Genomic DNA, 114,013 nt, shown 5'->3' on the forward strand with positions numbered 1-114,013 from the left:
CGGTCATCTCGTCCGCCCGGGCTGCCGGGACGGATGCCGCGCACGCGAGCGCCGCCATCCACACCGCCGCGCAATGTCTCATCGCTCAATTTCCGAAGTGCACGTTGAGCACCGTCGCGTTCTGGATCAGCACGTTGGCGCCGGTATTCTGGATGACCGTCGGCAACCCGCTCGAATTCGCGAACGAGCCGTCGGCAATCGAATTCGAGCCTGTCGACACCCGGTTCGCCACGTTGTCGGTAACCGCGCCGGTCAGGTAGTTCTGCCCGATCAGCGCATCGCCGCCGCGATGCTGGTCGAGCTGGTCGGGCGTCATCGCGACGCCGAGACTGTCGTCGTGCACGGTTGGCGCGCCGGTCGCTGCCGGAGCCGGTACGGTCCCGTCCGAGGGTTCAACCGGTGTGGAAGGTGCGGGCGTCGGCGCGGCGCTGACCCCGGCATCCACGCCGGTTCGCGACGCGTCAGGCGCCGCATGGGCCGTCAGGCCCGGCAGCAACACCGCAGGCAATAGCATCAGCGAAAATGCCTTTCGGATTCGCATGGCTGTCTCCTTCGGCCCTGCGCGGGTCGGCTCGAACCCGACGCGCAGGGAGCGGAATCGGCGTGACCGTCGATCGACGGACATCAGGCCGGAATACGCCGGCGACGGCGAGGCGGCCATTCGGTCGTCCCGCCGTCGCCGGCCATCTCGTCCGTCCGGCGAAGGAACGCGAGCCGCGGGAGCGACTGCCCCTGCGGCCTTGCGTACGATTCGCCGGGGCTGGCCGGCCGTTCTAACGTCCGACGGTCAGGTTCGCCTGCACGGTCACGGCCTGCTGCACGAACGACGCCATGCCGCTGTTCTGGTTGGCGATCATGATGCCCGCCGCGGACTGACCGACGCTCGCCATCGCGTTGGACATGTTGAACGTCCCCGCGTTGACCGCATTGGCTCCGCCTGCGCCACCCGCGCCGCCGACCGCGCCGTTACCGACGCCGCCGTTGCCGGTGCCGCCTGCGCCGCCCGCGCCGCCCATCGCGCCCACCGCGCCGCTGCCTGCGGTCGCGCTGCCGTTGCTGGCCGTCGTCGAGGCGCCGCCGTTGGCCGCGCTACCGCCCGTGCCCGCACCGCCCGCCGCGCCGTTGCCCGCCGACGCTGTCGCCGCGCCGCCCGTGCCGCCCGCGGACGTGCCGGGGCCGCCCGTGCCGGAGCCTGCTCCGCCCGAAGCCGTCGCCGAGCCTGACGAGCCTGCGCCGCCCGAGCCGCTGCCGTTGCCCGTGCCGGTACCCGTCCCGGTGCCGGTGCCGCTGCCGGTTGATGCCGTCGCGCTTCCGCTGCCATGATTCCTGGCCCACGCGGAACCGGGATCGGCTGTGCCAGTGCCGCCGCCCCAGCCGGCGCCGCTGCCCCTGCCGGGGCCGCCCACGCCGATCGAAGCCGCGACCGCGCCGCCGCCCGTGCCCGAGCCTGCGCCGCCGCCCGCCGTGGCGTAGCCGCCGCCGCCGCCGGAGGCCCCGGATGCGCCGCCGTTTCCGCCGCCGCCGCCGTTGCCGGTGCCGGCCGTCGCGCTGCCGTTGCTGGCGTTGCCTGCCGTCGCGCTGCCGTTCTGCGCGCTGCCGCCGCTGCCGCCTGCGCCGCCTGCGCCGCCGTTACCGCCGGTGCCGCCCCTGCCGCCCAAGCCATACCCGTAGCCGCCCCGACCGCCGCTTCCGCCGGCCGCGCTACCCGAGTTGGCCGCCTGGTTGCCGATGCCCGAGACCTGGACGTTGGAGACGTAGCCGTCGAGCCTGCTGAGCGCGACGACCCTGGTGGTGTTGTAGGAATCCTGAAAGACGCTCGCGCCGGGGGAGACTTCGTTCGCGTTGGACCCGGTGCTGCTGGTTTGAGTCGAGCCTACCGTGTTGGTCAGGGAGTTCGATCCGTCATCGGCTCGTTGGCTGCATGTCGAACTGGTATCGCTGCTGCATGGATTCGCCATCGCGTAACCGCTGCATCCTAATGCGAGGAGCGCAGCGGACGCCAATAAAGTTTTGCGCATGAAATCCTCCTGAAGTAACGAGGGACGGCTTGGCCGACTGCGCCAATCCGGACCACGCGACGCATCGGCGATGCCACCCTTGCAAGCGCCTGAATGCAAAGAGGAAGTTGGATCTTTCATGCGGCTCGGGCCGATTCGCCCGATTTCGGCGTGCGATTTATGTTTCAGTCCTGAAACACGCCGGCCCCGGAACAGCCCTGATGCACGGCTGAATTCCCGTTTGCATTCAAGCACATGACGGCGTCTTTCAATGCCGCCGCGACGAACGCGAAACGTTTCACTTTTGACACTGCCGCTTCGTGCATCCGGGTTCACCCGTAGCACCAGATATTCGATTGCGATCGCAGAAGCCTGTCCGGCAAGGACCTCCGGCCGGATTCGTTCGTCAACGGAAGCCAAGGGCGTGCGCCGCGGCCGTTCAGAAATGTATCAACTGCGATCACGGGTTTTTCTTCGAATCCGGTTTGCGTCAAGCGTCGGCGGATTCGATCCGGCGGCGGCTCAGTTCATGCCCGTGCGCTTCTCGACGAACCTTCGTACATAATCGTCCGCCGGCCGCGCCAGGATGTCGTCCGGCGTGCCGACCTGCACGAGCGTGCCGTCGCGCAGGATCGCGATCCGGTTGCCGATCCGCAGCGCCTCGTCGAGATCGTGCGTGATGAACACGATCGTCTTCGCGAGCGTCGCCTGCAGTTCGAGCAACTGGTCCTGCATTTCGGTGCGGATCAGCGGATCGAGCGCGGAAAACGCCTCGTCCATCAGCAGCACGTCGGTGTCCGCGGCCAGCGCGCGCGCGAGGCCGACGCGCTGCCGCATGCCGCCCGACAGCTCGTCCGGGTAATGGTCGGCATAGCCGTCGAGCCCGACCTTCGACAGCCAGGTGCGCGCGGCATCAAGCGCGTCGTGCCGCGTTTCGCCGCGCGTGCGCAGCGCATACGCGGCGTTGTCGAGCACGGTCTGGTGCGGCAGCAGCCCGAAGTTCTGGAACACCATGCTGACCTTGTAGCGCCGCAGCTCGCGCAGCCCGTGCGGGTCGAGCTTGATCACGTCGCTGCCGTCGATCACGATCTCGCCGGCCGTCGGCTCGATCAGCCGGTTGAAATGCCGCACGAGCGTCGACTTCCCCGAGCCCGACAGGCCCATGATCACGAAGATCTCGCCGGAACCGATGCTGAGGCTCACGTCGTTGAGACCGACGTTGCAGCCGGTCTCCGCGAGCACGTCCGCCTTGCGCTTGCCGCCGCGCAGCAGGTCGAGCACGCGCGCATGCGATGCCTGCGGCCCGAACAGCTTGTACACGTGTTTGACGTCGATGGTCGCCATGTCTTTCTCCGCTCCTACGATTGCGCCGGTTGATTCGAGTCGACGCCGGACGACGACGCCTTGCGCGGCAGCCGGTACGGCACCCGCGACGCGCCCTTCTGCCGCCGCTGCTGCGCGAGCCGGCGGCGCGCGCGGCGCTCCTGGCCGAAGCCCTGGCTGATCCGGTCGATCACGATCGCGAGGATCACGATCGCGATGCCGGCCTGCGTGCCCTTGCCGACGTCCATCGTCTGGATGCCCGCGAGCACGTCCTCGCCGAGCCCGCGCGAGCCGATCATCGACGCGATCACGACCATCGACAGCGCCATCATCGTCGTCTGGTTGATGCCGGCCATGATGCTCGGCCGCGCGAGCGGCAACTGCACATTGACCAGCAGCTGCCGGCGCGTCGTGCCGAACGCGCGCGCCGCTTCGGTCACGTCGGGATCGACCTGGCGGATGCCGAGATCGGTCAGACGGATCAGCGGCGGCAGCGCGTAGATGATCGTCGCGAGAATCGCCGGCACCTTGCCGAGGCCGAACAGCATCAGCACCGGAATCAGGTAGACGAAACTCGGCAGCGTCTGCATCACGTCGAGCACCGGCAGCAGCATCCGGCGCAGCCACGGGCTGCGCGACGCGAGGATGCCGAGCGGCACGCCGATCGCGACCGACAGCACCGTCGCGACGAGCATCAGCGCGAGCGTCTGCATCAGCTTGTCCCACAGGCCGAAGCAGCCGATCGCATAGAGCAGCAGCATGAACAGCACGCCGAGGCCCGCGCGGCGCGTCGCGTTCCACGCGATCGCGCCGACCGCGAGCAGCACGAGCCACGGCGGCGCCGCGCGCAGCGCGCCTTCGAGCGGCACGAGCAGGTAGCGCAGCAGCAGCGCGCTGAAGTGATGAAAACTGTCGCCGTACCGTGCGACGAATGTCTCGAGCGCGCCGTTGACCCAGTCGGCGATCGACAGATGCAGGAAGAAGCCGTTCATGATCGTTCTCCATCGCGCCGCGACGGCGCGCGAGCATTACGCGCCCTTCAGGCCGCCGGCGATCTTCTGCGCGACGTCGTTCGGCACCCACTGCTTCCACATGTCCGCACGCGTGCGCAGGAACTGCGTCGCCATCGCCGCGCCGTCGATCTTCTTCGTCGTCATGTCGAGGATCGTCTGGTTCAGGAAGTCCATCGGAAAGCGAACCTTCTCGAACATCGCGACGAGGTCCGGATTCGCGTCGGCGAACGGCTTCGACACGCCCACCGTCAGCCGCGACACCATGTACGACGACGCGCACTGATGCGTGCTGCTCTCGTCGCGCAGCGTCTTCCAGCATGCCTCGTTATAGGCCGGCATCTTCAGCGCGACGAACTTGTACTTCGCCATCAGCGCGGCCGGGCCCCAGTAATAGAACACGATCGGCGCGCCGCGCTGGTACGCGGACGCGATCGCCGCATCGAGCGCGGCGCCGGTGCCCGGGTGGAAGTTCGTATACGACTGGTCGAGCTTCAGCACGCGCATGAGACGCGTGTTCACGCGCTCGCAGTCCCAGCCCGTCGGACAGTTCAGGAAGCGGCCCTTGTCGGGCTCCTCCTCGTCCGCGAACACCTGCTTGAACTTCGGCAGATCGTCGAGCGACGCGAGCCCCGGCGCGACCGGCTTGAGGTTGCGTGCCGGATCGCCCTTGACCACGTATTCGGGCACGAACCAGCCCTCCTTCGTGCCGCCCGGCAGCGTGTCGCCGATCAGCTTCACCGCGCCCGACGCGACCGCCTTCGCGGTGATCTCGCTGCGGCCCGTCCACTGCTCGGCCCAGACCTGCAGGTCGTTGCGCGCGAGCGCGGTTTCGGTCGCGGCGGTGCTGCCCGGCACGACGTCCGTCTTGCAGCCGTAGCCCTTCTCCATGATCTGCCGCAGCACCTCGGTCGCGAACGCCCCGCTTTCCCACGTGATGCCGGCGAAGTGGACCGTCTTGCCGTCCCCGCACGCGCCGCCGGCCGCGTGGGCCGCGGGCGCCGACAGGATCGCGGCGGCGGCGAGAAGGACGGTCTTCAGTCGTCGAATCTGCATGATGGGTCGTCTCCAATATAGGGCTTGTTGTCGATGCGTCGCGCCGCGCGCGGCGGCCATATCGGGCCACGCTGCATGTTTGGACCGCCAAATTGTTTATGGAAGCGAGTAATTCCGATCACTGCGATCGGCAACGCCAATCGCCCCCGCGACGCGCGCCGGGGCCGCCGGACGCCCCATCGGCGACATCGATTCCATCCATCGGAATTACTCGCTTTTGGTTCCGCATCCGGTTCGCAAGAATGCGCGTGTCATCGGAGGAGACACGAACGCACGCCGCCGGTCCCGGCACGCCCGGCCGCTGCGCATCGCTCCGGATGACGGGGGCGCGCCGCGCTCACGACAACCGACACAAGCTGGATACCCGGAGATCTCAATGAAAACGAAACTGACGGCGCTCGCCGTGACGGCCGCCTTCGCGTCGCCCGTGTTCGCCCAAAGCAGCGTCACGCTGTACGGCGTGATCGACGAGGGCCTCAATTACACGAACAACGTCGGCACCGGCCACGTCTACGAAATGGCCAGCGGCTATGCGCAGGGCAGCCGCTGGGGCCTGAAGGGGAACGAGGATCTCGGCGGCGGCCTGAAGGCGCTGTTCCAGCTCGAGAACGGCTTCGACGTGAACAGCGGCCGCCTGAACCAGGGCGGCCGGATGTTCGGCCGCCAGGCCTACGTCGGCCTCAGCCACGCGCAGTACGGCACGCTGACGCTCGGCCGGCAATACGACTCGGTCGTCGACTATCTCGCGCCGACGACGGCGAACGGCAACTGGGGCGGCTACCTGCTCGCGCATCCGTTCGACAACGACAACACCGACAACTCGTTCCGGCTCGACAACACGGTGAAGTACGCGAGCCCGAACTTCAACGGCTTCCAGTTCGGCGGCGCATACAGCTTCAGCAACGGCACGAACTTCGCCGACAACCGCGCGTACAGCTTCGGCGCGCAATACCAGAACGGCGGGCTGCTCGTCGGCGCGGCCTACCTGCAGGCGAACAATCCGGGCAACGGCTCGGCCGGCGCGATCACCGCGAACGACGCGAGCTACATCGCGGCGCGCATGCGCGTGTTCGGCGCGGGCGTCAACTACACGTTCGGGCCCGCGACCGTCGGCTTCGCGTACACGAACTCGAACTACAAGAACCCGACCGGCAACGGCTATCTCGGCACGCCGGGCGCGATCATCGCGCCGGGTACGACGGTCAGCGCGATCAAGTACCAGAACTTCGAGGTGAACGGCGCGTACCAGATCACGCCGGCGTTCATGGTCGGCGCGCAATACGTGCTGTCGCTCGAGAAGTACGATTCGTCGGCCGGCAACGCGAAGCCGAAGATCCATTCGGTCGGGCTGATGGCCGACTACAACCTGTCGAAGCGCACCGACGTCTACCTGCAGGCCGCGTATCAGCACATCGCCGGCGACAAGACGAACTCGATCCTCGACCAGGCATTCATCCCGGGCACCGACGCGCCGTCGTCGACCGCGAACCAGGTCGCCGTGCGCGTCGCGCTTCGTCACAAGTTCTGACGGCTCTGCCCGTTCCACGCGGCCCCCGCGTCGCGTCTGCGTGCTGGGGGTCTTTGCCCGCCCGCGTGCGACAGCACGCCGGCGGGCTTTTTCATGAGCCGCGCCGACGTGCTTGCTCGACGCACACGTCGCGCGCGACGGCCTCTACAATGTCGCGGGCGGCAACGAAGGGCCGGCCGCCGTCATGAGACTGATCCAACAACGAAGAACGACATGCCTTTTCCGAGGACCTCATGCTGAATCCGCTGCAACGCACGCTGTTCGCACTCGCGGCCGGCGCACTCGCCGCCACCGTCGCCCACGCCAAACCCCTCTGCACGATCGTCGCCGACGCCGCGACCGGCCGCGTGCTCGTCCGGCAAGGCGAGTGTGCGACCCGCGTGACGTCCGCGTCGACGTTCAAGGTCGCGATCAGCCTGATGGGCTACGACGCGGGCTTCCTGAAGGACGAGCACACGCCGACGCTCCCCTATCGCGACGGCTATCCCGACTGGGGCGGCGCCGCGTGGCGCGAGCCGACCGACCCGGCCCGCTGGATGCGGATCTCGATCTTCTGGTACTCGCAGCAGGTCGCGCAGGCGCTCGGCCAGGCGCGCTTCCAGCAGTACACGACCGCATTCGGCTACGGCAACGCCGACGTGACCAGCAAAGAGAGCGAACTGAACGGCGTGATGGGTGCATGGGCCAACGGGTCGCTGCGGATCTCGCCGCTCGAGCAGATCGACTTCTTGCGCAAGATCGTCAACCGGACACTGCCTGTCAGCGCGCATGCATACGACATGACCGCGCGCCTCATGCAGCTCGACGCGCAGCCGGGCGGCTGGACCGTGCACGGCAAGACCGGCACCGGTTCGCCCGGCGCGCAATACGACGCGGCGCACGCATACGGCTGGTTCGTCGGCTGGGCGACGAAGGGGCCGCGCACGCTGGTGTTCGCGAACCTGATCCAGGATGACAAGCCGCAGCGCCCGAACGCCGGCATGCGCTCGCGCGACGCGTTCCTCGACGCGCTGCCTGCGCTCGCCGATTCCGCGCAGCCGCGATGAGCGCCGGCCCGCGCAATGCGCGGATCGACCTGCTGCGCGGCGTGTCGATCCTGCTCGTGCTGCTGCATCACTTCAACATCGCGTATGCGCTGCGCGACACGGCGCTTTCCCGCGCCTTCGGCTGGGACGTCGTGCATGCGGTGGTCCGCAACGGCAACTACGGCGTGACGATGTTCTTCGTGATCTCAGGCTACCTCATCACGTCGAACGCGCGGCGCAGATGGGGCAGCCTCGCCGCGATCGACGTGCGCGCGTTCTACGTGTCGCGCATCGCACGCATCGTGCCGTGCCTGCTCCTGCTGCTCGCGCTCGTCAACGGGCTCGCGGCGGCGGGCGTGCCGATCTTCGCCAATCACGCGCCGCAGGGTGTGACGGTGTCGTTCTGGCTCATCAATCTCGCATCGCTGACGTTCTGGATGAACGTGCTGATCGGCGCATACGGGTGGGTCAATTACGCGCTCGGCGTGCTGTGGTCGCTATCGGTCGAAGAGGTGTTCTACCTGTCGTTTCCGCTGCTGTGCATCGCATTGCGGCGCGACGCGCGGCTGCTGGCGTTCTGGGCGCTCGTCATCCTGATCGGCCCCGTGTACCGCCTCACGCATTCCGGCGACGAAGGCGGCTTCCTCTATGCATACCTCGCGTGCTTCGACGGCATCGCGATCGGCTGCTGCGCGGCGGTGCTGGCCGACCGGCCGCGCTGGCGCGCGTTCGCGCAACCGGCAGTGCAGTGGCTCACTGCGGCCGCGATGACCGTGCTCTATTTCGCGTGGCCGATCGCGCAGAGCCACGTCGCCGGCGTAACCGCGATGGCGCTCGGCACGGCCGTACTGCTGGCCGGCGCGCATGCGCGGGCCGCCGGCGGCGATGCGCGCGGCGGCCGCCTGCTGGCGCCGCTGCGCTGGAGCGGCAGGCTCAGCTACGAGCTCTACCTGTTCCATCTGGTCGTGCTCGGCGGCATGCGCACGCTGTTTCCGCCGCGCGCGACATTGGGCGACGACAGGCTGCTGCTGCTCGCGGCCTATCTCGTGCTGTCGGCCGGCGTGAGCGCGGCCATCGCGCGCGGCTACGCGACGCCGCTCGACCGCTTGATCAAGCGGCAATGGGCGCGCGCGCCGGCGCGCAGGCCGGACGGCGCCCGCGTCTGATGCGGGGGCCGGCGGGCCTGCGCCGGCTCCCGCCGCTCAACCCCAGTCCGACGCCGCCTCGTCCGGATCGACGAGCGTCAGCCCCGCCGCCGGCAGCGGCAGCGCGGTCTTGTAGCGCACCTGCTTGAGCGCGAAGCTGGAGCGGATGTTCGACACGCCCGGAATCGTCGTCAGCCGCTCGATGATGAAGCGCTCGAGCGTGCGCATGTCGGGCATCACGACGCGCAGCAGATAGTCGGCGTCGCCCGACATCAGGTAGCACTCCATCACCTCGGGCCTCAGCGAAATCGCTTCCTCGAAGCGTTGCAGCGCGTCCTCGACCTGCTTCTCGAGGCTCACCTGGATGAACACGTTGATCCGCAGGCCGAGCGGCTCGGGGTCGAGCAGCGTCACCTGCTGCTTGAACAGGCCGAGCTTCTCCAGCGCGCGCACGCGGTTGAAGCACGGCGTCGCGGACAGGTTGACGGCGCGGGCCAGCTCCGCGTTCGTGATCCGCGCGTTCTGCTGGAGCTGGTTCAGGATGCCGATGTCGATGCGGTCGAGCCGCCGGGGATTCGAGCTCATGGTGAAAATATTCCGGAATCGTGGTTGCACACGGAATATTTACACTATCCAGCGGCGAATGCCCAATCAAATCAGACGCATATTCTGCGGACCGGCGGGTAGCATGATCCCATTGATGCGCGCCCCGGAACCGGCGCGCCGGAGACCTGCGATGACGGATTTATCGAGCGGTATCGAGCAGACGAAACGCGCCGGCGGCATGCCCGCCCCCGTCGACCGCGACCCCGAGGAAACCGCCGAGTGGCTCGATGCGCTCGACGCGGTCGTCTTCCACGTCGGCAAGGACCGCGCGCAGTTCCTGCTCGACCGGCTCGCCGCGCATGCGCGTGAGCACGGGCTCGCGTCGGTGCGCACGCCCGTCACGCGTTACCTGAACACGATTCCGGCGCACGAGGAGCCGCGCTATCCGGGCGACCTCGAACTCGAGGAGCGGCTGTCCGCCGCGCTGCGCTGGAACGCGCTCGCGATGGTCGTGCGCGCGAACCGCGCGTATGGCGAGCTTGGCGGGCACATCGCGAGCTACGCGTCGGCGTCCGACCTGTTCGAGGTCGGCTTCAACCATTTCTTCCGCGCGGCCGCGCCGGACGGCGGCGCAGGCGCGGGCGGCGACCTCGTCTACTTCCAGCCGCACTCGTCGCCGGGCGTCTATGCGCGCGCGTATCTCGAAGGGTTTCTCGCCGAGGATCACCTGAAGCACTACCGGCGCGAGATCGCGGGGCCGGGGCTGTGCTCGTATCCGCATCCGTGGCTGATGCCGGATTTCTGGCAGTTCCCGACCGGCTCGATGGGCATCGGCCCGATCAACGCGATCTATCAGGCGCGCTTCATGCGCTACCTGCAGCACCGCAGCCTCGCGCACACCGACGGCCGCACGGTCTGGGGCTTCTTCGGCGACGGCGAGATGGACGAGCCCGAATCGCTCGGCGCGCTGTCGCTCGCGGCGCGCGAGGGGCTCGACAACCTCGTGTTCGTGATCAACTGCAACCTGCAGCGGCTCGACGGCCCGGTGCGCGGCAACGGCCGCGTGATCGACGAGCTCGAAGCGCTGTTCGCGGGCGCCGGCTGGAACGTGATCAAGGTGCTGTGGGGCTCCGACTGGGACCCGCTGTTCGCGCGCGATCACGCCGGCGCGCTCGCCCGCGCGTTCGCGGAAACGGTCGACGGCCAGTTCCAGACCTTCTCCGCGAACGACGGCGCGTACAACCGCGCACGCTTCTTCAGCCGGAACCCGGCGCTCGCCGCGCTGGCCGAGCGCCTCACCGACGCGGAGATCGATCGCCTGCGCCGCGGCGGCCACGACGCGCGCAAGCTGCACGCCGCGTATGCGCGCGCGCTCGCGCATCGCGGCCAGCCGACCGTGATCCTCGCGAAGACGATGAAGGGGTTCGGCATGGGCGCGGCCGGCCAGGGGCGGATGACGACCCATCAGCAGAAGAAGCTCGACGTCGACGACCTGAAGGCGTTCCGCGACCGCTTCCGGCTGCCGCTGTCGGACGACGACGTCGAACGGCTCACGTTTTACAAACCCGCGGAAGACAGCCCGGAGATGCGCTACCTGCATGCTCGCCGGGCTGCCCTGGGAGGCTATCTGCCCAGAAGGCGGAGAGCGGCATCGGCGGGGCTGACCGTCCCGCCGATGCCGGCCTGGGGCGCATTCGCGCTGGACGCGGGCGGCCGCGAGATGTCGACGACGATGGCGCTCGTGCGCATCCTCGCCGCGCTGCTGAAGGACAAGGCGATCGGCTCCCGCGTCGTGCCGATCGTCGCCGACGAGGCCCGCACGTTCGGCATGGCCAACCTGTTCCGGCAGGTCGGCATCTATTCGCCGCTCGGGCAGCGCTACGAGCCCGAGGATCTCGGCTCGATGCTCTACTACCGCGAGGACACGCGCGGGCAGATCCTCGAGGAAGGCATTTCGGAGGCCGGCGCGATCTCGTCGTGGATCGCCGCGGCGACGTCGTACAGCGTGCACGACCTGCCGATGCTGCCGTTCTACATCTACTACTCGATGTTCGGTTTCCAGCGCATCGGCGACCTGATCTGGGCCGCCGCCGACCAGCGCGCGCGCGGCTTCCTCGTCGGCGCGACGTCGGGCCGCACGACGCTCGGCGGCGAGGGGCTGCAGCACCAGGACGGCAGCAGCCATCTCGCCGCATCGACGATCCCGAACTGCCGCGCGTACGATCCGGCGTTCGCGTACGAAGTCGCGACGATCGTCGATGCCGGCATGCGCGAGATGGTCGAGCAGCAGCGCGACGTGTTCTATTACGTGACGGTGACCAACGAGAACTACGCGCAGCCGTCCGCGCCCGACGGCGATCCGCATGCGCTGCGCGAAGGGATTCTCAACGGGATTTACCCGCTGTCGCCGGCGTCGCGGGACACCGCGCACGTGCAGCTGCTCGGCGCGGGCGCGATTCTCGGCGAAGCGCTCGCCGCGCAGCGGATGCTGAAAGACGACTGGGATATCGACGCGGCCGTGTGGAGCGTGACGAGCTTCACCGAATTGCAGCGCGACGGGATGGAAGCCGAACGGCTGTCGCGGCTCGGCGACGCCGACGTGACGCCGTATGTCGCGCAGGCGCTCGGCGCGTCGCGCGGGCCCGTCATTGCCGCAACCGATTACGTGCGCGCGGTGCCCGAACTGATTCGCGCGTACGTGCCGCGCCGTTACGTGACGCTCGGCACGGACGGCTTCGGGCGCAGCGACACGCGGCAGGCGTTGCGGTCGTTCTTCGAAGTCGATCGCGAGAGCATCGTGATTGCCGCGCTGAAGGCGCTCGCGGATGAACGCGAGATCGGCGCCGAGGTGGTGCGCGCCGCGCGCGAGCGCTATCGGAAAACGGCGGGAGCCGGCGACGCGCCGTGGCAGCGCTAGCGCCGCTCGCGCGCCCCGCGCTGTTCAGCAGCCGAGCTGCGCGGCGAGATCGATGAAGTCGTGCGCGTTGATGTCGAAGCGGTCGTCGAAGGCCGTATCGACGTCGCCCCCGGGACCGAATTCGAGCGGCCGCGCGACGAACGCCGTCTTCATGCCGAGCGCGGCGGCGGCGACCAGGTCGTACTTGTGGCACGCGACCATCATCGCATCGCCCGCCGCCACGCCGAGATAGCGCAATGCCATCCGGTAGGTGCGCGGATCGGGCTTGAACGTCCCCGCCATTTCCGCCGCGAAGATCGCATCCCACGGCAGCGCGCCGCGTTTCGAGATGTTGACGACCGCGCTCACGTCGGCATTCGACAGCGTCGCCAGCTTGAACTTGCGCTTGAGCCGCTGCAGGCCTTCGACCGTGTCCGGCCACGGCGCGATCGTCTGCCACGCGAAATTGAGCGTCTCGCGCTCGCCGTCGGTGAAGAACGTCAGGCCCCACGCGTCGATCACTTCGTCGAGCGCGCGCCGATAGATGCGGTCGACCGACGACCACGGCTGCTCGCCTGCGAGGATCGCATCGAGCGCGGGCCGGTACTTGCGCCGCCAGTCGTCGACGAAGCGCCCCCAGTCGATGCCGGGCGCACGCGCGCCGGCGATTTCGCGAGCGGCCGCGCCGACCGTCGTGCGGAAATCCGTGGCCGTGCCTTGTACGTCGAAGATGAGTGCCTGAACGTTCTGCATCGGGGTCTCCGTCTGGATGCGATCGCGTGCTGCGCTGCAACGAACGTCGAGCATAGCGCGCCGCCGGGGACGCGTCACGCCGCGCGCGTAGTGCGACCGCTCGACATTCAGGCACCTTTCAGGAGCCGCGCCACGCGCATTACACCGGCAGCGCGTGCGTCGACAGGATCTCCTTCAGCACCATGAAGCTGCGCACCTGCCGCACGCCCGGCAGGTACAGCAACTGCTCCGCATGCAGCCGGTTGAAGCTTTCGCTGTCGCGCGTGCGCACCAGCATGAAGTAGTCGAACTCGCCGGTCACGACGTGGCATTCGACGCACCCCGACACCTTCTGCGCGGCCTTCTCGAACGCCGCGAACGCTTCCGGCGTCGAGCGGTCGAGCACGAAGCCGATCACCACCAGCATCCCCGCGCCGAGCGCCTTCGGCTCCAGCAGCGCGACGATCCCGCGGATCAGCCCCATCTCCTTGAGCCGCTCGACGCGCCGCAGGCATGCGGGCGCGCTCAGCTTCACTTTCGCGGCGAGCGCGACGTTCGAGATCGACGCGTCCTGCTGAAGCTGCCGAAGGATCGCGCGATCGATGCGATCGAGTACCGGCGCGGCATCCGGTGCGACCGCCGATTTGCTGCTTAATTTCATTGCGTCTGTCTCCTTCTCGACGAACAACTGTTGTCTATCGCTTGGCGATTTCGTCATAAACGTAGGATGGACAGATTTATTTCGCAAGCTCATTTCGCGCGCACTTGCCTATCATTTTTTCATCGCGTCACGGCCGGCGCCCTTTACGGAGACACTGATGAACCTGCAACGCTTCCCCCGTCACCCGCTGACCTTCGGCCCGACGCCGATCCAGCCGCTCAAGCGCTTGAGCGAACACCTCGGCGGCAAGGTCGAGCTGTACGCGAAGCGCGAGGACTGCAACAGCGGCCTCGCGTTCGGCGGCAACAAGACCCGCAAGCTCGAATACCTGATTCCCGACGCGCTCGCGCAGGGCGCCGACACGCTGGTGTCGATCGGCGGCATCCAGTCGAACCAGACGCGCCAGGTCGCGGCCGTCGCCGCGCATCTCGGGATGAAATGCGTGCTCGTGCAGGAGAACTGGGTGAACTATTCCGACGCCGTCTACGACCGCGTCGGCAACATCCAGATGTCGCGGATGATGGGCGCCGACGTGCGGCTCGTTCCGGACGGCTTCGACATCGGCATCCGCCCGAGCTGGGAAGACGCGCTGGAGAGCGTGCGCCGCGCCGGCGGCAAGCCCTACCCGATTCCGGCCGGCTGCTCGGAGCATCCGCTCGGCGGCCTCGGCTTCGTCGGCTTCGCGGAGGAAGTGCGCGCGCAGGAAGCGCAGCTCGGCTTCAAGTTCGACTACATCGTCGTGTGCTCGGTGACGGGCAGCACGCAAGCCGGAATGGTCGTCGGCTTCGCGGCCGACGGACGCGCCGATCGCGTGATCGGCATCGATGCGTCCGCGGCGCCGGAAAAGACGCATGCGCAGATCACGCGGATCGCGCGTCATACCGCCGAGCTGGTGGATCTCGGGCGCGCGATCACCGAACGGGACGTGATCCTCGATACGCGCTACGGCGGCCCCGAGTATGGGCTGCCGAACGACGGCACGCTCGAGGCGATCCGGCTGTGCGCCCGGCTCGAGGGCGTGCTGACCGACCCCGTCTACGAAGGCAAGTCGATGCACGGGATGATCGACAAGGTGCGGCGCGGCGAATTCGAGCCGGGGTCGAAGGTGCTATACGCGCATCTGGGCGGGGCGCCGGCGTTGAGTGCGTACAGCGCGATTTTCAGCAACGGATGACGCGCTCCGGCGTGCCATCGCGCATGCCGTGCCACGGAACCGGCCCGGACGGCAATCGTCCGATCCGGGCCGGCTCCCCCTTCCGGTTTCCGTTTCCGCTGCCCTCCTTTTCCGTCATCCTGCCGCCGCCTCCCCGCGCGGCCCAACGATCGATGCGACGTACGGGGTTTTCCGGTCCGGAATAGGCGGGTTTTACAACGCCGACGCAACGTTTCCGATCGACCGGCCATTCACTCGGCATCGCCGTCCATCGCTTGCTCACCCCTCCGTATGGAAGCAACCAGCCGATGCGGAGTCAACGCGCAGCCAGCCGTCGCAAACTGGCGTAGCGGGTATCGACGCCCGCTTTCAACGCTCGCGACATGTGCAGCGACACGCATGAAAACGCCTCGGCTCACACCAACGGAATCCGCCGACGGTCCTCGCCTTGCGCGATCGTGCCGGCATGCCACCGGTCGTCACTGGTAATCGACCAGGATTTGTGCGGAGCCGCGCACCGAGCCAGCCGTGACATTGGCGCCCGTCTGCACGTACTGCGCCACCAGCGGTACGGAATACGATCCGCCGGTTGACGTCTGGTAAGCGTCAAGCTTGATCGATTTATTGAACGGCACCGGAACGTTGGTCCGATCGACCAACTGGATGCCGATGCCTTTACCCGTCGATCCCTGACCGAGCGGCAGCGTTCCGCTGATCGACTGAACCGGCGCACCTACCGGCTCGACCGAATACCCCACGCGGGCAAACCCTGCCGGACAGTTATTGAATTTCAGGTCAAACGGCATCGAGCCAGCGAAGCCTGCCGTCTTCCCGACGCCACTGAAGCGCGCCGATGAAACGCCCGGCAGCACGATGGTCTGGTCGGGAATCTTGCATGTACCCGTCACGAACCGGATCGTACCGGACAGCACGATCGCAAGCTTCGTGGAATTGCCGGCGCAATAGCCCGAGGGTTGCCGGTCACAAATATAGATATAGGATGGGTTGGCACCGCTCCCATCGCTCGCCAAGCTACCGGGCGTCAAAGGTCGGCTATCCCGAACCAACTGCAGTTCGAGCGGCTGCTTGCTGATCACATTATTTCCGGGGGCGTCCATTCGGGGTTGCGGTACGCCATTGATCAGCAACCGGACGGACACGCCCGACACATTTGTCACTATGTCCGGACCGGGTCCCAATTGCGATCCGCCGGATGGCCACAGTGACACTGCATTGATCGGGCACGTCGCCGCGCCACACATCTGCTGCATCGACACATAGTCCCGTGTCAGAATCGTTCCGACAGGTGTCGTATCCGGCAGCGTGATGAGCGAGCTGAACGCGGTCACCGACTTATCGATTGCATAGCTGGAAGGCGCCCACAACGCGCAGGTCGCAATCATAGCGAGAACGACGATTCTTCTGGTTTCGGTCAATCCGGTTAAAATCTTCCTGAGCACTTGTAGCCATCCTAATCAATACGACATTCATCAGAGCTTTGATATGGCATTTCTGCACTTCCCGCGCCCGACGCCGTCGAATCCATCGTCATAGACAGCGTCGCCGACGTATTCCCGGACACGGTCGCGTCGGTCAACGTCACGTATGCGTTCGCCGCTCATGCGGCCGGCCTGGCACCCTGCTTCACCACCGTCGGCGCGAAATCGGCCACGCCACCTGCCACGCACGGCAACTCGATGCTTTGCGGCGGCTGATATCCGCTGGCTCGCTTGCGCACCGGCAGCGAATACGACATGCTGCACACGGCCTCGCCGTCACCCTTTTCCCATTGCACCTTCAACTCGCCCTTCTCGCCGAGACCGCGCGCCAGCAGCTTGCCGCCCTGGCCGATCACGCCGATGTCCTTGCCGGCCGCATCGGTCACGACCGCGCCGAACGGCACCGGCGCTCCGTCCGCCTGCCGCGCGCGAATCACCGCCGAACGCCCGTACTCGGTCTTGAACACCAGCAGCGGCACGGCGCCCGCGAGCGGCGCGACGCGCTGGCTCGTTTCCTTCAGCTCCACGTCCGTCGACAGCCCCTTCGGGTCGAGCGACACGTCGTTCATCGAGAACGGCGTCAGGAACGGCACGATCGCGTAGCCGTTCCTGTCCACGCGCACGCCCGACGCATTGGTGACACGTGCGCCTTCCGCATTTTTCGCCTCGACGATCGCAAAGGTTTCCGACAGCGGCTGCGACAGCGTGATGCCGCCACGGTGCGCGACGATCGCGCCGCGCGCGCCGGCCGAGTACTGCTGATAGTCGCTGCTCGCGCTGACGCTGCTGTTCAGCTCCGCGAGCGAACCGCGATACATGACGTTCGCACCGCCGCTCGTCTGCGAGTTGCCCGACGCGGCTTGGTGGTTCACGTTCACGCCATACGACACGTTGCTGTCGGCGCCCAGCGAGCCGCTCAGGCTCGTCATCACCTGCGTCGAGCCGCGCGAATCGTGGTTGAAGTTGGTCGACAGCGTCGCCGGCCGCGTGCGGCCGAGCGGAATCGACAGCCCGGCATAGACGAGCGTGCTCGCCTTGCCCAACGCATCGCGCTGACGCGTCGCCGACACGTTGTACGACACGTTTCGGAACGAATTGCTGTAGCCGATCGTGAAGTCGGTATCCGATCCCTTGCGGTTCCAGTAGGTCGCCGTCGACGCGGTGAGGTTGAGGCTGCCGCCCTTCTCGCCGAGCTGCTGGCTCATCGTCAGCGACGCGCGATTGCGTTGCCGGTAGAGCCCGGACGACGACCCGCTGGCCTTCGCCTGATCGCGCGCAGCCATTGCGTCGTTCAGCCCGAAGAAGCCGTTCGTCGAATAGCGGTACGCGGCGATCGCGACGTTGGTGCCGGTCGCGGCGACCGTCTTCGCATAGCTGACGCGGAAACTCTGCCCCGAGTAGGTCCGCTCGTTCGGAATCTTCGTGGTCGCATGCGTGACGTCGACGCCGAACGCCCCCCACGACGTGTTCAGCACCGCGCCGGCCATCGCGGACAGATAGCCCTGCGCGACGGTCGCGCCGCCATAGCCGGTCAGCGAATTGGTAAAACCATGCTGCCAGGTCACCTGCGTGAATACAGGCTTCGTGTTGGCCAGGTTGCGAACCGCGCCGGCCGTGAAGCTGTAGCGATGCTGACCCGGACGCAGCGACATCGGCACGGCCGCGTAGGGCACCGAGAACGAATGCTCCGAACCGTCGGCTTCGGTGACGAGCACCTTCAGGTCACCGCCGTAGCCGGTCGGATACAGATCGTCGATCACGAACCCGCCGGGCGCGACCGTCGTCTCGTATAGCTTCACGCCGTTCTGCGAAATCGTCACCTTCGCATTGGTGTTCGCGATCCCACGCACAACAGGCGCATAGCCACGCTGCGATTCCGGCAGCATCCGGTCGTCGGTAAACATCCGCACGCCGCGAAACGACGTCGAATCGAACAGGTCGCCGGACGTGTACGTATCGCCGACGACGAGCTGTGACGACAACGACGCAAGATCGCGCTGCATGTAGGTCGCGACGTTCTCGTAGCGCCGGTTGCCGCGATCGTCCCAGTTGAACGAGCCGCTGTGCCGAAAGTGCCACCGCTGGTAATTGAACCCGCCATCGACGCCGACATAGCCCTGCGTGCTGCCCTTCGCGCCGCTCGCGCGAGAGTGATACACGTTGGCGTTATAGCCGACCATCGCGACCGGCACGCCCTCGCTCCATTGGTCCGGGTTCACGTAGCCGCGCGCCTGGCGTCGCATCGAGATCTGCGGAATGCTCAGTTCCAGCCGGAGACTATTGAAATCGAAACTGACCGACGCCTCGGGAATCACCTGGCCGATACGCATGCACGCGCCGTCCTGATCCAGCGTCGCGCGGATGTCCGGCGGCAGGCGCGTCAGATCGACACCGATCCGGTCCAGTTGCGCCTTGTCGAAGCACGGCTGCGCATCAGCCGTGTTCGGCGCGGCCTCGAAATTCACCTCGCTGCGGCCGACCCAGCCGCCGTTGACGTAGATGTCCGGGCTGTACATGCCGGCGCGAATCACGTTACCGCGCCCGTAGCGCGACACGTCGATCGCACCGCCGCCGTTGTTCAGGAAACCGCCCTCGAACTCGACCTGCGCGAAATCCGTCTGCGCGACCTGCAACGGCACGCCTTCATCCTGAAGGTCGGCGTACGCATCGGCCTGCCACCCCGCGATGATCGAGAGGACCAATGCGCAGATTGGTTTCAGCCTGGGCTTCCGCTCCGCTTGCAGACCGTTGTATTGCCTCTCAATCATGGATTCGTTCCCGTGGATTATTCGGTTTTTGCTATCTGAATTGCGCTAACTTCTACCGCCCGCGAAAGGCCCTCCCGCTGTGGCGTCATTTGGCGACCGTCGTCTGGTGGGCATGACTGGAGCCCCAGTCGTCGACGCTGCTGAACAGGACCGTTGCACCGGTCAGATTCGCGCCGGTCGCGCCCTTGATCAAAAACGAGGCTGTCTCGCCGGGAAGCACGTAGCCAACCCCTGCGTCGAACGACTTGCCGCCGGATTTCAATTCGATGCCGGCGATATTGACGACGTATGCGGTCGGATTCACGGCCTTCAGCACCGGGCGGTGCTGATCGTCTGTGCCGAGCGTCCACTTCAGTTGCGCCGGCGCATCCACCGCGTTGCCATGCAATCCGCTGGGCCGGTACATCAGCTTGACCCGCGTGCGGAACGCGAACTGCAGACGGTTCACTTCGTCTTTAGTGGTCGCCTTGGGCGGCACATCGAGCACGTTCAGCCAGAACAGCGATTCCTTGTCCGCCGGCAGCGGCTCGCCCGTATGGATGATCCGCAATGTCTGGCCCTTGCCCGGTTCGACGCGGAACACCGTCGGCGTAACCACGAACGGCACGTCGATCGTGTCCGGCGACGCCCGCACATCGCCCTTGTCGAGCCACGCCTGGACAAGCGCCGGCAGCTTTCCGTCGTTGGCGAGCTGAAGCGTGACCTCCTTGTCGGCCGCGTCGAACACGATGCGCGTTCCGGACAGCGTGACGCTCGCCTGAGCGCTCACGCAGAACAGCAACGACATCAATATCGAAAGGATTCCATACGAACGGTTCATTTTCATTTTCGATACATCTCCCAGATATGTAGTACGAATCAATAGACGATCACGAACACGTCGAATCTCTTACCGTTCCGGCCTCCTCCCGGAGGCCGGAACGCTCACTCAGAACATCGGGTGCTTAGGGATAGATCAGCGAGTACGTAACGAACGAGTTCGCGGAACCGCCGGTGACCTTGTCGCTCGTCGCGACGTACTGGGCCGCGAATTGCAGCGTCGCGGTGCCGGTGCCGCCTTCGGCGGTGTCGATGTCGACGACCTGGGTGCCCTGCGTCGAGCTTTCCGCACCGATCTTGATCGGCTCGTACTTGTCGTTCAGGATCGCGATTTCGACGTCACCTGCCGCGTCGGCGCCGGTCGGCTTCAGTCGGCCGGTCGCGAGGTTCACGTTCGGCCCCGGTTCGAACGCCACCGAAACCTTCTTCACCGGCGCCGGAATGGTGTTTTCGCCATCCTTCTTGTCCGTCGTGCAACCCGACAGCGCCAGCGTGAACGGCGTACGGCCGGCGGTCGCCCCCGCGGAAGCGAGCTGGTTGGTCGCGGCCTTCGGCAGCGGAACCGTCAGGTCGTTCGTGCCGCCGTTGATCTTGCAGGTCGATGCGACCACCGACCCCGTGAAGTTGATGGTGCCATCCGAAGCGTGGGCAGCATTCATGGCCATGAGCGCCAGACCGACAGCCGACATCATCAGCGAGATTTTTTTCATTTCGAGTTCATCCAAACGTTAATAGAGAATTCACAGCGACATTTTTCCGGCCGGAGTCATACCGCCACACTGCTACATCACAAACCAGCAAAGATTTATGCTTCCGTTCTCCTTGAAATTTCACAGAATCAATCACCCTCCCATGAAATCCAAGGAGAGCACCCGGAACTTAAAGACACTCGATTATCTTGATTCGCAGCGCGCAGCAACATCGCCAAGCAAATAGAGCCGGACAGTGGATCCACCAGTCCGGCGCTGCATTAAAATCAATTCCGCAGTTACACAATCACGCCAAAACATAGATACAAAGATTTCGCAATATAAATTCACAAAAATCATGGGTATGGAATTTACATTGCTTAAAAATCAAGGGGTCTCGAATCAATGATATAATTTTAATGAAGATCCCCACCCCAAAGAACAGGACGAGTACTAAAACCAAGAAAAACAAATTCGGACAAGTACCAAATATCAACGAAGTCACGACACTGTCGAGATTTAAAACTTCCGTCTTGGCCTGCCGGCCGACCTGGAGAGAATTTCAGCCGTTCGCCACCGACATGAAAATCGGCAAAGGTCTGCTTAATCGGCCGCGGAGCAAGCGACAACGTCGGCGAACGGGCCAGCGGTGGGCAATCGATCGGTGCGACCGCACGCGGACAGGGCCTCTATCGGCATCGAAACCCACGTTGAAGGCGCAGGCTGTTCGGACGATACAGCCTGCAAATCGAGCATCTCGACTGCGCCGGGCTCCGTATCGACAGCGTCCGTCGGAGCCCAGTGTGCGTGCCAACCCGGCTACTGATACGAGAAAGTAAACGTGGCGCTGGCGTCGAGCGAGCCCGGTGTAAACGTCGGCGCCGTTTTCACATACCTCGCCACCAGCGGAATAGAGAGACTGCCGTCCGTGACCTGACCCGCGAGCCATTGGTTCTTGTTGCCCTTGACTGCCGAGTCCGGTCCGAAGTTGAGTGGCGTCTCGCTGCCTTGCTTGTAGATCTGAAGCCCGATGCCATGTGACGTCGAACCGGGCAGCGCACTCAGGACCGTGCCGTCGTTCGACGGATTCGCCGCGTCGGTCAGCGTCGTGTAGACATTCACGGCGCCCTGGCAATTGACTCGCAGCTTCACCGGCGCGGATTCTTCCGATACGGCGCCCACCGCCTGCAGCTTCTGGCCCACGAGTTGCGGCAGCTTGACATTCATCTGCGCGCCCGATGCCAGCGTGCATCTGCTCACGGCACGCTCGAGGCGATCCGGCTGTGCGCGCGCGTCGAGGGCGTGCTGACCAACCCCGTCTACGAAGGCAAGTCGATGCACGGGATGATCGACAAGGTGCGGCCGGCGAATTCGAGCCGGGCTCGAAGGTGCTGTATGCGCATCTCGGCGGCGCGCCGGCGTTGAGCGCGTACAGCTTCATTTTCCGGGACGGTTGACGTATACCGCGAGATGCGGCGCGCGCGACGGCGCGCCTCCCATCTCGGCGGCCAATCGACGCATTACGCTCCCCTCTCCCCGCCCGCTTCCCCCAACAAGCCAAGCGAAACCGTCGCTGCCCGAAAGCGGCTCGGCTTCGGCGTAGTACCCGCAAAGCCCTGGCATACCGCAACTCGCTCGAAACAATCGCGCCGTTACACGCATTTAAATTTCCAATACGTCGTAGCGGCAGTTGCATTTTTCGATCACATGAATGGGCAAGAGTGTTTCCGCCGTCATTCATTCCAATTCCATGCTTTGAATCTCGCCGTCGCGCGAACCATCGTCCCCGGCCACGCGGCGAGCTCAAGACCGTGCCAACCATGGGCAACCTCTCGTGATTTAACAATTCATGAGGATTGGTTGAAGGTTCCACCCCCATCCATAAAATTAGTACTTGTACTACTGCTTTGGCGACCGCTTTAGTTTTCGTCCAGTTTCCCGCCATGCCTCGCATCCGGAAAATACAACCTGAAATGCACGCATCAAGGCGCATCTCCTGTTCGCCCTGGCAACGCGATGAAGCAGCTCGGAGTGGAGAACGACATCGAGCTGTTCAAGTATGCGGGGTGTTCTGACCTGGTAGACGCACGGGGATCGACGAGTTCGATGTCCGGTAGTCATCTGTTCGAGCCATTTGGCCCTGCCTGACGGGTGGGGATTCCATTCATTCCAGTTTGGGGAGGTGTCGAAGGACGCATAGATCCGCAGTAATTTAGTTGTGCAAAAAATATAGCGGCATGCATCCGACTGGAAAGATGCCGTTGGAAATTCTCTCTTAACGATTAAGTGAACTCGAAATGAAAAAGATTGCAATGATGATGTCGGCAGCCGGTTTGGCATTCGCGGCGATGAACGCTGCTCATGCTGCGGATGGCACGATCAACTTCACGGGTGAAATCGTCGCCGCGTCGTGCGGCATCACGGGCGGCAACGGCACGTCGGTGACCGGCGGCAAGGGTGCGCAGTCGATCGACGTCAAGATGGGCAAGATCAGCGTCGACGCGCTGAGCAGCACCGCCGGCGGCGGCATCGCGGGCGGTACCGCGATCAACCTCAGCCTCGATTGCGGTTCGACCGCCAAGGGCCTGAACACGGTCAAGGTGCGCTTCGACCCGGCCAGCGGTTCGGGCGTGGACGGCAGCAACAACAAGCTGCTGAAGACCACCGGCACGGCCAAGGGCGTCGGCATCGGCATCTTCGACGCTGCGGGCACGCTGCTGAACCTGAACGCCAACGAGACGTTCGACGCACCGCTGGTCAAGGGCGGCAGCGAAGAAGCGCCGACCTACACGGCCAACCTCGGCATCCGCGCCGGCTACGTGAAGAACGGCACCGACGTCGAGGCCGGTACCGCCAACGGCACGCTGCCGTTCACGCTGACCTACGAGTAATCCACCCCCGGGCGGGGGCGCGTCCCCGCCCGACCAACGATATCCCATTCGACATGAAACGATTCCACTTTGCAGGGCTGGCCCTGGCCGGTTCGCTGTTGTTGTCTTCGGGCGCTTCGCTCGCTGGCGTCACGCTCGACGGTACCCGCGTCGTGCTGGCCGCGCCGAGCAAGGAGGCGTCGATTCTGGTCCGCAACCGCGCGCCGGCCGACGTGATGATCCAGTCCTGGATGGATGCGAGCGACGGGAAAGCGGACGTGCCGTTCGCGATCACGCCGGCGCTCGGCCGCCTCGGCGCGGAGAAGCAGCAGACGCTGCGCGTCCTCTACTACGGTCAGGGCCTGCCCGCCGATCGCGAGTCGGTGTTCTGGCTCAACGTGCAGGAGATCCCGCAGAAAGCCAAGGACGACAACACGCTGCAGATTGCCGTGCGCCAGCGCATCAAGCTCTTCTACCGCCCCGCCGGCCTGCCCGGCAAGGTCGAGGAAGCGCCTGCGCAGCTTCGCTGGAAGCTGGTTCAACGCGACGGCAAGGCGCAGCTCGAGGTCAGCAACCCGTCGGCTTATTTCGTCTCGCTGGCTTCGATCAAGGTTCAAAGCGGCGGTAAGAACTACGACGCGACGGCGGAAATGGTCCCGCCGTCCGCCACGCGCCATTTCGCGGTCAAGGATCTGCCTGCCGGCGCCGCCGCAGCGGGCGTCAAGGTCCACTTCGAATCGATCAACGACTACGGCGCCGTCGAACCGCACGACGGCACCACCGGTTGACGCCGCCGGTTCAGCAAGTCGTCGCTCCTCAACTTCGTCATCCCCGGTCCCTTGCCGTGGGGAGTGGAATGTTCGCGCTTGCGATGCCACTCGGGAGGTGAATCAACATAGAGAAAGGGTATGGAGAACGTCAGGAAGGAAGTCGATATCTGGACGGCCGCGCAGATCGGCGCGCCGTGCCTTGCGCTGCTCGGCCTGGTGCTGCCGGCGCAGGGCCACGCGGTGGAGTTCAACGAGTCCTTTCTGCGTAAGGGTGAAGGTCCGGTCGAGCTGAGCTATTTCGAGAAGGGCAGCGCGGTGCTGCCCGGCAGCTATGACGTCGACGTCTACCTGAACCATACGCTGGTCAAGCGCCAGGACGTCGTGTTCCGCGCGGACGCCGACGGCGCCGTCAAACCGATGGTCACGCTCGGGCTGTTGCGCACCGCAGGCGTCAACGTCACGCGGCTGGAAAAGGACGGGCGCATCGCTGCGGGCGCGGACGACACGACGATCGTGGACCTGCCCGCCGTGGCGGACGGCGCTTCGGTGGAGTTCGAATCCAATACGCTGTCGTTGAACATCAGCTTTCCGCAGCTGTACGTGTCGCGCACCTCGCGCGGCTACGTGGACCAGTCGCTGTGGGACGACGGCATTCCCGCGCTGTACAGCGACTATCAGGTGAGCTACAGCCGTAACGACAGCCACGGCCACAGCAACGAGTACTACTTCGTCGGTTTGCGCAACGGCTTCAATGCCGGCGGCTGGCGTTTCCGCAACGAATCGACGCTCACCGGCACCACGGGTGCGAAGAGCCGCTTCACCAGCAACCGTACCTATGTCGAGCGCGACATCCGGCGCCTGCGCAGCAAGGTGGCGGCCGGCGAGCTGTATACGTCGGGCGACATCTTCGACAGCGTGCGCTTCGTCGGCGCGCAGATCGGCACCGATCTCGGCATGCTGCCGGACAGCGAAGTCGGCTTTGCGCCGGTCGTGCGCGGCATTGCCGAGAGCAATGCGATCGTGGAGGTGCGGCAGAACGGCTACGTGATCTACTCGACGCCGGTGCCGCCGGGCGCGTTCGAGATCACCGACATCTATCCGAGCGGCTCGAACGGCGACCTCGAGATTCGGATCACCGAGTCGGACGGGCGCGTGCGCCGATTCACCCAGCCGTACTCGTACCTGCCGGTCATGGTTCGGCGCGGCAGCCTGCGGTATTCGTTTTCCGCCGGCCAGTATCGCGTCCAGGGCCAGTCGAGCCCGAAGTTCACGCAGGGCACGCTGGTGTACGGCATGTCCGACAACTTCACCGGCTACGGCGGCATCATCGCCGCGGAAAACTACGTGGCGGCAGCCCTCGGCATCGGCGTGAACACGCGCATCGGCGGCATGTCGCTGGACGTCACGGCGAGCCGGTCGCGCACGTCGGCGGGCACCCGGCAAGGGCAGAGCTTGCGGTTCCTGTATTCGAAGACGCTCCATTCGACCAATACGACGTTCACGATGGTCGGCTACCGCTATTCGACGGACGGCTACCGCACGCTGAGCCAGCACGTCGAGGATACGGACCGTTCGTTCGGGCCGCGCGTCGCGCGTCAGAAAAGCCGCCTCGACGTGAACATCAACCAGCCGCTCGGCAGCGGCTCGATGTTCGCCGGCATCGGCGACACGACCTACTGGAACGGCGAAGGACGCAGCCGCCGCTATCAGGTCGGCTACAGCAACAGCTACAAGAACATCAGCTACAGCGTGTCGGCATCGCACATCCAGGAGTCGGGGCCGTTCGGGCGGCCGGACACGCAGTTCAACGTGTCGGTGAGCATTCCGCTGGGCAAGGCGTCGAGCTCGCATCGCCTGTATGCGAACGCGGTGTCGTCGACGCGCGGCGACTTCAACGTGCAGACCGGCGTGTCGGGTTACCTGAACGACAGCAACACCGTCAACTACGGCGTGCAGGCCGGCTACAGCCGCGACGGCGGCGGCTCGGGCGGCGTCAGCGCGGGCTGGGATACGGCGAAGGCGAAGCTGACCGGCAACTTCACGCAGGATCGTTCGGGCCGGCATTTCGACGCGGGCGCATCGGGCTCCGTCGTCGTGCATGGCGGCGGCATCACGCTCGGCCAGCCGGTCGGCGAGACGTTCGCGGTGGTCGAGGTGCCGAAGGTGCGCGACGTGACGTTCGGCGGATCGCCGACGGTGCGCACCGACCGGCGCGGCTATGCGGTCGTGCCGTATCTGCAGCCGTATCGCCAGAACTGGCTGAACATCGATCCGTCGAGCATCGGCACGCATACGGAGATTACCGACAACGCGAAGATGGTGGTGCCGACGCGCGGGGCCATCGTGAAGACCCGCTTCGAAGCGGAGTCAGGGCGGCGCGTGCAGTTCGAGCTGAGCCAGGACGACGGCGGCAAGGTGCCGTTCGGCGCGCAGGCGTACGACGCGAAGGGCAAGCTGCTCGGCATGGTGGACAACCAGTCGCGCCTGCTGGTGTTCGGCATCGAGGACAAGGGCAGCATCGACGTGCAGTGGGGCGACAAGCAATGCACGATCGGCTACGCGCTGAAGGCGCAGAACACGATGCTGGCCTACGAGCGCGTGGAAACGCAATGCTCCGTGGGAAAGATTGCTGGTTCGAATTGATGCGGCCGGTTGCGAGTGCAAAGCAGACCAGGCGGTGCGCGCGGCCGGGTGATCCATCGAGTGTTTCCGTTTGCCTGGTCGCGCACCAAGTTAAAAGGAGGCGGCGTCTTTCATGCCGTAAATGTCATGCTGAACAGACTGCTTTTGTTTTTGATCGGGCCATCGGTCGCGCTGTTGAAGGCCGCTCTTCTGGCGACAATGCTGCAATCGACTGCCGCCCTGGCAGATATCCATTTCGGCGGTTATACCCGCTTCGTCATGGATGAGAAGAATGGCAGAAAAGGCATCGGGATCGAGAACGATGGAGACGAACCGGTCCTCGTGCAGGTCAATATCGAGTGGGGAAACGAAAAGGCCGGGCGATACCTCCCCATCGCAGTATCCAAGCCGCTGCTTCTCGTCCCGTCACGGCAAAGCGCTTTCGAGGACATCATTTATCAGGGGGAGGGACTTCCGGTTGATCGGGAATCCTACTTCATGCTTTCCGTGACGGAGATTCCGAAGATGCCGGAAGGTACCGACAGCCTCCAGTTCGCTATCCGGCATCATCTCAAGTTCTTCTATCGCCCGCGGCTTTCCATGGATCCGCAAGAGGCGATTAACCGACTTGGATGGGTGCGCAAGCCCGGATCTGCTGTCCCGAACGCGCACAACGATTCGCCTTACTACCTCACGCTGACCGACATCAAGCTGCAGGACAGCACGGGAAATGCCTGCGGGGAGACGCTCCGGCACTGGATGCTGGAACCATACTCCACGACGCCACTGCCCGGCTCCGGATGTGCAACGGCGCCGGATGGTGTCAGCTACGTCTACATCAGCGATAGCGGATTCCAGCACCCTCGCACGTCCGCGCTGCAGTCGGTGCCCTGAATCCATTTGTCACTGGAGAATAGTCAATGAAACTTCATAGGATCCTGTTGCTGGCTGCAGCGCTCATGATCTGGATGCCAAAGAGTTATGCCTTGATCTGTACGCTCGCGAACTCGTCCACGGTGAGTGTTACCACTACTGTTGACACGACGATTGCAGTTCCCAACACGCAGCCGAAAGGAAAGGTTCTCTGGCGGCAGCCCACGCAGACGGCTTCGATGGATTGTTGGGTGGACCTTAACGGCTACCCGGGCGAGTACATCTACTTATACGTCAACCCGAAAGGAGTCTCTCTTGGGGCCGACCTGGAAATCGGCGTCACCTACGAGGGGAAGGACTACCTCTATTCATCCTTGGCGGGCGGGAAGTTGAAGACGAGCATATGGGTCGACGGTTGCGGCGCCAACACGACGTGCGGCTGGCAGAAGGAACGAAAGCAGTTCACCTACTCTATCTTTATTGTGAAGAAGTCACCGGCCGGCACGGCCAAAGAAGGGCCGATGGCTTCGATCGCAGATTACATGGCCTTGCAATTCGATGGACAAGGAGGGGTACGCCCGGGCAATAGCTACAACACGACGGTCAAGGGCCTCAATAAGCTGCGTTATGTCCCTTGCGAGTCGAGAATCACCATTAGTCCCAGCACGATCAAATTCAACGGAATCAGTACCGCCAATCCGGTTCCGAAGCCGGAACAGGTGATCGTGCAAACGCCGTTCACGATTGCCGAGATGCGGACTTGCGCAAGCGGTAGCGCCGTCTATGGGATCAATGCTTTCTTGACCCCGGTGAACGCAACGCTGGCCGACAGCAATACGACACTTGTGCCTTCGGATAATCCTTCTGTCGGCATCAATCTTCTCAGGGCGGGGGAATTAACCGCGCTCACCTTCCAGAAGGAGTTTGTCCTGACGCCACAAACATCGGAACTGTCCAACACGCACCGTTTTCTGGCGAGCCTGAAGTGGCGCACGAGCACGCCGAAACTGGGCAAATTCAATGCCGGCGCGGCAGTGGAAATTTACTATAAGTAGCGGGGACAAGCCTGGAATATGAAGTCGCGTGGCCGGCCGGCGTCGGCCGACTTTATTGAGATAAAATGGAGGGACAGTACGGCATTTGCCTAAAACCTTTCGCGGCGCCGCGTGACGCCGACTCCACGGACGCTCAATGAACGAATTCTCGGTGCGCGTGATCGTTGCGGACGACCATCCGGTGACCGGCCACGGCATCGCGCAGATGCTGACTGACATGCCGATGATCGAAGTCGTCGCGGTCGTCCCGAGCGCCGCCGCATTGATCGAGAAACTCGATGCATCACCGTGCGACGTCCTGGTCCTCGATTACGTGATGCCGTCCGGCGAGCACGGTGACGGCCAGGCGCTGATCGGCTACCTGCACCGTCGTTATCCCGACCTGCGCTTCGTCACCGTTACGATGCTCAATTCGCCCGCCGTGTTTCGCGCGCTGCAGACGCTCGGCGTGCGGTGCATCTGCAGCAAGTCCGATGCGATGTCACATATCGTCGCCGCCGTGCATGCGGCATTCGTGCACGGCCAGTACCTGTCGCCGACGATTGCCGCGCTGCTCGACGATGGCGATCCGTCGGGCGGCAACCCGCTGTCGCAGCGTGAAGCCGAAATCGTCCGGCTGTTCCGCGAAGGGTACAAGGTCACCGAAATCGCGGAAAAACTCAACCGCAGCAAGAAGACGATCAGCGCGCAGAAGCTCACCGCGATGCGCAAGCTCGGCATGAAGCGCGACGCGGATCTGATTCGCTACGAGGGCGCACTCGATCCGGCGAAGTCTGACGCCGGGCCGTCCGGCGATTGACCGGTATCACGAGATGCGTTCGATCGGGGCAAGGTTACGTAGGCTGCGGCAACCGAGGCGTCGACGCGACTTCGATCCGGGCTGGATGCGTGCGTATCAACGTACGCTGCTCGCGGCCGGCGGCGGGACGCTCGGCCTGTTCATCGTGCTGTGCGCGGTGGCGGCGGTATGGATCGACATCGGCGATTTCCATGCGGCAATGCGGCTGCACTTTGCTGCGGAGAAGTCCCGGCTGCTGGTCTGCATGACGGAGAGCACAACCATCCTGAAGCGCATGACGGCGGTGGCGGAAGGCATCTGGGATCCGGGTGCGAAGCCGTCGCCAACCGTTGCTGCGGCGTACGCCGCCCACGCAGGCATCGTCCGTCAGGATCGGCTCGACCCGACGATCGTCTTCGCAGCGCAGGCAGTGCGGGATCGGGCGGGCGGCAATGCGCCGCTGCTTGCGCTGAGCGAGAGACTCTTCACCGCCGGCGCGGAGCGCAAGCAAACGGCTTTCGCGGTGGCGAACTTCTATATGATCGGCCTCGACGGCCGGTTCGTCGGCACGCTGCTGCGCGTCGCGCCGGGCGAGATGCCGCCGCGCGACAGGCTCGACGACCTGCCGGGTTCGGTCGCACGCGCGTGGCCCGATGTGGCCGCAATCGTGCGCGACGCGGCCGCGCATCCGGAGCACGCGGCAGACCACGTGATGTGGCTGCCGCCACGCGGCGATCCGGTGACGTCGGAACGCATGGTGCGTCTCGCGAGCTGGGTGCTCGATCATCACGATCGTCCGCTCGCGCTGATCGTGCGCGCCGTGCGTCCGGCCGACGTGATGAGCGCCGTGGGTGTCAACAGCCGGGACGGCGCGCTTGCGGTGATCGATCCGTCGCACGACGTGCTGCTGCAACCGCCGGGCGCACGCAATGCCGATATCACGGACGCGGTGCGGACGCTCGGCAGTGCTCGCCCGAATGCGATGGAGCAGTATCGGCATAGAGGGCGCGTCGTCATTCATGACTCGATTCCGGATACCGACTGGGAACTCGTCCACACGTATTCGATGCGCACCGTCCTGGCCCGCAACGCGCCGCGTCTCGGGGTGATTGCGGCGGTCACGCTGGTCGGTCTTGCGCTGCTGGCCGGCGGACTGATCGTCATCAACCGCCGCATTCTCGTGCCGTCCTATCTGCGCGCCACCCGCCTGCAGGAGAGCGAGCGGCTGAACCGCACGCTGATCCGCACCGCGCCCGTGGGCCTTGCGCTGATCGGCGAAGCGGACGGCCAGGTGCTGCTGCGCAACGAGGTGATGGCGCGTGATGAACACGATGCGCAAGGCGAGACGCTGTCGTCGCGGATCTGGCAACTGTTCGCGCGCTCGCGGCGAGAATGCGCAGCGTCAGCGCGTTCCGCGCCCGTTTCATCGGAAATCGCGTTCAACCGCCAAAGCCAGCCTGCAAGCGAAACGCATCTGCTCGTCAACCTCGTGCGAGTCAAGTATCGCGGCAGGGACGCGCTGCTGTGCACGGCGGTGGACATCACCGCCCGCAAGCTGACCGAGCAATCGCTTGAAGCAGCGCGGCGCGCGGCGGATCAGGCGAATAAGGCGAAGTCGGTGTTTCTCGCGACGATGAGCCACGAAATCCGCACGCCGCTGAACGCGGTGATCGGCAACCTCGAGCTGATGAAGCGCGGAACACTGCCGGACGTGCAGCGCAAGCGTCTGGAGATCGTCGATTCGTCGTCTTCGTCGCTGCTGCATATCCTGAACGACGTGCTCGATCTGTCGAAGGTCGAGGCGGGGCAGTTGCGCATCGACGCGGTGCCGTTCGATTGCGTCGCGTTGCTGAACGCGGTTGCCGATTCGTTCAGGCCGCTGGCGGCGACCAAGGGGTTGCGGCTGGTCTGCGACGTCGCGCCGGACTGGCCGCGCTACCGTGTCGGCGATCCGATCCGCATCAGGCAGGTCGTGTCGAACCTGCTGAGCAATGCGATCAAGTTCACCGAGACGGGGGATGTGACGATCACCGCGCGCGGGCGTCAGGCCGACGGACGCGACTATGTCGACATCGGCGTGATCGATACCGGCATCGGCATTCCCGAATCCGCGCAGGCGACGATCTTCGCGCTGTATCAGCAGGCGGACGATTCGATTCATCGACGGTACGGCGGGACGGGTCTCGGGCTTGCATTGTGCAGGCGTCTGGTCGACGCGATGGGCGGCGAGATTTCGGTGCGCAGCGAACCCGGCGCGGGCAGCGAGTTTCGCGTTTGCCTGCCGTTGCGCGTGACGGAAGTCGAGCCGGGCGACGGCGACGCGAGCGAGGCAAGCGCCGGCGGGCGTTTCGTCGGCGCGGACGGCGCGCCGCTGCGAGTGCTGGTCGTCGAGGATCATCCGGCGAGCGGCTTGATGTTCGCCGACCAGTTCCGCGAGCTGGGCGTCGATGCGACGATCGTCGCGAATGGCGAGCAGGCGTTGGCGGCGTTCGATCGGAACCGCTTCGATTTCGTGCTGACGGATCTGGGATTGCCCGACATGGATGGCTGGATGCTCGCGGACGCAATACGCGAGCGGAACGCGCATGTGCCGATCGTGGCGATGACCGCGCATGCCGGTCCGGACGAGCAGCAGCGATGCGCGGCGGCCGGGGTTCGCGCGCTGCTGGCGAAGCCGGTGACGCTGACGGTGCTGGCGCACGCGTTGAGCGCAACTGCGCACGTCGCGCCGATGGACGAGGAGGCGGGGGACGCGGACGAAATCCGCGCGTTGCCGAAGACGGTGCTGGCGGCGATGCGGGAGGTGACGCACGGATCGCTGGCGTCGATCGACCGGGCGCTGACGGCGCGCGACGCCGAGACGGTGGTGCGTGAGCTGCATTTGCAAAGCGGCGGGTTCCTGTCGGTCGGGCACCGCGTGCTGGCGGAGCTGTGCTCGGGGCTGGAGCAGCTGGTGCGGGATGAAGGGCTCGACTTGTTTGCTGAGTTGTGGCTGTCGTTGCGCGGGGAGTTGATGGAAGCGCTGGAGGCGCTCGACGCGCCGCCGGTCGCCGGGAAGGCCGACACGTCTTCCTGACGACAAATCGGGCCTCGACGGCACGAGGCCCGAAAGGTGCTTTGCCGATGCGGGCAGACCGCTTGCATTCCGTACGCGCGTCTGGCCTTCGGACGGCAACTGAACTCAGTACAGATCCGCGCGGCGCTCGGCAATATCCCGCAGCACTTTCCGATGGCGGCGGCATTCCTCCATGAGCCTGTCGTTCTTCGACTCCTGCGAGAGGGCCAACGTGGTTCTCAAGCCATCCGGTGCGGGGCCGCGCCGTTCGTGCACCCACTCCCGAAGACTCTTCCGATCGGCCGGCGCAGGGCCGAGATCGACAATGGTCGGCGTTCCGGTCGTGTCGAAGTACTGCAACTGCTGCCACCTGTCGGTTTGCGGATCGATCCAGGAAATATATCCCCCGGCAGAACCGCGCGCGGCTTGTCGATCTTTCCATTGAAGCTATATTGCGTTCCCGGCTTGTAGACGGCAAGTAGCGCACTGTCGCCCGGATGTTCCAGATCGACGGAAGGTCGCGCATGACTTGAATATTCAGCGCCGCGACCGCCGCTTCCACAAAAGACGGATCGATGCTTGCCGTCTTGTCGACAAGTCCAACTTGAATGACAGTCATTTTCGTCTCCTGCTGATGATTTTTGAATCTTTTTAAATTCGATTAAGCGCATAAGCCTCCTTGTGAAAAATAGTGGGCAAGATGCTGGCGTCATTTTGGAATGGCATGTTTTATTGAATTATGAAAATGCGCAGCGAGGCGCAGTGAAATTTCGATTTCTGTATTGTCAGCTTTGACAGGTATTCGAACGGCCCGACAGCGCCTGTCATCAAAATGTCGTTCAAGACTTCGCGTCAAGAACGTGACGACGCCTGCCATCGGCGGATGGATGCGTGTGCCTCACTCGTCCCCTCGTTCACTGGGTGTTCTCGTCACGCAGTGCAGTACTGCAGGTAAAATCGCGCCGCATTCATCTGACGCTATCCGAGAGCGTCGTAATAAAAACGAAAGGCTAACAATGAACGTGCAGGACTTGGCTGCCGCGTTGCGAGGCGGCTTGATTCAGCAGGACCGGTTGTTGAGGCTCGATACCCCGCTTGGGCCGAACGCGCTGGTGGTACAGCGGGCCGTCGGGCGTTCGACGATCGGCCGGGACTATACGTTCACGCTGGACGTCGTGTCGCCGGATGGTGCGATCGAATTGAAGCAGCTCATCGCCCAGCCCGCCACCCTCTGGATCCAGCAAGCGACCGGCGAGTATCGCCCGATCCACGGCTACGTCTATACCGCGAGCCGGCTGGGCGCCGATGGCGGCCTCACGACGTACCAGATCACGCTGCAGGCATGGATGCACGTGCTGAAGTTCCGGCGTGACCAGAAGATCTGGATCGACAAGACGGTCGAGGACATCGTGTCCGACGTGCTGAACCAGCACCCGGAGGCTCGCGGCCGGTTCCGCTTTGCCCTGTCGGAATCGTTGCCGAACCGCTCGTACACGCGGCAAAGCGAGACCGACTGGAATTTCGTGCACCGCCTGCTCGAGAGCGAGGGGCTGTTCGGCTACTGGGAACAGGCCGACGACGGCCGATCCCATACGCTGGTCATCACGGATCGGCCGGACACTTTCCCGCAGTTGTCGCCGAAAACCGTTGCATTCTACCGCTCGAGCACGCATGCCGAGGCCGACGCGTTCACGCAATGGTCGGGGACGCGCACGCTGCAAAGCGTCACGCTCACCACACGGACATTCGACTACAAGAGCCCGTCCGTTGCCGCGAACCCGAAAGGCACGATGGTGCCGACGGCCGGAAACCAGGGCGCTTTGCCGAATCAGCTCGAAGTCTACGAATATACCGGCGCGTACGCGTTTCCGGACCAGCAACGCGGGGACAAACTGTCCGGCGTTCGCATGGAGGAGTGGGAGTCGCGTGCGAAGCGGTTCTACGGTGTCGGCGGGATCCGCGCGATGGATGCGGGCCGGCGTTTCGTGCTGACCGACCATCCGGCGCACGACGGCGACAGTGACGCGCAGCGCGAGTTCGCGACGATCGAGGTGTCGTGGTGGATCGAGAACAATCTGCCGGTCACCCGTGCGCCGAGTTTCCCGCACAGCCTGTACCGCGACATTGCCGACGCACGCGCCGGCCGCTCGGCCGACACGTCGTTGCAGGTTTCGCACGCCGACGGCTCCGTCGGCTTCTATCTCGTCGAAGTCGAAGCGCAGCGCGCGACGGTGCCGTACCGCAGCCGATTCGAGCACGCGAAGCCCGATATGCGTCTGGAGACGGCGATCGTCGTCGGGCCGCAAGGCGAGGAGGTCTACACCGACGAGCTGAATCGCATCCGCGTGCGGTTCGTCTGGGATCGCGTGAATCCGGGCAACGAGAACGCGTCGTGCTGGGTGCGCGTCGTGCAGTCGGACAGCGGCAGCGGATACGGCGGCGTGCACATCCCGCGCATCGGCGAGGAGGTGCTGATCGACTACGCTGGCGGCGATTGCGATCGGCCGTTGGCCGTGGGCCGCGTCTATAACGGCGCAGCCAAGCCGCAATGGCATAGCGACGGCATTCTGTCCGGGTACCGGTCGAAAGAGTATTCGGGCAGCGGCTACAACCAGCTCGTGATGGACGACGCGACCGGGCAGAACCGCGTGCAGCTGATGAGCAGCAGTGCGAACAGCCTGCTGCATCTCGGTTATTTGATCGACCAGAACGGCAATGCGCGCGGGGCGTATCTCGGCGCCGGTTTCGATCTTCGATCGGATGCATACGGCGCGGTGCGTGCGAGCCAGGGTTTGTACGTGACGACGCATCCGAAAGCGCCGAACAGCCAGCCGCTCGACGTGAAGGAAGCGCAGCAGCAGCTCGTGAACGCGGAGGGCCTCGTCGAGGCGCTGTCGGGCGTCAGCGAACAGCATCAGGCCGAGAACCTGAAGGACGCGCACGAAGCGCTGCGCGCGTTCACCGACGCGACGCAGGACAGCGCGCCGGGCGCGGCGTCGGGCGGGCGCACGGCGGGCGGCGGCACCGGCAACGCGAACGCGTTCAAGGAGCCGATGATGCTGTTCGGCAGCCCGTCAGGGATCGGGATGTCGACGCAGCAGTCGGTGCATCTGGCGGCCGAGCAGCAGGTGAACGTCGTCAGCGGACAGAGCACGCATATCGCGAGCGGCAAGTCGCTGCTCGCGAGCGTCGCGGAGAAGTTGAGCCTGTTCGTGCAGAACGCGGGAATGAAGCTGTTTGCCGCCAAGGGCAAGGTCGAGATCCAGGCGCACTCCGACAGCATCGAACTGACTGCGCAAAAGAGCGTGAAGCTGCTGTCCGCGACCGAGAAGATCGAGATTGCCGCCGAGAAGGAAATCCTGCTGACGTCGGGCGGCGCATACATCCGCATCAAAGGCGGCGACATCGAAGTCCACGCACCGGGCAAGATCGACATCAAGGGCAGCCAGCACGCATTCAGCGGTCCTGCGGGACAGGACTATCTGCTGCCGATGCTGCCGACGTCGCGACACAACGCCGCGCTGCAGTACCTCTACCACGACGACGAGCCGGTTCAACACGCGAAGTATGTCGCGACGCTGTCGGACGGCAGCACCCGCGAAGGCGTGCTGGACGCACAGGGCCGGATGCATCTGGAAGACGTGCCTGTCGGCAACGTTCAGGTGGTGCTGGGCCCGGATGCGCGCGCTTATGCACGGAAGAATCAGACGAAGAATCCGGACTTCAGGAACGAGTCGCTGTCCGAAGGCGACATCGATTCGCTGATCAAGAAACACGGGGGAGCGTGAGCGTGAGTTGGAGCCTTGAGGATTTCAAACAAACTTCGATGGAAGTGGGGCAATGGTGCTGGGGAACGATGCAGGGGGCGTTCAACGAAAAACAGACCATCAGCCAGATTCTGACCGATGCGGCAATCGGCATGATCCCGGGCGTCGGCGACGTGACGGCCGTGCGCGATCTGCTTGCCGTCAGCATCGGGATGAGCACCGAACCCCGGAAGCGGCATGAAGTTTCGGAGTGGATTTTGCTCGTCGTGCTGCTGTTCGCGCTGATCCCGGTGTACGGCGGCGTGGTCAAGGGCGTGGGGCGGTTGGCGCTGCGTGTCACGGGCGACGCGGCGAAGGATCGGAAGCTGCTCATCGAGGTCGTGCATTTCCTGAACCGCATGGGGCACGGTGATGCGCTCAAGTGGTTGCGCTCGCTCGACGTGCGGAAATACCAGAAGCCGCTGCTCGACAAGCTGAAAAGCTTCTGCGAGAGCATGCATCGCACGATCAAGCAGGTGCTCGACGCGCGAGTCGGCAAGATGCTGCCGAATCCGTGGCAGCTGCAGCTTCAGACGGTCGCGGGCGGATTCGACGAGTTGCCGAAACTGGCCGACAAGATGGTGCCGAAGGCGCTCGATGAACTCGAGAACAAGATTCGGGTGTTGCAGAACACCGCGTATGAAGGGGAGAAGCGGTCGGTCGCGACGGGCGGGAAGCCCAGGGTCGAGCGGGAATCGGAGGCGGTGCTCGAGGAGAAGGTTCGGGTGCGGAAGTTGCCGCAGGGGCGGTACGCTTCGATTCATGCATCGGCTGAAGACGGCGAGATCGTGGCGGCATTACGTGGGAAATTTGGACCTAAAATTGAGGAAGGCTATCCAGATCTTTTCTACAAGAAAGATACGATGCGTGTTTTTGGTGATGAAAAGGTCTTTCTGAGCATAGCCTCGTTCCATGGCGAGATCGCAGCCGTGAACTCGAGTAAGCTGGCAGGAAAAAAGCTGTTCCGGGTGTTCGGCAGGGAGGGCCTTGTCGGTGGTGACTCGAAGGCCGGCGGCTTCGCCACCGCCGCATATTGGGGCGTCGGTGAGGCGCCGAAGAATGCCGAAGCATGGCGCGGACCATGTGCTGTGCTGGATTCATACAATGCGAACGGTTTCATCACGATCGCGCATCTGCCAGACAATCTCGCAGAACTATGGCCTGAGGCGAAGGCGTGGATGGGTAAGGCTGCCGAGCAATACAGCGACGGCGAGCCGCTTCAGCATCTCGAAGGAGGGGCGGAACAGTTGCTCGCCAATTTTGGAGAAGAGGTCGCCACCGCTATTACAAACGTCGGCGAAATAATGAAAAAGCATGACCTGAATTTCGCTCAGAAAAAAATCAAAGGAGTGCTCTTCAAGTTCTACAAGACGAACTGGGAAAACGTTGAAAAAGTGTACGGCTACGGAAAAGCTGCGGAAGATGTGAATGCGGCTGCCACTCGGAAGCTTGCGGAAAGCGAAGTTCGCGCCAAGTGAAGGTTTGCCGCTTCCGAAGCCAATGTAAGTGACGAAATACGCGAGTGATTAAAGCGATGAATCAGTATGACATGCAGGATGATGTCACGCGGCGCAAGGTTTTCTGGTTGCTCCAGCGATTGACGAGCTTGTCCGTTTGGAGAGCAAAGCACAACGCTTTCAAGGAATTTGCCGTTGCGTATGAGACGGCGATCAAGACGTGGATGCCGACCGACCCGGAGGCGATGGAGGCGGACCATCTCACGGCAATCTACGAAATCCTGGGGAATTACGAGAAAGGACTCGATGAACTCGCTCGTGGCTACCGCTATGTATGGAAGAAAGGTCAAGCCCTCGACCGAGTTGTCAATCGATCCAATTATCTCGCCAAGTATTTCTATCGGAATCCGGATTATTGGGAGAGTGGTGGCCAAGTTGCACCTTATCCTCCCAAAGTCGACGCGCTCGCCAGACTGATGCGGGCGTCTCAGGTCCAGATGGAACATGCGCCGCTGGAGGTGTTGGGTCCCGATGACAATTTCGCTCAGCTGAGATCGCCGTGGGCACTATTGGATCGCGATGCGTACAACCAAGGCGCTTACGAACTCCCGTATCCGATCTTCGCTGAAGCCTTGCCCGAAGTTCCCGATTCGCCCGGCCCGGTGATTCGATCCGATCAGAAGGTTCCTTGCGATGGCATCTGGGAGCCGGTCACAATCGAGCAAAATCGTGTACTCGGCATACTGCCGGTCGGTTCCAAATTGTTCGAAAACGACGGGTGCTTCAACTATTTCGTCGCGGATACGGCCGCCCCCAAGCTCGCGCTTCTGGATAAAACTACCTTCAAAGTAACGGCCAGACCTACCCACTGGCGCCTGCTGTGGGAAGACACACGCTACCTGGATGGCGTCATTCCTGATGAATCGCAATACTTCCTCGAACCACCCAGGAAATCGGAACCGTTTGCACCTGAAGCCGTCGCGCCCGTTCGTACCAGCGAGGTCTGCCCGGTGTCCGGCGAGTGGCGCACGGACGAATACGGTGGCAAGACCGTTCAAGTCGAACGCGGCGCGACGATGCCCGACATGCTGGTCCGGGACAACCTTGGCGAGTTGAAGGCGCACTGGGTGACGTGGCGTCTGGTGAAAAGGGCTTAGCGGTTCAGGCGATGCGCAGGCGGTCTCGTCGGGAGGCGGAGCGACGCCCATGAACGAACACGATATGGAGAGTGACGTCACGCGTCGCAAGGTTTTCTGGTTGCTCCAGCGCTTGACCAGTTGGTCGCTCTGGAAAGCCAAATACGACGCCTTCAAGGTATTCGCGGATGCGTACGAGACCGCGATCAAGACGTGGCCGGCGAACGATCCGGACGTCATGGAGGCGGACCACCTCAAGACCATTTATGAAATCCTGAACTGCTACGACAAGGGGCTCGCCGAGCTTGCGCATGGCCGCCGCTTCGTCTGGCGCGCAGGGCAAGCACTCGAACAGGCAATCGATCGATTCGACGAGCTAGGCGGCTACTTTTACCGCAATCCGAATTACTGGGAGCGCGGTCAGACCGAGCCCTATCCTCCCAAGGTCGATGCACTTTACAAGCTGATGCGTGCGTCCCAATTTCAGATGGATCACGCGCCACTGGAAGTAAGGTCGAACTTTCGCTTCGCGCGTTTGAGATCGCCTGACGCACTGTTGGATCCTGCTGACTACAAGCACGGGTTCTATGAGCTTGCTTACCCGACATTTCCCGAGATCTTGCCAGGTGTACCCGATTCGTTTGGACCGGTAATTCAGTCCGGTCAGACGGTTCCGTGCGACGGCATCTGGGAGCCCGTCACCATCGAGCAAAGCCGCGTACTCGGTGTCATTCCGATTGGTGCAAAACTGTTCGAAAGCGACGGCTGTTTCAATTACTTGATCGCTGACACCGAAGCGCCCAATCTCTCGCTTCTCGATGCGGCGAACTTCACCGTCGTACCCAGACCTACCCACTGGCGCCTGCTGTGGGAAGACGCACGCTACCTGGACGGCGTCATCCCTGACGAATCGCAATACTTCCTCGAACCGCCCAGAAAATCGGAACCGCTGGCACCTGAAGCCGTCGCGCCCGTTCGTACCAGCGATGTCTGCCCGGTTTCCGGCGAGTGGCGCACGGACGAATACGGTGGCAAGACCGTTCAAGTCGAACGCGGCGCGACGATGCCCGACATGCTGGTCCGGGACAACCTTGGCGAGTTGAAGGCGCACTGGGTGACGTGGCGTCTGGTGAAAAGGGGGTAGAGCTGAACACTATCTCGCAGCGCCCGAACGGTCAGCCCCGCCCGTTTTGCGAGCGCTCCGATTTTCAACGGCATCGCCATTCCTCCGCGTGAACCGCAAGTCCGTTTATCGAAATGTTCACAACCCTGACAGGGATTTGCACAGCCCGACGGAACCTGTCATCAAAATGTCGTTCAAGACTCCCCGCCGCATGCCGATAAATCACGTGTAGATCCAGGTTCATCGCGCACGACATAAAAAAACGCATCCGGGGGTAACGTGGCAGAGTGCAGCAACTGCGGCAAGACATTCTTCATCGGCGGCCAGACGATCGACCGTCACCGCTATTGCGGCGAGCAATGCGCGCAAGCGCACTCGGTGCTCGTCGTCGCCGAGCGCCTGCCCGCGGTCACGGTGCATCAATACGTCGACGACTGCCGCCACGGCCCATGCCCGATCTGCAAGCGCGAGGACGGCCCCATCGACGTCCACGCGGTCCATCGCGTGGTGTCGCTGGTGTTCGTCACGCAATGGGCGACGCGCCGTCATGTCTGCTGCCGGCGCTGCGGCCGCAAGAAGCAGGCGATGGCGATTCTCACGTCCGCCGTCTGCGGCTGGTGGGGGCTGCCGTGGGGCGTCGTGCTGACGCCGATCCAGATCGTGCGCAACGTGCTCGGTTTCGCGCGGCGCGAGCCCGCGACAGCGACGCAGCAATTCGAGCAGGCGGTGCGGCGCAAGCTGGCCGCGCATCACCTGCGGCGCGCGCAGCAGCCCGTCGAGCCGAGGCCGGAGATGGCATGACGGCATCCCGTCGTGCCCGCACGACGAGATGCCGATCGATCGAAGTCCTCTCGATTATTTTTACTTCACGAGCGTCCTCAGGCTGTCGACGATCTCCGGGTTGGCGAGCGTCGATACGTCGCCGGGGTCCTGATGGTTCGACAGCGCCGCGAGCACGCGCCGCATGATCTTGCCCGAGCGGGTTTTCGGCATGTCCGGGACGATCAGCACCCGGTGCGGCTTCGCGATCGAGCCGATCCGCTCGACCACCGATTCCGACACCAGCCTGGCGAGCTGCTCCGACGCTTCCACGCCGGGCTTCAGCGACACATAGAGCTCGGGCACCTTGCCCTTGATCTCGTCGGCGACCGGCACGACCGCCGCCTCGACGACGTCGGGAACCAGCAGCGCCGCCGACTCGATCTCCTTGGTGCCGAGCCGGTGGCCCGCGACGTTGATCACGTCGTCGATGCGGCCGAGAATCCGGAAATAGCCGTCCGCGGCATCGACGGCGCCGTCGCCCGCCATGTACGGCCAGTCGCGCCAGTCCTTGCTGTTCCGGTCGCGGCAGTAGCGGCTGTAGTACGTCTGCACGTAGCGCTCCGGGGCCTTCCAGATGGTCTGGAACGCGCCCGGCCACGGGTTGCGGATGCAGATGTTGCCGGCCTTGCCGGACCCCTGCGGCAGCTCGTTGCCGTCGTCGTCGTAGATCACCGGATGAATGCCCGGAATTCCCGGGCCGGCGCTGCCGGGTTTCATCTTGTGCAGCGCCGGCACGGTGCTGCACAGGAAGCCGCCCGTTTCCGTCTGCCACCACGTATCGACGATCACGGCCTCGCCCTTGCCGACCACCTTGTGATACCACTTCCACACTTCGGGCTCGATCGGCTCGCCGACGGTCGTCATGTGCTTGAAGTGATAGTGGTACTTCGCGGGCTCGTCCGGCCCGGCGCGTCGCAGTGCACGGATCGCCGTCGGCGACGTGTGGAAGATGTTGACGCCGAGCTGCTCGGCAATGCGCCACGGCCGGCCGGGATCGGGGTAGACCGGCACGCCTTCGTAGATGACCGTCGAGGTCGCGAGCGCGAGCGGGCCATAGACGATGTACGAATGGCCGGTGATCCAGCCGATGTCGGCCATGCACCAGTACACGTCCTCGGGATGGATGTCCTGGATGTATTTCGAGGTCCACGCCACATACGACAGGAAGCCGCCGGTCGAGTGCTGGCAGCCCTTCGGGCGTCCGGTGGTGCCGCTCGAGTACATGAGGAACAGCGGCGCTTCCGCCGGCATCTCGACCGGGTCGATCAACCTGCCGCGGAACCGCTCGAGCGCATCGTTGACGATCACGTCGCGGCCTTCGACGAGCGGCGTCGGGCTCGAGTACTTGCCCGGATAGCGCTGCCAGACCAGCACCTTCTCGGCCGCGTGGCCTTTGCCGGCCGCTTCGGCGAACGCGATGTCCGCCTTTTCCTTGTGGTCGAGCAGCTTGCCGCCGCGGTAATAGGCATCCATCGTGATCAGCAGGCGGCTTTCCGAATCGAGGATGCGGTCGGCGCACGCCGCGCCGCTGAAGCCGCTGAACACCTGCGAGTGAATCACGCCGAGCCGCGCGCAGGCGAGCATCGTGATCGGCAGTTCGGCCACCATCGGCATGTGCAGGGTCACGCGATCACCGGCCTTCAGGCCGAACACGTCGCGCAACAGCGCGGCGAATTCGTTGACGCGGACATAGAGCTCCTGGTACGTGACGTGCTGGACCGCCTCGGATTCGAGTTCGGGCACGAAATGGATCGCGGTCTTGTTGCGGTACTTCGGCAGATGGCGATCCACGCAGTTGTAGCACGCGTTGAGCCTGCCGCCGACGAACCAGCGCCAGAACGGCGGATGGCTCGCGTCGAAGGTCGTCTCCCAATACTTGTACCAGTCGAGCAGCTCCGCGAACTCCTTGAAGCACTCGGGAAACCTGTCGAGGGAAAAGCGCTCGAACACGCCCGGGTCGGTCAGGTTGGCCTGGCCGATGAACGAGGCGGGCGGCAGGAAGTAATCCTCCTCGGGCCAGTGGACGGCGATTTGCGCCTCGGAAACGTCGGCCGCGTGCGATTCGGCGGCAGCGCGGTGCGACGGCTTGTCTCGTGACATGGCAGATCCTCCTTGCTCCCAGGTGCCCGGAGCACGAAGTGAACGTGCTGCCGGCGGCGGCGCGTCATGGGTCCGTCTTTCACGGGTCGAGGCACCAGGTGCGATGGTGTGCGTATGCGATATGACGAATTCCGGTTCGGGGGGCGATGCGATGGCCGGCGGCGCCGGCCGGCGCGTCCGATGCGCGCCCGCCGGCCCGCCGGTGGGTCACGCCGCTCGCGGATGGCCTTGCGACCAGTCGTGCGTCGGCAGCACGGTATGGCCGAAGGCTTCGTTGATGATCATGGCCGCCGATGCGTAGAACGCCAGCAGCGCGGTCACGAGGCCCGTGTAGCCGCCGATCTGCGTGGCCAGGCTCGACCCGGTCCACGCGCCGATCGCCAGCATCAGGAACGTGATCCACAACGACAGGAACACCAGTTGCACGGACGTGCTCGTGTGCAGCGAGCCGATCCACATGTAGAACGTGAAGACGCCCCACGCCATCAGGTACCAGCCGACGAACGATTCCGGAACCTTCGTGCCCAGGAATGCGACGAACAGCGCGAAGGACCACCAGAAGGCGCCATAGCTGAGGAACGCCACCGTGCCCAGCGTGTTGCCGCGCGGGAATTCGAGCACGCCCGCGATCATTTGCGCGGTGCCGCCGAACGCGAACGCGACCGCCAGCACGAGGCCCAGCGCGTCCGCGCTGTACCAGCCGGCGTTCACCATGCTGAGCATCCAGGTCGTGAGTGCGAACCCGGCCAGTCCGAGCGGCGCCGGGTTGGAAAGCTTGCTGTTCATAAAACCGCCTCCGTGGTGGTTTGCCCTCGAAACGGTTCCGGAGACGATACGAATTCCTCGGTCGCCGCCGAACGCGACCGTGCGGTGCTCGCTATCGATGGCTGCTGGCTCGGAAAATGCGATTGATCCCTTTCGTGGCGCAGCCTCACGCCAGCCTGCGCGGCCCAACTTAAGTGTAGGCGGCATGGCGCAAAGCGGAGCCGGATGGCATCGAATTCGCTAGCGGGCGACGGCGTTGCCGCCGTCTTCCCGCACGTCGGTGCGGTTCCACCATCCGCCGCCGAGCGCCTGAAACAGCGCGACGACGTCCGAGTAGCGCGCGACCCGCGCCTGGATCTCGCCGAGGCGGGCCTGCTGGTAGGTCCGTTGCGCATCGAGCAGCGCAAGATGGTTGATCTCGCCGATGCGGAACCGGCGTTGCGACGCGGCGAGGCTGTCCGCGGCGGCGCGTTCGGCGGCCGCCTGCGCGTCGACGGCGTTCGCGTCCGATTGCAGCGCCCGCAGCGCATCCGCGACGTTCTGGAACGCGGTGACGACCGTGACGCGATACTGCGCCGCCGCCGCATCGTAAGCGGCGATCGCCGCGCGCCGGCGATGCAGCAGCGTGCCGCCTTCGAAGAGCGGCTGCAGCAGCCCGGCGCCGATGTTCCAGACGGCCGTTCCCGGTCCGAACAGCGTCTGCGCGGTCTCGCTGCCGTAGGCGGCGCTGAGCGTCAGTTGCGGCAGCAGGTTGGCGGTGGCGACGCCGATTTCGGCGCTCGCGGCATGCAGCAGCGCTTCCGACGCGCGAATGTCGGGACGCTGCGCGACCAGTTGCGACGGCAGGCTGACGGGCAGCGTGACGGGCAACTGCAACGATTCGAGCTCGAACGTTTCCGTCGGCGCGTCGTTCGGGAAGCGGCCGAGATAGGCGGCGAGCTGGTTGCGCGTCTGCGCGAGCTGTTTCTGCAGCGGCGGCAGCGCGGCGCGCGCCTGGGCCAGCGCGGCGGCCTGCGCCAGCACCGCGGGATTGGCCGCGGCGCCGATCGCGAATTCGCGCTTCAGCCCGGCGAGCTGCTGCGTCTCGATTTCGACGATCTCGTGCGTCGCGGCGACCTGCGCGCGCAGCGACGCGTCCTGCAGCGCGGCCAGCACGACGTTCGAGATCAGCGTCAGGTAGCTGGCCTCGAGTTCGAACCGCTGGAATTCGGCCTGCGCGGCCAGCGCTTCGACCTGCCTGCGCGTGCCGCCCCACACGTCGAGCAGATAGGTGACGTTCACCGACGCGCTCTTGAGCGTGAAGGGCGGGATCGCGCTGCCGCTGCCGATCGACGCGGGCGCCTTTTTTTCGCGTGTGACCGACGCGCCGGCGCTGATTGTCGGAAAGAGGGCGCCTTCGCCCGCGACGCGCGTTTCGTTCGCCTCGCGCAGCGCCGCTTGCGCGGCTTGCAGGCTCGGGTTGGCCGCCAGCGCGCGCTCGATGATCGCGTTGAGCGGGGGTGAGCGGAACAGCGTCCACCAGTCGCCGGGAAGATCGAGCCCCTGCACGAAATGCTGCGCTTCGCCGCCGTGGATATCGGACGCGACGGTCTGCGCCGGCAGCGGCTCGCGCGCATAGCCGCCGGCCTGGGGCGGCGCCGGCCGCACGAAGTCGGGCCCGACCGTGCAGCCGGCGAGCCATGCCGCCGCGAGCACGGCGCAGGCGAGGCCGCGGCCGGGAACGGCAACGCCGGGTTCGAAGCCGGGTTCGAACCCGACTACACGCGGGCGGGCGCGATGGGCGATCATGGCGCGCGGCTCCCGGTGGGCGCGGCGGGCGTTTTGGTGGGCGGCGTGCCGGCCGGCATCGGCCGCACCAGCGTGCCAGGGCCGAGCTTCAGCAGATTGCCGACGACGACCGTCTCCCCGTCGGCCACGCCCTGGCGTACCGCGACGAGCGGCGGGTAGTCGGCGCCGAGCGTGACGTAGCGCTGTTCGACCCGGTTGCCGGGGCCGACGACGTACACGTACTGGCCGAGCTGGTTCGAGCCGACGGCGACTTGCGGCACCAGCAGGGTGGCGGGCTGGTCGGCGACGTGCAGGCGCACGTGGATGAACTGCCCCGGCAGCAGCGTATGGCCGGGGTTGTCGATCGTCGCGCGCGCGGTGATCGTGCCGGTGCCGCGCACGATGCTGTTGTCGAGCAGGGTCAGCCTGCCGTGGTATTGCGGCGCGCTCGCGTGGCCGACGGCGACCTCCGCCGGAATCGCGCCCTGTGACTGGCGCGCCTGGATCGCGGGCAGGTCGGTGTCCGGCGGATTGAAGGTCGCGTAGATCGGGTCGAGCTGCACGAGGGTATTCAGCTGCGTGCCCGCCGTGCTGATCAGCGCGCCCTCGTGGACGAGGCTCAGGCCGAGACGGCCGGCGAACGGCGCGCGGATTTCGGTGAACAGCAGATTGAGGCGCGCCGCTTCGATCTGCGCGCGGTCCGCCGCGACGGCCGCGCGGTTCTGGCGCTCGGTGCTCGCCGATTGCTGCAGCGTGTCGGTCGACACGTCGCCGCTCCGGTTCAGGATGGCATTGCGGTGATGGCTCGCACTCGCGTAGTCGAGCGCGGCCGCGTCCTTGGCCGCCTGCGCGGTGGCCGCGTCGAGCGTCGCCTGATAGGTGCGCGGGTCGATCCGGTACAGCAGCGCGTTGGCGGCCACGTCGGCGCCGTCCGGCGCGGCCTGCTTCAGCAGGTAGCCGGTGACTTGCGCCTGGAGCGTGACGGCGCGAATCGCGTCGGTCGTGCCGACATAGTCGAGATAGACGGGCACCGTCCGCGCGACGACCCGCGTCACGGGCACCTCGATCGCGGCGGCGGGCGGGGCCGGCGGCGGATCGACGGCGGCGCGCCGTGCGCCGCGCGGGACCAGCAGCGCCACGCCCAGCGCGACGGCAATCGCGGCGGCGGCAACCAGCGCGAATCGGTGGGTTTTCATCATCGCCTCGCGCGCCGGTCATGCCGCGGGCGGCGGGCCGTGCGGCCCGTGCGCGCGTGCGAGCTTCCCGCGCATCGTTTCGCGCAGCCGCTCGATCACCGCGTAGAAGATCGGCACGAAGCCGAGCGACAGCAGCGTCGCCGCGAGCATGCCGCCGACTACCGTGGTGCCGATCGATTGCCGGCTCGCGGCGCCGGCGCCCGTGGCGACCATCAGCGGGAGCGCGCCGAAGATGAACGCGAACGCCGTCATCAGGATCGGCCGCAGCCGCAGGCGCGCCGCCTCGGTCACCGCGTCGACGATGTCGAGGCCGGCCTCGCGGCGCCGCTTCGCGAACTCGACGATCAGGATCGCGTTCTTCGCCGCGAGCCCGATCAGCAGCACGAAGCCGATCTGCGCGTAGATGTCGACCTGCATGCGGCGCAGCCACAGCAGCCCCAGCGCGCCGAACAACGCGAGCGGCACCGTGAGGATGATCGTGAACGGCAGCGACCAGCTTTCGTACTGCGCCGCGAGGAACAGGAACACGAACACGATCGCGAGCGCGAACACGATGCCGGCGACCGAGCCGGCCTGCAGCTCCTGATAGGTGATGCCGGTCCAGTCGTAGCCGAAATCCGCGGGCAGCACGCGGGCGGCGCGCTGCATCGCGGCGATCGCCTGGCCCGAGCTGTAGCCGGGCGCCGCGCTGCCGGTGATCTCGGCCGCGCCGTACACGTCGTAGCGCGGCACCGTCTCGGGGCCGACCATCGGCCGCAGCTGCCCGAGGGTCGCGAGCGGCACCATGCCGCCCGCGGCATTGCGCACATAGAGGCGCGACAGGTCGTCCTTGCTGCCGCGCGCGCGGCTGTCCGCCTGCACGACGACCTGGAAATTGCGGCCGAACAGCGTGACGTTGTTGACGAACAGCGAGCCGAGATAGATCTGCATCGTGTGGAACACGTCGTCGACGTTCAGGCCCAGCAGCTTCGCCTTGTCGCGATCGAGCCGGAAATCGAACTGCGGCGTCGACGTGTTGAAGCTGGTCAGCAGCGTGCGCGCGTCGAGCTCGGGCTGCCGGCGCGCCTCCGCGAGAAACGCGTGGGTCGCCTCGTCGAGCGCGACGCTGCCGCGGCCCGCCAGGTCCTCGATCTCGAAATCGAAACCGCCGAAGGTGCCGAGCCCGGAAATCGCCGGCGGATTCAGCGCGAGCGACAGCGCTTCGGGAATCTGCGCGAGCCTCGGCTGCACCTGAGCGATCAGGCGGGCGACGCTCTGTTGCTCGCCGCGCTCGTCCCACGGCTTCAGGATCACGAACTGGGCGGCGCTGTTCGGCGCGGTCGCGCGCGTCACGAAATTGAGGCCGCTGATCGACAGCACGTTGGCGACGCCCGGCGTCGCGCGCAGCAGCGCGCGGGTTTTCTCGATCACGGCTTCGGTGCGTTGCAGCGACGCGCCGTTCGGCAACTGCGTGATCACGTAGAAATAGCCCGGGTCCTCGACCGGCAGGAACGCGTGCGGAATCGTCGCATTCAGCAGCCAGGTGACGGCGAGGCCGCCCGCGAACAGCGCCAGCGCGAGCCAGCGCGCGCCGATCAGCCGGCGCACCGAACCGGCGTAGCGCTGCCGCGCCCAGTCGAAGCCGCGATTGAACGCGCGGAACAGCACGAACCGCCGTGCTTGCCCGTGGCGCAGCAGCACCGCGCACAGGGCCGGGCTGAGCGTCAGCGAATTGAAGGCCGACAGCATCACGGAGATCGCGATCGTCAGCGCGAACTGGTTGTAGAGGCGGCCCGTGATGCCCGGCAGGAACGCGATCGGCACGAACACCGCGCCGAGCACCGCCGAGGTCGCGACGATCGGCCCCGTCACTTCGCGCATCGCCTGCTTGGTGGCCGCCATCGGCGCCAGCCCGCTCTGGAGCTGGCGCTCGACGTTCTCGACCACGACGATCGCGTCGTCCACGACGAGGCCGATCGCGAGCACCATGCCGAGCAGGCTGACCGTGTTCAGCGAGAAGCGCAGCACCAGCATGATTGCGAGGGTGCCGACGAGCGCCACCGGAATCGCGATCATCGGAATCACCGTCGTGCGCCAGCTCTGCAGGAACAGGTACACGACGCCGAGCACGAGCAGCAGCGCGAAGCCGAGCGTCTTCGCCACTTCGGTCATCGACGCGGAGACGAACATCGTGGTGTCGTAGGTGATGCCCCACGCCATGCCCTTCGGGAAGCGCCGCGCGAGCGATTGCATCGTCGCCTTCACGCGCTGGTCGAGATCCAGCGCATTCGCGCTCGGCAGCTGGAACACGGCGATCAGCACCGCCGGGTTTTCGTTGACGGACGCGCTCGACGTGTATTGCTGCGCGCCGAGGTCGGTGCGCGCGACGTCGCGCAGGTGTACGGCGGCGGCGTTCGCGGTGCCGGCGCGCAGCACGATGCCGCCGAATTGCCGCGCGTCGGCGAGCTGGCCCTGCGTGTTGACCTGATACTGGAACGGCGTGCCGGGCGGCGCCGGCGCTTCGCCGAACTTGCCGGCCGCGACCTGCACGTTCTGGTCGAGGATCGCGTTCTGAACGTCGGTGGCGGTCATGCCGAGCGCGGCGAGCTTGTCCGGGTCGAGCCAGATGCGCATCGAATAGCGGCGCTCGCCGAAGATCGTGACGTCGCTGACGCCGGGCTGGCGCTTGAGCGCATCGACGACCTGCAGATACGCGAAGTTGCTGAGCGTGACCGGATCGATCGAATGATCGGGCGAATAGAGGTTCACGGCCAGCACGAAGTTCGGGTTCTGCTTCTGGATCGTGATGCCGGTCTGCGTGACGATGCCGGGCAGTTGCGCGGTCGCCTGCGACACGCGGTTCTGCACGTCGACCGCGCCGATGTTGATGTCGTAGCCGACGTCGAACGTGACCGTGATCGTCGAGCTGCCGTCGTTCGCGCTGACCGACGAGAGGTAGCTCATGCCTTCGACGCCGTTGATCTGCGCTTCCAGCGGCGTGGTCACGGTGTCCGCGACGACCTGCGCGCTGGCGCCCGTGTAAGTCGACTTGACGAGCACCTGGGGCGGCGTGATCTGCGGAAAGCGCTCGACCGGAAGGTTGAACCAGGCAATGAGACCCGCGAGCACCATGACGATGGCGATCGATGACGCGAAGACCGGACGCTCAATGAAGAAGTCGACCATTGACCCCGCCCCCGTGGGTCGGGTAGGTTTGCCGTGCGTGGAACAGGAAACGCAACGGTATAGTTTCCGCCGCGCATCCCGAATGTCAATAGGATCGATCGGAATGCGAACAGTCCGGGTTCCCGGGACGAGATCCGGCGGCCGCCCGACACGGCAGGAGGCGGCGGACCGCCTGCAACGCCTGCTCGACGTCGCCCGGCGGCAATTCCTGAGCGCGGGCTATCGCGAGACGAGCATGGAAAGCCTCGCGCGCGAGGCGGGCGTCGCGAAGAAAACCCTCTATAGCCGATTCGGCAGCAAGGCCGGCCTGTTCGCGACGATCCTCGACGCGCTGCGGCGCAAATGGGTCGAGGAATTGCGCGGCCTCGTGGTCGAATCGGATCGTCCCGAAACGGTGCTCGAGACGGTCGCGCTGCACCTCCTCGAGGTCGGCACGCGGCCCGACATGATCGAGCTGTACCGCCTGCTGCTGCTCGACGCGCATCGGGTTCCCGGGCTGATCCGCGGGTACTACGACGAGCAGGGCGGCCTGAGCGGGATGGAGCCGCTCGCCGATTACCTGCGTGCGGCGGTCGACGCGGGCGAACTGGCGCTCGACGACGTGCCCGTCGCGACCGAGCAGTTCGTCTATCTGGTGCTCGGCGGCATCCGTACCCGCATGCTGCTCGGGGCCGCCCGGCGCCCCAATGCGGCGGCGCGCGCCCGTCTTGCGCGGCAGGCGGTGCGGATTTTCCTGGGCGGGTGCGCCAGGTAGCCGGGCCGGCAGCGAAGCGCGCGGCCGCTCAGGCGGGCCGCCCGAACCCCGATTCGACCCAGCGCTCGGCGCTCGCCTTGTTGAGCTTGAACGCCGCCGACACCTTCGCTTCGCCGAGCAGCTCGCCGAAGCGGTCGAGCGCCTTGAGTTCCGCATAGGGCTCGAACTCGTCCGGCACGATATCGAGCGTCACCGACACTTCGTCCTCGCCGGCCCAGACCGTCACTTCCTTGTGCAGCATCGCGCGCCGCTGCTGCTCGTGGCGCATCAGCACTTCGGTCGCCGTCTTGACCAGCGTCCGGAACGCGTTCGCGTCCATCGGCTTCGGGTTCTTCTTGTCGCGCCCCATCGTCCAGGGCCCGACCAGCGCCGGCTCGGCTTCCCCGTCCTTGACCATCTCGACGGCCCAGCCGTCGTCGTCTTCGTTCTTGATGATGCGGGCCGTCCAGCCGCTGTCGCGCCAGAGGGTGTCTTCGTGGATCGTGGTGTCGTCGGCGTGGAGGTCGGAATCGGTCATGAATCGGTCGGAGAAAACAGGCGAGGGCGCATGCGGCACGTGAACGGCGCGTCGCCCGGAGTGGCATTCGCAGACCGCAATTTTACCCGCAGCGCCGCCCGCCGTATCTCGTCAGCCTTCACGTTGGCCGAACGGCTGACCGCGCACCCCGCCCGGCAGGGTTTTCAGCAACACCCGATGGCGCCGGGCCGGTCCATCATCATGCATGACAGACTAGGCGCTCCGCGCCGCACGGAGTCCGATCGTGCCGCCCGATTCCATCCCGTCAACCGCGTTCGTCTTCGCCGGCGGCGGCAGCCTCGGCGCGATCGAAGTCGGCATGCTCCGCGAGCTGATCGCGAGCGGCGAACGGCCCGATTGCGTGATCGGCGCGTCGGCGGGCGCGATCAACGCCGCGTATTTCGCGGGCCGTCCGGACGCGCAAGGCGTCGCGATGCTCGCCGCGCTCTGGTGCAAGATCCGGCGGCAGGACATCATGCCGCTGTCGATGCGCGACCTGCTCGCGATGATCCTGCGCAGCCGGCCCCATCTCGTCGAAGCCGGCGCGTTCCGCCTGCTGCTGGAAACGCACCTGCCGTACCGCCGGATCGAGCAGGCCGCGCTGCCGCTGCACATCGTCGCGACCGACGTGCTGAACGGCACCGAAGTCGTGCTGTCCGCCGGGCCGGTCGTGGACGCCGTGCAGGCCAGCGCGGCGATTCCCGGCGTGTTTCCGCCGGTGCGGATCGGCGGGGTGGAACTCGTCGACGGCGGCGTCGCCAACAACACGCCGATCTCGGTGGCGGTCGCGCTCGGCGTCGAGCGGATCATCGTGCTGCCGGCCGGGTTCGCGTGCGCGCTGCACGCGCCGCCGCGCAGTGCGATCGCCCACGCGACGCATGCGCTGACGCTCGTGATCGCCCGGCAGCTGGTGCGCGATCTGGAGCAGTACGCGACCCGCGCGCGGATCCACGTCGTGCCGCCGCTGTGCCCGCTCGAAGTGTCGTCCTACGATTACACGCAGTGCGCGCAGCTGATCGACCAGGCCGCGCACCGCACGCGTCAATGGATCGACGGTGGCGGACTGTCGGACCGCACGATCCCGGGCGCGCTGCGCGAACACCACCACACACCCGCGGCGTTACGCGCCAGTCAAATATAAAACTCGTACCACCGCTCGGCGGTGCATTTAAGTTCCTGTCCGATATCTCCCGAGCCGCCGGATTCATAAAATGGCAATCGGGCTATAAGTAGCCTGATCGGGATAGCTGAACCGGACTGGCGGGGGGCGGCGCCGATGCAACTGGCCGAATCCGCCGGAACCGAGGGAAACGCGTATGGGGAAATTCAATGTCCGTATCGTCTTCGCCTATGACTGGCCGCTGACGCTGGCCGGCATGGAACACATTGCGAGCAGCGCCTGCGCGATCGATCTGGTCGGCGTCTACCAGCGCGCCAGCGACATGGTCGCATCGATCGGCGACGTAGTCTGCGACATTGCGCTCATCGATTATGCGATGCGCAGCGACGGGCAGATGGAGATGCTGAAGCTGCTCGACTTCGTGCGGGCCGCGCGCCCGCATGTCGGCATTGTCGTGCTGGTCACGCACGAGAGCCCGGTGATCATCCGCTCGATCCTCGCGCGGGGCGCGCTGAGCGTCGTCAGCAAGCTCGACGACGTCGGCCACATCGTGACCGCGATCCATTCGAGCTACGGCGGCGGCAGCTATCTGTCGCCGACGGTCAAGCGCACGCTCGCTTCGGCCGACGACGACGACGGCGACGGTGCGCCGAAGCTGTCGCAGCGCGAGATCGAAGTGATCCGTCTTTACCTGTCGGGCGTGTCGATCAAGGGGATCGCCGAGCGGTTGAACAAGGGCAAGCAGACGGTCAGCGCGCAGAAGATCAGCGCGATGAAAAAGCTCGGCGCGAAAAACGACATCGAGCTGGTCCGGCGCGCGGCGACGCTCGGCCTGCGCCACGATGCGAACGCGAACGCAAATGCGAGCGCAAGCATTGCGGCGCCGGCGTGAGCTCCGGACCGGAGCGGGGCGGCGTGAACCGCGTCAGGCCGGCAATGCGAAGCGCGTGACCGCATCCCGCAGCGCTTCGGCCTGATCGCGCAGCGAATGCGCGGCGGCCGCCGCCTGTTCGACGAGCGCCGCGTTCTGCTGCGTCACCTGGTCCATCTCGCCGACCGCGCGATTGACCTGTTCGATCCCGGCGCTCTGTTCGCGCGACGCGTGGCTGATCTCGTCGAGGATCTCGTTTACGCGCCGCACCGACTGCACGATCTCGCCCATCGTTTCGCCCGCCTGCGTGACGAGCGCCGCGCCGTGGTCGACGGTTTCGTTCGACGACACGATCAGCGACTTGATCTCCTTCGCCGCGGTGGCCGAGCGTTGCGCGAGCGAGCGCACTTCGGCCGCGACGACCGCGAAGCCGCGGCCCTGTTCGCCCGCGCGCGCGGCTTCGACGGCCGCGTTCAGCGCGAGGATGTTGGTCTGGAACGCGATGCCGTCGATCACGCCGATGATGTCGCCGATCTTGTGCGAGCGGTCGGTGATCTCCGCCATCGTGCGCACGACGTCGTCGACGACTTCGCTGCCGCGCGTCGCGACCTGCGCGGCCTGGTCGGCGAGCGTGGCGGCCTGCGCGGCGCTGTCCGCGTTCTGCTTCACGTTCGCGGTCATCTGGTCCATGCTCGATGCGGTCTGCACGAGCGCGGCCGCCTGTTCCTCGGTGCGCTGCGACAGGTCGGTGTTGCCGGCCGCGATTTCGCCCGCGCCGACGTTGATGTTCTCGGTGCCCATGCGCACGCGCGACACCATGTCGATCAGCCCGCCCTGCATCGTGTGCAGCGCGAGCAGCAGGCTGCCGCGATCGTTCGGCCGCAGGTCGACGCGCGCGGTCAGGTCGCCCTGCGCGATGCGCTGCGCGGCCTCCAGCGCGTCCTCGAGCGCGCCGCCGAGATTCGCGCGCACGCTCTTCAGCACGAGCACCATCACGAACGTGGCGATCGAGCCGAGCACGGTGGTCATCGCGAGCCAGCGGCCGACGCTCGCGAGCACCGCCGTGCGCACGTCGTTCATGTACATGCCGGTCACGAGATACCAGTCCCACGGCGCGAAGTGCTGCACGACGCTCGTCTTGTCCTGCGGCTTGTCCGCGCCCGGCTTCGGCCACTTGTATTCGACGAAGCCCTTGCCGCCGCTCTGGTCCGCGGCCTTCACGATGTCGACGAACAGGTGCCGCCCGTTCGGATCGGTGAAGCCGGACATGTCCTTGCCGTTGATCTCGGGCTTGATCGGATGCATCACGATCACCGCCTTCGAGTCGTTGATCGAGATGTAGCCGTCGGCACCGTAGCGCAGCGCGGCGATCGCTTCCAGCGCCTTCTGCTTCGCATCGGCTTCCGGCATCGCGTTCTGCTGCGACAGCTTGTAGAAGTGATCGGCGACGCTCGCGGCCTGCGACACCAGCGTCGAGAGCTGGTCGCGGCGGTCTTCGATCATCGATGCGCGCGTCTGCCATGCCCCGAGCCCTGCGATCACAAGCAGGCCGAGCCAAAGGATGACGATCATCGAAGCGAGTTTCTGGTTCAGGGAGAGATTGCGCATGGTCGGTTCGGTCGGTCGATCGGAGAAACGTGCCGTTCGTGGCGTAACGGGATAACTTCTTGTCGGCGCAGATGGCCGGCGACCGTAGGCGGGAAATCCCTAGGAGACGAGGTCGATCAAGGTTTGCAGTCGAACGTGGCGTCGGCGGGGAGGGGGGAGGTAGCTGTGAATCACCCGCGCGCTGCCGCGCACCAAGCCGGTGCGTTCTGCGATGCGTGCGGGAATGGACGGCGTCTGAACCGACGCCTAGACCGGGTCCTTGCTCGGCGGCCCCTCCGGCTGCTGCGGATTGTCCGGATGATGTCCGGGCGACGGCGGCACGAGCGGATCGCCTTCCGGATCGCGCGTCGGGTCTGCCGGGGGCTCGGGCAGCGGAGTCGTGTGGTCGTCGGTCATGGAGCGCTCGCGAGTCGTGACGGCCGCCGCGCGGTGCGCCGGCGCCTCGTCTCCTTTATAGGCAATCGGGCACGCGTTTGCACCCGGATTCGTCAGCGGTCGCCGCGTCCGTGCGCGAGGTCCGCGGGCGTGTCGACGTCGCGCAGGATGGCCGGATCGTCGACGTCGAGCAGCGTGACCCGCTCGCGCGCGAACAGCGCGCGGGCGCCGGCGTCGCCGTCGAGTGCGGCGAGCGCGTCGAAGTGGCGCGCCGCGAACCCGACCGGATGGCCGCGCATGCCGCGGTGGACGGGCGCGACGATCGACGTGTCGCCGGCGTCGAGTGTGCGGGTGACGAGTTCGTAGGTGGCCGGCGCGATCCACGGCATGTCGCCGAGCGCGACGAGCCAGCCGCTCGCATCGGCGCTCGCGCACACGCCGGCGGCGAGGCTCGCGCCCATGCCGCGCACCGCGTCGGGCGCGAACACGACCCGGCAGCCGGCTTCGTTCAGCAGAAAGGCGAGTTTATCGGCGCCGGGGCGCACGACCGCGACGACGTCGGCGGTGGCCGTCGCGAGCCGGCGGGCGGCCGCGACCGCGACCGGCGTGCCGTCGGGAAGCAGGGCGAGCAGCTTGCTGCGCAGGCCGCTGGGATCGAAGCGCTGACCGAGACCGGCGGCCAGGAGAACGCCGGTGGCGAGCGATGCGTAGGACATCGGCGATGCGGGGACGAGAAGCAGGTGCTCGGATTGTGCGGGAGCGGGCGACGATGGGCAAGTGCGGATTCGCCCGCGGGTGCGCGTGCCCCAGCGGCACGGTGCACCGTTTTCGTGCAGGGAGATCGCGTCAAACGGTCCATTCCTGAAGACGTTCCGGCCTTCCCATGTAACGGGTGGTCGAACCCGGATGTCCGGCACGGTGCCATTCACGACGGCAGGTCCGATCGATACGCTGCTCGCCTTGCCCGAGTGCTCTCTGTGAAGTAGATTTTTTTTATCCACGTGCATCAGGCAGGAGGGACTGCCATGGAACTGAGCGTAGAACGTGTCGATGTCTGGGCCGCCACCATCGAAGACAAGCCGGGCGGCCTCGCGAACGTATTGGGCGCGCTGAGGGACGCCGGCGCGGACTTGCAGTTCATCGTCGCGCGCCGCACGTCGGAGGCGGCCGGCAAGGGCGTCGTGTTTGTCGCACCGCTGCTGGGAGATGCGGTGATCCGCGCGGCCACGCAGGTGGGGTTCAACGTCACCCCGAGCCTTCACTCCGTCCGCGTCATGGGGCTGGATCAAATGGGGGTCATCGCGCAATTGACCCAGCTGCTCGCTGACGGGGGCATCAATCTCCGCGGCGTATCGGCTGCCGTGCTGGGCACCCAGTTCATCGCGTACATCGCGGTCGACTCGCTGGGCGATGCCGAAAAGGCGATCGATATCCTGCAGCGGGCCTGAGGGGTTTGCGCCGGATGGTTGGGGAGCACCGGCATCATGATTCGACCGTGCTTTGTCGAACGCGCACCCGCGGCGCGATGATGCCGCCCAATCGACCCCTTGGCGCCCGATCCGGACGAAGCCCGGTTGACGTTCCGTACCGATCGTTTCATAATCGCCGCCACGTGTAATACGGCCAAGTGGAGGGCGATGATGGCGCGGCCGCGGGAATTCGATGCCGCAGAGGTTTTGCGCAAGGCGATGGAAGTCTTCTGGCGCAACGGATACGAAGGCACTTCCGTTGTCGACCTGGTGGACGCGACGGGGCTGGGCAAGAGCAGCCTTTACGGTGCATTCGGCGGAAAACGAGAGCTCTTTCTCGCGGCGTTCGACGCGTACCGGAGCGATCGCGCGCACGACATGCACCAGATCCTTGACCACGGGCCGGCTCGCGACGCGATCGAGACATTTTTCCGCATGATCGTCAGGGACGCTCACGCGCCGAAGTTCTCGAACGGATGCATGAGCATCAATCAGGCGGTTGAAATGGCGCCACACGACCCGGAGGTGCGAGAGCGGGTGCAGGGCGACTTTCAATATATCGAGGACGCCCTGACGCGGGCGATCGAGCGCGGTCAGGGGGATGGCTCGGTGAGCTGCACTCGACCTGCGCGAGACGTGGCGAGGCTCCTGGTTGTCGCGTTCCCGGGGCTTCAGGTGATGGTTCGAGCCGGTTACGGCAACGAGCGACTCGATGACGCGTTGCGACTGCTTTTCCTGAATCTCGATTGAAGACGCTTGAAGACGTGTCTGCATTCAGCAGGCGCTCTTTTTTTACTCGATTCTGTAACGAACGGTACTGAATAATCCCCGCATAGAAGGAGTGTCCCCATGAAGGTCCAGCAAATCCGCAATGCAACCGTCATCATCGAAATCGCCGGCACGCGGTTTCTCGTCGATCCCGTGCTTGCGTCGAAGGGCGCCTATCCCGGATTCGAAGGCACGGCGAACAGCCACCTGAAATGGCCGACCGTCGAGCTGCCTCTTCCGGTCGAGCAGATCCTCGATGTGACCGCCGTCATCGTGACCCACACCCATCTCGATCACTGGGACGATGCAGCCCGATCCCTGATTCCGAAAAGCCTGCCGGTCTTCGTCCAGCATGAACAGGATGCCGCGATCGTGAAGGAGGCGGGATTCACGGATGTGCGCGTGCTCACGGACAACACGTCATTCAACGGGCTGACGCTCATCAAGACGCCCGGTCAGCACGGGTCGGACGACGTCATGCACGCCATTGGCGATCTGATGGGGCAGGTGAGCGGCGTCGTGTTCAAGCACGCCGCGGAAAAGACGCTGTACCTTGCCGGCGATACGGTCTGGAACAGGTTCGTGGAGGACAGTCTGCAATCCCATCGGCCGGATGCCGTCATCCTGAATTGCGGCGATGCGCAGGTTCCCGGGCTGGGTCCGATCATCATGGGTAAGGAGGATGTTCACAAGGTCTATCAGGCCGCGCCCCAAGCCACGCTGGTTGCGACCCATATGGAGGCGGTCAACCATGCAATGCTGACCAGGAGGGAACTGCGTGAATTCTCGGCAGAAAACAGGATGACGGACCGGCTGCTCATTCCTGAGGATGGCGAAGTATGCGTTCTGTGAAGAATCGGCAATATGCGAGCTTCCGGCGGAGGATGTGTCGCACTTTGGCCTGCGGGCCGCGTGCGGATTACCAGAGCGTCTTGACGTGAGCGTATGCGCGGATTTTTTCGTCGCGGGTGACGAGCGGTGCGCCGAGCCGCCGTGCGGTTGCGACGATCATGCGGTCCGCCGGATCCTTGTGGAATGTGCCGGGCAGGGCGGTGGACTTCGCGGCGATGTCGGCGTCGACGGGCACGAAGCGCATGCCGTCGATTTGCGCGACCGTTGCGAGCCATGCATCGACATCCATGGTCAGCGCGAGGCGGTCGTTGCGCACCAGCATCGCGATTTCCCATGCGGAGATCGCGGACGCGGCGAGCGTGCCTTCGCTCCGCGCGCGATCGATCGCGCTTCGCGCCTTCTTGCTGAGCAAAGGGTCGCCCGCCACCCACCACACCAATGCATGCGTATCCAGCACGATCACCGCGACGCCTCCCAATCATCTTCCGCAATCGGATCGAGAGGATTGTCGTAGCGCATGACCGAGCCGCGCAATATGTCCAACGGCTGAGCCTCGCGTGCGTGGTACGGCCGGATCTCGAGCGTCGGCTTGCCGTGATCGGTGACGATCAAGCTTTCACCCGACGCCTCGACGAGCCGGAAGTATTCGAGTGCGCGAGCCTTGAATTCGGATTTCGAAACGGGAGCATGCGGCATCATGATATGAGCGTGGTCATGTGACGATGGTCATTTTAGGCCGGGCTACGAATCGGTGCAAGCAACGGGATCTGGGCTTCTTGTTCGGGGCAGGGCAGCTTGTTTTTGGGGGGAAGGCCCGGATGCGCATCACGCGTCCGCCCACTTCCTCAACAGGTTGTGATAAACCCCCGTCAATGAAATGACCATCGGATCCTTCGCGCCCTTCTCGGCGGAAAGTGCCTGAATCTGCGTATCGAGCTGAAACAGCAGCGTGCGATCGGCATCGTCGCGCACCATGCTCTGGATCCAGAAGAACGACGCCACCCGCGCGCCGCGCGTGACCGGCGTCACCTGGTGCAGGCTCGACGCCGGATACAGCACGAGATCGCCGGCCGGCAGCTTCGCACGATGCACGCCGAACGTGTCTTCGACGCACAGCTCGCCGCCGTCGTACGCATCGGGCTCCTCGAGAAACAGCGTCGCCGACAGGTCGCTGCGCACCCGGAAATCCGTGCCGCGCAGCAGGCGGATCGCGTTGTCGACGTGCGTGCCGAACGCCTCGCCGCCCTCATAGCGGTTGAACAGCGGCGGAAACACCTTGAGCGGCAGCGCCGCTGAAAAGAACAGCGCATTGCGCGCCAGCGCATCCTGGATCGCGTCGCCCACCGCGCGCGCCGCAGGCGAGCCTTCAGGCAGCTGCCGGTTGCGTTTCGCGAGCGCGGACTGCGCGCCCGAGGTCGCGTTGCCGTCGGTCCATTCGGCCTGGTCGAGCGCCTCGCGGCATTGCGCGACCTGCGCCTTGGTCAGCACCCCGGGAACATGCAGCATCATGATACGAACTCCTGATCGTCCGGCAGCAGCCGTGCGGCCGCCTGCCGGAACGCGTCGAACGGCGACGCGGCGAGATACGCGCGCATCTTCGCGACGAACGCCGGCGTCGCGGTGGCCGGCACGCGCGCGAGCCACGCGAGCGCGTCGTCGAGGCGGCCGCGCTCGGCGAGCAGCCGCGCATAGTTGAACTGGCCGCGGAAATCGCCGGCAACGGCGGCGCGGCGGTAGTGGTCGAACGCGAGATCGGCGTCGGCGGCCACGACCCAGCCGTCCTCGTAGAACCCGCCGATCAGGTTGATCGACTTCGCATGACCGAGCGCGGCCGCGCGCCGGAACCAGTCGAGCGCATCGGCGCGGTTCTCGTCGACGCCGTTGCCGAGCGCGAGCGCGGTCGCGTAGTTGTACATGCCCCAGTCGAGCCCCGCCTGCGCGGCGAGCCGGTACCAGTACACGGCGACCGGCGCGCACGCGGCGGTGCCCCAGCCGAACTCGTAGCAGCGGCCGAGCATGTTCATCGCCATCGGATGATTCGCGTGCGCGGCATGCCGGAACCACGTGAGCGCGGCCGCCGGGTCGCGCGACACGCCGTGGCCGTCGAGCAGGTACTGCCCGTAGACGGCCTGCGCATCGACGATGCCGTGGCCGGCCGCCGCCGCGACCCACGCGGCGGCGCGCTCGGGCGGCCCGGCCAGGATTTCGGCGAACTCGCGCGGCGACACCGACGCGAGCGCCTTCAGCGACACGGCCTCCATCGATCAGTAGCGCGCGTTCAGCGTGACGAACGCCGAGCGGCCCGGCGCGATCGACGCATAGTGCGCCGGATAGGCCTGATCGAAGTACGTGCGGTTGAACAGGTTGTTCACGTTCAGCTGCAGGTCGAGCTTCTTGTTGATCCGGTACTGCGCCATCGCGTCGAAGCGCCAGTACGACGGCACCGCGCGCTGGTTCGCCGGATCGCCGAACACTTCGGACATGTAGAACGCGCCGCCGCCGACCGTGAATTTCGGCGTCACGTCGTAGTTCGACCACATCGTGAGGCTGTGCTTCGGCGTGTTCGGGAAGCGGTTGCCGTTGTTCGCGGTGTCCTTGCCGTTGTCGCGCAGCGCGCTCTTCATGTACGTGTAGCCGCCGAACACCTGCCACTGCTTCGTGATCTGGCCCGCGACGCCGAGCTCGAGGCCCTGCACGCGCTTGTTGCCGACCATCGCATACTGGTTGTTCGGCAGCGTGACGCGCGCGTTCGTCGTGTCGATCTGGAACAGCGCGGCGGTGAGCGACAGCTTGTCGTTCAGCACGTTCCATTTCGTGCCGAGCTCGATGCTGCGGTTCTTCTCGGGGGAAAGCTGGTCGGCGTTCGGGCCGACGCCGCCGCGGCCCGGCGTCAGCGACTGCGTTTCGCTGCCTTCGCCGAGCAGCATGCCGGCCGGCGTCGACGACGTCGCGTACGACGCGTAGATGCTGCCGTTCTGCGCGGGCTTGAACACGAGGCCGAGCTGCCAGTTGAGCAGCGTGTCGTCGCGTGTGTAGGTCTTGCCGCCCTTGGCGGCGGTGTCGGTGAAGCGCGTCGAGTAGTCGTCGAGTCGCAGCCCCGCGTTCATCTGCCAGCGCGGCGTCAGCTCGATCGTATCGAAGCCGTAGATCGACTTCGTCACGGTGCGCGCATGCGCGTAGTCGTTGTCGCGCGTGATCGACCCGGCCCACGGGTCGTTCGGGTTCGGCGCCCACAGGCTCGTGCAGTTGTAGCCCGACGCCGCGCCGATGCCCTGCTGGCAGATCTTGCCGGTGCCTGTCGCGACGGTGTACGAGTCGCGCTTGCCCCATTCGCGCGTCAGCTCGATGCCGGTCGTGAAGCTGTGCTTGAACGGGCCGGTGCGGAATTCGCCGAACAGCTCGGTCAGGTTCGCGATGCTGTTGATCGAGCTGTTGCGGTTGTTGTTGCGGCGCCAGACCTTGCCGTTGATCACGTTGCCCGCGCTGTCGTCCGGCTGCGTCCAGATGTAGTCCTGCGTGGACTCGGTGTAGCGCGTGGTGTTGCGGATCGTCAGCGACGACGTGATGTCGTGCTCGATCTTCAGCGTGCTGATGTCCGACGTCGTCTTGCGGAAATCGCGGTCGCGCAGCCCGTAGAAGTTGTGGCGGTCGACGTTCGCCGGGCCGTCGGTGACGCCCTTCGGGATGTTGAAACCGTAGACGTACGGAATGCCGCTGTCGGGCAGGTCGTCGGTGGACAGGTGGTAGTAGCTCGCGGTCACGCGGGTCGACGTGCCGAGGCCGAACGCGATCGACGGCGCGACGCCCCAGCGCTCGTTGTTGACCGCGTCGCGGCCCGCGACGTCGTTGTTGTGGCTCATCAGGTTCAGACGGAACGCCGCGTGATCCGCGAACTGCCAGTTGCCGTCGGCCGTGAAGCGGCGGTAGCGGTCGGTGCCGAAGCCCGCGCTGGCCGCCGCCGTCGTGCCGAGGTGCGGCGCCTTCGTGATCAGGTTGATGCTGCCGCCCGCGCCGCCGCGCCCGCCGTATGCACCGTCCGAGCCCTTGGTGATCTCGACGCGCTCGGTGTTGAAGATCTCGCGGGTAGTCGCGCCCGTGTCGCGCATGCCGTCGGCGAACATGCTGCCCTGCGTGTCGTAGCCGCGCAGGAACGGCCGGTCGCCGAGCGGGTTGCCGCCTTCGCCCGCGCCGAACGTGATGCCGGGCACGGTGCGCAGCGCCTCGGTCAGCGTGGTCGCGCCGCTGTTCCGGATCAGTTCCTGCGGAATCACGGTGACGGACTTCGGCGTGTCGACGAGCGGCGCGGTGAATTTCGCGGAAGCGGAGAAGTCGGCCTTGTAGCTGTGCTCGGCCTTGCCCTTGATCTCGATCGGCGCGAGATGGCCGTCGTTGTTCGCGGGAGCAGGCGGCGGCGCGCCGTCGGCGAACGCGGGGCCTGCCGCGAGCATGCCGCACAGGGTGGTGAATTTTCCGAGCTTCAGCTCGTCAGGGCGGGACTTCATCAATGCAAGGACCTCGACTGGTGTGGCCCCGGAAGCGACCGCTGCGCAAGCGTGAACGCCGCCGGGAATTATTACGATTTGTTTTCAGGCGGCATTCTATGTAATTTTTTATTGAATGAGAAGCGTTCTTGTTTGTGTTTGTGCAGGGAGTGTTGACAAATGTTGCGAGGGGTGGGCACGGGGCGGCTGTCCAAATGGCTAGCTGGGAAGCGGCGTGCGGCGGCGGTAGATTCTTCTTGTCGTGGCGCTTCTTTGGTGACAGCAAAATGCTAGGATGACTGCATTGAAGTCAATTTTTGGAAATGCATCATGCCCGTGATAACCGTTCGGAATTTGCCTGACGAAGTCCATCGCGCCCTTCGGGTTCGCGCGGCGCAGCATGGACGCAGCACCGAAGCGGAGGTGCGTGACATCCTCGAGAAAGCGGTTCAGCCGGAAGGGCGCGTCAAATTGGGAACGTTGCTGGCGGAAATCGGGCGGGAAATCGGGGGTGTCGATCTCGACATTCAGCGCGACAAAACTCCAACCGAGCCGATGAACTTCGAATGATTCTCGTCGATACCAACGTCTTGTCCGAGCCGCTGCGGCCTGCGCCGAATGCGTCAGTGCTGGAGTGGCTCGATGCGCAGAATGTCGAAACGTTGTTTCTCGCGGCGATCAGTCTGGCCGAGCTGAGATCCGGCGTCGCGGCCATGCCGGAAGGCAAGCGGCGAGACTGGCTGCATCGAAGCATCGAACAACGCGTGGTGCCGGCGTTTCGAGGCCGGATCCTGCCGTTCGACGCGGCTGCGAGCGAAGCCTATGCCGGGCTTCGCGCGCGCGCGCGGGCGGCCGGCAGCGTGATCGCGCCGGCCGACGGCTATATCGCCGCGACTGCCGAAGCAAATGGACTGATCGTGGCGACGCGCGACGTCGCGCCGTTTGAAGCGGCCGGCCTGCGGGTGATCGATCCGTGGGCGGTGTAGTTGGGTGCGCTACCTCACGCCAGGATAGCTGTCGACAAACTCTACTTTCAGATCCGGATAGTGATCGACGAGTTGAACCTTGAAATCGGGGTGCGTGTCGACGATCTGCCATTTGCCGCAACTGGTCGGATATGAGTCGACTCGCTTGACCTTCAGGTCGGGATAGCTGCGGACCGCCTGCACTTTCAGGTCGGCGGACGAGGCCACGATCTTGACCTTGCCTTGCAGGCGAATGCCCTTGTACGTGCAGCTCGAATCAAGCTTGCCCGCGCTGGCCAGGCACGGGGCCACCAGCAGCGCGAGCGTCATCGCGGTTTTGAGTTTCATGTGGATGGAATCGGAAAGGTGGAGCGGCACGCGCCGCAAGCGATACGTAAGTTGCGCCGGGCATTTTGCCTGATGATTCGAATGGCTGCCGGCGATTGGGTCAATCGCGTGCGTCGCCGTGCCGCTCGCTCCACTCAATCGATCCCGTGAAACACCGCATCCTCCGGCCCGAGGTACGCGGGCGGGCGCCACGTCGCGTCGCGCATCGAATGCTGGACGAGGTTTTCCACGCCGAGCAGCACCGCGAAGATCGCCATCCGCACCGGAATCCCGTTGTCCGTCTGCCGGAAGATCGCGAGCCGCGGGTCGCGGTTCAGGTCGACCGACAGGTCGTTCGCGCCGGGCCGGCTGTCGCGCGGCAGCGGGTGCATGATCAGCGTGTCGGGTCCGCAGACGGCGTCGACGAGCGCCTGGTTGATCTGGAAATCCGGCGTATAGCCCTCGAACGATTCGTCGGTGAAGCGCTCCTTCTGGATCCGCGTCGCATAGACGACGTCCGCGCCCTTCAGCCCCGCCGCGAGGTCGTGCGTCTGCTCGATCACGTGGCCGTTCTTCGAGATCTGGTCGACGATGTACGCGGGCATTTCGAGCGTCGGCGGCGACACGAGCGTGAACTTGAGCCCGCGGTACAGCGCGAGCAGCTTGACGAGCGAATGCACGGTGCGGCCGTACTTGAGGTCGCCGACGAGCGCGACGTGCGCGCCGTCGACGATCTTGCCGAGCCGTGAGAATTCACGCTGGATCGTATACAGGTCGAGCAGCGCCTGGCTCGGATGCTCGCCGGGGCCGTCGCCGCCGTTGATCACCGGCAGGTTGGTCGCACGCGCGAATTCGGCGACCGAGCCCTTTTCCGGATGGCGGATCACCAGCGCGTCGACGTAGCCGGCCATCACGCGGCTCGTGTCATAGATCGATTCGCCTTTCGCCATCGACGAGAACGTGAAGCCGGTCGTGTCGCATACCGAGCCGCCGAGCCGGCAGAACGCCGCGCCGAACGACACGCGGGTGCGCGTGCTCGCCTCGAAGAACAGGTTGCCGAGCACCGCGCCCTCGAGCACGCGCGAAATCTTGCGGCGGCGCGCGATCGGCTGCATCACGTCGGCAACGCGGAACAGCGCCTCGACCGAATCCCGCGTGAACTGGTCGACCGACAGCAGCTGCGGCTTGCCCTCGAACAGGAACTGCTTCGCCAGCCCGTGATTATCTACGCTTTGCGTATGGCTGCCGTTTTCCGGTGCGGCGCGGCCGACGATCTCCGACACGAAGCGCTCGACGATTTCCGGCATCCCGCGCGACTCCTGCGAATCGTCGGGCAACAGCCACGTATCAAGCGCACGGCGGCTGACGCCGATGCGGTTCGCGAACGCTTCGCGGGTCATGTTGAGGCGGCGCATCGCGTCGCGGAGGAAGGCTTGCTGGGGAACGGTCATCGGCGGCACCTCTCGGGAAAATATACGCGGTGCGTATATTAGTTCGGCGCCGGCTGAAGTCAAGGAAAACTTGCGTGAGGGTGCGCAAAGCTCGGGGGCGGGCTCGCTGGCGTGCGTCGGCGGGCCTCGTATAATCAGGTCAGGCCCCGTGTCCCGCACGTCGCGGGACGCCGTGCCGCACACGATTTACGCTTCGCCCGCTCGGGCTTTTCGACTCGAAGGAGATTGAGAATGACGCGTACGATTGCTGCAATGCTGCTGGTGGTGACCGCCGCGCTCGCCGGTTGCAACACGATTGCCGGTATGGGTCAGGATATTTCGAAGGGCGGGCAGGCGATCAGCGATACCGCGGAAAAGGCGAAGTAAGCCGCGAACCGCGTCGAGAAATGACGAGCGCCGTGCCGCTCCCGCGATAGCGGGGCGGCACGGCGCTTTTTGCTTGCGTCGGGGCGGGCGGAGACGACTGCGTCAGGCGTGCTCGACGAACGCGTAGCGGTTGTCCACCTTGCGCGGGCGGAACCACACGTAATCGGGAAACAGGCGGTTGCGGACGAAATAGACGTAAGCCACGAGCGCGATCGAGATCGCCAGGCCGGCCAACGCAGGGCCGGGGGTGATGCCTAGGCGCCCGATCTGTTTGGGCATCTGCACGATCAGCAGCAAGATGTACGCGTGATAGGCGCCGACCCGGTGCGTTGCGAATCCCCAGATGAACAGCAGGGAGATCGGCACCGTGATAGCGAGGAACAGCCCGATCACCGCCCATTCGCTCGCGGTCACCGGGCCGATCGTGGCGGCGTCGGTCGCGAGCGTGACGGCAAGCCACAGGCTGAACAGCAGTTGCAGGATGCCGAGCCCGACCAGGATGCAGACATGCAGCTTGTTGCGCCGGCAGCGTTCCGGGTCAGGGCGGGATGCGATCAGGTTCGCCAGCACGCGATCCTTGACGCCTTGTCCGGAGAGGGAGGCAAACACGTCGCTCTTCGTCGAGCCCGCCGACAGCATGGCCGCGATTTTCGTCCTGGCTTCTTTCCTGTTCATGGTTTCCGTTTTGTTTTTCGATGTGCGCGGAGACGCGAATATTGCATCTTGCGCGATGACGCGCAACGGTTTTTGCGCCGGGCGGACACATTCCTGCAGGGCATGTGTGAGCGTGTCGTGCCGCTTGGCGAGCGGCATGCGAACGAACGGGCGCACCGGTTTTTTATGCGAGGGGCCGCGCGACGCAGGTCATGCGGACGACCGGATCGAGCGCCGCGTGCCCGACGTCGCCGCCCGCCGCCGCATCGCGCCGACCAGCACGCCCGCAACGACCAGCGCGATGCCGGCAAGCCGCGCGGCGTTCAGCGTCTCCCCGAACAACGTCACGGCGAACAGCACGGCCGATACGGGCGCGAAGGCGGTGAACAGCGCCGCTTCGGTGCCGCTCGTGCGTGCCGAGCCCGCGTACCAGCACAGGTAGCCGAGCACGGTCGGCACCAGCGCGTAATAGACGACTGAGACGACTGCGACGACTGCCGCGTTCGCGCCCGAGGTCCAGCCGGCCGTGGCCGCGTGCCATTCGAATGCCGCCGGCACGAGCGCGAGCGCGAAGCCGAGCCCGGACATCGCCGTCGACAGCGTCAGCGGCGCGAGCGGAACTGCGAGCCGCCGGTTGAGCAGGATGAACACGGCTTCGCATGCGACGGCCGCCAGCACCAGCGCGTCGCCGGCCAGCGCCCGCATCGACGGCGCCGCGTGGCCGGGCGTGAACGTGACGAGCAGCACGCCGGCCGTTGCCAGCGCGGCGGCGGCCCAGTCGCGCGGCGTCTGCCGCTCGCGGAGCAGGACGGCCGCGATCAGCGTCGACATCGCCGGCAGCGTGCCGAGCATCACGCCCGCGTCGAGCGGCGACGACAGCCGCGTGCCGCAGATCAGCAGCACCGTATAGCCGACGCCGCCTGCCGCTGCCTGCACGACGAGCAGCCCCGCGTCGCGCCGCGACAGGCGCGGCCAGCGCAATCGTTGCGCGCGCATCAACGCGAACAGCAGCGGCGTCGCGATCAGGAAGCGCAGCGCGGTCGCGGTGAACGGCGGCAATCCGCCTGCGGCGAGGCGGCTCGCGATGACGGTGCTGCCGACGCCCGTCATAGCGGCGGCGAGATAGAGATAGCCGATCAGTCGTGTCTTCATGCGCCGCATCGTCGCGTGACGGGGCGGCGCGCGTCTTGAACGAAATTGCAGCGTGCCGGCGCGCGGCTCGCCGCGCCACGCGCTGCGTCGCCTATCGCATTGCCTGCGCGAACTGTCCGGGCGTGATCCCGAACTGGCGCGCAAACGCGCGCGTCAGGTGGCTCTGGTCGGCGAATCCCGCTTCGGCCGCCGCGTCGGCGATCGGGTGGCCGCGCGCGAGCAACGCGCGGGCGAGGCGTGCACGCGACTGGATCAGGTACGCGTGCGGCGTAATGCCGAGTTCGCGCGCGAAGCCGCGCAGCAGCTGGAAGCGGCTGACGCCGCCCAATCCCGCCAGTTCCGCGAGCGACACCGGCGCGGCGGGCGCCGCATCGAGCCGTTCCCGCGCGGCGCGAATCGCGGGCGTGGCGCCGGGCGCGGGCAGCGCGCGATTCGCGTGCCGCGCGAGCAGCCCCGCGACGAGCATCACGAGCGCTTCGTCGCAGGCGAGCGACGTGCCGTCTTCGTCGCCGACGATGCGCGCGTAGAGCCGGCTCACGGCGGCGGCCAGCCGCGCGTCGCGCACCGCCGGATGCGCGAGTTCCACTTCGCCGAGCCCTTCTTCGGCCGCGACGCGCGCGATGAGTTCAGGCGCGAGGTACAGCATCCGCCAGCTTCGGCGTGCGTCGCCGCCGAGCGGCGCGCCGTCGTGCATCTCGCCCGGGTTGACCATGATCGCGTCGCCGGCTTGCGCGTCGACCTGCCCGCGGCCGCTCCACGACCGGTGCGCGCCGCTGACGATCACGCCGACGCCGAATTCGTCGTGCGCGTGACGCGGGAACGCGCGGTCGGAATCGAGGCTGATCGCCTCGACGCCTTCACAGGTGCGGCGGTAATGCGTGACACGATGCATGTGTGCTCCTCGCGCGCCGGCCCGGCGCGGATCAGACGCACTTTAGCGCGTTCGGGCGGCGCGCGCAGTTCATCCGTTCGGCCGATACCGCACGTCGCGCACAGCAAGCACCATGTCGGACGAGCAGCGTACACGGCCCGCCGGGCCTGATGCTGCACGGGAGACGGCAGTGGAACGACAGGATCCGTTGTTCATCCAGGTGGGCGCGCTCGCGGACGGCTTCGCGCCGGACGCGAACATTCTTGCGCCCGCCGGCGCGCTCGCGGGCGCAACCCTCGCGCTCGGCGACGCATCCGGCGCATCGCGCGTCTATACGTTCGGGGCGCGCACGCTGCAGTGGCGCGACACGGCAACCGGCGACGAGGGCCACGAGCCGTGCCGCGTGACGCAGCTGCGCAGCGGGCTGGTCTTCGTCGATTATGTCGATTCGGCCGCGCGCGCGACGTCGGTGAGCCTCGTGATCGATACGGACCGCGGCGTGTGGACGTCGGTAACCGGCACGCTGCCGACCGAGGCGGACACGCGCATCGACGCCTTCACGCGTGTCGCGCACGGGTTGCCGCTGACCGGGGTCGACGTCGCATTCCGGCACGGCACGATCGGCGGTCACGCGCAGCCGGGGCCGCTGCATGCGCCGACCCGCGAGCTGATCGGCAAGCGGACGCTGTATCGCTACAGTCCGACCGAATGCTACGAGCACATCTACCTGAACGAGCACTTCTATGCATGGCAATGCGTGGAAGGCGTCGAGCGCGGGCTGGCCGACGTGGACCGCTGTCACTATTTCAAGCTTGCGGACGCGCTGTACCTGTTCGTGTGGCGCGAGAAGGTGGTGCCGACGCTCGGCGTCGTGCTGATCGACCTCGCGCAGCGCAAGACGGACGGCAAGATCTTCGGCTATCAGGGCGGGGATTTCGGTTCGCTGGCGAATTTCCCGGTCGGCGCGCATGCGCGCGTGCTGAACGAAACCGTGCATCCGTGCGACGGCGAGGCCGGGCAATGAGCGCCGCGCTCGGCACCGGCCGGCTGAACGCGGATTTCGCCGGACGGGTCGTGCTGGTCACGGGTGCCGCGCAGGGCATCGGCGCGGCGATTGCGCGGCGCTTCGCGCAGGCCGGCGCGGCCGTGGCGCTGGCCGACCTGAAGCGGGAAGCCGCCGCCGCGCAGGCGGCGGCGATCGCCGAGGCAGGCGGAACGGCGCGCGCATATCACGTCGATGCGGCGAGCCGCGACGCGCTGAACGCGCTCGTCGCGGCGGTCGAGCGGGACGGCGGGCGGCTCGACGTCGTCATTCACAACGCCGCGTACTTTCCGTTGACGCCGTTCGCGGGGATCGACGAAGCGCTGCTCGAACGGACGCTGGCCGTCAACCTGTCCGCGCTGTTCTGGCTTGCGCAGGCGGCGCTGCCGGCGTTCGTCCGCGCGGGGGCGGGGCGGCTGCTCGTCACGTCGTCGGTCACGGGGCCGCGCGTCGCGTTTCCGGGGCTCGCGCATTACGCGGTGTCGAAGGCGGGGGTGAACGGCTTCATCCGGGCGGCGGCGCTGGAACTGGCGCGCAGCAACGTGACGGTCAACGGCGTCGAGCCGGGGATGATCCGGACGCCGGCGGCGGACAATCTCGGCGGCGCGCCGGTCACGGCGCAGATCGCGCGCGACATTCCGCTCGCGAGAATGGGCGAGCCGGAGGATGTCGCGAATGCGATGCTGTTTCTCGCGTCGACGGATGCGTCTTACATTACGGGGCAGACGATCGTCGTCGACGGCGGCGCGACGTTGCCGGAGAGCGGGGTGGTCCTCGCGTGACGGCCGAGGCGCGGCTACAGCCAGCCGTTGCGCACGAACTCCATCACCGGGTAGCGGCGATTTTCGAGCGCGTGGCGGCCCACCGCCTCGACGATGCGCGACACGCCGTCCGCATAGGGCGACTCGCCGTAGACGCGCGATTCGAGCTGGAGGCTGCACGCGCCGTCTTCGATGCGGATCCGGTGATACGCGTGGCGGCCGAGTTCGTCGTCGGGGATGTGCAGCTCGCGACGCTGCACGTCGGGGTCGCGCACCGAGCGGATGTCCTGCGGCTGCAGGCCGAGCGATTGGCCGATGCCGACCGCGGTGCCGGGCACCGACGTCTTCGTTGCCTGGTGCGATTCGACGACGCTGATATCGCAGTTGCGAAACAGATGACCGCTCGTTTCGAGCATGCTCATGAACTTGAGCATCAGGATATTCGTGTTCGGGCACAGCACGATCGGGAAATCGTGAGACCCGGTTTCGAGATCGGAGCCCGTGGAAAGCTCGATGAGCGGCGAACCCGTCGCGCGGCAGAAGGCGATCGCGGCGGCGAGTTCACGGCCGGACCCCGCGTGCACGACGATCGATGCGACGTCCGCCCGCGCGCTGTCCGACCACGACACGACCTGATACGTGCTGTCCAGGTTGTGCGAGCCGAGCAGCTCGGTTGCCAGCTTGCCTGAACCAACGACGACGACTTGCATGTGATTGACTGGATGAGATTCGATGAACGACCGGGCGTTTCGCGCACCGTTGCCTTGACGGATGCAACGGTTCGGTGCGCAAGCGGGCCGATTTGACCGACGCATTATGCCCGGACATCGGCGCGCGCGCCGGCCGGCGGCGCGCACACATGCCAGAATGACCGGGGTGTGGTGCGCGTATCGTGCACCGAAATCAACCAGCCAGGAGGTGGAATCGATGGAAACCGGCATCAACGGATCGGTGGTGGCGATCACGGGCGGCTTTGGTCATCTCGGCCTCGCAACGGCGGCGTGGCTGGGCGCGCGAGGCGCGCGCATCGCGCTGATCGGGCGGGGCGCGGCGCCGGCCGCGAACACACTGCCGGCGGGGCTCGTCGGCGCGCGCTGCATCGGCGGCGCCGACCTGGTCGACGAGCAGGCCGCCGTGCAGGCGCTCGATGCCGTGCAGCGCGAGTTCGGCCGGCTCGATGCGCTGCTCAACATCGCAGGCGCGTTCGCGTGGGAAACGGTGGCCGACGGCGACGTCGCCACCTGGGACCGGATGTATGCACTCAACGTGAAGACGGCGCTGAACGCGTCGAAGGCGGCGCTGCCGCATCTGCTGCAACGTCCGTCAGGCCGGATCGTCAATATCGGCGCGGGCGCGGCGCTCAAGGCCGGGCCCGGGATGGGCGCGTATGCGGCCGCGAAGTCCGGCGTCGCGCGGCTGACCGAAGCGCTCGCGGCGGAGCTGCGCGACACGGGCGTGACGGTCAACGCGATCGCGCCGAGCATCATCGACACGCCGCAGAACCGCGCGGACATGCCCGATGCGGACTTCACGCGCTGGGTCCAGCCGAGCGAGATCGCGGCGACGATCGGGTTCCTGCTGTCGGCGGATGCGCAGGCGATCCGCGGCGCGTGGATTCCGGTGACCGGCCGGGTCGAGTAGGACGGCGCCGCGTCACTCGAACGGCGGGACGCCGGTACGGACGCCCGCCGCCGGCGTTTTTCGATGGGCCTGCCGATGCCGTGCGTAAAATACCGCACCGCATAGTGCGAGCAGACCCGAAAACAATGAATCAGCCCAATATCCTGGTGGTCGAAGACGAAATGGCCATCGCGGACACGATCGTCTACGCGCTCGGCACGGACGGCATGCAGACCGTGCACTGCACGCTCGGGCATGCCGCGCTCGAGCGCTTGCGCGAAGCGCGCTTCGATCTCGTCGTGCTCGACGTCGGGCTGCCCGACATCAACGGCTTCGAAGTCTGCCGGACGCTGCGCACGTTCACGGACGTGCCGGTGATCTTCCTCACTGCAAGGCACGACGAGATCGACCGGATCGTCGGGCTGGAAATCGGCGCGGACGACTACGTGGTCAAGCCGTTTTCCCCGCGCGAGCTGGCCGCACGCGTGCGGGTCATCCTGCGCAGGCTCAACCGGCCGGCCGCGCAGCCTCGCGCACAGGGGCCGGGCGCACCGGACGTGGCGCCGGGCTTCAAGCTGGATGCGGACGGCGCGCGGCTCGCGTGGCTCGGCCGGACGCTGAACCTGACGCGCTACGAATTCGGCCTGCTGGCGCTGCTCGTCCGGCATCCCGGGCGCATCTATTCGCGCGACCAGCTGATGGACCTCGTGTGGCGCGACGCGCTCGACACGACCGACCGCACGGTCGATACCCATATCAAGACGTTGCGCGCGAAGCTGCGTGCAATCGATCCGGCGCGCGACCCGATCCGCACCCATCGCGGGATGGGCTATTCGCTGCAACCGTAACGCGGGCCATCGACTCATGCACATCGGACTGCGGATCTTTTTCGGCTTCTTCCTGATCGTCGGCCTCGCCGCGCTGATCACGCTGCGGGTGTTCGTCCAGGAAGTCAAACCCGGCGTCCGCGAGGCGATGGAGGACACGCTGGTCGACACGGCCCAGGTGCTCGCCACGCTCGCCGCCGACGACATGGCGAGCGGTCACATCGGCGACGGCGCCTTTGCCCGGCAGCTCGAAAAGCTGCATGCGAGCCCGGTCCGCGCGGATGTCTGGGGCATGCGCAAGGACACGATCAGCTATCGCATCTACGTCACCGACGCGCACGGGATCGTGCGTTACGACTCCGCGGGCGAGGCGCTCGGCAAGGACTATTCGCGCTGGAACGACGTCTACCGGACGCTGCGCGGCGAATACGGCGCGCGCAGCACGCGCGCGGACCCGAACGACGAAAGCAGCACCGTGATGCACGTCGCCGCGCCGATCCGCAACGGCAACGCGATCATCGGCGTGCTGACCATCGCGAAGCCGAACCAGGCCGTCGCGCCGTTCATCGCGCGCAGCCAGCGCAAGATCATGCAGTACGGGGCGCTGCTGATGGGCGGCGCGATCCTGATCGGCGTCGCGTGCACGTGGTGGCTGGTGCTCGGCCTGCGCAGGCTGCAGCGCTACGCGCGCACGATCGCGGCGGGCGAGCGCGCGGTCATGCCGCTGCAGGGCGCCAACGAGCTCGCGGAGCTCGGGCGCGCGGTGGAGAGCATGCACCGGCGCCTCGAGGACCGGCAGTACGTCGAGAACTACATCCACACGCTCACGCACGAGATGAAGAGCCCGCTCGCGGCCATCAGCGGCGCGGCCGAGCTGCTGCAGGAAGAGATGCCCGTCGCGAACCGCCGGCGCTTCACGGACAACATCCGTCACCAGGCCGGCCGTCTCGAGCACATGATCCGCAAGCTGCTGGCGCTGGCCGAGGTCGAGCAGAAGCAGCGCCTGTCGGTGCACGAAACGGTCGCGCTGACGCCGCTGCTCGAACAGCTGCTGGAGGATGCCGAGCCGCGCGCGCGCCAGTGCGGGGTGACGCTGCAACTGGAGCGGCCGCCGGCGAGGGGGGATGCCGCGGTCGTGGCGGGCGATGCCTTCCTGCTGCGCCAGGCGCTCGGCAACCTGCTGGAGAACGCGCTGGATTTCGCGCCGCGCGGCAGTGTGATCAAGGTCGCGCTGGAGCGGCAGGCGGCGGGCAGGACGCCCGTCACCGCGATCCGCGTGACGGATGACGGCCCGGGCATTCCCGACTACGCGATCGCGCGCGTGTTCGAGCGGTTCTATTCGCTGCCGCGGCCGGACGGCCGCGATCGCAGCACGGGCCTCGGCCTGTGCTTCGTGCGCGAGGTCGCGATGCTGCACCACGGCAGCATCGCGCTCGCCAATCGCGCGGAAGGCGGCGCCTGCGCGACGCTGACGCTGCCGTCGGCGGGCTGAGCCCCCGGAGCCGGCTTCACGTTCGCCACACATTCGCTTCACATCCGCTTCGGCGGCGCTTCACCCGGCACGATCATGCTGACCGGACTGTTCCACTCCGGTATCCGCTCACATGAATCGAATCCTGTTGTTCAAGTCCCTGATCACGGCGTGCCTCGTGCTGCTCATCCTGATCCCGCTGCATCTGGTGAGCAGCATCGTGCAGGAGCGCGCGTCGTACCGCGAAGATGCGTTGAAAAGCATCTGGTCCAGCTATGCGGGGCCGCAGACCATGACCGGGCCGATCCTGGTCGTGCCGTACACGGAAGTCACCCGCATCCGGACCGAGGCGGCGCCCGGCCAGCCGGCGAGCGAGCGCGTGCAGACCGAAGCGAAGCGCCTGCTGGTGTTCCCGAAGACGCTGAGCGTCAAGGGCAGTGTTGCGACCAGCGTCCGCTATCGCGGCATTCACAAGGCGCTCGTGTACGACCTGCAGAGCCGCTGGGAGGGCACGCTCGCGTTGCCGGACCTGAAGCAGCTGCAGCAGTCGGCCGGCCACGTGAGCTTCGCGATCGGCAATCCGTACCTCGCGTTCGGCATCAGCGACATTCGCGGCCTGATGGCGCAGCCGGTGCTGGTTTTCGGCGGCAAGCGGCTGGCGATGGAGCAGGGCGCGCAGCTCGCGAGCCTGCGTCAGGGCGTGCATGCGGACGTCGACCTCGGCGCGTTCCCCGCCGCGTCCTCCGCCACATCCGCCGAAAACGTCGTGCCGTTCAGCATCGAGCTGCCGCTGTTGGGGGCGCAATCCGTTGCGTTCGCGCCGATCGCCGACCAGAACGATTTCTCGCTGAAATCCGCGTGGCCGCACCCGAGTTTCGACGGCGCATTCCTGCCGCGCACCCGCACCGTCGATGCCGGCGGCTTCGCGAGCGCATGGAGCCTGACGTCCTTCAATACGAAGGTGCGCGAGCAGATCGCGGCGGGCAACGGGGACGATGCGCTCGAAGCCGCATCGGTCTCGCTGATCGAGCCGGTCAACGTCTATCTCGAAGCCGAGCGCGCGACGAAGTACGGCGCGCTGTTCGTGATGCTCACCTTCGCGAGCTTCTTCATGTTCGAGCTCGTGAAGCGGCTGCGCATTCACCCGATCCAGTACCTGCTGGTGGGCCTGTCGCTCGCGCTGTTCTTCCTGCTGCTGCTGAGCCTGTCCGAGCACATCGCGTTCGAGTACGCGTATCTGGCGGCGAGCGGCGCGTGCATCGGCCTGCTCGGGTTCTACCTGTCGTTCGTGCTGCACAGCGTGAAGCGCGGGGCAGCGTTCGCCGGGCTGCTGGCGATGCTGTATGCAGCGCTCTACGGGCTGCTGCTGTCGGAAGACAATGCGCTGATGCTCGGTTCGCTGCTGCTGTTCGCGATTCTCGCCGGCATCATGACGCTCACCCGGCGCATCGACTGGTATTCGGTCGGCGCGGCGTGGCAGCCGCTGGCCGACAAGCCGGAGACGGGCGCCGCGAAGCCGGACGCGCCGGCGCGGTGATCATGCGCACTTAAAATGGAAGCGGCCGGCCGGGATCGTCCCGGCCGGCAGGTCACGCGGCATCCACTTATACTGGGTGTTCCCCGTTACTCGATCAGCGCCGTGCCCAAGCCTGCCTCTCCGGATTCGTCCGCCGACGATCCGCGTCCGACCCCGCCTCAGCAACCGGAACTCGAAGACTGCTGCAACAGCGGCTGCTCGCCGTGCATCTTCGACTTGTACGAGGATGCGATGGAGCGCTATCGCGTCGCGCTGGCCGAATGGGAAGCGCGACAGGCGAAACGCAAGCGGCGCCGGTGAGCCGCCGGCACACGCGGTCGCGTGCAGCCGCCGATTCCCGGAGAACGGGAAGCGGTGACGCAGGCGCGGGAGGTGCTGGTGTGACGGGAAACCGGCGCGGTGGGATGCCGGCTCGATTCAAGTGGACAAAGATGAAAATATCGAGAGACTTCGGGATCGTGATTCGACGTGCGGCCCTCGTCGACAAGGCCATCGACCTTTCGGCGATCTACGCCGAATTCAATTTCTCACGCTGTTTCGACGAGTCCGACACGATGGTGTCGCTCGGACCATTCTTCGGGGGCGATGCCGCGGACGCGTGCATGAGATCGCTGGAACGACTCGGGCTCGCCTATATCGAAGATTTCTTCATCTGCGAGCAATACGTTCCCGATTGGTGTGAGTTGCAAGCGTTCTGAGTAACCGTCTATCGGTATCCGGGGTGACATTCCGTGTCGTCGCCGACATACGCCAGCAACCCCCGCACCAGCGCATCGAACGTCGCCCGGCAGCGCGGGCTGTTCCGCAGGTCTTCGTGCATGACGACCCACGTTTCCAGCGGCAACGCGACCTGTTCCGGCAGCACGCGCACGAGCCGCGCATCGCGTTTCGCGAGCGCCGTCTGGCAGACGCCGATTCCATATCCCGCGCGGATCAGCGCCAGCTGCGCCAGGTTGCTGTCCGTCCGCAGCGCGAACGCGTCGCGGTTCCAGATGGGCAGCGCGTGCACCGCCGCGCGCAGGAACGGCGTCATTGTGTCGAATCCGATCAGCGCATGTTGCGCGAGCTCGGACAGCGTCGCCGGCGCGCCGTGCTCGGCGAGATAGTCGTCGCGCGCATACATGCCCAGCTCGATGTTCCCGATGCGCCGCGCGACGAGCGCATCCTGTGCGGGCGGCGCCATGCGGACCGCGATGTCGGCCTCACGGTTCAGCACGTCCTGGATGCGGTCGGTCGGCGCCAGCTCCACGACGAGCCCGGGATGGTCGCGCCGCAACTGCGTCAGCATCGGCGGCAGCACTTCGACGCCGATCACGTCGCTCGCCGAGATCCGCACGACGCCGCTGACGTCGGCGCCGTGACTCACCGCCGCGCGCTCGAACGCGGCCGCCGCGCTGCGCAGCGTCTCGGCATGGCCGCGCAGCGCCAGCGCGGCCTCGGTCGGCAGCAGCCCGGACGGCGATCGGGTGAACAGGGGCTGGCCGAACGCGGCTTCGAGCGCGGCGACGTGCCGGCCCGCCGTCGGCTGCGTAATGCCGAGCGCGCGCGCCGCGCCCGACAGCGACCCTTCGGTCAGCACCGCAAGGAAGGTTCGATACAGTTCCCAGTTGAGATCGGAGGCCATACGGAAATGTATAGCGGATCGATCATGTTCGCCAATTCCTTATGATCCCGATGCGACCCAGAATGCGCTCACGACGGATTCATTTCAGGAGAGCGGCAATGGCGACGGAAGGTCAACACGCGGAACGGCAGGCGCTGGTGCTCGGCGCGACGGGCGGCATCGGCGGGGAAGTCGCGCGGCAACTGCGCGACGCGGGCTGGCGGGTGCGGGCGCTGCAGCGCGGGCTGACGGACGCAACGGCCCAGCGCGACGGGCTGACCTGGGTGCGCGGCGATGCGCTCGACCGCGATGCCGTGATGCAGGCGGCGCGCGGATGCGCGGTGATCGTGCATGCGGTCAACCCGCCGGGCTATCGCCGCTGGTCCGAATGGGTGCTGCCGATGATCGACAACACGATCGCGGCGGCCGCGGCGGCGGGCGCGACCGTCGTGCTGCCGGGCACGGTCTACAACTACGGCGCCGACGCGTTTCCGGTCCTGCACGAAGACGCGCCGCAGCATCCGTTCACCCGCAAGGGGGCGATCCGGGTCGAACTGGAGCGCCGGCTGCAGGACGCGGCCGCGCGCGGCGTGCGGACGATCGTCGTGCGCGCCGGCGATTTCTTCGGGCCGCGGGCCGGCAACAACTGGTTTGCGCAGGGGCTGGTGAAGCCCGGGCAGCCGCTCGGGGCCGTGAGCCTGCCGGGGCGGCGCGGCGTCGGTCATCAATGGGCGTACTTGCCGGACGTGGCCCGCGCGATGGTGGAGCTGATCGAGCGGCGGGAGACGCTGGCGCCGTTCGCGCGCTTCCACCTGGCCGGGCACTGGGACGCGGACGGCACGGAAATGGCGCAGGCGATCTGCCGCGTCGCGCAACGGCACGGCGAGCGTCCGGCATTGCGGCGCTTCCCGTGGTGGCTCGTGCGCGCGGCGTCGCCGTTCGTGCCGACGCTGCGCGAACTGCTCGAGATGCGCTATCTGTGGCGCGAACCGATCCGCCTGGACAACGCGCGGCTGACCGCGGTGCTGGGGCGTGAGCCGCATACGCCGCTCGACGCGGCTGTCGAGGCGACGCTGGTGGGGCTGGGGTGTTTGCGGTGATCGATGTATCGACGACGTCCGGCATGCCTATCGGGAGAGTAGGCGCCGATGTGTTGGCGGCTCGCGACAGCATGCTCGTTACCGCCTTCCCGTCGGCAATGCGCTTCTGCTATGATCCGCGCTCCCTTCCTTGACGCTGCTGCGGGAAGGTACTCAAGACCACCGGTTTGCCGGAGGTCGCGTCGTACCTTTTCCATTCCAAGCAGCGATGTCTACTTTTCCCCGCTTGAAAAAAGCCTTGCAACGGCAAGGCATCCGCGTCGACTACCAGGCCGGCGTCTACCACCTGCGCAACGAACAGTCGCAGGCCTCCGTGCTGTTGCCCGCCGCCTTGCCGCTCGAGGAGAAGGCGGTGCAGCAACTGCTGTCCTTCGCGGCGGTGCGTTCGCCCGATCATCGCCACGGCGTCTGCAAGGCATGCGCGACGCCGGACTTTCATCCGGGCGGAATCGCGCCGGTCGGATCGATCGTCGCGACCGACGACGCATTCGTGATTCCCGCCGCGGTCGGCACCGACATCAACTGCGGGATGCGCCTGCTGACGACCGGACTCAAGCGCTCGTCGCTCGCGCCGCTCGAATCGCGCATCGTCGAGCGTCTGACCCGCGCGATCCTGGCGGATCACCGGGACGTGCCGGTCAACGGCGCCGCATTCCGGGCGCTGTTCGACACGGGCCCGGACGCGTTCATCGATCGTGTCGCGCCGCACGGCATCTGGCGGCAGGTCGATCGAGACCGGCTCGTGCGCGAGCTGTCCGCGTGCATCGGTCTCGACCGGTTCGACGGCAGTGCGAAGTATGCGCCGGACGCGCACGTCGGGGCCCGGGAAACGTTTCGCGATCCGTGCCTCGGCACGCCGGGTTCGGGCAATCATTTCGTCGAGCTGCAGGTCGTCGACGAAGTGCTCGACCGGCATGCGGCCTATCGCGCCGGGCTCGCGCGCGACGACGTCGTCGTGATGATCCACAGCGGCTCGCGTGATGTCGGCTTCTACGTCGGGCGGCGCTGGATGGATCGTGCACGCGCGGCCTGGCCGGCGGGCTTGAAGCATCCGGAGAGCGGCCTGTATGGTCTCTCCGGGGAACTGGCGCGCGAGTATCTGGCCGCCATGGGCACGGCCGCGCGTTATGCGTGGCTGAATCGCGTGGTGCTCGCCGAGATGGTGCGCAAGGAACTCGCCGAGCTGACGGGCGGCACGTATTCGACGCTGGTCGTCGATGTGCCGCACAACGTCGTGCTTCAGGAGGACGGGATGAATATCCATCGCAAGGGCGCCACGCCGGCCCGCGAAGGCGACCTCGCGTTGATCCCGGGTTCGATGGGCGACGCGTCGTACCTGGTCACGGGGCTCGGTCATCCGGACTGGCTGTGGTCCTGCAGCCACGGCGCCGGCCGGAGCGTGCGCCGGCAGGCCGTCAGGCGGCTGCGCACGGAGCGGGCGCCGGGCGCATGGACGTGCGTCACGCTGCGCGAGGAGCGCCGCATCGAGGAAGCGCCGGAAGCGTACAAGCCGATCGGACCGGTGATCGACGCGCAGGAACAGGCCGGCCTGATACGCGGCGCGGTGCGGCTCAAGCCGTGGATCACGTTCAAGGCGTGACGGAGGCCGGCGTTGCACGTCACGACCTCACGGGCCGGCGAATGCCAGCGTCGGCACGTCGACGACCATCGCGCCGCCGTCCGCGACGAGCGTCGCGCCCGTCACGAACGACGCGTCCGGCGACGCGAGGAACGCGCACACGGCCGCGATTTCGTCCGGCTCGGCCGCGCGCCGCAGCGGCACGTCGGCGCTGACGCGCGCATAGGCTGCGTCGAGCGATTCGCGGTGGCGTGCCATCAGGGGCTCCATTTCCGCGTCGGCCATCGGCGTGCGCACCCATCCCGGGCAGACCGCGTTCGCGCGCACGCCATGCGGCCCGTAGTCTCGCGCAAGCGAGCGCGAGAGCCCGAGCAGCGCATGCTTGCCGACCGTGTAGCCGCATACGCCCGGCCCGGCCGCGAGCGCCGCGATCGACGCGACCAGCACGATGCTGCCGCGTTGCGCGATCAGGTCGGGCAGGCACGCGCGGGCGCTGACGAACGCGGTGTCGAGGTTCGCGTGAAGCGCGTCGCGCCACTGCGCGTCGGTGGTTTCGTCCGCGCGGCCGAGGCCGTGCCCGCCCGCGCAGGCGACGAGCGCGTCGATGCGGCCGAAGCGTTCGGCGATGCGCGGAACGAAGCGGAGCCAGTCGGCCGTGCTCGCGGCGTCGCCGGCGAGCGCGAGGCCGCCGGTGTCGGCCGCCAGCGCGTCGAGCGGCGCCTGACGCCGGCCGATCAGCACGACCCGGTCGCCGTGGCCGGCGAAGCGCCGCGCGCACGCGGCGCCGATGCCGGTGCCCGCGCCGGTGATCACGATCGTGCGGGGAGGCGGGTGGGGCATGTCGGTCTCCGGAAGGGGGCGATTCCGGTTACTGTAGGCGGCGCGCGGCCGCGCGGGTATCAGCCGAATGGGTGAATGTGAAGCGGGGAATAACGTCACGCAGCAAATCGTTAGCGAAGGCGACCAGCACCGGCTCGTGATCGACGCGCGGGAGACGTACTGGGGGCCGAACTTCCTGCTGTCCGGGCTCGGAATGTCGAGCCGGTCGAGACGCGGGCGGGGAGCGTCGTATTAGCCGTTGAAGCCGCTGGCGCAGAAGACCGTGATGCAAGCGACCATCCGGGCAATCGACCTTCGCACCATTCGAATCGCTTACGGTGCGTTGGTTGACATTTGCAATCGAAATCAATCCAAACGAGCCATTTGGTTGCTGTATCAGGCTCAAGGATTGCAAATTTCATAAATTATAAAATCGATTGTTTGCGTCATGGGAATTTTGTGAATCGATCTTGCATTTCTTAAGAGATTTACTATACATAGTTATCGATCAAATAAACGGTAACCATACCCAACATGGAAAATCTTCGTAATGTCGCAAATCGTTTTATTGTGACCGCTTCGGTTCTAATGGGGGTGGTTTTTTCTGGTGCCGCTTGGGCGAATTCGCAGCCTATGCACGCAAAGCAGGCTCGTATGCCACGCATACCGCAGAATCTCCCGCTGTCGCCGGACCAGGCCAAATACAACCTGCCGCTCAGCAAGCATGATCGTGCAATACTGATGGAGCCGTTGCGACAGAAGCAATCAGTGAAGCCCAACAAGCGCACCCAGCCTGAAGCCGATTGTCACGACATGTCAATAATGACCCAATATCATGGTGCGGCGCTTGCCGATTACATAGCAAATCTCCCGGATTACGAATGTCATTATGGGCTATTCTCGGTTGATAGAGTGATGGCTGCGCAGATTTTCAATGCGGAAAATGTGCAGGCCGTTGCGAGCCGTTTCGCTCAAGAAATCAATCGTTATGATGCAACCAACCTGGTTTTGGTGAATTTGCTGATTTATCTGAGATCTGCTTATTTCCAATATGACGCATCCGGACTTTCTGATCCGGTTCCAGGTCTCGTGGTCTGGCTGCGTCCGTATATTTTGCAGAGCCTCTCCGGCGACGCGCTTTATCGCGAAAATTCGCGCGCGCCGAGTACCGCAAACGAGCTGATGAACCTCATCACGAACATGAAGGACGAGGCGTACTACCTGCCGGCGCTGAAGGACCGGGTCGCGTTCTACACCGCGAGCGCAACCAACCCACAGGCGGCGGCACCACTGCTGCAGCGAAGCGCGGCGGGTGGCTTTACCGGCTTGCTGGGTGTGTTCTTCTATGCGCATCAGCGCAGCGGCGCGCAGCAGATGCTCGACAGCGATGCGACGCTGCCGGAGACGCTCAATCGCTTCGTCACGGCGAATCGCGCGTACCTGTCGAACACCGGTGCCGCCTATCAGCTCGCCGACGCGGCGCGCGAAACGTATCGCTTTCTCCGTTATCCGTCGCAGAAGCCGCGTGTGAAGAGGATGATTCAAGACATGCTCGCGTCGACGACCATGACGGGCGCGGACAACGACCTATGGCTCGCGGCAGCGGAAGCGGTCGATTACGGCGATCCGGGAAACTGCGCGGACTACGGCACGTGCGACTATCAGGGACGGCTCATCGATGCGGTGCTCACGCATCGGTACTCATGCAATGCGAACGTGCGCATTCTCGCGCAGGACATGACGGTGCCGCAATTTCAGTCGGCATGCATGGCGGTCGCGCAGGAGGAGGACTATTTCCACCGGATGATGAAGACGGGACATGTGCCGGTCGCGAACGATCACAATGACACGATCGAAATCGTCGTATTCGGCGATTACGACAATTATCGAAAATATGCTTCGGTAATCTACGGAATCAGCACCGATAACGGTGGCATGTACGTTGAAGGCGATCCATCGGCGCCCGGTAATCAGGCGCGCTTCATCGCGCACGAAGCCTCGTGGCTGCGGCCGGAGTTCAAGGTCTGGAACCTCGAACACGAGTTCACGCACTATCTCGACGGCCGTTACGACATGGAGGGCGACTTCACGGCGAGCACTGCGAAGCCGACCGTATGGTGGATCGAGGGTCTTGCCGAGTATATCTCCAGAAAGAATGACGACCAGGAATCGATCGACGCCGCCCGCACGGCTGCATATCGGCTCTCGGACGTGTTCCAGACGCTTTATTCGTCCAGCGACTACGTCGCGCGCGCGTATCGATGGGGCTACATGGCGACGCGCTTCATGTTTGAACGTCATCGTGCGGACGTCGATACGATCGTGTCACGTTTCCGCGTGGGTGATTACGACGGTTACGCGAACTATGTCGCGTACATTGGAAACCGCTACGACAGCGAGTTCGTTGATTGGGCGCGCGGCGCGACGACGGCAGGTGAGCCGCCGTTGCCATCAACGAAAAAGGGGCGTTAGCCCTGTAGTCCCGGACACGGCCCTTACAGCGCACGTCGCTATCAACCTCCGGCCTCGGTCCGTCGAGCCTGGCCGGATTCCGAGAATATCGATGCAAGGCTCACTGCCTGATTGGGCACAAAATTCCGCTCAGGTCACCTGCCACACGCCGCAGGTGGCGAGCGGTTTGTCCCGTCGCGCCTGTGGAAGTAACGTGATCGCCGCACGGTCGCATGCCCGGCCAAGCACCGTCGGACATCGCGACCGTACGCAACGCCCGCGCGCAATTCACCGACAGGCACAGTTCTCATCCGCTAGAATTCGGACTTTCGTCCGCCCGACTCCGGCATCTTGACGCGACCGGCGCCTATGGTACGGGCCACGCGCAGACAGGGCGCGGGCGCGCTCCACCTGACCGGGCGGCGCATGCACCGACGCGGCGTAGCACTTGAGGATCTCTCGACGAACACCACACGCTCCCGGCCCGGATTCGTCGCCGCGCTGTTCTGGGCGGCACTGTATCTCGCGAGTGGTTATATCTCGCATCTCTTCAACGGCCCGGTCAGGATGACCGGCTATAGTTGGCTGCTCTTGGTCTTGGCCTAAACGGTTCGGGTGATATCGGCCCGCGCCCTGCGCCGGCGGCAGATTGACTGGAAAGCGGCGGCGCATGAGCCCCCCACATACCCGCAGACACTTGGCCCATCTTTGAAGTCCTTATGCACTTGTACGTGTGCTCGCGGAGGTCTTCCCAGCGACTGTAGCGCGCGTCAACCTGATTTCCTATGCGTCTCTGCGACTTCGTTTCTCCTCCTCTCCTGCTCGTCTCCCGATCCTGCCTCTGCTTGGACTTGAGTCGTTCTCTTTGCGGGGCTCGCGCGGGCTGAGTGTTCTGCGCGCGAGTGACGATGTGGAGGATTGATGTGTCCCGGGACGTCACCCAGGGTGAATCGCAGGTGTCGATTTGGGAGGTGGACGATGGGCGATTTCTCCGGTCTGAAGCTGACCACCGACGAAGCCATCGACGGTTTGGCCGCGGTGATGGATCGCGAGCCCGCTGCATCGCCAGAGCGGCGCATCGACCTTTTGACCGAGGCCGCTGCGGCTCAGGCAGGAGGCGTGCGAGGAACTTGCGCCGAACGACCAACCTGCCGAGCCGGATTTTGCAAAAGCTTACGATCTCGTGCGCCGGATCGCTCTATGCTTGGTATTTTTGCGATAAGTCGACGAAAGTCGGCAAAATTGCGCCGGCGGCGCATCTGCGCCAAGGCAGCGTGAGCATCGACGCGATGAATCAATGCGACGATTCGCCGGTCCGGTCGCCACGCAGCGGCATGTTCGAGCAAGCGCACGTGCCCGGCTGCCCGGCGCCGCATGCCACGAGGTTTTTTACTTGACCGGCGGATCCATCCGGCCGGCATAACGACAGGGAAGGGGAGCCCGCAATGAGGCTGGACGACGAAACCGAAAGCCAGAACGTCGAAGATCGCCGCGGCGGCGGAGGCGGCTTCGGCGGCGGGCGGGCGACGATCGGCATCGGCACGATCGTCGTCGCGCTGGCCGCCTCGTATTTCTTCGGGATCGACCCGCGCGTCGTGCTCGAAGGCGCATCGGCGCTGCAGGGCGGGCGGCAGCAGCAGGCCCAGCCGCAGCAGCAGGCGCAGCATCAGGGCGCGCCTGCGACCGACGCCGGCGCGGTATTTACCCGCAAGGTGCTCGGCAATATCGAGCGGACCTGGACGATGATCTTCTCGACGCAATTGCACGAGCAATACCAGCCGCCGAAGCTCGTGATGTTCACGAACGCGACGCCGACGGCATGCGGCACCGGGCAAACCGCAATGGGCCCGTTCTACTGTCCGGGCGACCGGAAGGTGTACATCGATCTCGGCTTCTACGACGATCTGCGCCGGCGCTTCGGCGCGGGCGGCGATTTCGCGCAGGCGTACGTGATCGCGCACGAGGTCGGTCATCACGTACAGAACCTGCTCGGCATTTCCGGCAAGGTCGACGCCGCGCGTCGGCGTTCGAGCGAAGCGCGCTCGAACGCGCTGTCGGTGCGAATGGAACTGCAGGCCGACTGCTTCGCCGGCGTCTGGGCGAACAACGCGCAGCGCGCGAACCAGCGGCTCATCGAGCCCGGCGATTTCGAGCAGGGCCTGAAGACGGCAGCGGCGATCGGCGACGATCGTTTGCAGCAGCAAGGGCAGGGTTACGTGGTGCCGGAGAGCTTCACGCACGGCAGCAGCGAACAGCGCGTCTATTGGCTCAGGCGCGGCCTCGAATCGGGCGAACTGAGCGCGTGCGACACCTTCGCGGCGAACGCGCATTGACGCGGACGGCACTGCGCGGGAGCGCGTCGGAGCGCTGAAGCCACCCGGTTCGCAGAGCAGCAACGTGCATGTCGTCATCGCGGCGAATTGCCGATTTGCGCTCACGCAACGCTTGCCGCCGCCCGTAGGCTGCGCTGACGTTCGATGCGTCTGTCCGCCCGCCGATGCCCATCATGCCGACCTCATCCGCTTCGTCCGATCCCGCCGCCGACTGGTGCCGTGCGCTGCGCGCGTGCGTGGCGGCGTTCGACGCATTCGCGAGTCCATCGGCGATCGTGTTCTACCGGCTCGATGCAAGCGGCGAGCCGGCGGATTTCGAGCTGTTCGGGATGCCGGAGTCGATGCACCGCACTTATGTCGCCCGCTATCGGATGCTCGATCCGCTGCATCCGTCGCGCTGCGCTGAGGGCGCCGGCGCGGTCGTCACGCTCGCATCGCAACTGCCTGACGAACGCCGCGAAGCATCCGCCTATTGGACCCGCTTCCTGCGCCGGCATGATGTCGCCGATGTGGTCGAAGTCTGGCTGCGCGACGCCGGCGTTACGGTCGGCGCGTTCTCGCTGCTGCGCTTTGGCGCGACCGGCGAAGGCGCGACCGGCCGGTTCGTGCCAGGCGAGATCGACGCACTCGCGCGTTTGCAACCGGTCGCCGAAGCCGCGCTGAGCCCGCTGCTGCGCGTGCGGAGCGGCATCCACCGGATCGGCTGCGAAGAACGGTTGACCTATCGCGAGGAACAGATCGCGCGCCTCGTGCGCGACGGCCGCTCGAACAAGGAGATCGCGCGCGATCTCGCGCTCGGCCAGCCGACGGTCAAGACCCACCTGATGCGGATGTACCGCAAGCTCGGCGTGTCGAACCGGACTGAACTGGTCGGAGCGCTGTTCCTGTAATCATCCCGATCCTGATTCCGCTCGCGATCGGCGTCTATTGGCTGGATTACGCAGCCTACGATTTCCTTATCGGCCTGTCGCACGGCTTCAGAAACTAAGACGGGTATCAGCCCGCGTCCGATGCGATCGTCTGTCTGACCGTTCGCATGCGACGCCCGCCACGCGCTTGCCAATTTGCGCTCACGGCCCCCCATCGCGCTCGATAAAGTGGTCCGACGCCCGCGTGCCCCGGCACGCGGCCTTGCCAGGACCTTCATCGAGACGCTCATGACCTCATCGACCTTCGTCGCCGTCAGCGACACCGTGCGCCGCTTCGTCGCGCGCGACTTCGGCCTCTTCATCGACGGCGACATGCAGCCCGCGCATGCATCGGCGCGGCTCGACGTGCACGACCCGGCGACCGGCGAACGGCTCGCGACGGTCGCGGACGCCGACGAACACGACGTCGAACGCGCGGTTGCGAGCGCAAGACGCGCGTTCGATGCGCGCGTATGGAGCGGCCTGCGCCCGGCGGACCGCGAACGCATCCTGCTGAAGCTCGCCGACCTGATCGAGCGCGACGCCGAAACGCTCGCGCAGCTCGAAACGCTGAACCAGGGCAAGTCGATCCACGTCGCGCGCGCGGTCGAGGTCGGCGCGAGCGTCGAATATGTGCGCTACATGGCCGGCTGGGCGACCAAGATCACCGGCCAGACGCTCGACGTGTCGATCCCGTTTCCGCCCGGCGCACGCTACACGGCCTACACGCGCAAGGAGCCGGTCGGCGTGGTCGCCGCGATCGTGCCGTGGAACTTCCCGCTGATGATCGCCGTGTGGAAGCTCGTGCCCGCACTCGCGGCCGGCTGCACGATCGTGCTGAAGCCGTCGCCGGAAACACCGCTCACCGCACTGCGCCTCGCCGAGCTTGCACGGGAAGCGGGCGTGCCGCCGGGGGTGTTCAACGTCGTCACGGGCGGCCGCGTGTGCGGCGCGGCGCTCGCGAGCCATCCGTCGATCGCGAAGATCTCGTTCACCGGCTCGACCGCGACCGGCAAGCTGGTCGGCGCGGCGGCCGTGCAGAACATGACGCGCTTCTCGCTCGAACTCGGCGGCAAGAACCCGATCGTGATGCTCGACGACGTCGACGTCACGCAGGCGCTCGACGGCGTCGCGGCAGGCGCATTTTTCAACCAGGGGCAGGTGTGCGCGGCCGCGTCGCGGATCTACGTGCACCGCAGCCAGTTCGCGCAGCTCGCGGACGGCCTCGCGGGCATCGCACGGTCGATGAAGCTCGGGCCGGGGCTCGACACGGCCGCGCAGGTCAATCCGCTCGTGTCCGCGCACCACCGCGACAAAGTCGTCCAGCACATCGAACAGGCGCGCCGCGACGGGCTCACGTTCCTCGCCGGCGGCACGCCCGTCGACGACCTGCCCGGCTATTTCGTGAAGCCGGCCGTGATCGCCGACCCGCGCCCCGACAGCGCGATCGTGCGCGACGAGGTGTTCGGCCCGGTGGTGGTCGTGCTGCCGTTCGACGACGCGGCCGACGCGGTGCGGCTCGCGAACGCGTCGCCGTATGGTCTTGCCGCGAGCATCTGGAGCAACGACCTGACGCGCGTGATGAACCTCGTGCCGCAAATCGAGGCAGGCACGGTCTGGGTGAACTGCCACATCCCGCTCGACCCGTCGATGCCGTTCGGCGGCTACAAGCAATCGGGCATCGGCCGCGAGTTCGGCCAGCACGCGATCGACGGCTTCACCGAAACCAAATCCGTCTGCATCGCGCACTGACGCGCGGCGCGGCCCTGCACACCCATCCCAAAGCGGAGACTGCAATGAGTTACAACGAAGCGAAGTTCTGGCACCCGATGCTGCACCCGAACGAAATGAAGCGGCGCGCGCCGATCCGCATCGTGCGCGGCGACGGCTGCTACGTGTTCGACGAACACGGCAGACAGCTCGTCGACGGCGTCGCGGGCTTGTGGAACGTGAACGTCGGCCACAACCGCAAGGAAGTGAAGGACGCGATCGTGCGCCAGCTCGACGAGCTCGAATACTTCCAGCTGTTCGACGGGATCAGCCATCCGCGCGCGGAGGAACTGTCGAAGCTGCTGATCGACATGCTCGAACCGGAAGGGATGCGCCGCGTGCTGTACAGCTCGGGCGGCTCGGATTCGATCGAGACCGCGCTGAAGATCGCGCGCCAGTACTGGAAGGTGCGCGGCCAGGCCGATCGCACCAAGTTCATCTCGCTGAAGCAGGGCTACCACGGCACGCACTTCGGCGGTGCGTCGGTGAACGGCAACACGGTGTTCCGCCGCAACTACGAGCCGAACCTGCCGGGCTGCTTTCACGTCGAGACGCCGTGGCTGTATCGCAACCCGTTCACGCAGGACCCGGAGGAGCTGGGCCGGATCTGCGCGGAGCTGCTGGAGCGCGAGATCCTGTTCCAGAGCCCCGACACGGTCGCTGCGTTCATCGCGGAGCCGATCCAGGGCGCGGGCGGCGTGATCGTGCCGCCGGCCAACTACTGGCCGCTGGTGCGCGAGGTGTGCGACCGCTACGGCGTGCTGCTGATCGCCGACGAAGTGGTGACCGGCTTCGGCCGCAGCGGCAGCCTGTTCGGCAGCCGGGGCTGGGGCGTGCGCCCGGACATCATGTGTCTCGCGAAGGGCATCTCGTCCGGCTACGTGCCGCTCGGCGCGACGGCCGTCAATGCGCGGATCGAGGAGGCGTTCGCGCAGAACGCCGATTTCGGCGGCGCGATCATGCACGGCTACACGTACGCGGGCCACCCGGTCGCGTGCGCGGCCGCGCTCGCGAGCCTCGACATCGTGCTGAAGGAGGACCTGCCGGCCAACGCGGCGAAGCAGGGCGCGTACCTGCTGGAAGCGTTGCAGCCGTTCGCCGCGCGCTTCGCGGCGGTCGGCGAGGTGCGCGGCAAGGGGCTGATGCTCGCGCTCGACCTCGTCGCGGACAAAGAGACCCGCGAGCCGATCGATCCGCTGTCCGGCTATGCGAACGCGGTCGCCGAAGTCGCGCGCGAGCAGGGTGTGCTGGTGCGCCCGGTCGGCACCAAGATCATCCTGTCGCCGCCGCTCGTGATCCAGCGCGAGCAGCTCGACCGGATCGTCGACGCGCTCGCGGCCGGCTTCGAGGCGGTGCCGTTCGCGTAACGGCCTCAGGCACCGTGGCGGGCGGTGCGTGCGCCGCCCGCCGGTTTGCCGATTTGCGCTATCTCAAGGTTTTTTTGCCTGCGTATTTTTTCGACATCGATTGATCAAACCGGAGACAAGGATGTCGGGATCGTCAGGGTTTACCAGCGCGGCAACGGCCGCATCGGCCGGCGCGCCGGCGGCGGAGGCAGGCGGCACGGCGCTGAAGGCAGGCGCGGTCGGCTTCCCGACCGCGCTCGCAAGCGCCGTCGGGCTCATCATGGCGAGCCCGGTGATTCTCACCGCAACGTCGGGCTTCGGGATGGGCGGCTGGGCGTTCGCGGTCGCGATGCTCATCGCGTTCGTGATGATGCAGGCGCAGGCGACGACGTTCTCCGAAGCCGCCGCGATGCTGCCGACCGCGGGCTCGGTTTACGATTACCTGTCATGCGGGCTCGGCCGCTTCTGGGCGATCACCGGCACGATCTCCGCATACTTCCTCGTGCACGTGTTCGCCGGCACGGCGGAGACGATCCTGAGCGGCATCATGGCGCTCGTCAACTTCGAGTCGCTTCACGGGGCGCTCGAGAAGCACAACAGTTCGTGGCTCGTCGGCGTCGGTCTCGTGATCACGTTCGCGATCACCAACATCATCGGCATCAAGGTGTTCAGCAAGCTCGAGATCGTGCTGACGGCCGGCATGTGGCTGTCGCTGATGATCTTCGGCATCCTCGGTATCGCGGCCGCGCCGGCCGTGCAGCTCGACGGCTGGTTCGGCCGCTCGGAAGTCGGCACGTCGCTGCCGGCCGTGCTGTCGCTCGTCGGGATGGCGATGTTCATGTTCGTCGGCTGCGAGTTCGTCACGCCGCTCGCGCCGGAGATGAAGGCGCCGGGCCGGACGATCCCGCGCGCGATGGCGCTCGGCCTCGTCGGCGTCGCGATCTGCATGTTCCTGTACGGCGCGGCGATCCGCCGCCAGGTGCCGAACGTCGCGGTCAGCGCCGACGGTCTCACGCACCTGCTCGACACGCCCGGCGCGATTCCCGCGTTCGCGCTGCAGGTGCTCGGGCCGTTCGGCCGCGTGTGGTTCGGCGTCGCGTTCCTGTTTGCCGGCGCCGCGACGATCAACACGCTGATGGCCGGCCTGCCGCGCATCCTGTACGGGATGGCGATCGACGGCGCACTGCCGCGCTGCTTCGCGTACCTGCATCCGCGCTTCCGGACGCCGGTGGTCGGCATCGTCGCGGCGGCGGTCGTGCCGATCTTCCATGCGTGGCTGATCAACGGCAACCTCGACAGCATCCTGCACCTCGTGCTCGCCGCGACCTGCGCGTGGGGCACCGCGTACCTGCTCGTCACCGCGTCGGTCGTGATGCTGCGGATCCGCCGGCCGGACCTGCCGCGCCCGTACCGCTCGCCGTGGTTCCCGCTGCCGCAGATCGTGTCGAGCGTCGGCATCGTGCTCGCGATCTGGTACATCACGCCGCCGGGCATGAACCCGCGCGACATCTACGTGCCGTTCGGCGCGATGCTTGGGCTGACCGCGCTGTATGCGCTGTTCTGGACAATCGTCGTGCAGCGCCGGCATCCGTTCAAGCCGGTGCCGGTCGAGGACGTGCTGCGCAACGAGCACGTCGCCGGATGAAGGCCGTGCTCGCCCGTTGGCGCGCCGCGCCCGCCGCGCCGCCGCCCGGCTACCGGCCCGGCGCGACCGCCGCGCGCGTGCTGGCCGACCTGCGAGCGGCGCGCGAAGGCGACGGCGGGGCGAGTGGGGTGGCGAGGCTGCCGAACGGCGTGCGGGTGCGCGTCGCCGAGCAGGTCGCGCGGCAGTTCCTGATGCATACGGTCAGCGTGCGGATCGCAACGACCGCACGAGGCCCGGCCGCGCACGGCAGCGCGTGCATCGCGCAGACCGGCTGGCTGCGGCGCACCGGCGTGCGCGCCGCGCTCCGGCATGGCTGCGACCCCGGTTTCGCGCGCACGGTCGCGGCGCTGGTGGCCGAGCCGTCGTTCGCCGATGCGCTGCGCCCCCTGCATTTGACGGACTGCACGATCGACGCGCATGACGGACGCTGGACGTTGACCGTCGTGCCGTTCGGCGGCAGCGAGGTCGTGAGCCGGATGCCGTCGTTTCGCCGCTATGTCCGGCTGACCGGCGAGCAGGCCGCGGCGCTGTCTGCGGCCGTGACGGCGTTCGAGCGCGCACTGCGCGGGTTTTTGCGCAGGTAAGCTGTGGCGTCGCGTGCCGCCGCTCGATGCCGGCGGCCGCGCGCAAAGGAATCAGGGTTTTAGCGGAGGCGCCGATGCTGTTCCAGTCAGGCTTACATGAAGACGTCCACGAGCACGGGCTTGCCATCGCGGGCTGGCGCCAGGTCTACCGCCAGATGACGCCGGGCCGGTTCAAGGGCACGGTCACGCAGGTGCTGTACGACGATTTCCACTTCTTCCGCGAGACGACCAACCGGCGCGTCGCGCAGACCGGCGTCGCGCCGGCCGGCCGCACGTCGCTTGCGGTGCCGCTATCGGTACCGCCGTCGGTGCCGCTCGCCGGCACCTTCCAGGGGCAGTCGGTCGACGGCTACGCGCTGCTCGCGCTGCGCGCCGACGAGGATTTCGAATTCCATACGCCGGAAGGGATGGGGCTCGTCGGCATCAGCGCCGCGTCGGACATGATCGACGAGCTGTGCGACGCCGAATTCGGCGCGGCCGGCTCGGGTGCGGGCGTTTCAGGCGCGACCGGCGCGCGCAGGCTGCACCACGTGACGCGGCTGTCCGACGCGCAGGGCGTTGCGCTCGGCGAGCGCCTGTCGGCGCTGATCGACGCCGCGCAGCGCAACCCCGGCTGCCTCGAATACGCGGCGACGCGCCGGATGTTCCGCGACGCGATGCTCGGCATGTTCCTCGATGCGCTCGACCAGCGGATCGGCGCGGAGCGCCGCGACATCACGCACGCGACCTACAGCGACATCGTGCGCCGCTGCGAGAAGCATCTGCGCGAGCGGCCGGAAGAGCCCGTCACCGTGCTCGAACTGTGCCGCGCGCTGCGCTGCAGCCGCCGCACGCTGCAGACGAGCTTCCAGCGCGTCGCCGACGTGACGCCGGTCGCCTACCTGCGCACGATCCGCCTGAACGCGGTGCGGCGCCTGCTGCGCACGACGTCCGCGCAGCAGCTCGGCGTCGGCGAGGCGGCCGCGAGCTGGGGCTTCACGCACCTCGGCTATTTCGCGAGCGAGTATCGCGATCTGTTCGGCGAGCTGCCGTCGCAGACGCTGCGTCCCGCTTGAGCAACATGCCCCGTTCGTTTGCCGATTTGCGATAGCGGTCCGGAATTTTCGCTGGATAGAGTCCCGTCACCACATCATCAATCCCATCGCTTCGCTCTGCGAAGCAATGGACGAAAGGGGACGGGACATGACGATCGGAACAAGAAGACTGGCCGCCGCCGTGGCAGCAGCGGCTTCGTGCATGCACGCGCATGCGCAGACCTCGGGCAGCGTGACGCTCTACGGCACCGTGGATACCGGCATCATCTACTCGACGAACCAGCAGTTCACGCGCGCGGACGGCAGCGTCGGCGGCGGTCATGCGTGGCAGATGGGCGGCGGCAACCTCGTGCCGTCGCGCTTCGGCTTCCAGGGCGCGGAGCCGCTCGGCGGCGGGCTGAACGCGGTGTTCACGCTCGAACAGCAATTCCTGTCCGCGAACGGGCAAGCGTTGCAGGGCGGCACGGCGTTCAGCCGGCAGGCATGGGTCGGCCTGCGGCAGGACGGCGTCGGCACGCTCGGCCTCGGGCGGCAATACGACTCCTATACCGACATGCTCGGCGCGTACGTGTCGAGCAACAACTGGGCGACGCCGTACGGCTCGCATCTCGGCGACGTCGACAACCTGAACGCCGCGTTCAACTTCAACAACGCGGTGAAGTTCACGAGCACGGATTTCAACGGCCTCACGTTCGGCGGCACGTTCAGCTTCGGCGGGCAGGCCGGCAATTTCTCGGCGAAGCGCGGCTATGCGCTGGCCGTGTCGTACAACCGCGCGCCCGTGTCGCTCGCGCTCGGCTACCTGAACCTGCGCCAGCCGCTCGATGCCGCACTTGGCGGCGCGAACGGCTATATCGGCGACTTCGCATGCAGCAACCCGGGCGCGATGTACTGCCTGCTGCAGGACGCCGCATCGATGCGCGCGTTCGGCGCGGGCGGGTCGGTGGCGCTCGGCAACGCGACCGTCGCGCTGACGTATACGCATACGCGCCTCGGCGACAGCCGCTATTTCTCGACGTCCGCGCAGCCGCGCGCGCAGGCGTTCACGTTCGACATCGGCGAGCTGAACCTGTCGTACATGTTCTCGCCGGCGTGGCAGGGCGCCGTCGCGTACATCTTCAACGCCGCGCATACCGACGGGCGCGGCACGACGCGCTTCCATCAGGTGAACCTCGGCACGAACTACCAGCTGTCGAAGCGCACCGCGCTGTATGCGGTCGCGATCGGGCAGCTCGCGAGCGGCTCGGGGCTCGGCACCGACGCGAACGGCAACGCGGTGAACTACGCGCAGATTCCGGTGCTCGCGAACAGCAATTCGAGCCGGCAACTGGCGGTGATGGCGGGGATTCGCGTGAACTTCTGACGGCATGACGGCATCGGCGAGCCCCGCGTGATGGTCCGCCCGATCAGTTATAGGTCATCGCGCCGGGCTGCGGCCGCTTCGGCGCGATGCCACAAATTCGTAACGATCAACGTGAACAATGGCGTTCGTTTCAGGCGGCTCGATGCGCCGCCCGCGTTGCACACGTGTGCAACGGATTGCCGTTTCGCCACCACGCTGATCGTGAGAGAGACCATGACCCTGCTGAGCCGCCTGCGCGCGCTGTCCGCCGCCGTTGCGCTTTCCGTCTTCGCGTCGCATGCCGCCGCCGCGGACCTCGTCATCGCCGGCCGCGACGACATCTACGGCAAGGGGCTGGCCGACGCCGTCGCCGGCTTCAACAAACTGCACCCGGGCACCGAGATCGAGCTGCTCAAGCTGCCGAACGCGAACCTGTACCAGAAGCTCAAGCTGTCGATGCGCGAAGGCACGGGTGCGTACGACCTCGTGATGATGGACGACACGTGGGCGCCCGAATTCATCGGCAACGGCTGGCTGAAGCCGCTGCCGGCGACGCTCGCCGACGCGGACCTGGTGCCGTCGACGGTCGCGCTCGGCCGCAACGCGGCGGGTGCGCTGTACGCGCTGCCGATCGTCGGCAACGTCGAGATGTTCGCGTACCGCAAGGATCTGCTCGCGAAATACAAGCTGCAGCCGCCGCGCAACTGGGACGACGTGCTTAAGATCGCGCAGACCGTCGGCGGCGCGGACAAGAGCGTGTCCGGCGTCGTGTTTCGCGGCACCAAGGGCAACCCGGTCGTGACGGGCTTCCTGCCGATCCTGTGGGCGTACGGCGGCGACGTGCTCGACCGCGCGGGCAACGTGACGATCGATTCGCGCGAGGCGCAGGCCGCGCTGAAGACCTTCCTCGCGCTGAAGGCGTCCGCGCCGAAGGACGTCGACGTCTATGGCGCGGCGGAAGTGCGCGATGCGCTGCAGCGCGGCGCCGCCGCGCAGGCGATCGAGGTGTGGCCCGCATGGGTGCCGGCGCTCGACGATCCGAAGCAGTCGCGCGTGGTCGGGCAGATCGCGCTGCAGCCGCCGCCGGGGCAGACCGCCGGCCCCGCGCCGATGCTCGGCATCTGGCAGATGGGCATTCCGAAGGACGCGCCGCACGCGAAGCTCGCGCAGGACTTCCTCGCGTACCTGAGCTCGCGCGACACGCAGACGCGCCTCGCCGGCATCGGCATTCCGCCGACCCGCCGCAGCGTGTTCGCCGATCCGGCGCTGGTGCGCCAGTACCGCTGGTATCCGGATCAGCTGAAGGCGCTCGAAGCGGGCCGCGCACGGCCGCGCGTGAAGGACTGGCAGCAGATCGAGAGCATCCTCGGCGATCAGCTGCAACTCGCGCTGACAGGGCAGGCCGCGCCCGACGCGGCGCTGCGCCAGGCGCAGCAGAAGATCGCGCAGGCGCTCGCGGCGGCGGGCAAGTGACCCTGCGCGCCTGTTCGCAGCGGGAGCGCCGCGCATGAAGGCGTTCTCGCGCAGCCTGCCGTTCGTCGCGCTGCTCGGGCCCGCGCTGCTGGTGCTGGCCGGTCTCGCGCTGTATCCGGTCGTGCAGGTGCTGATCGATTCGTTCTGCCACGTCGACTACACGGCGGGCCGCCGCGCGTTCGCGGGCCTCGCGAACTATCGCGCGGTGCTCGGCGACGACGCGTTCACGGCCGGCTTCGGCAACACGCTGCGCTTCACGATCGCCGCGTCGCTCGTCGAGGTCGCGCTCGGCTTCGGCCTCGCGCTGCTGTTCGTGCGCGCGTTTCCGGGCCGCCGCATCGCGCTGCCGCTCGCGATCCTGCCGATGATGCTGTCGACGCTCGTGTGCTCGGCGATCTGGCGTAACTGGCTGAACTTCGACGGCTTCCTGAACGCGCTGCTCGCAGCGCTCGGCGTGGAAGGCGTGCGCTGGCTGTCGGACCCGCATCTGGCGCTGTGGTCGCTGATGCTCGTCGACGTGTGGCAGTGGACGCCGATGGCGTTCCTGATCGTGCTCGCCGGGCTGCAGTCGATTCCGCAGGAGCTGTACGAAGCCGCGCGGACCGACGGCGCGAGCGAATGGCAATGCCTGCGCGACATCACGCTGCCGCTCGCCGCGCCGCAGATCGGGCTCGCGCTGCTGCTGCGCTCGATCGACACGTTCAAGCTGTTCGACAAGGTCTATGCGCTGACGGGCGGCGGCCCCGGCAACGCGACGCAGACGCTGTCGACCTATATCTACGACACGGGCTTTCGCTTCTTCAACGTCGGGCCGGCGAGCGCCGCGTCGGTGCTGATGCTCGCGGCGTCCGCGCTGCTGGTTTCGGGGTACGTATGGCAAACGGTTCGCAAGCGGCGCGCGTGACGGCGCACGCCGGACGCACGCAGCGTCGGCCCGCGTTCGCACCGGCGGTGCCTTGGGCGCTGCGCGCCGTCGCGCTCGCGGTGTTGCTGCTGCCGTGCCTGTGGATGGCGGGCGCGGCGTTCATGCCGGCGCTCGAGAGGCTCGACCACCCGCTGCGGATCTGGCCGGCCGCGCCGACCTTCGAGCATTTCGTGTCGGTGTGGACGAGCGGCATCGGCGGCCCGCTGCTCAATTCGCTGCTGGTCGGCTTCGGCACGACGCTGGTCGCGTTGACGCTCGCGTTTCCGGCCGCCTATGCGCTCGTGCGCCTGCGCTTTCCCGCGCGGCTCGACCTGCTGTTCCTCGGGCTCGTGCTGGCGCTGAAGCTGATGCCGCCGATCACGATCGCGGTGCCGCTGTTCGCGCTCGCGAAGCGGCTGCATCTGCTCGATTCGACGCTCGGGCTGATGCTCGCGTACCAGATCTATGCGCTGCCGATGGCGATCTGGATGCTGCTCGCGTTCGTGCGCGACGTACCCATCGACTACGAGGAAGCCGCGTGCATCGACGGCGCGGGGCTCGCCCGGCGGCTCGTGCAGATCGTGCTGCCGCTGTGCGCGCCGGGGCTGATCGCGACCGCGATTTTCGTGTTCATCGCCGCATGGAACGAATTCCTGATCGCGCTGCTGTTCGTGTCGACGCCGAGCCGCTTCACGCTGCCGCTCGCGATCGCGGGCTACGTGACCGAGAACGGGATCGACTGGGGCGACCTGATGAGCGCGGGGTTGATCGCGTCGCTGCCGACGCTCGCGGTTGCCGGGTATGTGCAGCGCTATCTGCTGCGCGGCTTCGCGGGCGGGTTGAAGTGACGCGAGCGGGCGCGGCGTGCACATCGCGGCGCCGTGACGGCGGCCGGCCGGCACGCGATCGCGCCGCCCATGCCGCGCGAATCCGCGCCGGGCGCTATTCGCAACTGTGACGCGGCACGCATTCGACCGGCACGATGCGCGTGCGCGATTCGCCGTCGGCCATGCCGTCCTGTGCGTCGATCCGCTCCGTCAGCATGTCGATCGCGGCGTTTGCGAGTGCTTGGGTGTCCTGTCGAAGCGTCGTGAGTCGATACACGTCATACGCGGCGGCGGGAATGTCGTCGAAGCCGATCACGCGCAGGTCGTCCGGCACGCGCAGGCCGAAGCGCTGCCGCGCGGTGTCGATCACGCCGAGCGCGAGCAGGTCGGACGAGCAGAACACGCCGTCCGGGCGCGCGTCGCCGGCGAGCAGGCGTTGCGCGGCCTCGACGCCGCACGCATAGGTGTCGGACGACGTGTCGTGAATGCGCACGAGCGCCGGGCCGCCGGGTTCTCCGCGACGGAGCGCTTCGGCGAACGCGTCGGCGCGCGATTTCGCGCTGTAGCTCGTGTCGCGCGGCCCGACGAACGCGAGCCGGCGCGCGCCCGCCTGCGCGAAGAGACGCGCGGCGTGGCCGGCGCCGTCCGCGTTGTCGCTGACGACGACGTCCGCGCCCGGCAGGTTCGCCGCGCGGTTGATCATCACGACCGGAATCCGGTGCGCGAGGTACTGGCGCGCGACCGACAGCGGCGGCGACGCGGACGTCATCACGAGCCCGGCGATCCGGTAGCTGAGCAGCCGCTCGAGCGACTGGCGGATCTGGCGCGGGTCCTCCGCGTTCGTCACGAGCGGCGTGAGCCCGCGATGCCCGAGCGCGGCCATCAGGTCCGACAGCAGCCGCGCGCGAAACGGATTCTCGAAGCCCGCGGTAACGACGCCGATCATGCTGCTGCGCTGCGTGATCATGTCGCGCGCGATCAGGTTGACCTGATAGCCGAGCGCACGCGCCGCGCTCATCACGCGCTCGCGCGTTTCGGGCGCGATGCTCGCGCTCGGCGAGAACGCGCGCGACACCGCCGAGCGCGATACGCCGGCCCGCGCCGCGACGTCGGACGCGGTGATCCACTGTTTTTTCTGTCTGTCTGCCATCGACTCAATGATCCATTCGCACCACGATCCACGCCTGCCGCTTGCCGACTGGATGTCGACGCTCGACGACGGGCGATCGCTGCATACCCTGACCGTACCGGGCAGTCATGACACCTGTGCGTATACCGTCGACGATGCGCTCGTCCGCACGCAATGTGCGCCGCTCGATGCGCAGCTGATGCACGGCGTGCGGATGCTCGACATCCGCTGCCGGCACGTGCGCGACGAATTCGAGATCCATCACGGCGGGATCTCGCTCGGCATGACGTTCGACGACGTGCTGGCGACCTGCGCGGATTTTCTTGCTGCGCATCCGGGCGAGTGCATCGTGATGTCGGTGAAGGACGAATGGCCGGCGCACGCGTGCCGCCGCGGCTTCGACGCGACGTTCGACGCGCATCGCGCGCGGCATCCGGGGCTGCGCTGGCATGCCGGCGGCGCGATTCCCGCGCTCGGCGACGTGCGCGGCGCGATCGTCCTGTTGCGACGCTTTCGCAGCAGCCGCCCGCTCGGGATCGACCTGAGCGCGTGGCCGGACAACATGACGTTCACGATCGACCATCCGGACGCGGCGTTCGTGATCCAGGACGAATACCGGGTGCCGGTCGCGGCGTCGATCGAACACAAATGGCAGGCGGTCGACGCGCTGCTCACGCACATGCCGTCCGCCGACAGCGGGCGCTGGGCGATCAATTTCTGCAGCGGTACGGGGATGGGCGCGAATCCGTCACGCGTTGCACGCGGCGACGGCAGGATGAAAGGCATCCACGCGCGGCTCGCGCAAAGGCTGTGCACGCATCACGGGCCGTGCGGGATCGTGCTGCTCGATTTCTGCGACGACGATGACTGGGCGCTCGTGCGAGAGCTGGTTGCGCGCAATCATGATGCGGGTGTGCGAATGCCGGCGCGGTCATGCCGTTTGCTCGTCCCATGACGAACGGCACAACGCACGTGTGACCACGAGCGTGACGAGCGGCCCATTTTGCTCGCCGGAACGGGCAGCTAAGTTAGAACCATCCGCGGTCCCGGATCGGCTCGACCGGAGCGGGTTGCAACGGATACCTGAGCACTTCGTGTTCCAGACCGGCAGTCGAGGAAAGCGCTCGATGGCTGGAATCATGCCGGCCGATGCAGGTTGCCGTGGAGCTCCTCTCCGCGGTTTCGAGACCGATATCCAGGATGAAAGACTTCAAGGAGAAACACCATGCCGAGGCTCGTCAACATTAGCGCCCCCCACGCCGTGCAGGTCTGGGGATTTCACGGTCTGATCGACGACACGCACGTGGCTGCAGCACTGATGGCCATCGCGGCCAAATTGCGTGGCGAAGGCCACACGATTCACATCATGTCGGGGACCCACGGATGCTGCAAGGGGATGGTCGGCGCCGTTGGAAGGCCTGAGCCGGAGTTCGCGAAGGAAGATCGGGATCTGCCTGCTCCGAAGACGGGGGACAACAAGCCGATTGCCGTCGTCGTGCATGAATTCAACACCGCAGCGCTTCCTGCACAGGATCCCAGGGGCGAGGCGACGAGGCGGCTGAACGTCAAAATACGAGAGATCGACGGCGCCGCCCCGGGCGCCGGGACCTATCTTCTCGCCTACTGCTGCAGCGCAGGGGAGGAATAACGCGTTTGCGCTGCGCGGACGCTCGCGCCCCGGGGGCCGCGAGCGCGCAGCCGGGGCAATCGCCTTGCCGATCGACATCGCGAGCAGGAATGGCAGCACGTCTCGCACGCCGTTCGCGAGCACGTGCGACGAGCGCGGACAATGTCATGCGGACCTCGTGTGCGGGGCGTTCGAAACGGGTGAGGTTTCGATTATAGTGACGCGTCTTGCAATCCGCCTACGCCCGACACCATGACCGCACCTGTCCGAATCCGCGTTGCCACGCGCGACGATGCCGCCGCGATGGCCGCGGTGGAAGTCGCCGCCGCGCAGCGCTTTCGCGAAATCGGCATGACGCACATCGCCGACTCCGGGCCGACCGCCACGGCCGACGTGCTCGTGCGCATCGACGCGGGGCGTGCGTACGTCGCGACCGACGCGCACGGCGCGTGCGTCGGCTTCGCGTTCTACCGGCTGCTGGATGCGCACCGGCTGTATCTCGAGGAACTGGACGTCGCGCCGTCGCACGCGGGGCAGCGGATCGGCGTGCGCCTGATCGAACAGGTGACGGCGCGCGCGGTCGCGGACGGCGTCGCGCAGATCGTGCTGTCGACGTTCCGCGCACCGCCGTGGAATGCGCCGTACTACCGCCGCCTCGGCTTCGCGGACATCGACGATGCCGCGCTCGACGAGACGCTGCGCCGGATTCGCGCGCACCACGTCGCGCTTGGCCTCGACGAGACGCAGCGCGTGTTCATGCGCCGCGACCTGCGCGCTGAACACGCGGCGGGCGGCCGTCAGGCCGCGTCGCTGAGCGCCGGATAGTCGGTGTAACCCGTTGCGCCTTCCGCGTAGAACGTTTCCGGCACCGGCTTGTTGAGCGGCGCGTCGAGTTCGAACCGGCGCGGCAGGTCGGGGTTCGCGATGAACAGCTGGCCCCATGCGATCGCATCGGCGTCGCCGCGTTCGAGCACCTGTTGCGCGGTGTCGAGCGTGAACTTCTCGTTCGCGATCAGCGGGCCGCCGAACGCTTCCTTCAGCCGCGGGCTCAACGGGTCGCCCGTGTACGACTCCCGCGTGAAGATGAACGCAATCTTGCGGCGGCCGAGCTCGCGCGCGACGTAGCCGAACGTCGCGGCCGGGTCGGAGTCGCCCATCGTGTGCGCGTCGCCGCGCGGCGCGAGATGCACGCCGACGCGTCCGGCGCCCCACACGTCGATCGCCGCGTCGACCACTTCGAGCAGCAGGCGCGCGCGGTTCTCGATCGGGCCGCCGTATGCATCGGTGCGGCGGTTGGTACTGTCCTGCAGGAACTGGTCGAGCAGGTAGCCGTTCGCGCCGTGGATCTCGACGCCGTCGAAGCCGGCCGCCTTCGCGTTTTCCGCGCCCTTGCGGTATGCGGCGACGATGCCCGGAATCTCGTCGAGCTCGAGCGCGCGCGGCGTCACGAACGGACGCTGCGGCCGCACGAGGCTCACGTGGCCGCCCGCGGCGATCGCGCTCGGCGCGACCGGCAGCGCGCCGTCGAGGAAGATCGGGTCCGAGATCCGGCCGACGTGCCAGAGCTGCAGGACGATGCGGCCGCCCGCGTCGTGCACGGCGCGCGTCACGCGCTTCCAGCCCTCGACCTGCTCGTCGGACCAGATGCCCGGCGTATCGGCATAGCCGACGCCTTGCGGCGTGACGGACGTCGCTTCGCTGATGATCAGGCCGGCCGACGCGCGTTCGGCGTAGTAGCGGGCCATCAGGTCGTTGGGGACGCGCACGTCGCCTGCGCGGGCGCGGGTGAGCGGCGCCATCACGATGCGGTTCGGCAGGGTCAGGTCGCCGAGGGTGACGGGGTCGAACAGGGTGGGCATGGCGATTTCCTTTTCATGGAAGGCGGGACGGGGCGGCGCGCGCTCAGAGTTCGCGGCGCATGGCGTCGAGAAACGCGTCGATGACCGCTTCGTTGCGCTTGAAGAACGCCCACTGGCCGATTCGGGTCGACGTCACGAGCCCCGCGCGCTGCAGCGTTGCCAGGTGCGCGGAGACCGTGGATTGCGACAGCCCGCAACGCGCGTCGATCTGCCCGGCGCAGACGCCGTGGTCGTACGGCAGCGTCTGGTCCGGAAAATGCGCGGCCGGCGTTTTCAGCCAGTCGAGGATTTCCCGGCGGACGGGGTTGGCGAGCGCCTTGAGGATCGCGTCGATGTCGAGGTCGGTCGGCATGGGGGGAGGTTCGTTCAGGCAAAAGAGCATCGTCGATGGGCGAATCTTATATCGGAATTTGACGATATGTGGGAAGACACTGATCTCAATGGGGGTGATAGTTTTTCGCAGGGAGGGGCGGTGGTCGCCGGCGGACGCGATTACGGCCCCGGACGCACGTCGCGCAGCAGCGTGGCCAGCTCGATCGCGGCCTGCTTGAGCGCCGGTGCGATGCGGCGCCGGATCGCGTCGACATCCGGTTGCGGCTCGACCGCGCCGCAGCTCAGCGCCATCAGCGTCTTCGACACCCCGATGCGGACCGGCAACGCCATGCTCCACGCATCGCGCTGATTTTCGCCGAGCGACAGGCAGACGCCGGTCGCGCGCAGGTCCGCGAAGGCCGCTTCGATGCCGGCCGCGATCGCGTTGGCCTGCGGGCCGGCCGCCCCAATCAATTGCGCGACCTGGCGTCGCCGCAACGGGTCCGGCAGCCCGCACAGCCAGGCGCGCCCGATCGCGGTCGTGCCCATCGGCACGAGCGAGCCGACGCCCATCCGCGGCGTGGCGATCCGCGCGCCGGACCGGTGCGCGACATACAGCATGTCCTGGTGGTCGGACACGGCGAGCGCGACGGACGCGTCGAGCCGGTCGGCCAGTTTCTGCATGAACGGCTGGGCGAGCGGTGTGACCGGATTGGCCGCGAGGTACGCCTGGCCGATGCCGAACACGTTCGAGCCCAGCTCGAAACGAGCGTCGCCAGCGACACGGCGGAGGAAGCCGAGGTCGACCAGCGCCGACGTCAGGCCTGACACGGCCGATCTCGGCAAGCCGGTCCGCGACGCCAGCTCGCCGTTCGTCAGCGGCGCGCGGTCGGCATGAAACGCGCGCAGCACCTGGAGCCCGCGATCGAGGGGCAGCGTGACGGGGCTGGATGGGGACATGCCGATTCCCGGCTTGCGTGGCAAGGCCGACGCCGATGCGTGCGACCGGGCGCTCACTCGCTGGTCGCGAGTCGCGCTTGCAGCACCTGCGCTGTCCGGGACGAGCACATCGACGTGGTCCCGCGCGCCGAGCAGCACGCCGGTATCGGACGCGTCTGCCTGGATGCCGGGATCGGCGACGGCCGCGTAGCCGAGCGACAGCACGGCGGGCGCGAGCGCGTACTTTCGGCTCGAATCGTCGTGATGCAGGTAGCCGAGCGCGATCAGCGACTGCAGCAGCCGCGACACGGTCGGCGCGGGAATGCCGGTTTCCAGCGCGATTTCCCGGTTTCCGAGCCAGCCCTTGTCCGGTCCGAACGCGCACAGGATCGCGAGGCCGCGCGCCAGCGGTGTCGCCGTCGCGTCGCCTTCCGCGCGCTTGTCGCGGGGCCGCTTCGGCCGGGCAGGGTCGACACCGTGCGGACCATTGCGCGACCGCGTGCCGGCGTCGTGCGACAAAGGTCTGTCGGAATGCATGGCGGTCTCCGTATTCTCCGTCCGGGCCGGACCTTGAACCGGCGCGGCGCTTCGTGCGGGTAATCCTCGAATCCTACTATGGCATCGGCGGATCGGGCCGCGTGCTAGGGGATGCCCCATCAGGGTTCGCGCACGCATCGCGCCCCTCGGCCTTCACTCGTGATCGAGCACCGCGACGTAGTCGTAACGGTCTCCGCGATACAGCGTGCGCGTCAGTTCGAGCGGGCATCCGTCGCTCGAGAACGAGCGGCGCTCGATGGACAGCACGGGGTCGCCCGCGCGGATGCCGAGCAGCTCGGCGTCGCGGGCCGACGCGAGTTCGGCGCGCAGCCGCTGGACCGCGCGCACCGGATGGACATCGGCATCCCGCAGTGCGCGGTACAGCGAGTCGCCGAAGTCGACGGCGTCGCTCAGCAGATTGGCGGGCAGCGTCGCGCGTTCGATGGCCATCGGCACCGCATCGGCCGTCCGGACGCGTTCCAGGCGGATCACGCGCGCGTGCGGCGCGAGCCCGAGCGCGAGCAATTCGTCGGGCGACGGCCGGTCGAGCTCGCGGCGCAGCCATTGCGAACCCGGCTGGAGGCCGCGCCGCTGCATGTCGTCCGAGAAGCGGGTGACCGGCGCAAGCTGCTGCTCGATGCGCGCGGCGACGAACGTGCCGGCGCCGCGCCGGGATTCGATCAGGCCCTGTCGCGTCAGCTTGTCGATCGCGCGCCGGACCGTGTCCCGAGACACCTGGAAGCGCTCGGCGAGGTCGCGTTCCGGCGGCAGACCCTCGCCGGTCTTCAGCTTGCCGTCGACGATGGCCTCGCGCAGCAGGCGGGCGAGCCGCATCGATATCGACGATTCGGTTCCGCTGCCATTGCCGTCGCCGGGCGCGCGGAGTGCCGCCACCTGCTCGGCGTCGAATAATTCGGTACGGTCGGCCGCTCTCGCGCGCGGTCGGCCGCGCGCATTCGGATTCGAAGGTTTCATGTCGGGGTCGGAGATCGGGTGGGCGGCGCGCAGCGCAGCGCACGTCAAGCGGGCCCGGTTTGCGGGAGCGATGCGAGCGCCTTGCGGATCGAGCCGCCGGCCGCGCCGGCGAGCCGTTCGGCGCCGGCGCGGTCGATGCCGGCGACGAGCATCAGGATCGCGATGCGCGGACGGTTGCCCGCCTGTTCGAGCGCGCGCTCCGCCGCGTCCGGCGGCACGCGGGCCGCCTGCGACACGATGCGGATCGCGCGTTGCCGGAGCTTGTGGTTGTGCGCCTGGACGTCGACCATCAGGTTGCCGTACGTCTTGCCGAGCGCAACCATCGAGATCGTCGACAGCATGTTGCAGATCATCTTCTGCGCGGTGCCGGCCTTCAGCCGCGTCGAGCCCGTCAGCACTTCCGGGCCGCAGTCCACCTCGATCGCGACGTCGGTCAGCTTGCCCGCCTCGCTGCCGACGTTGCACGCGACGCAGACGGTGCGGCACCCGGTGTCCCGTGCATGGCGGAGCGCGCCGATCACATAGGGCGTGCGTCCGCTCGCGGTCAGCCCCACGACCACGTCGTTGCGCGTGAGGCCGATCGCTTCGAGATCGCGGCGCCCGAGCGCGTCCGAATCCTCGGCGGATTCGTTGATGCCCGCGAAGCCGCCCGCGACGATGCCGACGATGTCGCCGGGCCGCGTGCCGAATGTCGGCTGGCACTCGAGCGCATCGAGATAGCCGATGCGCCCGCTGTTGCCGGCCCCGATGTAGATCAGCCTGCCGCCCGCCCGCAGCGCGTCGGCGATCGCGGCCACGCCGGACGCGATCGCGGGCAGCGCACGCGCGACGCACGACGCGACGCGCGCGTCCTCCCGGTTCATCAGCGCGAGCGCTTCGCCGATGCCGAGCGCATCGAGATTCGCGCTTTGCCCGTTGGGCTGTTCGGTGACGAGGTGCTCGAGACGCATGGCGGTGTGCCCTTCCTGAAGCGGTCCGTTAAATAATAATTGGTATGGTCGAAATTGAAAGCAGGTATGGCGACGGCGGCGCGTTACGCCGTCACGCGACACGATGCCCGTGGGCGTGGCGATATTTGGTACGGTCCAATTATTGCGAATGCGACCCTGTCGGCTGAGCCTGCCGACGCCGGCGGATCGACGCGCGCGCCACGCCGTCGTCGCGGTGTCAACGCGTCACGGGATACTTCATCAGATAGAACTTCAAGTCCGGGCGAGTCGGCATCGAGAACGGCGACGAATCCGTGATGAAGCCCAGCGCCCGGTAGAAGTCGCGCGCGGATTCGCGCGCCGTGCACCACACCAGCTCCGCGCCGGCCTGCCGGGCCCGGCGGATGCTCAGGCGCACGAGGAGCTGGCCGAAGCCGAGCCCGCGCATCGGCGGGGTGACCGCCATCCCGCGAAGGCGCCACGCGCGCGGCGCCGGGTCGTCCTTCAGGCGCTCCTCGCAGATCGATGCGACCGCAACGATGTTCGCGTCATCGCGAACGGCGAAATGCACGGTCGTCGGATCGTGATCTCCCGGTAACGCGCACGCGTGCTCATCTCCGACCAGCAAAACCGCAGCCCGAAGCGGGTAGGTCTGTTCCGCCAGAATCTCTGCAATAGTGAACAATGCTCCTTTTGGGGGCATGGGTTTTTTCCTTTCCTTTTTGGGCACTGGTTTTCAACCACACTACGAAATTTACCGCACTCGCACAAATTACAGTTGCCGGAATTCGAGCGGAAGGATAATCTCACACCCGGCCGATTCGATTTAAAAACAACCAGTGAAACTGTGATCGCAGATGACGGGGAAAATATTGACCAATGCCGAGAGCGCCTACGAGGAGATTCGCACGCGAATCTTTGACGGCCGGCTCACGCCTGGACAAAAGATTTCTCATCGCGGCCTTGCCGACGAACTCGGTTTCGGTCAGATGCCGGTTCGCAGCGCGCTTCATCTGCTCGAGGCCGAAGGGCTCGTCACGGTCGTCGGAAAGAGCGGGACGTACGTTACGTCGCCCACCAACGACGACCTGCGGGAAATCTACGAAATGCGGCTGGCGCTCGAGAGCACCGCGGCCTATCTGGCGGCCCAGCGCGGGGCGACCGACGGGCTCAGGGAGTCGGCCGAACGCATGAGCCGGATTCTCGACGCGGATAGCGGCGACATCATGCTCGAGCAGCGCGTGGGATGGGTATTCCATCAGGAACTGTTCGCGGCGGCGAAGAACCCGCGAATCTCGACGGCATACGAATTATTGCGCGGGCAGACCCTCGCGCTCAATGAATTGCCGCGCGGCGATGCGGAAACGGTGCGTCGCGGCACGATCGAGCATCTCAGGATTTATCAGGCGATCGTCAATAAAGACGGCGAACTCGCGCGGCAGCATATGTGGAATCACATCATCGACGGAACGCCCGCGCGAATCAAACTAATCCGGGCACAACAATGAATAACGAGACCAATAAATCCTTGCTTCCGATCAAGATGTTCGCCGGCCTGGTGCTCGGGGGCGCATGCGGCGTATTCCTGCCGGACGTGGGTTCGAAGCTGGGATTCGTTACGGCGATTTTCGGGCATGCGATCAAGATGGTCGTCATGCCGCTGATTTTCCTGTCGGTGACGGTCGGCGTGTTTCGCGCGCGGCAGCAGCGCGGCCGGCTCGGCACCGTCGCGACGCTCAGCGTCGTGTTCTTCGTCGTGATGACCGCGCTGGCGGCGGCACTCGGGCTGCTGCTCAACTGGGCGTTCCGCCCCGGGCTCGGCGCGAGCCTGGCCCAGACGGGCACGATGCCGGCGCATCTCGCGTCGTCGATCGACTGGATGCAATTCGTGGTCGACCTGATTCCCGCCAACATCGTCGCCGCGCTCGCCGCGGGCAACTCGCTGCCGGTGCTGGTGTTCGGCGTGCTGCTCGGCTCCGCGCTGGCCGCGGTCGCGGATCGCGCGGAACCGGCGATCGCGGTGTTCGAGGCGCTGCTGGCCGGCCTGTTCAAGCTGGTCGAGTGGGTGATCGCGTGGTCGCCGCTCGCGATCTTCGCGGCGCTCGCGCTGCTGTTCTCGACCAAGGGCATCGCCGCGCTCCATCCGCTCGTCAAGCTGCTGGGCGTCGCGTACCTCGGCATGGCGATCCTCGCGATCATCCTGACGGCGGTCATCAAGGCCACGGGCCATTCGCCGCTCGCGGTGATCAGGAAGGTGCGCGAGCCGCTGATCCTGGGCTTCACGACGCGCTCGTCGGAGATCACGTTTCCGCTTCACCTGAAGAAGCTGACCGAGATGGGCGTGCCGCGCGGCGTCGCATCGACGATCCTGCCGCTCGCGTACATCTTCAACCGCGACGGCGCGGTGCTCTATACGGCGCTCGCGGTCGCATACCTCGGCGACGCGTACCACATCGTCTGGACGTGGCCGGTCGTGCTGATGATCGTGGTCCTGACGATCATCACGATCGACGGCGCGGCCAACGTGCCGTCCGGCGCGATCGTCGCGATCACCGTGATCCTCACGTCGATCGGCCTGCCGGCGGACGCGGTGCTGCTGATCCTCGGCGTCGATGCCTTCTTCGACATGGGGCGCACCGCGCTGAACGTCTATGCGAGCACCACGGCCGCGACCGTCGCCGTGCGGCTCGCGGGCCCGGATCATGCGCAGGACGAGGCCGAACTGCGGCAGCCGAATCGGCAGCACGCGTGACGCCGGCGTCATGACGGACAAACTGATGCAGGAAGCAGGAAGGATGTAGAGAGGCAGGGCGGTCGTCGCTCGTGTTGAGAGCGCAGGCGACGACCGGAATGAAACGGCCGACGGACATGCGTCCGTTGGGCGGCAGCCCCCGGATCGTTGCGGATTGCCGGGAGCGCGCGCACCAGTCGGATCGACGCGGCCGCGACGTTACTATCTGCGATCACAGTTTTTTTGGGAAGTTTCAACGGTTCTCACTCGGCACGGGTTCCATGTCTCGTGTCCCGCCTGACGGCGTTTACTGCCTGGTTGGCGCCTCGGATTCGTCAGGCGGCTTTACCGCGCGCTTCTTCTCCTCGGGAGAAGCGCGCGTCTTTTATACCGATCTCTTCGAGCGCCGTAGCACGGCTGCTCGGGGAGACACCTCCGTGAGCAGGTATCGACCCGGCGGAACGGCCGGGTCGGATCTGCGAATCTCCCGTCGCCGGCGTCACGTGCCGCTACCTGCCGGCTTGCGCGGGCAGGCCGGCTGACGGCGTGCTTGCGTCGCCCGCCGCCGATCTCGCTGCCCGCTGCGCGGCGACTTTCGCCTCCGCCGCCTGAATGTCCGCTGGGTACGTGCCCTGGTCGCCGGCGGACGGATCGTAGCCGGCGGCTTCCAGTTCGTAGAGTTCCTCCAGCACCTGCGCGCGCGTGAGCGGCGCGGGTGTCTGGGCCGATGCCGCATCGCCGGCAAACAGCGCGGCGACGATCAGCAAACCGATCGGGTGTTTCATGACGGTGCTCCAGAATCCGTGAATGCAATGGCGAGCAGGCGACGAACGACGCGCGCGTCTCAGCTGCCGAAATACGGCGTGCAGAAGCTGACGGGCCCGACGCACGCCGCGTCGCCCGGTGTCGCGGGCGCACGCGCGCGTTTGCCCGCATCGGCCGACCCCGCGGCCTGACTGCCGGTTCCGCTGCGTTCGGGCGCGGCCTGCATCCGGTCCACCTGCGTTTGGTATAGCGGGCTCACATCGGGGTACGACGCGTCGGTCACGAAACGCAGGCCGTGGTTCTCCGCGTCGATCAATTCCTGACGGACTTCCGCGCGCGTCCTGCCTTGCGCCGAAGCCTGCGTGGCAAAACCGGCGGCGCAAAGCATCGCGATGGAAACGCCGACCAGCAGAGGCTTGTTCATGTCGAGCTCCTTAGAAAGTGAAAACGGTGCGTGCTGCAATCGTTCCAACTTCGCGGCGGGCGCGTTTATTCCGCTCGTACGGAATCCTTGAAAAAATCGCCCGCATCCGCACGGCATGCGGACGACGGGAATAGAAGCCGCGTATCGGGAGTTATCACTTGTGCGGTGTGGTTTCGATCAAGTGACGATGCGGGTGCGGAATGGACGAGCAGACTTCTGTCAGGCGCTTCGATGTGCTGATGTCGCCTCACATGCATGCCGCGTACAACGTCGCCCGATGGCTTGCCCGCAACGACCAGGATGCGCAGGACATCGTTCAGGAAGCGTATGTCCGCGCGTTCAGGTTCATCGACAGGTTCGACGGCGACGATGCGCGCGCGTGGTTGCTGAGCATCGTCCGCAACGTGTTCTTCACGTGGTATCGGCAGAACCGGCGCCGCACGGCCGAATCGCTGTCGCTCGACGATGACGACGCCGCGCCCGAATTGAGCGACGAAGGCTGCCTCAGTCCCGAGACCCTGCTGATGCGCGCGCAGGACCGCAGGCAGGTCGTCAAGGCGCTGGAGAGCCTGAGCGTCGAGCACCGCGAGGTCGTCGTGTTGAGGGAGATCGAAGGGTTCTCGTACAAGGAAATTGCGAGCATCGTCGGCGTGCCGATCGGCACGGTGATGTCGCGCCTCGGGCGCGGGCGCCGGCAGCTCGCCGCGATTCTCGTGAACATGGGCCAGGAGGCGTGATGGATCATCAGCAAGCATGCGACGTGCTCGCGGCATACGTCGACAACGAGTTGAGTCTCACCGAAAGTGCGGCGCTCGAGCGTCACCTGGCCCGCTGCAACGCATGCCGGAGCGCACTCGAGATCCAGCGGCGCGCGAGCGCGCTGCTGAAGTCGGCCGACCTCCGGTTCGGCGCGCCTGACGCATTGCGCGTGCGGATCGCGGCGGATCTGCGTTCCCGTCGATCCGTCCGCCGGCGCCTGTCCGATTGGCTGCGGCCGTGGAAGACGACCGGCATGCCGATCTGGGCGCCGGCGGGCGCGCTGGCCGTCAGCGCGTTGGCGCTGACATGGAGCGGCGTGCTCTGGCTGTCGGTTCCGACGGCCGACGAGCAGCTCCGGACGGAACTCGTCGACAGCCATGTGCGCTCGCTGCAGCTGGATCATCTGACCGACGTCGTGTCGACCGACCGGCATACGGTCAAGCCGTGGTTCGACGGAAAGATCGATTTTGCGCCGCCGGTGCGGGATCTGGCGCAGGACGGCTATCCGCTCGTCGGCGGGCGGCTCGATTACGTGGGCGGGCGGACCGTCGCGGTGCTCGTGTATCGATACCAGCGCCATCCGATAAACGTATACGTGTGGCCAAGAAACGGCGCCGCCGGGCAGCCGCGCATCGACGAGCAGCAGGGTTATCACGTTGCGCGCTGGTCGGCCGGGCGAATGAACTACCGGGCCGTCACCGATGCGGGCGCTGCCGAGCTCGGCGGGTTCGTCGAACGGTTGCGCGCGGCGGCCGGATCGTAGGCGTTCGCAGGCGCACGACACGTGCGCCGCGACGCATGCCCGATTGCGGCATGCGTCGTCCGGCATGGATCGCGGTGAAGCGGCTTACTGCACCGCTTACTGCACCGTGATCGTTTCCTTCATGAACGGATGAATTCCGCAGAAGACCTTGTAGACCCCCGGCTTGTCGAACTTGTAGGAGTACGTTTCGTCCTGGTCGAGTGCATTCGAATGAAAGATGCCCGCGTCGTTGACGATGGTGTGCGGTTCCGCATCGAGGTTCTTCCAGGTGAGCGTCGTGCCGGCCTTGATCGTGGTCGACATCGGCGAAAACATGAAGTTCTTGATGGTCACGAGCGGGCCGCCCGCGCTCTGCGCGAACGCCGCGCCGGGCGACACGGACGCGGCCGCGCAGAGCGCGAGCGCGACGAGGGTGCGGGGCAGTGCACGATTCTTCATGGTGGTCTCCTTGCCGCTTACGCGAGCGTGGTGTCGTGAAGCGCCGACGCCGCGGGATGGCCGGCGAACCCGACGGTCGTCACGCCCAGCATCTTCGCGAGCTGATCGTGCGGCACGGTGAGCGGCACCGGGCCGGGGCCGTTGCCGGCGGTCGGCTGCGGGAATGCGGTGGAACGCGCGGTATGGAACGTGATGTTGCCTTCCACCTTGGAGACGATCTGATGGATGTGTCCGTTCAGCACGGTGACCGAGCCGAAGCGCCGCAGCATGCCGACGACCTGCGGCGCATCGCCGGTTCCCCAGCCCCACGGCTCGTAGATCGTCCACATCGGCATGTGCGAGAACACCACGATCGGCGTGCTCGACGATTGGCCCTTGAGATCCTTTTCCAGCCAGGCGAGCTGATCCTCGCCGAAGCTGCCGAGCCCGTTGGGCTTGAAGTGCATCACGTTGACGAGCCCGACGAAATGCACGCCGTCATGGTCGAAGCTGTAATAGCCGCGATTGTCCGACGCCTTGCCGAACCGGCTGAAATATTCCGCGCCGGAGCCGTCGGTGACGTCGTGCTCGCCCGGAACCGTATGGAGTTCGGGGATGGACAGGCCGGACAGGAGCTGGGACGCGAGATCGAATTCGGACGCCTTGGACAGGTGGGTGATGTCGCCCGTGTGAATGACGAGGGCGGGTTTCGCGGGCATCCCGTTGACGAGCGCGATCGTCTGCTTGAGCGTGCCGGCGACGTCGGGATTGGCTTCCTTGTTGAAGCCGATGTGCGTGTCGCTGATCTGCAGGAACAGCGGTCGCCCCGCATCGGCAGGGCGGGCGCCGCTGTCCTGCGCGAGCGCGAGGTCGAACGGCGTCAGGATGCCGCCCGACAGCGTGAACAGCGTGCCGAGACCGCCGAAGGCCATGCACTGCAGGGCCCTGCGGCGCGACGGGCGGGTAGGGTTCGATGAAGACATGTCAGCCTCGCAATCGTATGACGGAACCGGACGGCCGGATCGTCCGGGAATAAACCGGCGCTTCCGCGTGAGATACCGGCGCGGCGACGGTTTTATTCCCGCTGATTGCGAGGTACGGCGAGGTCGGCGGCCGGAGCCGGCGGCCTGCGAGGCGTTGCAATCGCTTCAGATGGCGATCATTCGGGCAAATCGCGCTGGTTCGTATCCTGTCCGATTCCGCCCGTGTTGAGATATTCGATCTTCTCCATCCGCTGCCTCGCCAGTTCCGGATGCCGGTTCGTCACGCCGATCACGAGCGCTTCGGCGAGCGCAAGCGCGGGCACGTTGGTCTGCAGCATCGCGAAAGGGCGCCCCTGGATCCGCAGCACGATCTCGGCGAACTCGCTGATCGGCGAATTCCATTCGTCGGTGATCAGCAGAATCCGGGTGCCGAGCCGGTGCGCGGCTTGCGCGAACCGGATGCTGTCTTTCTGGTAACGGCGAAAATCGAAGATGACGAGCACGTCGTCGGCACCCATGTCCGCCAGTGAGACCGAGGCCAGGTTGACGTTCGGTTCGACATACTGAACATGCGGGCGTGCGTAGGCGAGGGTAAAGGAAAACAGCGAAGCGAGCGGCGCCGTGTAGCGCCCGCCGCCGCAGAAGATGCGGATCTCCGGCTTCGCCAGCAGCGTCACCGCTTCGTCGAAGGCGGCCGCGTCGAGACCTTCGATCGTGGTGGCCAGCGACCGCGAGAGCCGTTGAAAGATTGCCGAATGACTGTCGCGCATGCCGGATGCGGAGTGGAACGCATCCATCCGCGCGAGCGGCGAGTTCATCGCGGTGTCGATTTCGTCGTACAGCGCCTGCTGGAACGACGAGTAATTGGGAAAGCCGATTCTGACGACGAAGCGAAAGACGGTCGGGTCGCTGACCTCGGCCTGCTTCGCAAAGTGTGCGATGGGCCCCAACCCGAGACTGGGATAGCGATCCAGCAGCGCGTGCGCGACCTTCTGTTCCGACGGCGTGAAGCTATCCATCTGGGATAACAGCAACGCCCTGATGCTCGTCCCCATCGGGCACTCTCACTTTCTGATTCGA

105 protein-coding genes and 2 pseudogenes (1 of these 107 running past the window's edge) are annotated in these 114,013 nt (G+C 66.3%); 58 read left to right on the plus strand and 49 right to left on the minus strand.

The window, feature by feature from the left end; genetic code table 11:
- The 6 genes from HWX31_RS02780 to HWX31_RS02805 all read right to left on the minus strand — a co-directional run.
- Positions 1-82: the start of a C39 family peptidase gene (locus HWX31_RS02780; RefSeq protein WP_244143628.1), read on the minus strand. The gene continues 611 nt to the left of window position 1, outside the view; only the first 82 of its 693 coding nucleotides appear in the window; the start codon lies at positions 80-82; the stop codon falls past the left edge of the window.
- Positions 83-85: 3 nt separating this feature from the next.
- Positions 86-661, minus strand: coding sequence for a hypothetical protein (locus tag HWX31_RS34820; protein ID WP_415493120.1), 576 nt, complete (start codon positions 659-661; stop codon positions 86-88).
- Positions 662-773: 112 nt separating this feature from the next.
- Entirely contained in the window at positions 774-2,018 is a 1,245-nt protein-coding gene (locus HWX31_RS02790) for a hypothetical protein (RefSeq protein ID WP_175933866.1), read from the minus strand.
- A gap of 501 nt (positions 2,019-2,519) precedes the next feature.
- On the minus strand, positions 2,520-3,341 hold the full coding sequence (locus HWX31_RS02795) for a quaternary amine ABC transporter ATP-binding protein (RefSeq protein ID WP_059613104.1): 822 nt from the start codon (positions 3,339-3,341) through the stop codon (positions 2,520-2,522).
- A 14-nt stretch (positions 3,342-3,355) separates the two neighbouring features.
- A complete protein-coding gene (locus tag HWX31_RS02800; protein WP_174964374.1) occupies positions 3,356-4,312 on the minus strand; it encodes an ABC transporter permease in 957 nt (318 codons plus the stop codon).
- Positions 4,313-4,348: 36 nt separating this feature from the next.
- Positions 4,349-5,386, minus strand: a complete 1,038-nt coding sequence (locus HWX31_RS02805) for an ABC transporter substrate-binding protein (protein ID WP_174964373.1) — start codon at positions 5,384-5,386, stop codon at positions 4,349-4,351.
- 376 nt (positions 5,387-5,762) lie between these two features.
- Between HWX31_RS02805 and HWX31_RS02810 the strand changes: the two genes are divergently transcribed.
- The 3 genes from HWX31_RS02810 to HWX31_RS02820 all read left to right on the plus strand — a co-directional run bounded on the left by HWX31_RS02810 (position 5,763) and on the right by HWX31_RS02820 (position 9,105).
- Entirely contained in the window at positions 5,763-6,914 is a 1,152-nt protein-coding gene (locus HWX31_RS02810) for a porin (RefSeq protein ID WP_059613099.1), read from the plus strand.
- Positions 6,915-7,147: 233 nt separating this feature from the next.
- Complete coding sequence (gene blaOXA / locus HWX31_RS02815; protein WP_059726574.1) at positions 7,148-7,960, plus strand: OXA-1043 family class D beta-lactamase; 813 nt, start codon at positions 7,148-7,150, stop codon at positions 7,958-7,960.
- A complete protein-coding gene (locus tag HWX31_RS02820; protein ID WP_174964372.1) occupies positions 7,957-9,105 on the plus strand; it encodes an acyltransferase family protein in 1,149 nt (382 codons plus the stop codon). Before blaOXA ends, HWX31_RS02820 begins: the two co-directional genes overlap by 4 nt.
- A gap of 36 nt (positions 9,106-9,141) precedes the next feature.
- Here HWX31_RS02820 and HWX31_RS02825 read toward each other — a convergent pair whose 3' ends face one another.
- Positions 9,142-9,669, minus strand: coding sequence for an Lrp/AsnC family transcriptional regulator (locus tag HWX31_RS02825; RefSeq protein ID WP_059613091.1), 528 nt, complete (start codon positions 9,667-9,669; stop codon positions 9,142-9,144).
- 151 nt (positions 9,670-9,820) lie between these two features.
- On the opposite strand from HWX31_RS02825, the gene mdeB reads away from it, so the two are divergent.
- Complete coding sequence (gene mdeB, locus HWX31_RS02830) at positions 9,821-12,547, plus strand: alpha-ketoglutarate dehydrogenase (protein ID WP_174964371.1); 2,727 nt, start codon at positions 9,821-9,823, stop codon at positions 12,545-12,547.
- A 24-nt stretch (positions 12,548-12,571) separates the two neighbouring features.
- On the opposite strand, the gene HWX31_RS02835 is transcribed toward mdeB, so the two are convergent.
- Entirely contained in the window at positions 12,572-13,279 is a 708-nt protein-coding gene (locus tag HWX31_RS02835) for a haloacid dehalogenase type II (RefSeq protein ID WP_174964370.1), read from the minus strand.
- A gap of 139 nt (positions 13,280-13,418) precedes the next feature.
- A complete protein-coding gene (locus tag HWX31_RS02840) occupies positions 13,419-13,919 on the minus strand; it encodes an Lrp/AsnC family transcriptional regulator (protein ID WP_174964369.1) in 501 nt (166 codons plus the stop codon).
- 157 nt (positions 13,920-14,076) lie between these two features.
- Between HWX31_RS02840 and HWX31_RS02845 the strand changes: the two genes are divergently transcribed.
- Positions 14,077-15,093, plus strand: a complete 1,017-nt coding sequence (locus tag HWX31_RS02845; RefSeq protein ID WP_059613084.1) for a 1-aminocyclopropane-1-carboxylate deaminase — start codon at positions 14,077-14,079, stop codon at positions 15,091-15,093.
- 458 nt (positions 15,094-15,551) lie between these two features.
- Here the strand turns inward: HWX31_RS02845 and HWX31_RS02850 are convergent, their stop codons facing one another.
- The 5 genes from HWX31_RS02850 to HWX31_RS02870 all read right to left on the minus strand — a co-directional run bounded on the left by HWX31_RS02850 (position 15,552) and on the right by HWX31_RS02870 (position 22,074).
- Positions 15,552-16,532, minus strand: a complete 981-nt coding sequence (locus HWX31_RS02850; RefSeq protein ID WP_174964368.1) for a fimbrial protein — start codon at positions 16,530-16,532, stop codon at positions 15,552-15,554.
- 158 nt (positions 16,533-16,690) lie between these two features.
- Positions 16,691-19,339: a fimbria/pilus outer membrane usher protein gene (locus tag HWX31_RS02855; protein WP_174964367.1), complete on the minus strand. Its 2,649-nt coding sequence runs from the start codon at positions 19,337-19,339 to the stop codon at positions 16,691-16,693.
- Positions 19,340-19,424: 85 nt separating this feature from the next.
- On the minus strand, positions 19,425-20,165 hold the full coding sequence (locus HWX31_RS02860; RefSeq protein WP_415493121.1) for a fimbrial biogenesis chaperone: 741 nt from the start codon (positions 20,163-20,165) through the stop codon (positions 19,425-19,427).
- 118 nt (positions 20,166-20,283) lie between these two features.
- Positions 20,284-20,868, minus strand: a complete 585-nt coding sequence (locus HWX31_RS02865) for a fimbrial protein (protein WP_059613241.1) — start codon at positions 20,866-20,868, stop codon at positions 20,284-20,286.
- 798 nt (positions 20,869-21,666) lie between these two features.
- Positions 21,667-22,074, minus strand: a complete 408-nt coding sequence (locus tag HWX31_RS02870; RefSeq protein ID WP_174964365.1) for a fimbrial protein — start codon at positions 22,072-22,074, stop codon at positions 21,667-21,669.
- A 33-nt stretch (positions 22,075-22,107) separates the two neighbouring features.
- On the opposite strand from HWX31_RS02870, the pseudogene HWX31_RS02875 reads away from it, so the two are divergent.
- The 8 genes and pseudogenes from HWX31_RS02875 to HWX31_RS02910 form a co-directional block, all read left to right on the plus strand.
- Positions 22,108-22,304 (plus strand): annotated as a pseudogene (locus HWX31_RS02875) (1-aminocyclopropane-1-carboxylate deaminase); the annotation flags it as partial.
- Positions 22,305-23,144: 840 nt separating this feature from the next.
- Positions 23,145-23,738, plus strand: a complete 594-nt coding sequence (locus HWX31_RS02880) for a fimbrial protein (protein WP_059667227.1) — start codon at positions 23,145-23,147, stop codon at positions 23,736-23,738.
- A 53-nt stretch (positions 23,739-23,791) separates the two neighbouring features.
- Positions 23,792-24,505, plus strand: a complete 714-nt coding sequence (locus tag HWX31_RS02885; protein ID WP_174964364.1) for a fimbrial biogenesis chaperone — start codon at positions 23,792-23,794, stop codon at positions 24,503-24,505.
- 120 nt (positions 24,506-24,625) lie between these two features.
- Complete coding sequence (locus tag HWX31_RS02890) at positions 24,626-27,130, plus strand: fimbria/pilus outer membrane usher protein (RefSeq protein WP_175933867.1); 2,505 nt, start codon at positions 24,626-24,628, stop codon at positions 27,128-27,130.
- 126 nt (positions 27,131-27,256) lie between these two features.
- Complete coding sequence (locus HWX31_RS02895) at positions 27,257-28,003, plus strand: fimbrial biogenesis chaperone (protein WP_174962237.1); 747 nt, start codon at positions 27,257-27,259, stop codon at positions 28,001-28,003.
- 26 nt (positions 28,004-28,029) lie between these two features.
- Positions 28,030-29,037: a fimbrial protein gene (locus HWX31_RS02900; RefSeq protein WP_174962239.1), complete on the plus strand. Its 1,008-nt coding sequence runs from the start codon at positions 28,030-28,032 to the stop codon at positions 29,035-29,037.
- A gap of 136 nt (positions 29,038-29,173) precedes the next feature.
- A complete protein-coding gene (locus HWX31_RS02905; RefSeq protein WP_059660873.1) occupies positions 29,174-29,836 on the plus strand; it encodes a response regulator in 663 nt (220 codons plus the stop codon).
- A gap of 85 nt (positions 29,837-29,921) precedes the next feature.
- Positions 29,922-32,891, plus strand: a complete 2,970-nt coding sequence (locus tag HWX31_RS02910; RefSeq protein ID WP_244143629.1) for a hybrid sensor histidine kinase/response regulator — start codon at positions 29,922-29,924, stop codon at positions 32,889-32,891.
- 105 nt (positions 32,892-32,996) lie between these two features.
- Here HWX31_RS02910 and HWX31_RS34750 read toward each other — a convergent pair whose 3' ends face one another.
- Positions 32,997-33,230, minus strand: a complete 234-nt coding sequence (locus tag HWX31_RS34750) for a hypothetical protein (protein ID WP_208456070.1) — start codon at positions 33,228-33,230, stop codon at positions 32,997-32,999.
- A 656-nt stretch (positions 33,231-33,886) separates the two neighbouring features.
- Here HWX31_RS34750 and HWX31_RS02920 point away from each other — a divergent pair.
- The 5 genes from HWX31_RS02920 to HWX31_RS02940 all read left to right on the plus strand — a co-directional run bounded on the left by HWX31_RS02920 (position 33,887) and on the right by HWX31_RS02940 (position 41,193).
- Entirely contained in the window at positions 33,887-36,658 is a 2,772-nt protein-coding gene (locus HWX31_RS02920; protein ID WP_174962395.1) for a type VI secretion system Vgr family protein, read from the plus strand.
- 2 nt (positions 36,659-36,660) lie between these two features.
- A complete protein-coding gene (locus HWX31_RS02925; RefSeq protein WP_174962243.1) occupies positions 36,661-38,154 on the plus strand; it encodes a hypothetical protein in 1,494 nt (497 codons plus the stop codon).
- A gap of 44 nt (positions 38,155-38,198) precedes the next feature.
- Positions 38,199-39,290 (plus strand): Imm72 family immunity protein, encoded by a 1,092-nt coding sequence (locus HWX31_RS02930; RefSeq protein WP_244143630.1) that lies wholly within the window; start codon positions 38,199-38,201, stop codon positions 39,288-39,290.
- A gap of 49 nt (positions 39,291-39,339) precedes the next feature.
- Positions 39,340-40,413: an Imm72 family immunity protein gene (locus HWX31_RS02935; protein ID WP_174962245.1), complete on the plus strand. Its 1,074-nt coding sequence runs from the start codon at positions 39,340-39,342 to the stop codon at positions 40,411-40,413.
- A gap of 258 nt (positions 40,414-40,671) precedes the next feature.
- Positions 40,672-41,193: a hypothetical protein gene (locus HWX31_RS02940; RefSeq protein WP_174962247.1), complete on the plus strand. Its 522-nt coding sequence runs from the start codon at positions 40,672-40,674 to the stop codon at positions 41,191-41,193.
- Between the two features lie 60 nt (positions 41,194-41,253).
- Here the strand turns inward: HWX31_RS02940 and acs are convergent, their stop codons facing one another.
- The 5 genes from acs to HWX31_RS02965 form a co-directional block, all read right to left on the minus strand.
- On the minus strand, positions 41,254-43,314 hold the full coding sequence (gene acs / locus HWX31_RS02945; protein WP_174962249.1) for an acetate--CoA ligase: 2,061 nt from the start codon (positions 43,312-43,314) through the stop codon (positions 41,254-41,256).
- Between the two features lie 207 nt (positions 43,315-43,521).
- On the minus strand, positions 43,522-44,100 hold the full coding sequence (locus HWX31_RS02950) for an acetate uptake transporter (RefSeq protein ID WP_174962252.1): 579 nt from the start codon (positions 44,098-44,100) through the stop codon (positions 43,522-43,524).
- Between the two features lie 219 nt (positions 44,101-44,319).
- Positions 44,320-45,867, minus strand: coding sequence for an efflux transporter outer membrane subunit (locus tag HWX31_RS02955; RefSeq protein WP_174962255.1), 1,548 nt, complete (start codon positions 45,865-45,867; stop codon positions 44,320-44,322).
- Positions 45,864-47,042 (minus strand): efflux RND transporter periplasmic adaptor subunit, encoded by a 1,179-nt coding sequence (locus HWX31_RS02960; protein WP_174962257.1) that lies wholly within the window; start codon positions 47,040-47,042, stop codon positions 45,864-45,866. Before HWX31_RS02960 ends, HWX31_RS02955 begins: the two co-directional genes overlap by 4 nt.
- A gap of 18 nt (positions 47,043-47,060) precedes the next feature.
- On the minus strand, positions 47,061-50,207 hold the full coding sequence (locus HWX31_RS02965) for an efflux RND transporter permease subunit (RefSeq protein WP_174962259.1): 3,147 nt from the start codon (positions 50,205-50,207) through the stop codon (positions 47,061-47,063).
- Positions 50,208-50,310: 103 nt separating this feature from the next.
- On the opposite strand from HWX31_RS02965, the gene HWX31_RS02970 reads away from it, so the two are divergent.
- Complete coding sequence (locus HWX31_RS02970) at positions 50,311-50,961, plus strand: TetR/AcrR family transcriptional regulator (protein ID WP_244143631.1); 651 nt, start codon at positions 50,311-50,313, stop codon at positions 50,959-50,961.
- Between the two features lie 28 nt (positions 50,962-50,989).
- Here HWX31_RS02970 and HWX31_RS02975 read toward each other — a convergent pair whose 3' ends face one another.
- Entirely contained in the window at positions 50,990-51,478 is a 489-nt protein-coding gene (locus HWX31_RS02975; protein WP_042588291.1) for a hypothetical protein, read from the minus strand.
- Between the two features lie 244 nt (positions 51,479-51,722).
- On the opposite strand from HWX31_RS02975, the gene HWX31_RS02980 reads away from it, so the two are divergent.
- Positions 51,723-52,619 carry a patatin-like phospholipase family protein gene (locus HWX31_RS02980; protein ID WP_174962261.1) on the plus strand — a complete coding sequence of 299 codons (897 nt, stop codon included), beginning with the start codon at positions 51,723-51,725 and terminating at the stop codon, positions 52,617-52,619.
- A 175-nt stretch (positions 52,620-52,794) separates the two neighbouring features.
- A complete protein-coding gene (locus HWX31_RS02985) occupies positions 52,795-53,490 on the plus strand; it encodes a LuxR C-terminal-related transcriptional regulator (protein ID WP_174962263.1) in 696 nt (231 codons plus the stop codon).
- A gap of 33 nt (positions 53,491-53,523) precedes the next feature.
- On the opposite strand, the gene HWX31_RS02990 is transcribed toward HWX31_RS02985, so the two are convergent.
- The 3 genes from HWX31_RS02990 to HWX31_RS03000 form a co-directional block, all read right to left on the minus strand.
- Complete coding sequence (locus HWX31_RS02990) at positions 53,524-55,077, minus strand: methyl-accepting chemotaxis protein (RefSeq protein WP_174962265.1); 1,554 nt, start codon at positions 55,075-55,077, stop codon at positions 53,524-53,526.
- Between the two features lie 246 nt (positions 55,078-55,323).
- Positions 55,324-55,473 (minus strand): hypothetical protein, encoded by a 150-nt coding sequence (locus HWX31_RS02995; protein ID WP_010089444.1) that lies wholly within the window; start codon positions 55,471-55,473, stop codon positions 55,324-55,326.
- Positions 55,474-55,565: 92 nt separating this feature from the next.
- Positions 55,566-56,168, minus strand: a complete 603-nt coding sequence (locus HWX31_RS03000) for a nucleotidyltransferase family protein (RefSeq protein ID WP_174962267.1) — start codon at positions 56,166-56,168, stop codon at positions 55,566-55,568.
- Between the two features lie 309 nt (positions 56,169-56,477).
- Here HWX31_RS03000 and HWX31_RS03005 point away from each other — a divergent pair, with 309 nt between their 5' ends.
- The 3 genes from HWX31_RS03005 (at position 56,478) to HWX31_RS03015 (ending at position 58,541) form a co-directional block, all read left to right on the plus strand.
- Positions 56,478-56,900, plus strand: coding sequence for an ACT domain-containing protein (locus tag HWX31_RS03005; RefSeq protein ID WP_059612719.1), 423 nt, complete (start codon positions 56,478-56,480; stop codon positions 56,898-56,900).
- Between the two features lie 126 nt (positions 56,901-57,026).
- Positions 57,027-57,671: a TetR/AcrR family transcriptional regulator gene (locus HWX31_RS03010; RefSeq protein WP_244143632.1), complete on the plus strand. Its 645-nt coding sequence runs from the start codon at positions 57,027-57,029 to the stop codon at positions 57,669-57,671.
- Between the two features lie 99 nt (positions 57,672-57,770).
- Positions 57,771-58,541, plus strand: coding sequence for an MBL fold metallo-hydrolase (locus tag HWX31_RS03015; protein ID WP_174962269.1), 771 nt, complete (start codon positions 57,771-57,773; stop codon positions 58,539-58,541).
- 67 nt (positions 58,542-58,608) lie between these two features.
- Here the strand turns inward: HWX31_RS03015 and HWX31_RS03020 are convergent, their stop codons facing one another.
- The 5 genes from HWX31_RS03020 to HWX31_RS03040 all read right to left on the minus strand — a co-directional run bounded on the left by HWX31_RS03020 (position 58,609) and on the right by HWX31_RS03040 (position 63,043).
- Positions 58,609-59,004 carry a type II toxin-antitoxin system VapC family toxin gene (locus HWX31_RS03020; protein WP_174962272.1) on the minus strand — a complete coding sequence of 132 codons (396 nt, stop codon included), beginning with the start codon at positions 59,002-59,004 and terminating at the stop codon, positions 58,609-58,611.
- Positions 59,001-59,240, minus strand: coding sequence for a type II toxin-antitoxin system Phd/YefM family antitoxin (locus HWX31_RS03025; protein ID WP_011659184.1), 240 nt, complete (start codon positions 59,238-59,240; stop codon positions 59,001-59,003). Before HWX31_RS03025 ends, HWX31_RS03020 begins: the two co-directional genes overlap by 4 nt.
- Positions 59,241-59,366: 126 nt before the next feature.
- Complete coding sequence (locus tag HWX31_RS03030) at positions 59,367-60,050, minus strand: Fe2+-dependent dioxygenase (RefSeq protein WP_095400975.1); 684 nt, start codon at positions 60,048-60,050, stop codon at positions 59,367-59,369.
- Positions 60,047-60,802 (minus strand): tetratricopeptide repeat protein, encoded by a 756-nt coding sequence (locus HWX31_RS03035; RefSeq protein ID WP_174962274.1) that lies wholly within the window; start codon positions 60,800-60,802, stop codon positions 60,047-60,049. Before HWX31_RS03035 ends, HWX31_RS03030 begins: the two co-directional genes overlap by 4 nt.
- Before the next feature lie 3 nt (positions 60,803-60,805).
- Complete coding sequence (locus HWX31_RS03040) at positions 60,806-63,043, minus strand: TonB-dependent receptor (RefSeq protein ID WP_174962276.1); 2,238 nt, start codon at positions 63,041-63,043, stop codon at positions 60,806-60,808.
- Between the two features lie 309 nt (positions 63,044-63,352).
- Between HWX31_RS03040 and HWX31_RS03045 the strand changes: the two genes are divergently transcribed.
- Both HWX31_RS03045 and HWX31_RS03050 read left to right on the plus strand, forming a co-directional pair.
- On the plus strand, positions 63,353-63,592 hold the full coding sequence (locus HWX31_RS03045) for a FitA-like ribbon-helix-helix domain-containing protein (protein WP_042588282.1): 240 nt from the start codon (positions 63,353-63,355) through the stop codon (positions 63,590-63,592).
- Positions 63,589-64,008, plus strand: coding sequence for a type II toxin-antitoxin system VapC family toxin (locus HWX31_RS03050; RefSeq protein ID WP_174962278.1), 420 nt, complete (start codon positions 63,589-63,591; stop codon positions 64,006-64,008). The genes HWX31_RS03045 and HWX31_RS03050 overlap by 4 nt, the downstream gene beginning before the upstream one ends.
- Before the next feature lie 9 nt (positions 64,009-64,017).
- On the opposite strand, the gene HWX31_RS03055 is transcribed toward HWX31_RS03050, so the two are convergent.
- Entirely contained in the window at positions 64,018-64,335 is a 318-nt protein-coding gene (locus tag HWX31_RS03055; protein ID WP_174962280.1) for a 7(1) septoil knot domain-containing protein, read from the minus strand.
- A gap of 134 nt (positions 64,336-64,469) precedes the next feature.
- Positions 64,470-65,765: an aspartate carbamoyltransferase gene (locus HWX31_RS03060; protein WP_010089460.1), complete on the minus strand. Its 1,296-nt coding sequence runs from the start codon at positions 65,763-65,765 to the stop codon at positions 64,470-64,472.
- A gap of 231 nt (positions 65,766-65,996) precedes the next feature.
- On the opposite strand from HWX31_RS03060, the gene HWX31_RS03065 reads away from it, so the two are divergent.
- Positions 65,997-66,131 carry an entericidin A/B family lipoprotein gene (locus tag HWX31_RS03065; RefSeq protein ID WP_174962282.1) on the plus strand — a complete coding sequence of 45 codons (135 nt, stop codon included), beginning with the start codon at positions 65,997-65,999 and terminating at the stop codon, positions 66,129-66,131.
- A gap of 102 nt (positions 66,132-66,233) precedes the next feature.
- Here the strand turns inward: HWX31_RS03065 and HWX31_RS03070 are convergent, their stop codons facing one another.
- From HWX31_RS03070 to HWX31_RS03080, 3 genes are all read right to left on the minus strand, one after another.
- A complete protein-coding gene (locus HWX31_RS03070) occupies positions 66,234-66,806 on the minus strand; it encodes a permease (RefSeq protein WP_174962410.1) in 573 nt (190 codons plus the stop codon).
- 189 nt (positions 66,807-66,995) lie between these two features.
- Positions 66,996-67,937 carry a DMT family transporter gene (locus HWX31_RS03075; protein ID WP_174962284.1) on the minus strand — a complete coding sequence of 314 codons (942 nt, stop codon included), beginning with the start codon at positions 67,935-67,937 and terminating at the stop codon, positions 66,996-66,998.
- A gap of 91 nt (positions 67,938-68,028) precedes the next feature.
- Complete coding sequence (locus tag HWX31_RS03080) at positions 68,029-68,829, minus strand: AraC family transcriptional regulator (protein ID WP_174962285.1); 801 nt, start codon at positions 68,827-68,829, stop codon at positions 68,029-68,031.
- 169 nt (positions 68,830-68,998) lie between these two features.
- Between HWX31_RS03080 and HWX31_RS03085 the strand changes: the two genes are divergently transcribed.
- Both HWX31_RS03085 and HWX31_RS03090 read left to right on the plus strand, forming a co-directional pair.
- A complete protein-coding gene (locus HWX31_RS03085) occupies positions 68,999-69,832 on the plus strand; it encodes a MoaF C-terminal domain-containing protein (protein WP_174962287.1) in 834 nt (277 codons plus the stop codon).
- Positions 69,829-70,632, plus strand: a complete 804-nt coding sequence (locus HWX31_RS03090; protein ID WP_174962289.1) for an SDR family oxidoreductase — start codon at positions 69,829-69,831, stop codon at positions 70,630-70,632. The genes HWX31_RS03085 and HWX31_RS03090 overlap by 4 nt, the downstream gene beginning before the upstream one ends.
- A 14-nt stretch (positions 70,633-70,646) precedes the next feature.
- Here the strand turns inward: HWX31_RS03090 and HWX31_RS03095 are convergent, their stop codons facing one another.
- Positions 70,647-71,321, minus strand: a complete 675-nt coding sequence (locus tag HWX31_RS03095; protein WP_174962291.1) for a dihydrodipicolinate reductase C-terminal domain-containing protein — start codon at positions 71,319-71,321, stop codon at positions 70,647-70,649.
- 217 nt (positions 71,322-71,538) lie between these two features.
- On the opposite strand from HWX31_RS03095, the gene HWX31_RS03100 reads away from it, so the two are divergent.
- The 6 genes from HWX31_RS03100 to HWX31_RS03125 all read left to right on the plus strand — a co-directional run bounded on the left by HWX31_RS03100 (position 71,539) and on the right by HWX31_RS03125 (position 76,764).
- Positions 71,539-72,252: an SDR family NAD(P)-dependent oxidoreductase gene (locus tag HWX31_RS03100; RefSeq protein WP_174962293.1), complete on the plus strand. Its 714-nt coding sequence runs from the start codon at positions 71,539-71,541 to the stop codon at positions 72,250-72,252.
- Between the two features lie 125 nt (positions 72,253-72,377).
- Positions 72,378-73,079 carry a two-component system response regulator CreB gene (creB, locus tag HWX31_RS03105; protein ID WP_174962295.1) on the plus strand — a complete coding sequence of 234 codons (702 nt, stop codon included), beginning with the start codon at positions 72,378-72,380 and terminating at the stop codon, positions 73,077-73,079.
- Positions 73,080-73,095: 16 nt separating this feature from the next.
- Positions 73,096-74,550: a two-component system sensor histidine kinase CreC gene (gene creC, locus HWX31_RS03110; protein WP_174962297.1), complete on the plus strand. Its 1,455-nt coding sequence runs from the start codon at positions 73,096-73,098 to the stop codon at positions 74,548-74,550.
- 112 nt (positions 74,551-74,662) lie between these two features.
- Positions 74,663-76,066 (plus strand): cell envelope integrity protein CreD, encoded by a 1,404-nt coding sequence (gene creD / locus HWX31_RS03115; protein ID WP_174962299.1) that lies wholly within the window; start codon positions 74,663-74,665, stop codon positions 76,064-76,066.
- Positions 76,067-76,168: 102 nt separating this feature from the next.
- Positions 76,169-76,366, plus strand: a complete 198-nt coding sequence (locus HWX31_RS03120) for an oxidoreductase-like domain-containing protein (RefSeq protein WP_076478799.1) — start codon at positions 76,169-76,171, stop codon at positions 76,364-76,366.
- Positions 76,367-76,497: 131 nt separating this feature from the next.
- Positions 76,498-76,764, plus strand: a complete 267-nt coding sequence (locus HWX31_RS03125) for a hypothetical protein (RefSeq protein ID WP_059616473.1) — start codon at positions 76,498-76,500, stop codon at positions 76,762-76,764.
- Positions 76,765-76,772: 8 nt separating this feature from the next.
- Here the strand turns inward: HWX31_RS03125 and HWX31_RS03130 are convergent, their stop codons facing one another.
- Entirely contained in the window at positions 76,773-77,690 is a 918-nt protein-coding gene (locus tag HWX31_RS03130; RefSeq protein ID WP_174962304.1) for a LysR family transcriptional regulator, read from the minus strand.
- A 98-nt stretch (positions 77,691-77,788) separates the two neighbouring features.
- Here HWX31_RS03130 and HWX31_RS03135 point away from each other — a divergent pair, with 98 nt between their 5' ends.
- On the plus strand, positions 77,789-78,769 hold the full coding sequence (locus HWX31_RS03135; RefSeq protein WP_174962305.1) for an NAD-dependent epimerase/dehydratase family protein: 981 nt from the start codon (positions 77,789-77,791) through the stop codon (positions 78,767-78,769).
- 208 nt (positions 78,770-78,977) lie between these two features.
- On the plus strand, positions 78,978-80,369 hold the full coding sequence (locus HWX31_RS03140; RefSeq protein WP_174962308.1) for an RtcB family protein: 1,392 nt from the start codon (positions 78,978-78,980) through the stop codon (positions 80,367-80,369).
- A gap of 27 nt (positions 80,370-80,396) precedes the next feature.
- Here HWX31_RS03140 and HWX31_RS03145 read toward each other — a convergent pair whose 3' ends face one another.
- The gene (locus HWX31_RS03145; protein WP_174962310.1) at positions 80,397-81,188 is read right to left on the minus strand and encodes an SDR family NAD(P)-dependent oxidoreductase; all 792 of its coding nucleotides are present in this window, start codon (positions 81,186-81,188) and stop codon (positions 80,397-80,399) included.
- 567 nt (positions 81,189-81,755) lie between these two features.
- Between HWX31_RS03145 and HWX31_RS03150 the strand changes: the two genes are divergently transcribed.
- The 14 genes and pseudogenes from HWX31_RS03150 (at position 81,756) to HWX31_RS03210 (ending at position 97,805) form a co-directional block, all read left to right on the plus strand.
- Entirely contained in the window at positions 81,756-83,639 is a 1,884-nt protein-coding gene (locus HWX31_RS03150; RefSeq protein WP_244143648.1) for a collagenase, read from the plus strand.
- A 405-nt stretch (positions 83,640-84,044) separates the two neighbouring features.
- Positions 84,045-84,206, plus strand: a pseudogene (locus tag HWX31_RS35310) (MASE1 domain-containing protein); the annotation flags it as partial.
- Positions 84,207-84,596: 390 nt separating this feature from the next.
- A complete protein-coding gene (locus tag HWX31_RS03155; RefSeq protein ID WP_174962314.1) occupies positions 84,597-84,896 on the plus strand; it encodes a hypothetical protein in 300 nt (99 codons plus the stop codon).
- A 167-nt stretch (positions 84,897-85,063) separates the two neighbouring features.
- Positions 85,064-85,951: a KPN_02809 family neutral zinc metallopeptidase gene (gene ypfJ, locus HWX31_RS03160; RefSeq protein ID WP_174962316.1), complete on the plus strand. Its 888-nt coding sequence runs from the start codon at positions 85,064-85,066 to the stop codon at positions 85,949-85,951.
- Between the two features lie 173 nt (positions 85,952-86,124).
- Positions 86,125-86,841: a helix-turn-helix transcriptional regulator gene (locus HWX31_RS03165; RefSeq protein WP_174962318.1), complete on the plus strand. Its 717-nt coding sequence runs from the start codon at positions 86,125-86,127 to the stop codon at positions 86,839-86,841.
- A 267-nt stretch (positions 86,842-87,108) separates the two neighbouring features.
- The gene (locus tag HWX31_RS03170; protein ID WP_174962320.1) at positions 87,109-88,611 is read left to right on the plus strand and encodes an aldehyde dehydrogenase family protein; all 1,503 of its coding nucleotides are present in this window, start codon (positions 87,109-87,111) and stop codon (positions 88,609-88,611) included.
- Between the two features lie 44 nt (positions 88,612-88,655).
- Positions 88,656-89,996, plus strand: coding sequence for an aspartate aminotransferase family protein (locus HWX31_RS03175; RefSeq protein ID WP_174962322.1), 1,341 nt, complete (start codon positions 88,656-88,658; stop codon positions 89,994-89,996).
- 121 nt (positions 89,997-90,117) lie between these two features.
- Complete coding sequence (locus HWX31_RS03180; RefSeq protein WP_174962324.1) at positions 90,118-91,620, plus strand: APC family permease; 1,503 nt, start codon at positions 90,118-90,120, stop codon at positions 91,618-91,620.
- Entirely contained in the window at positions 91,617-92,204 is a 588-nt protein-coding gene (locus tag HWX31_RS03185; RefSeq protein WP_174962326.1) for a DUF3156 family protein, read from the plus strand. Before HWX31_RS03180 ends, HWX31_RS03185 begins: the two co-directional genes overlap by 4 nt.
- A 74-nt stretch (positions 92,205-92,278) precedes the next feature.
- On the plus strand, positions 92,279-93,259 hold the full coding sequence (locus HWX31_RS03190) for a helix-turn-helix domain-containing protein (RefSeq protein WP_174962328.1): 981 nt from the start codon (positions 92,279-92,281) through the stop codon (positions 93,257-93,259).
- 127 nt (positions 93,260-93,386) lie between these two features.
- Entirely contained in the window at positions 93,387-94,601 is a 1,215-nt protein-coding gene (locus HWX31_RS03195; protein WP_174962330.1) for a porin, read from the plus strand.
- 213 nt (positions 94,602-94,814) lie between these two features.
- A complete protein-coding gene (locus tag HWX31_RS03200) occupies positions 94,815-96,053 on the plus strand; it encodes an ABC transporter substrate-binding protein (RefSeq protein ID WP_174962331.1) in 1,239 nt (412 codons plus the stop codon).
- A gap of 34 nt (positions 96,054-96,087) precedes the next feature.
- The gene (locus HWX31_RS03205; RefSeq protein WP_059612642.1) at positions 96,088-96,957 is read left to right on the plus strand and encodes a carbohydrate ABC transporter permease; all 870 of its coding nucleotides are present in this window, start codon (positions 96,088-96,090) and stop codon (positions 96,955-96,957) included.
- Entirely contained in the window at positions 96,927-97,805 is an 879-nt protein-coding gene (locus HWX31_RS03210) for a carbohydrate ABC transporter permease (RefSeq protein WP_244143634.1), read from the plus strand. Before HWX31_RS03205 ends, HWX31_RS03210 begins: the two co-directional genes overlap by 31 nt.
- Positions 97,806-97,899: 94 nt before the next feature.
- On the opposite strand, the gene HWX31_RS03215 is transcribed toward HWX31_RS03210, so the two are convergent.
- Positions 97,900-98,934 carry a LacI family DNA-binding transcriptional regulator gene (locus HWX31_RS03215; protein ID WP_174962332.1) on the minus strand — a complete coding sequence of 345 codons (1,035 nt, stop codon included), beginning with the start codon at positions 98,932-98,934 and terminating at the stop codon, positions 97,900-97,902.
- Positions 98,935-98,941: 7 nt separating this feature from the next.
- Here HWX31_RS03215 and HWX31_RS03220 point away from each other — a divergent pair, with 7 nt between their 5' ends.
- From HWX31_RS03220 to HWX31_RS03230, 3 genes are all read left to right on the plus strand, one after another.
- Entirely contained in the window at positions 98,942-99,868 is a 927-nt protein-coding gene (locus tag HWX31_RS03220) for a phosphatidylinositol-specific phospholipase C (protein WP_174962333.1), read from the plus strand.
- Positions 99,869-100,138: 270 nt separating this feature from the next.
- A complete protein-coding gene (locus HWX31_RS03225) occupies positions 100,139-100,561 on the plus strand; it encodes a hypothetical protein (protein WP_174962336.1) in 423 nt (140 codons plus the stop codon).
- A gap of 231 nt (positions 100,562-100,792) precedes the next feature.
- Entirely contained in the window at positions 100,793-101,365 is a 573-nt protein-coding gene (locus tag HWX31_RS03230) for a GNAT family N-acetyltransferase (RefSeq protein WP_174962338.1), read from the plus strand.
- Here HWX31_RS03230 and HWX31_RS03235 read toward each other — a convergent pair.
- The 6 genes from HWX31_RS03235 to HWX31_RS03265 form a co-directional block, all read right to left on the minus strand.
- Positions 101,338-102,399, minus strand: coding sequence for an alkene reductase (locus HWX31_RS03235; protein WP_059660929.1), 1,062 nt, complete (start codon positions 102,397-102,399; stop codon positions 101,338-101,340). The two genes, HWX31_RS03230 and HWX31_RS03235, sit on opposite strands and share 28 nt — an antisense overlap.
- A gap of 43 nt (positions 102,400-102,442) precedes the next feature.
- The gene (locus HWX31_RS03240; RefSeq protein WP_010089687.1) at positions 102,443-102,751 is read right to left on the minus strand and encodes an ArsR/SmtB family transcription factor; all 309 of its coding nucleotides are present in this window, start codon (positions 102,749-102,751) and stop codon (positions 102,443-102,445) included.
- A gap of 140 nt (positions 102,752-102,891) precedes the next feature.
- Positions 102,892-104,187, minus strand: a complete 1,296-nt coding sequence (locus HWX31_RS35230) for an IclR family transcriptional regulator (RefSeq protein ID WP_341829909.1) — start codon at positions 104,185-104,187, stop codon at positions 102,892-102,894.
- 153 nt (positions 104,188-104,340) lie between these two features.
- A complete protein-coding gene (locus tag HWX31_RS03255; protein ID WP_174962340.1) occupies positions 104,341-105,162 on the minus strand; it encodes a GntR family transcriptional regulator in 822 nt (273 codons plus the stop codon).
- 44 nt (positions 105,163-105,206) lie between these two features.
- The gene (gene murQ / locus HWX31_RS03260; RefSeq protein WP_174962341.1) at positions 105,207-106,112 is read right to left on the minus strand and encodes an N-acetylmuramic acid 6-phosphate etherase; all 906 of its coding nucleotides are present in this window, start codon (positions 106,110-106,112) and stop codon (positions 105,207-105,209) included.
- A gap of 217 nt (positions 106,113-106,329) precedes the next feature.
- The gene (locus HWX31_RS03265; RefSeq protein ID WP_341829910.1) at positions 106,330-106,821 is read right to left on the minus strand and encodes a GNAT family N-acetyltransferase; all 492 of its coding nucleotides are present in this window, start codon (positions 106,819-106,821) and stop codon (positions 106,330-106,332) included.
- A 127-nt stretch (positions 106,822-106,948) separates the two neighbouring features.
- Between HWX31_RS03265 and HWX31_RS03270 the strand changes: the two genes are divergently transcribed.
- Complete coding sequence (locus HWX31_RS03270) at positions 106,949-107,599, plus strand: GntR family transcriptional regulator (RefSeq protein WP_174962342.1); 651 nt, start codon at positions 106,949-106,951, stop codon at positions 107,597-107,599.
- The gene (locus HWX31_RS03275) at positions 107,596-108,843 is read left to right on the plus strand and encodes a dicarboxylate/amino acid:cation symporter (protein ID WP_415493468.1); all 1,248 of its coding nucleotides are present in this window, start codon (positions 107,596-107,598) and stop codon (positions 108,841-108,843) included. The genes HWX31_RS03270 and HWX31_RS03275 overlap by 4 nt, the downstream gene beginning before the upstream one ends.
- A gap of 488 nt (positions 108,844-109,331) precedes the next feature.
- Here HWX31_RS03275 and HWX31_RS03280 read toward each other — a convergent pair whose 3' ends face one another.
- The gene (locus HWX31_RS03280; protein ID WP_174962343.1) at positions 109,332-109,607 is read right to left on the minus strand and encodes a DUF4148 domain-containing protein; all 276 of its coding nucleotides are present in this window, start codon (positions 109,605-109,607) and stop codon (positions 109,332-109,334) included.
- Positions 109,608-109,666: 59 nt separating this feature from the next.
- Positions 109,667-110,011, minus strand: a complete 345-nt coding sequence (locus HWX31_RS03285) for a DUF4148 domain-containing protein (protein WP_174962344.1) — start codon at positions 110,009-110,011, stop codon at positions 109,667-109,669.
- Positions 110,012-110,250: 239 nt separating this feature from the next.
- Here HWX31_RS03285 and HWX31_RS03290 point away from each other — a divergent pair, with 239 nt between their 5' ends.
- Positions 110,251-110,748: a sigma-70 family RNA polymerase sigma factor gene (locus HWX31_RS03290; RefSeq protein ID WP_232428334.1), complete on the plus strand. Its 498-nt coding sequence runs from the start codon at positions 110,251-110,253 to the stop codon at positions 110,746-110,748.
- Positions 110,748-111,533 (plus strand): anti-sigma factor family protein, encoded by a 786-nt coding sequence (locus tag HWX31_RS03295; protein ID WP_174962346.1) that lies wholly within the window; start codon positions 110,748-110,750, stop codon positions 111,531-111,533. The genes HWX31_RS03290 and HWX31_RS03295 overlap by 1 nt, the downstream gene beginning before the upstream one ends.
- A 96-nt stretch (positions 111,534-111,629) precedes the next feature.
- Here HWX31_RS03295 and HWX31_RS03300 read toward each other — a convergent pair whose 3' ends face one another.
- The 3 genes from HWX31_RS03300 to HWX31_RS03310 form a co-directional block, all read right to left on the minus strand.
- Positions 111,630-111,971, minus strand: a complete 342-nt coding sequence (locus HWX31_RS03300) for a cupredoxin domain-containing protein (RefSeq protein ID WP_045565185.1) — start codon at positions 111,969-111,971, stop codon at positions 111,630-111,632.
- Positions 111,972-111,988: 17 nt separating this feature from the next.
- Complete coding sequence (locus tag HWX31_RS03305) at positions 111,989-112,933, minus strand: metallophosphoesterase family protein (protein WP_059612616.1); 945 nt, start codon at positions 112,931-112,933, stop codon at positions 111,989-111,991.
- 176 nt (positions 112,934-113,109) lie between these two features.
- Complete coding sequence (locus tag HWX31_RS03310; RefSeq protein ID WP_174962347.1) at positions 113,110-113,988, minus strand: MurR/RpiR family transcriptional regulator; 879 nt, start codon at positions 113,986-113,988, stop codon at positions 113,110-113,112.
- Between the last annotated feature and the right edge of the window lie 25 nt (positions 113,989-114,013).

Source organism: Burkholderia ubonensis (assembly GCF_902833085.1).
In the GTDB taxonomy this organism is placed as follows: Bacteria; Pseudomonadota; Gammaproteobacteria; order Burkholderiales; family Burkholderiaceae; genus Burkholderia; species Burkholderia ubonensis.

Bases quoted from the DNA above. Each gene is read 5' to 3' on its own strand.
- HWX31_RS34820 (WP_415493120.1), bottom strand. From the start codon at position 661: ATGGCCGCCTCGCCGTCGCCGGCGTATTCCGGCCTGATGTCCGTCGAT.
- HWX31_RS02790 (WP_175933866.1), bottom strand. From the start codon at position 2,018: ATGCGCAAAACTTTATTGGCGTCCGCTGCGCTCCTCGCATTAGGATGC.
- HWX31_RS02795 (WP_059613104.1), bottom strand. From the start codon at position 3,341: ATGGCGACCATCGACGTCAAACACGTGTACAAGCTGTTCGGGCCGCAG.
- HWX31_RS02800 (WP_174964374.1), bottom strand. From the start codon at position 4,312: ATGAACGGCTTCTTCCTGCATCTGTCGATCGCCGACTGGGTCAACGGC.
- HWX31_RS02805 (WP_174964373.1), bottom strand. From the start codon at position 5,386: ATGCAGATTCGACGACTGAAGACCGTCCTTCTCGCCGCCGCCGCGATC.
- HWX31_RS02810 (WP_059613099.1), top strand. From the start codon at position 5,763: ATGAAAACGAAACTGACGGCGCTCGCCGTGACGGCCGCCTTCGCGTCG.
- blaOXA (WP_059726574.1), top strand. From the start codon at position 7,148: ATGCTGAATCCGCTGCAACGCACGCTGTTCGCACTCGCGGCCGGCGCA.
- HWX31_RS02820 (WP_174964372.1), top strand. From the start codon at position 7,957: ATGAGCGCCGGCCCGCGCAATGCGCGGATCGACCTGCTGCGCGGCGTG.
- HWX31_RS02825 (WP_059613091.1), bottom strand. From the start codon at position 9,669: ATGAGCTCGAATCCCCGGCGGCTCGACCGCATCGACATCGGCATCCTG.
- mdeB (WP_174964371.1), top strand. From the start codon at position 9,821: ATGACGGATTTATCGAGCGGTATCGAGCAGACGAAACGCGCCGGCGGC.
- HWX31_RS02835 (WP_174964370.1), bottom strand. From the start codon at position 13,279: ATGCAGAACGTTCAGGCACTCATCTTCGACGTACAAGGCACGGCCACG.
- HWX31_RS02840 (WP_174964369.1), bottom strand. From the start codon at position 13,919: ATGAAATTAAGCAGCAAATCGGCGGTCGCACCGGATGCCGCGCCGGTA.
- HWX31_RS02845 (WP_059613084.1), top strand. From the start codon at position 14,077: ATGAACCTGCAACGCTTCCCCCGTCACCCGCTGACCTTCGGCCCGACG.
- HWX31_RS02855 (WP_174964367.1), bottom strand. From the start codon at position 19,339: ATGATTGAGAGGCAATACAACGGTCTGCAAGCGGAGCGGAAGCCCAGG.
- HWX31_RS02860 (WP_415493121.1), bottom strand. From the start codon at position 20,165: ATGAAAATGAACCGTTCGTATGGAATCCTTTCGATATTGATGTCGTTG.
- HWX31_RS02865 (WP_059613241.1), bottom strand. From the start codon at position 20,868: ATGAAAAAAATCTCGCTGATGATGTCGGCTGTCGGTCTGGCGCTCATG.
- HWX31_RS02870 (WP_174964365.1), bottom strand. From the start codon at position 22,074: ATGAATGTCAAGCTGCCGCAACTCGTGGGCCAGAAGCTGCAGGCGGTG.
- HWX31_RS02880 (WP_059667227.1), top strand. From the start codon at position 23,145: ATGAAAAAGATTGCAATGATGATGTCGGCAGCCGGTTTGGCATTCGCG.
- HWX31_RS02885 (WP_174964364.1), top strand. From the start codon at position 23,792: ATGAAACGATTCCACTTTGCAGGGCTGGCCCTGGCCGGTTCGCTGTTG.
- HWX31_RS02890 (WP_175933867.1), top strand. From the start codon at position 24,626: ATGGAGAACGTCAGGAAGGAAGTCGATATCTGGACGGCCGCGCAGATC.
- HWX31_RS02895 (WP_174962237.1), top strand. From the start codon at position 27,257: ATGCTGAACAGACTGCTTTTGTTTTTGATCGGGCCATCGGTCGCGCTG.
- HWX31_RS02900 (WP_174962239.1), top strand. From the start codon at position 28,030: ATGAAACTTCATAGGATCCTGTTGCTGGCTGCAGCGCTCATGATCTGG.
- HWX31_RS02905 (WP_059660873.1), top strand. From the start codon at position 29,174: ATGAACGAATTCTCGGTGCGCGTGATCGTTGCGGACGACCATCCGGTG.
- HWX31_RS02910 (WP_244143629.1), top strand. From the start codon at position 29,922: ATGCGTGCGTATCAACGTACGCTGCTCGCGGCCGGCGGCGGGACGCTC.
- HWX31_RS02920 (WP_174962395.1), top strand. From the start codon at position 33,887: ATGAACGTGCAGGACTTGGCTGCCGCGTTGCGAGGCGGCTTGATTCAG.
- HWX31_RS02935 (WP_174962245.1), top strand. From the start codon at position 39,340: ATGAACGAACACGATATGGAGAGTGACGTCACGCGTCGCAAGGTTTTC.
- acs (WP_174962249.1), bottom strand. From the start codon at position 43,314: ATGTCACGAGACAAGCCGTCGCACCGCGCTGCCGCCGAATCGCACGCG.
- HWX31_RS02950 (WP_174962252.1), bottom strand. From the start codon at position 44,100: ATGAACAGCAAGCTTTCCAACCCGGCGCCGCTCGGACTGGCCGGGTTC.
- HWX31_RS02955 (WP_174962255.1), bottom strand. From the start codon at position 45,867: ATGATCGCCCATCGCGCCCGCCCGCGTGTAGTCGGGTTCGAACCCGGC.
- HWX31_RS02960 (WP_174962257.1), bottom strand. From the start codon at position 47,042: ATGAAAACCCACCGATTCGCGCTGGTTGCCGCCGCCGCGATTGCCGTC.
- HWX31_RS02965 (WP_174962259.1), bottom strand. From the start codon at position 50,207: ATGGTCGACTTCTTCATTGAGCGTCCGGTCTTCGCGTCATCGATCGCC.
- HWX31_RS02970 (WP_244143631.1), top strand. From the start codon at position 50,311: ATGCGAACAGTCCGGGTTCCCGGGACGAGATCCGGCGGCCGCCCGACA.
- HWX31_RS02975 (WP_042588291.1), bottom strand. From the start codon at position 51,478: ATGACCGATTCCGACCTCCACGCCGACGACACCACGATCCACGAAGAC.
- HWX31_RS02985 (WP_174962263.1), top strand. From the start codon at position 52,795: ATGGGGAAATTCAATGTCCGTATCGTCTTCGCCTATGACTGGCCGCTG.
- HWX31_RS02990 (WP_174962265.1), bottom strand. From the start codon at position 55,077: ATGCGCAATCTCTCCCTGAACCAGAAACTCGCTTCGATGATCGTCATC.
- HWX31_RS02995 (WP_010089444.1), bottom strand. From the start codon at position 55,473: ATGACCGACGACCACACGACTCCGCTGCCCGAGCCCCCGGCAGACCCG.
- HWX31_RS03000 (WP_174962267.1), bottom strand. From the start codon at position 56,168: ATGTCCTACGCATCGCTCGCCACCGGCGTTCTCCTGGCCGCCGGTCTC.
- HWX31_RS03005 (WP_059612719.1), top strand. From the start codon at position 56,478: ATGGAACTGAGCGTAGAACGTGTCGATGTCTGGGCCGCCACCATCGAA.
- HWX31_RS03015 (WP_174962269.1), top strand. From the start codon at position 57,771: ATGAAGGTCCAGCAAATCCGCAATGCAACCGTCATCATCGAAATCGCC.
- HWX31_RS03025 (WP_011659184.1), bottom strand. From the start codon at position 59,240: ATGATGCCGCATGCTCCCGTTTCGAAATCCGAATTCAAGGCTCGCGCA.
- HWX31_RS03030 (WP_095400975.1), bottom strand. From the start codon at position 60,050: ATGATGCTGCATGTTCCCGGGGTGCTGACCAAGGCGCAGGTCGCGCAA.
- HWX31_RS03035 (WP_174962274.1), bottom strand. From the start codon at position 60,802: ATGGAGGCCGTGTCGCTGAAGGCGCTCGCGTCGGTGTCGCCGCGCGAG.
- HWX31_RS03040 (WP_174962276.1), bottom strand. From the start codon at position 63,043: ATGAAGTCCCGCCCTGACGAGCTGAAGCTCGGAAAATTCACCACCCTG.
- HWX31_RS03045 (WP_042588282.1), top strand. From the start codon at position 63,353: ATGCCCGTGATAACCGTTCGGAATTTGCCTGACGAAGTCCATCGCGCC.
- HWX31_RS03050 (WP_174962278.1), top strand. From the start codon at position 63,589: ATGATTCTCGTCGATACCAACGTCTTGTCCGAGCCGCTGCGGCCTGCG.
- HWX31_RS03055 (WP_174962280.1), bottom strand. From the start codon at position 64,335: ATGAAACTCAAAACCGCGATGACGCTCGCGCTGCTGGTGGCCCCGTGC.
- HWX31_RS03060 (WP_010089460.1), bottom strand. From the start codon at position 65,765: ATGACCGTTCCCCAGCAAGCCTTCCTCCGCGACGCGATGCGCCGCCTC.
- HWX31_RS03065 (WP_174962282.1), top strand. From the start codon at position 65,997: ATGACGCGTACGATTGCTGCAATGCTGCTGGTGGTGACCGCCGCGCTC.
- HWX31_RS03070 (WP_174962410.1), bottom strand. From the start codon at position 66,806: ATGAACAGGAAAGAAGCCAGGACGAAAATCGCGGCCATGCTGTCGGCG.
- HWX31_RS03075 (WP_174962284.1), bottom strand. From the start codon at position 67,937: ATGAAGACACGACTGATCGGCTATCTCTATCTCGCCGCCGCTATGACG.
- HWX31_RS03080 (WP_174962285.1), bottom strand. From the start codon at position 68,829: ATGCATCGTGTCACGCATTACCGCCGCACCTGTGAAGGCGTCGAGGCG.
- HWX31_RS03090 (WP_174962289.1), top strand. From the start codon at position 69,829: ATGAGCGCCGCGCTCGGCACCGGCCGGCTGAACGCGGATTTCGCCGGA.
- HWX31_RS03095 (WP_174962291.1), bottom strand. From the start codon at position 71,321: ATGCAAGTCGTCGTCGTTGGTTCAGGCAAGCTGGCAACCGAGCTGCTC.
- HWX31_RS03100 (WP_174962293.1), top strand. From the start codon at position 71,539: ATGGAAACCGGCATCAACGGATCGGTGGTGGCGATCACGGGCGGCTTT.
- creB (WP_174962295.1), top strand. From the start codon at position 72,378: ATGAATCAGCCCAATATCCTGGTGGTCGAAGACGAAATGGCCATCGCG.
- creC (WP_174962297.1), top strand. From the start codon at position 73,096: ATGCACATCGGACTGCGGATCTTTTTCGGCTTCTTCCTGATCGTCGGC.
- creD (WP_174962299.1), top strand. From the start codon at position 74,663: ATGAATCGAATCCTGTTGTTCAAGTCCCTGATCACGGCGTGCCTCGTG.
- HWX31_RS03125 (WP_059616473.1), top strand. From the start codon at position 76,498: ATGAAAATATCGAGAGACTTCGGGATCGTGATTCGACGTGCGGCCCTC.
- HWX31_RS03130 (WP_174962304.1), bottom strand. From the start codon at position 77,690: ATGGCCTCCGATCTCAACTGGGAACTGTATCGAACCTTCCTTGCGGTG.
- HWX31_RS03135 (WP_174962305.1), top strand. From the start codon at position 77,789: ATGGCGACGGAAGGTCAACACGCGGAACGGCAGGCGCTGGTGCTCGGC.
- HWX31_RS03140 (WP_174962308.1), top strand. From the start codon at position 78,978: ATGTCTACTTTTCCCCGCTTGAAAAAAGCCTTGCAACGGCAAGGCATC.
- HWX31_RS03145 (WP_174962310.1), bottom strand. From the start codon at position 81,188: ATGCCCCACCCGCCTCCCCGCACGATCGTGATCACCGGCGCGGGCACC.
- HWX31_RS03150 (WP_244143648.1), top strand. From the start codon at position 81,756: ATGGGGGTGGTTTTTTCTGGTGCCGCTTGGGCGAATTCGCAGCCTATG.
- HWX31_RS03155 (WP_174962314.1), top strand. From the start codon at position 84,597: ATGGGCGATTTCTCCGGTCTGAAGCTGACCACCGACGAAGCCATCGAC.
- ypfJ (WP_174962316.1), top strand. From the start codon at position 85,064: ATGAGGCTGGACGACGAAACCGAAAGCCAGAACGTCGAAGATCGCCGC.
- HWX31_RS03165 (WP_174962318.1), top strand. From the start codon at position 86,125: ATGCCGACCTCATCCGCTTCGTCCGATCCCGCCGCCGACTGGTGCCGT.
- HWX31_RS03170 (WP_174962320.1), top strand. From the start codon at position 87,109: ATGACCTCATCGACCTTCGTCGCCGTCAGCGACACCGTGCGCCGCTTC.
- HWX31_RS03175 (WP_174962322.1), top strand. From the start codon at position 88,656: ATGAGTTACAACGAAGCGAAGTTCTGGCACCCGATGCTGCACCCGAAC.
- HWX31_RS03180 (WP_174962324.1), top strand. From the start codon at position 90,118: ATGTCGGGATCGTCAGGGTTTACCAGCGCGGCAACGGCCGCATCGGCC.
- HWX31_RS03185 (WP_174962326.1), top strand. From the start codon at position 91,617: ATGAAGGCCGTGCTCGCCCGTTGGCGCGCCGCGCCCGCCGCGCCGCCG.
- HWX31_RS03190 (WP_174962328.1), top strand. From the start codon at position 92,279: ATGCTGTTCCAGTCAGGCTTACATGAAGACGTCCACGAGCACGGGCTT.
- HWX31_RS03195 (WP_174962330.1), top strand. From the start codon at position 93,387: ATGACGATCGGAACAAGAAGACTGGCCGCCGCCGTGGCAGCAGCGGCT.
- HWX31_RS03200 (WP_174962331.1), top strand. From the start codon at position 94,815: ATGACCCTGCTGAGCCGCCTGCGCGCGCTGTCCGCCGCCGTTGCGCTT.
- HWX31_RS03205 (WP_059612642.1), top strand. From the start codon at position 96,088: ATGAAGGCGTTCTCGCGCAGCCTGCCGTTCGTCGCGCTGCTCGGGCCC.
- HWX31_RS03210 (WP_244143634.1), top strand. From the start codon at position 96,927: ATGGCAAACGGTTCGCAAGCGGCGCGCGTGACGGCGCACGCCGGACGC.
- HWX31_RS03215 (WP_174962332.1), bottom strand. From the start codon at position 98,934: ATGGCAGACAGACAGAAAAAACAGTGGATCACCGCGTCCGACGTCGCG.
- HWX31_RS03220 (WP_174962333.1), top strand. From the start codon at position 98,942: ATGATCCATTCGCACCACGATCCACGCCTGCCGCTTGCCGACTGGATG.
- HWX31_RS03225 (WP_174962336.1), top strand. From the start codon at position 100,139: ATGCCGAGGCTCGTCAACATTAGCGCCCCCCACGCCGTGCAGGTCTGG.
- HWX31_RS03230 (WP_174962338.1), top strand. From the start codon at position 100,793: ATGACCGCACCTGTCCGAATCCGCGTTGCCACGCGCGACGATGCCGCC.
- HWX31_RS03235 (WP_059660929.1), bottom strand. From the start codon at position 102,399: ATGCCCACCCTGTTCGACCCCGTCACCCTCGGCGACCTGACCCTGCCG.
- HWX31_RS03240 (WP_010089687.1), bottom strand. From the start codon at position 102,751: ATGCCGACCGACCTCGACATCGACGCGATCCTCAAGGCGCTCGCCAAC.
- HWX31_RS35230 (WP_341829909.1), bottom strand. From the start codon at position 104,187: ATGCATTCCGACAGACCTTTGTCGCACGACGCCGGCACGCGGTCGCGC.
- HWX31_RS03255 (WP_174962340.1), bottom strand. From the start codon at position 105,162: ATGAAACCTTCGAATCCGAATGCGCGCGGCCGACCGCGCGCGAGAGCG.
- murQ (WP_174962341.1), bottom strand. From the start codon at position 106,112: ATGCGTCTCGAGCACCTCGTCACCGAACAGCCCAACGGGCAAAGCGCG.
- HWX31_RS03270 (WP_174962342.1), top strand. From the start codon at position 106,949: ATGACGGGGAAAATATTGACCAATGCCGAGAGCGCCTACGAGGAGATT.
- HWX31_RS03275 (WP_415493468.1), top strand. From the start codon at position 107,596: ATGAATAACGAGACCAATAAATCCTTGCTTCCGATCAAGATGTTCGCC.
- HWX31_RS03280 (WP_174962343.1), bottom strand. From the start codon at position 109,607: ATGAAACACCCGATCGGTTTGCTGATCGTCGCCGCGCTGTTTGCCGGC.
- HWX31_RS03285 (WP_174962344.1), bottom strand. From the start codon at position 110,011: ATGAACAAGCCTCTGCTGGTCGGCGTTTCCATCGCGATGCTTTGCGCC.
- HWX31_RS03290 (WP_232428334.1), top strand. From the start codon at position 110,251: ATGTCGCCTCACATGCATGCCGCGTACAACGTCGCCCGATGGCTTGCC.
- HWX31_RS03295 (WP_174962346.1), top strand. From the start codon at position 110,748: ATGGATCATCAGCAAGCATGCGACGTGCTCGCGGCATACGTCGACAAC.
- HWX31_RS03300 (WP_045565185.1), bottom strand. From the start codon at position 111,971: ATGAAGAATCGTGCACTGCCCCGCACCCTCGTCGCGCTCGCGCTCTGC.
- HWX31_RS03305 (WP_059612616.1), bottom strand. From the start codon at position 112,933: ATGTCTTCATCGAACCCTACCCGCCCGTCGCGCCGCAGGGCCCTGCAG.
- HWX31_RS03310 (WP_174962347.1), bottom strand. From the start codon at position 113,988: ATGGGGACGAGCATCAGGGCGTTGCTGTTATCCCAGATGGATAGCTTC.